Origin of the sequence: Pseudoalteromonas sp. A3, assembly GCF_025942345.1 — a bacterium.
Taxonomy (GTDB): Bacteria; Pseudomonadota; Gammaproteobacteria; order Enterobacterales; family Alteromonadaceae; genus Pseudoalteromonas; species Pseudoalteromonas atlantica.
Genome location: NZ_JAPCKL010000001.1, coordinates 587,516 through 693,868 on the forward strand (window position 1 = coordinate 587,516; position 106,353 = coordinate 693,868).

General features: G+C 39.6%; 100 protein-coding genes (1 of these 100 running past the window's edge). 31 read left to right on the forward strand and 69 right to left on the reverse strand.

Annotated elements, in window-relative coordinates:
- Positions 1-509, reverse strand: the 5' end (the start) of a protein-coding gene (locus tag OIZ54_RS02605; RefSeq protein ID WP_264389619.1) for a hypothetical protein. 2,917 nt of this gene lie to the left of the window's left edge; only the first 509 of its 3,426 coding nucleotides appear in the window; the start codon lies at positions 507-509; its stop codon lies beyond the left edge, outside the window.
- Positions 510-698: 189 nt separating this feature from the next.
- On the opposite strand from OIZ54_RS02605, the gene OIZ54_RS02610 reads away from it, so the two are divergent.
- Positions 699-2,030, forward strand: a complete 1,332-nt coding sequence (locus tag OIZ54_RS02610; RefSeq protein WP_004587790.1) for a dicarboxylate/amino acid:cation symporter — start codon at positions 699-701, stop codon at positions 2,028-2,030.
- A 61-nt stretch (positions 2,031-2,091) separates the two neighbouring features.
- On the opposite strand, the gene sohB is transcribed toward OIZ54_RS02610, so the two are convergent.
- On the reverse strand, positions 2,092-3,108 hold the full coding sequence (gene sohB, locus OIZ54_RS02615; RefSeq protein WP_264389622.1) for a protease SohB: 1,017 nt from the start codon (positions 3,106-3,108) through the stop codon (positions 2,092-2,094).
- Positions 3,109-3,208: 100 nt separating this feature from the next.
- Positions 3,209-5,638, reverse strand: coding sequence for a VolA/Pla-1 family phospholipase (locus tag OIZ54_RS02620; RefSeq protein WP_264389623.1), 2,430 nt, complete (start codon positions 5,636-5,638; stop codon positions 3,209-3,211).
- 227 nt (positions 5,639-5,865) lie between these two features.
- On the opposite strand from OIZ54_RS02620, the gene OIZ54_RS02625 reads away from it, so the two are divergent.
- Complete coding sequence (locus OIZ54_RS02625) at positions 5,866-6,612, forward strand: YciK family oxidoreductase (RefSeq protein WP_004587787.1); 747 nt, start codon at positions 5,866-5,868, stop codon at positions 6,610-6,612.
- A 228-nt stretch (positions 6,613-6,840) separates the two neighbouring features.
- On the opposite strand, the gene rluB is transcribed toward OIZ54_RS02625, so the two are convergent.
- The 4 genes from rluB to OIZ54_RS02645 form a co-directional block, all read right to left on the reverse strand.
- A complete protein-coding gene (gene rluB, locus OIZ54_RS02630; RefSeq protein WP_004587786.1) occupies positions 6,841-7,710 on the reverse strand; it encodes a 23S rRNA pseudouridine(2605) synthase RluB in 870 nt (289 codons plus the stop codon).
- Positions 7,707-8,297 carry an SMC-Scp complex subunit ScpB gene (gene scpB, locus OIZ54_RS02635; RefSeq protein ID WP_264389624.1) on the reverse strand — a complete coding sequence of 197 codons (591 nt, stop codon included), beginning with the start codon at positions 8,295-8,297 and terminating at the stop codon, positions 7,707-7,709. The genes rluB and scpB overlap by 4 nt, the downstream gene beginning before the upstream one ends.
- A gap of 151 nt (positions 8,298-8,448) precedes the next feature.
- Positions 8,449-8,970 (reverse strand): EF-hand domain-containing protein, encoded by a 522-nt coding sequence (locus OIZ54_RS02640; protein ID WP_004587784.1) that lies wholly within the window; start codon positions 8,968-8,970, stop codon positions 8,449-8,451.
- A 221-nt stretch (positions 8,971-9,191) separates the two neighbouring features.
- The gene (locus OIZ54_RS02645; RefSeq protein WP_264389625.1) at positions 9,192-9,623 is read right to left on the reverse strand and encodes an exonuclease III; all 432 of its coding nucleotides are present in this window, start codon (positions 9,621-9,623) and stop codon (positions 9,192-9,194) included.
- Positions 9,624-9,864: 241 nt separating this feature from the next.
- Here OIZ54_RS02645 and xthA point away from each other — a divergent pair, with 241 nt between their 5' ends.
- The 3 genes from xthA to OIZ54_RS02660 are packed head-to-tail and all read left to right on the forward strand — an operon-like array spanning position 9,865 to position 12,121.
- On the forward strand, positions 9,865-10,671 hold the full coding sequence (xthA, locus tag OIZ54_RS02650; protein WP_096041844.1) for an exodeoxyribonuclease III: 807 nt from the start codon (positions 9,865-9,867) through the stop codon (positions 10,669-10,671).
- 5 nt (positions 10,672-10,676) lie between these two features.
- Positions 10,677-11,324, forward strand: coding sequence for an energy-coupling factor ABC transporter permease (locus OIZ54_RS02655; protein WP_024034028.1), 648 nt, complete (start codon positions 10,677-10,679; stop codon positions 11,322-11,324).
- On the forward strand, positions 11,321-12,121 hold the full coding sequence (locus OIZ54_RS02660; RefSeq protein WP_264389626.1) for a putative RNA methyltransferase: 801 nt from the start codon (positions 11,321-11,323) through the stop codon (positions 12,119-12,121). The genes OIZ54_RS02655 and OIZ54_RS02660 overlap by 4 nt, the downstream gene beginning before the upstream one ends.
- Positions 12,122-12,253: 132 nt before the next feature.
- Here OIZ54_RS02660 and yfbV read toward each other — a convergent pair whose 3' ends face one another.
- Positions 12,254-12,700: a terminus macrodomain insulation protein YfbV gene (gene yfbV, locus OIZ54_RS02665; protein ID WP_264389685.1), complete on the reverse strand. Its 447-nt coding sequence runs from the start codon at positions 12,698-12,700 to the stop codon at positions 12,254-12,256.
- Positions 12,701-13,000: 300 nt separating this feature from the next.
- Between yfbV and OIZ54_RS02670 the strand changes: the two genes are divergently transcribed.
- The 7 genes from OIZ54_RS02670 (at position 13,001) to OIZ54_RS02700 (ending at position 19,656) form a co-directional block, all read left to right on the forward strand.
- The gene (locus tag OIZ54_RS02670; protein ID WP_248461694.1) at positions 13,001-14,215 is read left to right on the forward strand and encodes an acetate kinase; all 1,215 of its coding nucleotides are present in this window, start codon (positions 13,001-13,003) and stop codon (positions 14,213-14,215) included.
- 2 nt (positions 14,216-14,217) lie between these two features.
- The gene (pta, locus tag OIZ54_RS02675; protein ID WP_264389627.1) at positions 14,218-16,377 is read left to right on the forward strand and encodes a phosphate acetyltransferase; all 2,160 of its coding nucleotides are present in this window, start codon (positions 14,218-14,220) and stop codon (positions 16,375-16,377) included.
- 226 nt (positions 16,378-16,603) lie between these two features.
- Entirely contained in the window at positions 16,604-16,993 is a 390-nt protein-coding gene (locus tag OIZ54_RS02680; protein WP_004587776.1) for an ACT domain-containing protein, read from the forward strand.
- Complete coding sequence (locus OIZ54_RS02685) at positions 16,994-17,491, forward strand: PTS glucose transporter subunit IIA (RefSeq protein WP_054982398.1); 498 nt, start codon at positions 16,994-16,996, stop codon at positions 17,489-17,491. It begins immediately after the preceding gene.
- Between the two features lie 4 nt (positions 17,492-17,495).
- Complete coding sequence (locus tag OIZ54_RS02690) at positions 17,496-17,840, forward strand: ArsC family reductase (protein ID WP_264389628.1); 345 nt, start codon at positions 17,496-17,498, stop codon at positions 17,838-17,840.
- Positions 17,840-18,970 carry a succinyl-diaminopimelate desuccinylase gene (dapE, locus tag OIZ54_RS02695; protein WP_264389629.1) on the forward strand — a complete coding sequence of 377 codons (1,131 nt, stop codon included), beginning with the start codon at positions 17,840-17,842 and terminating at the stop codon, positions 18,968-18,970. Before OIZ54_RS02690 ends, dapE begins: the two co-directional genes overlap by 1 nt.
- Positions 18,970-19,656 carry a M15 family metallopeptidase gene (locus OIZ54_RS02700; RefSeq protein WP_264389630.1) on the forward strand — a complete coding sequence of 229 codons (687 nt, stop codon included), beginning with the start codon at positions 18,970-18,972 and terminating at the stop codon, positions 19,654-19,656. The genes dapE and OIZ54_RS02700 overlap by 1 nt, the downstream gene beginning before the upstream one ends.
- A gap of 19 nt (positions 19,657-19,675) precedes the next feature.
- Here OIZ54_RS02700 and OIZ54_RS02705 read toward each other — a convergent pair whose 3' ends face one another.
- Positions 19,676-20,548 (reverse strand): DMT family transporter, encoded by an 873-nt coding sequence (locus tag OIZ54_RS02705; protein ID WP_054982394.1) that lies wholly within the window; start codon positions 20,546-20,548, stop codon positions 19,676-19,678.
- Positions 20,549-20,930: 382 nt separating this feature from the next.
- Between OIZ54_RS02705 and OIZ54_RS02710 the strand changes: the two genes are divergently transcribed.
- From OIZ54_RS02710 to OIZ54_RS02725, 4 genes are all read left to right on the forward strand, one after another.
- Positions 20,931-22,295, forward strand: coding sequence for a COG3014 family protein (locus OIZ54_RS02710; RefSeq protein ID WP_264389631.1), 1,365 nt, complete (start codon positions 20,931-20,933; stop codon positions 22,293-22,295).
- An 8-nt stretch (positions 22,296-22,303) separates the two neighbouring features.
- Positions 22,304-22,729 carry a YcfL family protein gene (locus tag OIZ54_RS02715; protein ID WP_024032667.1) on the forward strand — a complete coding sequence of 142 codons (426 nt, stop codon included), beginning with the start codon at positions 22,304-22,306 and terminating at the stop codon, positions 22,727-22,729.
- A gap of 11 nt (positions 22,730-22,740) precedes the next feature.
- Positions 22,741-23,358, forward strand: coding sequence for a penicillin-binding protein activator LpoB (gene lpoB, locus OIZ54_RS02720; protein ID WP_029772074.1), 618 nt, complete (start codon positions 22,741-22,743; stop codon positions 23,356-23,358).
- A 214-nt stretch (positions 23,359-23,572) separates the two neighbouring features.
- Positions 23,573-24,040, forward strand: a complete 468-nt coding sequence (locus OIZ54_RS02725; RefSeq protein ID WP_004587767.1) for a glycine zipper 2TM domain-containing protein — start codon at positions 23,573-23,575, stop codon at positions 24,038-24,040.
- Positions 24,041-24,124: 84 nt separating this feature from the next.
- Here the strand turns inward: OIZ54_RS02725 and OIZ54_RS02730 are convergent, their stop codons facing one another.
- Positions 24,125-25,342, reverse strand: coding sequence for a pyridoxal phosphate-dependent aminotransferase (locus OIZ54_RS02730; RefSeq protein WP_004587766.1), 1,218 nt, complete (start codon positions 25,340-25,342; stop codon positions 24,125-24,127).
- A gap of 263 nt (positions 25,343-25,605) precedes the next feature.
- The gene (locus OIZ54_RS02735; protein WP_029772072.1) at positions 25,606-25,950 is read right to left on the reverse strand and encodes an Hpt domain-containing protein; all 345 of its coding nucleotides are present in this window, start codon (positions 25,948-25,950) and stop codon (positions 25,606-25,608) included.
- Between the two features lie 137 nt (positions 25,951-26,087).
- On the opposite strand from OIZ54_RS02735, the gene OIZ54_RS02740 reads away from it, so the two are divergent.
- The 3 genes from OIZ54_RS02740 to OIZ54_RS02750 all read left to right on the forward strand — a co-directional run bounded on the left by OIZ54_RS02740 (position 26,088) and on the right by OIZ54_RS02750 (position 28,245).
- On the forward strand, positions 26,088-26,684 hold the full coding sequence (locus OIZ54_RS02740; protein ID WP_264389633.1) for a tRNA-uridine aminocarboxypropyltransferase: 597 nt from the start codon (positions 26,088-26,090) through the stop codon (positions 26,682-26,684).
- 16 nt (positions 26,685-26,700) lie between these two features.
- Entirely contained in the window at positions 26,701-27,483 is a 783-nt protein-coding gene (locus OIZ54_RS02745; RefSeq protein WP_264389634.1) for a CLCA_X family protein, read from the forward strand.
- 102 nt (positions 27,484-27,585) lie between these two features.
- Positions 27,586-28,245 (forward strand): type IV pili methyl-accepting chemotaxis transducer N-terminal domain-containing protein, encoded by a 660-nt coding sequence (locus tag OIZ54_RS02750; protein ID WP_264389635.1) that lies wholly within the window; start codon positions 27,586-27,588, stop codon positions 28,243-28,245.
- Positions 28,246-28,337: 92 nt separating this feature from the next.
- Here the strand turns inward: OIZ54_RS02750 and dcd are convergent, their stop codons facing one another.
- Together dcd and apbC are read right to left on the reverse strand one after the other, a co-directional pair.
- A complete protein-coding gene (gene dcd, locus OIZ54_RS02755) occupies positions 28,338-28,925 on the reverse strand; it encodes a dCTP deaminase (protein ID WP_004587761.1) in 588 nt (195 codons plus the stop codon).
- Positions 28,926-28,931: 6 nt separating this feature from the next.
- The gene (gene apbC / locus OIZ54_RS02760) at positions 28,932-30,008 is read right to left on the reverse strand and encodes an iron-sulfur cluster carrier protein ApbC (RefSeq protein ID WP_264389636.1); all 1,077 of its coding nucleotides are present in this window, start codon (positions 30,006-30,008) and stop codon (positions 28,932-28,934) included.
- Positions 30,009-30,195: 187 nt separating this feature from the next.
- On the opposite strand from apbC, the gene metG reads away from it, so the two are divergent.
- Together metG and OIZ54_RS02770 are read left to right on the forward strand one after the other, a co-directional pair.
- Entirely contained in the window at positions 30,196-32,217 is a 2,022-nt protein-coding gene (gene metG / locus OIZ54_RS02765) for a methionine--tRNA ligase (RefSeq protein ID WP_064385641.1), read from the forward strand.
- 256 nt (positions 32,218-32,473) lie between these two features.
- A complete protein-coding gene (locus OIZ54_RS02770; RefSeq protein ID WP_264389637.1) occupies positions 32,474-33,130 on the forward strand; it encodes a bifunctional 4-hydroxy-2-oxoglutarate aldolase/2-dehydro-3-deoxy-phosphogluconate aldolase in 657 nt (218 codons plus the stop codon).
- 57 nt (positions 33,131-33,187) lie between these two features.
- On the opposite strand, the gene OIZ54_RS02775 is transcribed toward OIZ54_RS02770, so the two are convergent.
- The 13 genes from OIZ54_RS02775 to OIZ54_RS02835 form a co-directional block, all read right to left on the reverse strand.
- Positions 33,188-33,832 (reverse strand): MOSC domain-containing protein, encoded by a 645-nt coding sequence (locus OIZ54_RS02775; protein WP_264389638.1) that lies wholly within the window; start codon positions 33,830-33,832, stop codon positions 33,188-33,190.
- Positions 33,833-33,909: 77 nt separating this feature from the next.
- Positions 33,910-34,275: a hypothetical protein gene (locus tag OIZ54_RS02780; protein ID WP_248461371.1), complete on the reverse strand. Its 366-nt coding sequence runs from the start codon at positions 34,273-34,275 to the stop codon at positions 33,910-33,912.
- Between the two features lie 39 nt (positions 34,276-34,314).
- Complete coding sequence (gene moaE / locus OIZ54_RS02785) at positions 34,315-34,773, reverse strand: molybdopterin synthase catalytic subunit MoaE (protein ID WP_264389639.1); 459 nt, start codon at positions 34,771-34,773, stop codon at positions 34,315-34,317.
- On the reverse strand, positions 34,773-35,072 hold the full coding sequence (locus OIZ54_RS02790; RefSeq protein ID WP_264389640.1) for a MoaD/ThiS family protein: 300 nt from the start codon (positions 35,070-35,072) through the stop codon (positions 34,773-34,775). The genes moaE and OIZ54_RS02790 overlap by 1 nt, the downstream gene beginning before the upstream one ends.
- Positions 35,050-35,520, reverse strand: coding sequence for a cyclic pyranopterin monophosphate synthase MoaC (moaC, locus tag OIZ54_RS02795; protein ID WP_004587754.1), 471 nt, complete (start codon positions 35,518-35,520; stop codon positions 35,050-35,052). Before moaC ends, OIZ54_RS02790 begins: the two co-directional genes overlap by 23 nt.
- A gap of 1 nt (position 35,521) precedes the next feature.
- A complete protein-coding gene (gene moaB, locus OIZ54_RS02800) occupies positions 35,522-36,061 on the reverse strand; it encodes a molybdenum cofactor biosynthesis protein B (RefSeq protein ID WP_264389641.1) in 540 nt (179 codons plus the stop codon).
- On the reverse strand, positions 36,058-36,684 hold the full coding sequence (locus OIZ54_RS02805) for a molybdenum cofactor guanylyltransferase (RefSeq protein WP_264389642.1): 627 nt from the start codon (positions 36,682-36,684) through the stop codon (positions 36,058-36,060). Before OIZ54_RS02805 ends, moaB begins: the two co-directional genes overlap by 4 nt.
- 1 nt (position 36,685) lies before the next feature.
- The gene (moaA, locus tag OIZ54_RS02810; protein ID WP_264389643.1) at positions 36,686-37,657 is read right to left on the reverse strand and encodes a GTP 3',8-cyclase MoaA; all 972 of its coding nucleotides are present in this window, start codon (positions 37,655-37,657) and stop codon (positions 36,686-36,688) included.
- Between the two features lie 16 nt (positions 37,658-37,673).
- Positions 37,674-40,364 (reverse strand): nitrate reductase, encoded by a 2,691-nt coding sequence (locus tag OIZ54_RS02815; RefSeq protein ID WP_264389644.1) that lies wholly within the window; start codon positions 40,362-40,364, stop codon positions 37,674-37,676.
- A gap of 21 nt (positions 40,365-40,385) precedes the next feature.
- Entirely contained in the window at positions 40,386-41,912 is a 1,527-nt protein-coding gene (locus OIZ54_RS02820) for an FAD-dependent oxidoreductase (protein WP_264389645.1), read from the reverse strand.
- Positions 41,913-42,140: 228 nt separating this feature from the next.
- Entirely contained in the window at positions 42,141-43,334 is a 1,194-nt protein-coding gene (locus tag OIZ54_RS02825; protein ID WP_264389646.1) for an alginate export family protein, read from the reverse strand.
- Positions 43,335-43,343: 9 nt separating this feature from the next.
- Positions 43,344-45,083 (reverse strand): bifunctional protein-serine/threonine kinase/phosphatase, encoded by a 1,740-nt coding sequence (locus OIZ54_RS02830; RefSeq protein ID WP_264389647.1) that lies wholly within the window; start codon positions 45,081-45,083, stop codon positions 43,344-43,346.
- A 13-nt stretch (positions 45,084-45,096) separates the two neighbouring features.
- The gene (locus OIZ54_RS02835) at positions 45,097-46,566 is read right to left on the reverse strand and encodes a NarK family nitrate/nitrite MFS transporter (protein ID WP_264389648.1); all 1,470 of its coding nucleotides are present in this window, start codon (positions 46,564-46,566) and stop codon (positions 45,097-45,099) included.
- A gap of 286 nt (positions 46,567-46,852) precedes the next feature.
- On the opposite strand from OIZ54_RS02835, the gene OIZ54_RS02840 reads away from it, so the two are divergent.
- Entirely contained in the window at positions 46,853-47,611 is a 759-nt protein-coding gene (locus OIZ54_RS02840; RefSeq protein WP_264389649.1) for a HesA/MoeB/ThiF family protein, read from the forward strand.
- A 37-nt stretch (positions 47,612-47,648) separates the two neighbouring features.
- On the opposite strand, the gene OIZ54_RS02845 is transcribed toward OIZ54_RS02840, so the two are convergent.
- Genes OIZ54_RS02845 through modA form a run of 3 tightly spaced genes read right to left on the reverse strand, consistent with a single transcriptional unit; the run spans position 47,649 to position 50,104 of the window.
- Positions 47,649-48,686, reverse strand: a complete 1,038-nt coding sequence (locus OIZ54_RS02845; RefSeq protein ID WP_264389650.1) for an ATP-binding cassette domain-containing protein — start codon at positions 48,684-48,686, stop codon at positions 47,649-47,651.
- Positions 48,679-49,365, reverse strand: a complete 687-nt coding sequence (modB, locus tag OIZ54_RS02850) for a molybdate ABC transporter permease subunit (RefSeq protein ID WP_004587743.1) — start codon at positions 49,363-49,365, stop codon at positions 48,679-48,681. Before modB ends, OIZ54_RS02845 begins: the two co-directional genes overlap by 8 nt.
- Positions 49,352-50,104 (reverse strand): molybdate ABC transporter substrate-binding protein, encoded by a 753-nt coding sequence (gene modA, locus OIZ54_RS02855; protein WP_264389651.1) that lies wholly within the window; start codon positions 50,102-50,104, stop codon positions 49,352-49,354. The genes modB and modA overlap by 14 nt, the downstream gene beginning before the upstream one ends.
- A 47-nt stretch (positions 50,105-50,151) precedes the next feature.
- Between modA and glp the strand changes: the two genes are divergently transcribed.
- A complete protein-coding gene (gene glp, locus OIZ54_RS02860; protein WP_248451185.1) occupies positions 50,152-51,366 on the forward strand; it encodes a gephyrin-like molybdotransferase Glp in 1,215 nt (404 codons plus the stop codon).
- Positions 51,367-51,420: 54 nt separating this feature from the next.
- Here glp and OIZ54_RS02865 read toward each other — a convergent pair whose 3' ends face one another.
- From OIZ54_RS02865 to OIZ54_RS02890, 6 genes are all read right to left on the reverse strand, one after another.
- Positions 51,421-51,873 carry a DUF1311 domain-containing protein gene (locus OIZ54_RS02865; RefSeq protein WP_096041876.1) on the reverse strand — a complete coding sequence of 151 codons (453 nt, stop codon included), beginning with the start codon at positions 51,871-51,873 and terminating at the stop codon, positions 51,421-51,423.
- A 278-nt stretch (positions 51,874-52,151) separates the two neighbouring features.
- On the reverse strand, positions 52,152-53,318 hold the full coding sequence (prpF, locus tag OIZ54_RS02870) for a 2-methylaconitate cis-trans isomerase PrpF (protein ID WP_264389652.1): 1,167 nt from the start codon (positions 53,316-53,318) through the stop codon (positions 52,152-52,154).
- Between the two features lie 12 nt (positions 53,319-53,330).
- The gene (acnD, locus tag OIZ54_RS02875) at positions 53,331-55,940 is read right to left on the reverse strand and encodes a Fe/S-dependent 2-methylisocitrate dehydratase AcnD (RefSeq protein ID WP_264389653.1); all 2,610 of its coding nucleotides are present in this window, start codon (positions 55,938-55,940) and stop codon (positions 53,331-53,333) included.
- A 116-nt stretch (positions 55,941-56,056) separates the two neighbouring features.
- Positions 56,057-57,184: a 2-methylcitrate synthase gene (gene prpC, locus OIZ54_RS02880; RefSeq protein ID WP_264389654.1), complete on the reverse strand. Its 1,128-nt coding sequence runs from the start codon at positions 57,182-57,184 to the stop codon at positions 56,057-56,059.
- 47 nt (positions 57,185-57,231) lie between these two features.
- Positions 57,232-58,110 carry a methylisocitrate lyase gene (gene prpB, locus OIZ54_RS02885; protein WP_004587734.1) on the reverse strand — a complete coding sequence of 293 codons (879 nt, stop codon included), beginning with the start codon at positions 58,108-58,110 and terminating at the stop codon, positions 57,232-57,234.
- Between the two features lie 260 nt (positions 58,111-58,370).
- Positions 58,371-59,057 (reverse strand): GntR family transcriptional regulator, encoded by a 687-nt coding sequence (locus OIZ54_RS02890; RefSeq protein ID WP_264389655.1) that lies wholly within the window; start codon positions 59,055-59,057, stop codon positions 58,371-58,373.
- Between the two features lie 264 nt (positions 59,058-59,321).
- On the opposite strand from OIZ54_RS02890, the gene rsmF reads away from it, so the two are divergent.
- Both rsmF and OIZ54_RS02900 read left to right on the forward strand, forming a co-directional pair.
- Positions 59,322-60,773, forward strand: coding sequence for a 16S rRNA (cytosine(1407)-C(5))-methyltransferase RsmF (gene rsmF / locus OIZ54_RS02895; protein ID WP_264389656.1), 1,452 nt, complete (start codon positions 59,322-59,324; stop codon positions 60,771-60,773).
- Positions 60,774-61,236: 463 nt separating this feature from the next.
- Positions 61,237-62,325 (forward strand): acyltransferase family protein, encoded by a 1,089-nt coding sequence (locus OIZ54_RS02900; protein ID WP_138577710.1) that lies wholly within the window; start codon positions 61,237-61,239, stop codon positions 62,323-62,325.
- 102 nt (positions 62,326-62,427) lie between these two features.
- Here the strand turns inward: OIZ54_RS02900 and OIZ54_RS02905 are convergent, their stop codons facing one another.
- The 18 genes from OIZ54_RS02905 to galU all read right to left on the reverse strand — a co-directional run bounded on the left by OIZ54_RS02905 (position 62,428) and on the right by galU (position 81,877).
- Complete coding sequence (locus tag OIZ54_RS02905) at positions 62,428-63,123, reverse strand: VpsP family polysaccharide biosynthesis protein (RefSeq protein ID WP_264389657.1); 696 nt, start codon at positions 63,121-63,123, stop codon at positions 62,428-62,430.
- Entirely contained in the window at positions 63,116-63,844 is a 729-nt protein-coding gene (locus OIZ54_RS02910; RefSeq protein ID WP_248461349.1) for a tyrosine-protein phosphatase, read from the reverse strand. Before OIZ54_RS02910 ends, OIZ54_RS02905 begins: the two co-directional genes overlap by 8 nt.
- A gap of 13 nt (positions 63,845-63,857) precedes the next feature.
- Positions 63,858-66,071 (reverse strand): GumC family protein, encoded by a 2,214-nt coding sequence (locus OIZ54_RS02915; protein ID WP_096739742.1) that lies wholly within the window; start codon positions 66,069-66,071, stop codon positions 63,858-63,860.
- A gap of 23 nt (positions 66,072-66,094) precedes the next feature.
- Positions 66,095-66,613, reverse strand: coding sequence for a polysaccharide biosynthesis/export family protein (locus OIZ54_RS02920; RefSeq protein WP_138577716.1), 519 nt, complete (start codon positions 66,611-66,613; stop codon positions 66,095-66,097).
- On the reverse strand, positions 66,610-67,827 hold the full coding sequence (locus OIZ54_RS02925) for an outer membrane beta-barrel protein (RefSeq protein ID WP_264389659.1): 1,218 nt from the start codon (positions 67,825-67,827) through the stop codon (positions 66,610-66,612). The genes OIZ54_RS02920 and OIZ54_RS02925 overlap by 4 nt, the downstream gene beginning before the upstream one ends.
- A complete protein-coding gene (locus OIZ54_RS02930) occupies positions 67,811-69,214 on the reverse strand; it encodes an undecaprenyl-phosphate glucose phosphotransferase (RefSeq protein WP_264389660.1) in 1,404 nt (467 codons plus the stop codon). The genes OIZ54_RS02925 and OIZ54_RS02930 overlap by 17 nt, the downstream gene beginning before the upstream one ends.
- Before the next feature lie 294 nt (positions 69,215-69,508).
- Positions 69,509-70,501 carry a glycosyltransferase family A protein gene (locus tag OIZ54_RS02935; RefSeq protein WP_264389661.1) on the reverse strand — a complete coding sequence of 331 codons (993 nt, stop codon included), beginning with the start codon at positions 70,499-70,501 and terminating at the stop codon, positions 69,509-69,511.
- A 51-nt stretch (positions 70,502-70,552) separates the two neighbouring features.
- Positions 70,553-71,434: a polysaccharide pyruvyl transferase family protein gene (locus OIZ54_RS02940; RefSeq protein ID WP_264389663.1), complete on the reverse strand. Its 882-nt coding sequence runs from the start codon at positions 71,432-71,434 to the stop codon at positions 70,553-70,555.
- Between the two features lies 1 nt (position 71,435).
- Positions 71,436-72,911 carry an oligosaccharide flippase family protein gene (locus OIZ54_RS02945; protein WP_264389664.1) on the reverse strand — a complete coding sequence of 492 codons (1,476 nt, stop codon included), beginning with the start codon at positions 72,909-72,911 and terminating at the stop codon, positions 71,436-71,438.
- Positions 72,908-73,864, reverse strand: a complete 957-nt coding sequence (locus tag OIZ54_RS02950) for a glycosyltransferase family 2 protein (RefSeq protein ID WP_264389665.1) — start codon at positions 73,862-73,864, stop codon at positions 72,908-72,910. The genes OIZ54_RS02945 and OIZ54_RS02950 overlap by 4 nt, the downstream gene beginning before the upstream one ends.
- 50 nt (positions 73,865-73,914) lie before the next feature.
- On the reverse strand, positions 73,915-75,084 hold the full coding sequence (locus OIZ54_RS02955; RefSeq protein ID WP_264389666.1) for a glycosyltransferase: 1,170 nt from the start codon (positions 75,082-75,084) through the stop codon (positions 73,915-73,917).
- A gap of 69 nt (positions 75,085-75,153) precedes the next feature.
- Complete coding sequence (locus tag OIZ54_RS02960; protein WP_264389667.1) at positions 75,154-75,966, reverse strand: glycoside hydrolase family 16 protein; 813 nt, start codon at positions 75,964-75,966, stop codon at positions 75,154-75,156.
- The gene (locus OIZ54_RS02965; protein WP_264389668.1) at positions 75,963-76,874 is read right to left on the reverse strand and encodes a glycosyltransferase family 2 protein; all 912 of its coding nucleotides are present in this window, start codon (positions 76,872-76,874) and stop codon (positions 75,963-75,965) included. Before OIZ54_RS02965 ends, OIZ54_RS02960 begins: the two co-directional genes overlap by 4 nt.
- A gap of 18 nt (positions 76,875-76,892) precedes the next feature.
- The gene (locus tag OIZ54_RS02970; protein WP_004587718.1) at positions 76,893-77,807 is read right to left on the reverse strand and encodes a glycosyltransferase family 2 protein; all 915 of its coding nucleotides are present in this window, start codon (positions 77,805-77,807) and stop codon (positions 76,893-76,895) included.
- Between the two features lie 51 nt (positions 77,808-77,858).
- Positions 77,859-78,752: a glycosyltransferase family 2 protein gene (locus OIZ54_RS02975; protein WP_121637342.1), complete on the reverse strand. Its 894-nt coding sequence runs from the start codon at positions 78,750-78,752 to the stop codon at positions 77,859-77,861.
- 12 nt (positions 78,753-78,764) lie between these two features.
- Entirely contained in the window at positions 78,765-79,742 is a 978-nt protein-coding gene (locus tag OIZ54_RS02980) for an NAD-dependent epimerase/dehydratase family protein (protein ID WP_264389669.1), read from the reverse strand.
- Complete coding sequence (locus OIZ54_RS02985) at positions 79,735-80,940, reverse strand: O-antigen ligase family protein (RefSeq protein ID WP_264389670.1); 1,206 nt, start codon at positions 80,938-80,940, stop codon at positions 79,735-79,737. The genes OIZ54_RS02980 and OIZ54_RS02985 overlap by 8 nt, the downstream gene beginning before the upstream one ends.
- A gap of 49 nt (positions 80,941-80,989) precedes the next feature.
- Positions 80,990-81,877: a UTP--glucose-1-phosphate uridylyltransferase GalU gene (gene galU / locus OIZ54_RS02990; protein WP_096739757.1), complete on the reverse strand. Its 888-nt coding sequence runs from the start codon at positions 81,875-81,877 to the stop codon at positions 80,990-80,992.
- Between the two features lie 341 nt (positions 81,878-82,218).
- On the opposite strand from galU, the gene OIZ54_RS02995 reads away from it, so the two are divergent.
- The 4 genes from OIZ54_RS02995 to OIZ54_RS03010 all read left to right on the forward strand — a co-directional run bounded on the left by OIZ54_RS02995 (position 82,219) and on the right by OIZ54_RS03010 (position 86,827).
- Positions 82,219-82,818 (forward strand): transglutaminase-like cysteine peptidase, encoded by a 600-nt coding sequence (locus tag OIZ54_RS02995; protein ID WP_282448173.1) that lies wholly within the window; start codon positions 82,219-82,221, stop codon positions 82,816-82,818.
- Positions 82,819-82,843: 25 nt separating this feature from the next.
- Positions 82,844-84,847 (forward strand): EAL domain-containing protein, encoded by a 2,004-nt coding sequence (locus OIZ54_RS03000; RefSeq protein ID WP_264389671.1) that lies wholly within the window; start codon positions 82,844-82,846, stop codon positions 84,845-84,847.
- Positions 84,848-84,869: 22 nt separating this feature from the next.
- Positions 84,870-85,421 (forward strand): hypothetical protein, encoded by a 552-nt coding sequence (locus OIZ54_RS03005; protein WP_264389672.1) that lies wholly within the window; start codon positions 84,870-84,872, stop codon positions 85,419-85,421.
- A 98-nt stretch (positions 85,422-85,519) separates the two neighbouring features.
- Complete coding sequence (locus OIZ54_RS03010; RefSeq protein WP_264389673.1) at positions 85,520-86,827, forward strand: O-antigen ligase family protein; 1,308 nt, start codon at positions 85,520-85,522, stop codon at positions 86,825-86,827.
- Positions 86,828-87,489: 662 nt separating this feature from the next.
- Here the strand turns inward: OIZ54_RS03010 and OIZ54_RS03015 are convergent.
- From OIZ54_RS03015 to yceD, 14 genes are all read right to left on the reverse strand, one after another.
- The gene (locus OIZ54_RS03015; protein WP_264389674.1) at positions 87,490-89,349 is read right to left on the reverse strand and encodes an alkaline phosphatase D family protein; all 1,860 of its coding nucleotides are present in this window, start codon (positions 89,347-89,349) and stop codon (positions 87,490-87,492) included.
- Between the two features lie 3 nt (positions 89,350-89,352).
- On the reverse strand, positions 89,353-90,132 hold the full coding sequence (locus OIZ54_RS03020; RefSeq protein ID WP_029773701.1) for a TatD family hydrolase: 780 nt from the start codon (positions 90,130-90,132) through the stop codon (positions 89,353-89,355).
- Positions 90,133-90,495: 363 nt separating this feature from the next.
- The gene (locus OIZ54_RS03025) at positions 90,496-90,822 is read right to left on the reverse strand and encodes a PilZ domain-containing protein (RefSeq protein ID WP_004587696.1); all 327 of its coding nucleotides are present in this window, start codon (positions 90,820-90,822) and stop codon (positions 90,496-90,498) included.
- Positions 90,823-90,833: 11 nt separating this feature from the next.
- Positions 90,834-91,748: a DNA polymerase III subunit gene (locus tag OIZ54_RS03030; RefSeq protein WP_264389686.1), complete on the reverse strand. Its 915-nt coding sequence runs from the start codon at positions 91,746-91,748 to the stop codon at positions 90,834-90,836.
- Between the two features lie 7 nt (positions 91,749-91,755).
- Positions 91,756-92,382, reverse strand: a complete 627-nt coding sequence (tmk, locus tag OIZ54_RS03035; RefSeq protein ID WP_264389675.1) for a dTMP kinase — start codon at positions 92,380-92,382, stop codon at positions 91,756-91,758.
- 7 nt (positions 92,383-92,389) lie between these two features.
- Positions 92,390-93,376: an endolytic transglycosylase MltG gene (gene mltG, locus OIZ54_RS03040; protein ID WP_004587693.1), complete on the reverse strand. Its 987-nt coding sequence runs from the start codon at positions 93,374-93,376 to the stop codon at positions 92,390-92,392.
- Entirely contained in the window at positions 93,370-94,173 is an 804-nt protein-coding gene (gene pabC / locus OIZ54_RS03045) for an aminodeoxychorismate lyase (protein ID WP_264389676.1), read from the reverse strand. The genes mltG and pabC overlap by 7 nt, the downstream gene beginning before the upstream one ends.
- Before the next feature lie 73 nt (positions 94,174-94,246).
- Positions 94,247-95,485 (reverse strand): beta-ketoacyl-ACP synthase II, encoded by a 1,239-nt coding sequence (gene fabF / locus OIZ54_RS03050; RefSeq protein WP_264389677.1) that lies wholly within the window; start codon positions 95,483-95,485, stop codon positions 94,247-94,249.
- Positions 95,486-95,757: 272 nt separating this feature from the next.
- Positions 95,758-95,994 carry an acyl carrier protein gene (gene acpP / locus OIZ54_RS03055; protein WP_004587690.1) on the reverse strand — a complete coding sequence of 79 codons (237 nt, stop codon included), beginning with the start codon at positions 95,992-95,994 and terminating at the stop codon, positions 95,758-95,760.
- Between the two features lie 250 nt (positions 95,995-96,244).
- The gene (gene fabG / locus OIZ54_RS03060; protein ID WP_004587689.1) at positions 96,245-96,991 is read right to left on the reverse strand and encodes a 3-oxoacyl-ACP reductase FabG; all 747 of its coding nucleotides are present in this window, start codon (positions 96,989-96,991) and stop codon (positions 96,245-96,247) included.
- Between the two features lie 11 nt (positions 96,992-97,002).
- Entirely contained in the window at positions 97,003-97,929 is a 927-nt protein-coding gene (gene fabD, locus OIZ54_RS03065; protein WP_004587688.1) for an ACP S-malonyltransferase, read from the reverse strand.
- Between the two features lie 53 nt (positions 97,930-97,982).
- Positions 97,983-99,020 carry a phosphate acyltransferase PlsX gene (gene plsX, locus OIZ54_RS03070; protein ID WP_004587687.1) on the reverse strand — a complete coding sequence of 346 codons (1,038 nt, stop codon included), beginning with the start codon at positions 99,018-99,020 and terminating at the stop codon, positions 97,983-97,985.
- An 11-nt stretch (positions 99,021-99,031) separates the two neighbouring features.
- Positions 99,032-99,202: a 50S ribosomal protein L32 gene (gene rpmF / locus OIZ54_RS03075; RefSeq protein WP_004587686.1), complete on the reverse strand. Its 171-nt coding sequence runs from the start codon at positions 99,200-99,202 to the stop codon at positions 99,032-99,034.
- A gap of 10 nt (positions 99,203-99,212) precedes the next feature.
- On the reverse strand, positions 99,213-99,737 hold the full coding sequence (yceD, locus tag OIZ54_RS03080; protein ID WP_004587685.1) for a 23S rRNA accumulation protein YceD: 525 nt from the start codon (positions 99,735-99,737) through the stop codon (positions 99,213-99,215).
- A gap of 131 nt (positions 99,738-99,868) precedes the next feature.
- Between yceD and OIZ54_RS03085 the strand changes: the two genes are divergently transcribed.
- Positions 99,869-100,462, forward strand: a complete 594-nt coding sequence (locus OIZ54_RS03085; RefSeq protein ID WP_264389678.1) for a Maf family protein — start codon at positions 99,869-99,871, stop codon at positions 100,460-100,462.
- Here OIZ54_RS03085 and OIZ54_RS03090 read toward each other — a convergent pair.
- Entirely contained in the window at positions 100,459-101,118 is a 660-nt protein-coding gene (locus tag OIZ54_RS03090) for an HAD-IA family hydrolase (protein WP_264389679.1), read from the reverse strand. The genes OIZ54_RS03085 and OIZ54_RS03090 overlap by 4 nt on opposite strands.
- On the reverse strand, positions 101,118-102,077 hold the full coding sequence (rluC, locus tag OIZ54_RS03095; protein ID WP_004587682.1) for a 23S rRNA pseudouridine(955/2504/2580) synthase RluC: 960 nt from the start codon (positions 102,075-102,077) through the stop codon (positions 101,118-101,120). The genes OIZ54_RS03090 and rluC overlap by 1 nt, the downstream gene beginning before the upstream one ends.
- Before the next feature lie 756 nt (positions 102,078-102,833).
- On the opposite strand from rluC, the gene rne reads away from it, so the two are divergent.
- On the forward strand, positions 102,834-106,049 hold the full coding sequence (rne, locus tag OIZ54_RS03100; RefSeq protein ID WP_264389680.1) for a ribonuclease E: 3,216 nt from the start codon (positions 102,834-102,836) through the stop codon (positions 106,047-106,049).
- Positions 106,050-106,353: the final 304 nt, after the last annotated feature.

The following is a 106,353-nucleotide window of genomic DNA, read 5'->3' on the forward strand; positions in this document are numbered from 1 at the left end:
GAACCAGTACTGTCTAAAATTGAAACATCAAGTTCAATAGTACCATTCACACTGGAGTCATCGCTCTCAGAGCCATCAGATGTGAAACCAAAGGAGTCACTGTATGTATCTTCACCATTAATATAGGTGGCGGTAATAATACCAGCCCCCGCAGTGTCGCCAGCCGTCAGAGTAATTGATGCTACTCCATCAGTGTTGGTTAAAACCGTGCCTGAAACTGGATCTAGCGATCCGATGTCACCATTAAGACTAAAATTGACTACTTCGCCAACAACAACTGCCCCACTATTAGTGAGCATTGCCGAAATAGTTAACGGTTCATCAGCTGTAACAGAATTCGCTTCATCTGTACTTGATTGACTATAGCCTTGAACAGACACTACATAATTTAGCTCTTCTGTTTCGTCACTTCCGCCAGTGGATGTATCTTTATCTAACGACCCACCGCCGCCACAAGCGGCTACCAATGAGCTTATAAACAAGATACTTAGCCATCGTAATAAAGGCATCGCCCTCTCCCTAGTTAGCTATTTATTATTCATATAATTGTTTACCTAATATTAACCTATAACTTAGTCTAATATCACAGTTTTTTGTCACTTTTTTATGTAAATAATTCCGCAAAGGCTATTTTTTTCTGTAGTAAATATTTCCTTGCTGGTAGTCTATGGCAAATTTGAAAAAATAGATTAGGGAATATGTCTAAAATACGTTCAATGAGTTTAACTACCCGTATCATGATTGGCATGGCACTGGGTATTGCAGTAGGCTTTTTATTTCAGGCTATATTAGCTGGTGAAGACGATTATCTAATTCCTCTTGGGTTATTCTCTTTGCCAATTAAAGCTTTTTTTGTAGATGGCCTTTTCCATGTTGGCGGACAAATTTTTATTGCCAGCTTAAAAATGTTGGTTGTGCCGCTGGTATTTGTATCGCTTGTGTGTGGTACGTGTAGCTTAAGCGATCCTAAAAAATTAGGCCGCTTAGGTGGTAAATCGATTGGCTTATATTTAGTTACAACTGCCGTGGCAATTACCGTAGCTATTTCACTGGCGTTATTATTTAACCCAGGTCAAGGCATTGCACTGCCATCAGATGCAAGCTTTAATGCTAAAGAAGCCCCTACCTTAGCTCGAGTGATTATCGATATGTTCCCTACTAACCCATTCGAAGCAATGGCTAAAGGGAACATGCTGCAAGTTATTGTGTTTGCGCTTTTATTTGGGGTTTCAATGGCGCTAAGTGGCAAAGCCGGTAAACGTGTAGCCGCAGTATTTGAAGATTTAAACACAGTTATTTTAAAACTAGTAACGCTACTAATGAACATTGCACCTTACGGTGTGTTCTTTTTAATGGCTAAACTTTTTACCACTATCGAAATGGGATTAATACTCAGCCTGGCTAAGTACTTCCTTGTAGTAGTGGCGGCGTTATTAATTCACGCGTTTATTAATTACAGTATTATTTTAAAAGTATTAACAGGCCTTAACCCGCTTACCTTTTTAGCTAAAATGAAACATGCGTGTTTATTTGGTTTTAGCACTTCAAGCTCAAGCGCGACTATGCCTATTACACTTGAAACTGCGACCAAAAAACTCGGCGCTAATAACTCGGTTGCCTCTTTTACTATTCCGCTAGGCGCTACCATTAACATGGATGGCACAGCCATTATGCAAGGCGTGGCAACAGTATTTATTGCACAAGTGTTTGCTGTTGATTTAACGATTTCTGATTACTTAATGGTTATTCTAACCGCAACGCTTGCCTCGGTAGGCACCGCGGGTGTGCCTGGTGTGGGTTTAATTATGCTTGCAATGGTACTTAACCAAGTAGGTTTACCAGTAGAAGGGATTGCAATTATTATTGGTGTTGACAGATTACTCGATATGACGCGCACAGCCGTTAATATAACGGGTGACTGTATGGTAACTTGTGTGGTCGCTAAATCAGAAGGTCAATTAGATGAAACAATATTTAACGACCCGAACGCAGCTAAAGACTTAGAAGATTACCACAAATCTACTGAGTAATTATTTAAGCCCATAAAAAACCCTTGCTAAGCAAGGGTTTTTTATTACCTATAATAACGTTTTATGGGTTCATTGCTTTAAAACGCGACATTAAATTAACGCCTGCTTTATTTACAGAGCTACTAAGCCCAATTGCTAACTTATCACTTAATCCTTTCTTAATTTTGTATTTTACTTTGTATATTTGACGCTCAGCTTGTTGCTCTAATAACGCATCATCACTGGTTTTAATTACATCAACTAAGCCCTTTTCAATTGCTTGTGTTGCAAACCAGTGCTCGCCCGTTGCCACATTATCAATATTAAGTGTTGGCCGTTGGCTGCTTACAAACTCTTTAAACAAACCATGTGTTTGCTCTATTTCATCACGAAACTTTTCGCGGGCTTTATCTGTGTTTTCGCCGAACAAGGTTAACGTACGTTTAAATTCGCCTGCTGTAATTTGCTCAAACTCTACATCGTTTTTCTTTAAAATTTTATTAAAGTTAGGTATTTGTGCAATAACACCAATAGAGCCAACAATAGCAAAAGGAGCCGCTAATATTTCATCGGCCACACAGGCCATCATGTAACCGCCACTCGCTGCTACTTTATCAATAGAAACCGAAAGCTTAATACCTGCAGTTTTAAAACGCTGTAATTGCGATGCAGCTAAACCATAGCCATGCACCACGCCGCCCCCACTTTCTAAGCGAACTAATACTTTATCTTTCTCAGGATTAGCAATGGCAATAATTGCGGTCACTTCTTCGCGTAGGCTTTCAACTTCATGAGCGTCCATACTACCTATAAAATCAATAATATACAGGCGTGGCTTCGGCTCATCATTTGCCGCTTTTTTAGACTCGACTTTTTGCGCTTTATGATGCGCCTTTAACTCTTTTTTAGTTAAAGTATTCTCTAAAAAACTGTGTTTTAAGTCATCTAGTTGCTCAGACAAATCGTCTATTTCTATAGCTCCTTTTTTAGCTTTAGGCTTTACTGCTGAACCCACAATAAGGGTTAAAATAATTGCAATAGCAATAACAAAGGTAACCGTTTTAGCAAAAAACAAACCGTATTCGTATAAAAATTCCAACTGGTCTCTCCATTTATAAATTTAAGCTAATTTATCATGCTTTATAACAAAAAAAAGCCACTAAACAGTGGCTTTTCAAGATTAATAAGGTATTTGCTGATTAATCAGTCACAACCTCTGGGTTACTGACTAATAACATACGCCCGCGTGCAGCTAAATAAGTAGCTACTTGGAGCTGCATTTCAGCGTTTGCTGCTGCACTGCCCTCAACAGTTGCCGCTTGAGCATCGTCTTGTGCTGGCGTTAAAATTGAGCCATGGTGCCCTTTTGTAAATTTCACCAAATAACTCGCTGGGGTTTCACTTAGTGCTTGTGAAGTGCTTACTGTTTCAAGCCCCATTAATGTTGCTAACGGAATTGTGCCCGATATAGGGTTATTTGCTGCCGCTGGCGGAATAACTTGGTCTGGTTTGTTATCTGCGCCATCGCCTACAACTACATTAGTGTATACAGGGGTACCTAATGCATTTACCGCTGCTGCATAGTTTGTTGGGTCTCCGCTATCAAGTGCGGTTTGCGCTGCAAAAGCAAACTCGGTCATTACCGCTTGAATGTTAGCAAGCTTTGTAGTTTCCCCTGCCGTAGTAAGTGAGGTTACATACGCCTGATAGCCACAAGTTAAAAACGCTTCCATATCTGGTAATAATGTACCACAGTTTGAAATAGCATCTGCTTGTAAAAACTCGTTAAACTCTTGCGATTCTGCTGTACCAGCTTGCGATAATACAGAGCCTTGAATAAATGGCCCAAACGCAGCCGATTCAAGTAAAAAGCTTGCTATACCGCCACCGCCACTGGCAAGTGCTACCGTGTTTACCTTAAATAATGGGTCAACTGTATCTGCAAGCGGAGTATTAGCCTGAGCTATAAATGCAGGTGCAACAATAGAGCCTAAAGAATGCCCTACATAGGTTACATCTTGTGCGTTAATTGTCGCATCATTAATAAAGTTTAAACCTAAGCGTAAGCCTAATAAATCTGCTGATGATTGACGCAAGCTATCACGAGCAACTAATAATGAGTTTAAGTTCATGTAACTTAGTACTGAGCCCGTCGTCGCATTAAAGTCATCTGTCCCATCAGCATCAACATCTACACCACGCTCGCCATGGCGAGGATGGTCAATCGCCGCTGTGGCAAAACCTTGAATTGAAAGTTGTGCAGTGAGTGCCAACATGCTTTCTTTGTCGGTTGTTATACCGTGTTGCATAATAACAACTGGCCAACCAGATTCTGGCATTTCAATTGGATCAAGACCTTGTGAATCACGAATAAAATTAATAACCGGTAAAATAGGTTTGGTTATTTGCACTGGCACATTCGCCATGCTTTGCACTTTAGGAATAGAGTTATACTTAGTTAAATGGCGCGTAGTGTCTAAACCTAAATCACGTAACTGTCCGTCACTTAACGCAGCACAAAGCCCATCATTATCGCTAATTGGCTCTGCAGGGAAAGCCTCGCCTGCTGCAGCTTTGTAACCTAAAACAGCTACCGCGTTGTCACACATACCTTGCCAATATGTATCATTTAAATCGCTTATTTCAGTGCCTGTGGGGGTGCCTAAATACATAGATAACATAACGCTACCTTTTAAATATTGCACACCAGAGAACGCATCCGATACGCTAACACCCGCAGCTGCAAATACTTGCTGCACATTTACCATTGCTTGTTCAGGTACACTTACCATTGGTGTTGGTAATGCATCATTTTGTAAGCTAGCTGCCAGTAAGTTTTTAATTGTGCCAAGCACAGGACCTGCTGATTGAATGGTCATAGCAGCAGAAAAAATAATATCATCTTTAGTAATATCACCTGAGCTTACAACCACATTCTCATAGCTATTTACTGCCGCTTGAAGACCAAGCTGAGCATCAGTAATCAATGGAGCTTCTTCACTTACAGAAGCGTAAGTAGAAGAAGGCTGAATAGAACGCCCTTGAGAGTCTTTTAATCCAGTGGTTAATACATTTATGTAAGAACTTCCTGGTGTGAAAGGTTTTAATGGGATAATAGCAACTGCATCGCCAGAGGCTTGAGAAATAAAGTCTACGCCGTAGGTTAATTCACCTACCAATTTACACGCTGAACCAGCTGTAACAACAGCACATTCTGCATCAGTTAAGCTTGCGCCCATAACCACTTCAAAAATTCTTACTGTACCAGGCGACGCTGCAGAGGTTTCATCAAGCGATACGCCTGTAGGGAAAGTTAAATCAATTTTGTAAGGCACTTGCGATGACCAGCCATCTAACGCACCTAGCGCTAATTGCGGATCTGCATAAGCAGTGCGAGGCACAGAGACGTTATCATCGTCTAATTCACCTGGAATATTAATTGTGCCGTCTTGAGTGCCGCTCATTAATAAATCGTTAGGGACAGATAAAACCCCATTCGCAGGGTCAAAGGTCACCGTGGCATTTGGTATTATGGTTGCAGTATCGTTTTTAACATCTTCTAATGTTTCTCCGCCGCCACAACCTGCTAACGCAGCTGTAACCGAGAGTGAGAGTAGCATTTTTTTCATATTTTTGGCTCCGCACATATCTTTATTTTTATAGTGTGTTCGTTCAAAGTAAGTGTGTTTAATCAGTGTAGTAAAGTTAAAACAATGTAATCAGTTTATTAATGAGACATTAGACCAGTTAAACTTAACGTAAAGTTTATAATTCCGCCACCTAAATTTTCAATAAATTCGATTACTTGACGATTTGCTATGTTAAAATCAAAAAAATTTTATAAATTGGTATTTATATGCAAACTTATCAAGCAACTCCAAATGCACTTCAAAATAAAGTAATTTTAATTACAGGTGCCGGCGATGGTATTGGCCGCGTAGCAGCAATTACCTACGCAAAGCATGGCGCAACAGTTATTTTACTTGGTAAAACAACAAATAAGCTCGAATGCGTTTACGATGAGATTGTCAATGCTGGTTACCCTCAGCCTGCTATTGTGCCAATGGACTTAAAAGGCGCAACAAAACAAAACTACCGCGATTTAGCAGCTACAATCGAAAGTCAATTTGGCCGATTAGACGGCTTATTAAATAATGCCGGTATTTTAGGTTCGCTCGGGCCACTTGAGCACTTTTGCTCTTCTACGTTTGAAAACATCATGAAAGTGAATGTTACTGCGCAAGCAATGATCACCAAAGCGCTATTCCCTGTGCTGCGTAAATCAGAAAATGCCTCTATTGTTTTCACTTCATCAAGCGTTGGCCGTAAAGGGCGCGAATTTTGGGGGCCTTATGCAATATCTAAATTTGCAGTTGAAGGCATGATGCAAACATGGGCCTGCGAAGTAGGTAAAACCAATATCCGTGTAAATTGTATAAACCCTGGCGCAACGCGTACCTCTATGCGCGCATCAGCCTACCCAGGGGAGGATCGCGATAAGCTTGCTACCCCAGAAGATTTAATGCCAACGTATTTATATTTAATGAGTGATGACTCGAGCGATGTAAACGGTGAATCTCTCGATGCGCAACAAAAAAAGTAAACTACATTTTTAATTATAAAAAAAGCCGCATACATTGCGGCTTTTTTGTCGGTAATTTTTGGTAATTATACCAATTCGCTTAATTAAATTATCTATTTTAAGGCTAGAAAAACGTGTTGTTCGCTTGGCAAAAAATTCGCTATTTAGCTGTTCTAAATGAGCATTTTTTTACCTCGGTAGCGACACGTTTAGCCCCGCAAAATGATTAAGTATTATTACGGATTGGTATTACTTACGCTTAGTTTGCTTAACACGTTGGTTATGCTTTTTAACCGCTTTACGAATTTGGTTAATTTTAGCACGCTTGTCTTTGCGTTTTTCAGGCATAACCGACAGTTTAGTTTGTGTTTCGCGGCCTAATTTAACGGTTTTACGTAAATAGTTAACGGTTTCTAAATCAAGTTCAGCCCAGCCACCTTGGGGAAGGCGCTTATCTAGCTCTAATTTTCCATAACGAATACGAATAAGGCGCGATACTTCTACATCCTGCGATTGCCATAAGCGGCGAACTTCGCGGTTACGTCCTTCGTTTAGCGTTACATTGTACCAACGGTTAATCCCTTCACCACCCAAAGATTTAACCGTTAAAAACTTAGCCGGCCCATCTTCAAGCTCTACGCCACGCGTTAGGTTTTTAATGGTTTCATTGGTCACTTCACCAAATACACGGGCTGAATATTCACGCTCAACTTCATAACTTGGGTGCATTAAGCGGTTCGCTAGCTCACCATCATTGGTAAATAACATTAAACCTGCCGTGTTAATATCTAGTCGACCAACAGCAATCCAACGCTCACCGTCTATGCGTGGTAAACGGTCAAAAACAGTACGACGTCCTTCTGGGTCTTTACGTGTACTTAACTCCCCTTCTGGCTTGTTGTACATAATTACACGACAAATACGGTCGGCTTTTTCTTCAATTTTTACGCTGTGGCCATCAACACGTATTAAGTCTGTTTCCTCAACACGGTCACCTAATTTAGCCACTTTACCATTAACACTAACGCGGTTTGCATCAATGTATTTTTCCATTTCACGTCGTGAGCCTACCCCTGCACGGGCTAGGACTTTTTGTAACTTTTCACCTTGAATACTCATTCGGATGGTTCTCTCACAGAAGGATCACTTAATAACTGGTTTATTTTACTTTCCTGTTGCGCTGGCAATGCAGGGAGTTCATCTAGACCGGTTAACGAAAAATAATCTAAAAATAATTTTGTTGTTGCATAAAGCGCTGGTTTACCAGGTACTTCTTTATGCCCTACTACTTTAACCCACTCTCGCTCAAGGAGGGTTTTAATAATTGCTGATCCGGTTGTTACACCTCGTACTTGCTCTATTTCACCACGCGTTATTGGTTGCCTGTAGGCAATTAACGACAATGTTTCTAGTAGTGCGCGAGAGTACTTAGGTGCCCGTTCTTGCCATAAATTACTAAGCCAAGGGCTTAAACTACTACACGCTTGAAAGCGATAGCCACTGCCTACTTCAACTAGCTTGATGCCACGTGTTTGGTAGTGGGTATGTATAGCATCTATGGCAGTGCTAATTCGTGACATAGAAATAGCTAAACCAGCAAGTACAGTATCTTTTAAGTGGCGTTTGCTAACAGGTTTGTCTGCGACAAATATAGCCGCTTCAATGATCTCAATTAATTGTTCATCACTAATTCGACGACCCGCCATAATATTTTGCTTTGCCCTTTAAAATACGTAGCCATCTATTATGACAGAACATCGCAAAAGGGGGAAAATATATCTGCTTTTAAAACAAATTAAATGCACAAAAAAGCCAGCAATTAATGCTGGCTCTTATGTGTAGCGTATTTAGCTAATATTAGCTGTTTTTATAATGCTTTAGTGCATCATCTTCAGCAACGGCTTTACCGTATTTGCTAATGTAGCCTTTAAACTCACCTTTACTGATGCGTTTATCATTGTTGCCATCCATGTAACCAAAATGGTTTGAAATATCATCATCGTCAGCTTCTTCTACTGAGATGTAACCATTTTTGTCGTTATCTAAACTTCTAAAATCATTTTCGATTTTATCAAATTTAGCTATTTTAGCTTTAAATGCCGACTCACTTACTTCGCTGTCAGTCGCTACCTTACCGGTATTTAACTGCATGTAAGTGTTAAATTCTTTACGACTGATCTCGTTATCCATATTGGTATCAATATTTGAAAAGTGGCCCCAGATGCTATCGTCATCTGCTTCTACTTTTGAAATATAACCATCACTGTCGTTATCTAAACTTGCAAAATCGCTATCGATTTTTTCAAGGCCTTGGTTTGAGGCACAAGCGGCTAAACTTAAAGAAGCTAAAATAGTTGTTGCGAGTGTTAACTTTTTCATAAGACGTATCCTTGTAGTTAGTAAATGTCACTTTAACTAATACAAGTCCAATGCCAAAGTGCACAAGCCGCCAACAATCAATAAGTTACGTGTATTTAGCTTGTTTTATATACATTAATCAATTACTTAGCTTTGCAATGATTGCTGCATACCTTGTAATTTTTGCAAAAAAATACCCAGTACAAACTGGGCATTATTTTAATCTACATGTTACCGCGCAATTAGATTGCTGCGTTTTGGTAACGCTTTACAAATTCAGTTACGTTTTGTCCGTTACACTTTAACGAGTTTAAGTTACCAATTTTTTGGCGAACAGGCGCAAGGCCTTGCTTTAACGCTGTGATACATAACTGTGTTTCTTGGTGTTCATCTTTTGCAAACACTTCAACTTTTGATTCAGCAGCTTGGTTAGACGTTACTTTTTTAGCAATGTCGCGAATATCTTGACCATTACATAAAACACTTTTAGAAAAACGCGATAAGTATACACCGTGTTGTGCTGCTTCTTTACGCGCTGCGCTAAAGCCTTCATTTGCACTTAATACACATAATTTAGATTCAAGTTTATTATCTTGGCTAAAGTAAGTGTTGCTTTTTGCTGGTACAGACGCAGAGGCTAATAAAGCAGTAGCTAAAAGTAATTGTGTTTTCATGAGAGAGATCCTATTTGAACGACTAAATAAGTAATTTTTGCGCATTATATATTCAATAATCACGAGATCAATTGAATTTTTTATTTATTTAAATAATTAATAAAGCATTTACAATGTTTAAACTTTACACACCAATTGATCAACATTTGCGCAGCTATTTTCTCATTTCGATCATGTTATGTAGGCTTATTTACTGATACAATTTAGTTATAAAAACAGAGTCTAATTAAAGGTAAATTTTATGAAGGTTATTTCTTTCAATATCAATGGTCTGCGAGCTCGCTTACACCAGTTACAAGCAATTATAGATAAACACCAGCCAGACATTATTGGTTTGCAAGAAATTAAAGTTCATGATGAGGCGTTCCCTCTCGAGGACGTACAAAAAATGGGTTACCACGTTTATTTTCATGGTCAAAAAGCGCACTACGGTGTGGCAATGTTATGCAAAAATGAGCCTAAATCGGTCTTAAAAGGTTTTGCCAGCGACACTGAAGAAGCACAAAAACGCATGATAAGTGTGACAGTTGAGCAAGAAAATGGCCGCGACCTAACGGTAATGAATGGTTATTTCCCACAAGGCGATAATATAAATCACGAAACAAAATTCCCTTATAAGCGCCAGTTTTACAAAGATTTAATGACCCATTTAGAAACAAACCACACGCCCGATGAAGATGTTATCGTTATGGGCGATATCAATATTTCGCCTACCGATTTAGATATTGGTATTGGTGAAGTAAACGCTAAACGCTGGCTTAAAACAGGTAAGTGCTCGTTTCAACCAGAGGAGCGCGAATGGCTTGCTAAATTATTAAATTGGGGCTTTAAAGATACCTTCAGAGAGCAAAACCCTGATACAAGCGACAAATACTCGTGGTTTGATTATCGCTCTAAAGGGTTTGTAGATAATCGTGGCCTACGCATTGATGTTGTACTTGCTACCCATGCCCTTGCCGAGCGATGTATTGATACCGGCATAGATTACGAATTACGCGGCATAGAAAAGCCCTCTGACCATGCGCCAATTTGGTCAACCTTTAAATAATTGCTATGTTAACGCTTAAAATGCAAGGGCTACTTTGGGCCCTTGTTTTAATTATTACCTTTATAAGCGTAGAAAAAAATACCTATAAAGCACTTTATAAAACGCCTGCACGGCAAATAGGGGTACTTGCGTGTGCGTTAGTGTTTGCCATGTTATGGCAAATTAAAGCGGGTATTTTAAGCGGTCTTGATTTACACATTTTAGGTGTAACTGCCGCAACGCTAATTTTAGGGTGGCGCCTTGCTATTTTAAGTAGCCTGCTGGCTAGTGCCCTATTGGCGGCTTTTGCAAACATTGATCTTAATCTTTTGCCCATGCAAATACTGTTTGGTGCATTTATTCCTACATTATTAAGCTACCTTGGCTTTATAATGAGTTATCAGTATTTACCGCGTCACTTTTTTGTTTATATTTTTGTGTGCTCTTTTATATTGGCAGGCTTTATTGCATGTCTAAAAATAAGCTTAGGGGCTTTGTTTTATTTGCTTATAGGGCAATATAATTGGCAAGAATTGGCAGATAATTACGTATACCTAAGTGCTATCATTTGGTTTCCTGAGGCAATGCTTAACGGTATGGCCATTACGCTTTTGATCACTTATCGGCCACACTGGGTCAAAACTTTTTATGATAAGGACTACCTAGACTCATGAGTCTGCAATACCAATGCCCTTTATGTAACCACGCACTTTTAAAACATAATTCATCACTTCGATGTGACAATAATCACACCTTCGACTTTGCCAAAGAAGGCTATGTAAATTTACTACCGGTGCAACACAAAAACTCAAAGGAACCGGGTGATTCGCTCGAAATGGTACAAGCAAGGCGTGCTTTTTTAGAGCAAGGCTTTTACGCATTTTTACAGCACGCATTAAGTAATATAATTAGTGAGCGCAAACCAAACGTGCTAATAGATTTAGGCTGCGGCGAAGGATTTTATACTCATGCCATTGCAGATAAAATAGAGGCGCAGGTATACGGCGTTGATATTTCTAAATCAGCCGTAAAATATGCAGCAAAGCGATACCCACAATGTCATTTTAGCGTTGCATCAATTAGCCAGACGCCTTTTAAGTCAGGCACTGCTGACGTATTACTTAGTGTTTTTGCGCCTTTGTTTGAGCAAGAGCTGGCGCGTTTAGCAGCGCCAAATGCCACATTAGTAGTTGCAAGCCCAGGGCCATGGCATTTAAAAGAGCTTAAAGAATATATTTATGCAGATGTAGCAAAACACACTGAAATTGACACGCCAAGCGGCTTTATAAAAGCAGATCAAAAGCTCATTACAGAGCAGGTTACGCTTAATTTTTCAGATATTAAAAATTTAATAATGATGACACCATTTGCGTGGAAATTTAGACCTGAACATTGGCAAACTCTTGAAGAAAAAGGCGCCCAAAGCGTCACCCTATCGTTTTACATTACCGAGTTTAGTAAAGCCGATTGATGTTTTAATAACGAGTGTTAGTGAGGAAGTTACTGCCCGGCTATATTGAGTAAGCTCATATGCCAGAGGGAGTGTTATGAATAAATGGAGCAAAGCGTGCGCTCTGCTCATACACTTACAGGTAAACGCGCTCTAAAATTGCTCTTTAGTAAACGCTTTATCCATTTTATCAAACATGTCTTTTAATAATTGTGCAAGCTCCATATAACGGGGCTTGTTTTCGCTTATTTGGGCTTGATAGCCATTTGCCACCATTTTGGTATATAACTCGTTGTACCATTTTTGCATGCTCGGTTCTAATGGTGTTTCGGCTCGCTTACCTAACCAAAACAAGCCTTGCAACGGCAACGATAAAAAAAACAATGCACTGGCAATCGCTTGCGGTAAAAAATCGGGGCCTAAATAGTTAAGCTGAAAAAATAACGTAAGCATGGCTAATATTGGCATTACAGTAATTGCCAGCTCGGTTGCCTTAATTACTTTAAATTCGTTAAACAACGGTGCTAACTCTTTACGCATAGGCCATTTTTTTGCATATGCCCTACCCGTTTGTAATTGTGACATCACACTTTTTTGCATCATGACTCCTCACATCTAAACTTTTAAACCCGTAGCGCCTGCTTGCCACTGCCTGTAAGTGTAACACAAATAAATAGCTTCACACTTTAGCAGTAAAAGTTATTGTTTTTGTATATATAAGCAACTAAACACTAAACTAAATTTATTAACTGGGTTAAAATACTCATCTTATAAATTAGACTTTAGTCGCTTTTTTATCACCTATATGGTGGCTAAGTTTACCTTTAATTTGCACCTTAAGTGTATTGTTCATATCTTAACGTACACTTACTAAATTTATTGTTTATGGAAACTGTATCTATGCCAACTACGCCCTCTAAATCACAACACGTTTTAGTATTAAACTGTGGTAGTTCGAGTTTAAAATTTGCCATTATTGATGCTGATAACGGGCATGAAATTATTTCGGGCTTAGCTGAACGCCTAGGTTCAGAAAATCCATCTATCAAATATAAATACCAAGGTAATAAAACCGTTATCACCTTAGCTGCTAATCAAGCGCATGGTGAAGCAATTAATACGCTTGTGAGCCTAATTAAAGATCACCACTTAGATGAGCATTTAATTGCCGTAGGCCATCGTGTTGTTCACGGTGGTGAGCACTTTACTCAATCTGCATTAGTAGATGAAAAAGTCATTGCGGGTATTTCAGATGCTTCAAGCCTTGCCCCTTTACATGGCCATGCAAACTTACTGGGTATTTCATCAGCGCAGGCTTCGTTTGCTGGTTTGCCACAGGTTGCTGTTTTTGACACTGCATTTCATCAAACCATGGATAAAGTAGCCTATTTATATGCACTCCCTTACAAGCTATACACAGAGCACGGTGTTCGCCGTTACGGTATGCACGGCACAAGCCACTATTATGTAGCAGGCCAAACCGCTAAATTAATTAATAAGCCTGTTGAGCAAAGCAATTTTATTAGTGCGCATTTAGGTAATGGTTGTTCTGTGTGTGCAATTAAAGGCGGTAAAAGTGTAGATACTAGCATGGGCTTAACCCCGCTTGCTGGGTTAGTAATGGGCACCCGCAGTGGTGATATCGACCCTGGTTTATTTAACTTTTTAACAACACAACTTAATTACGATGCAAAACAAATCGACAACTTACTTAATAAAGAAAGTGGTTTGTTAGGTATTAGTGAGCTGTCTAACGACTGCAGAACCATAGAAGAAGCCGCTGTAGCTGGCCATGAAAAAGCCGCCCTTGCACTTGACATTTTTTGCTACCGCCTTGCTAAACAAATTGCCGCCTACATGGTGCCATTACAGCAATTAGATGCGCTTATTTTTACCGGTGGTATAGGCGAAAACTCAGATATTATCCGCGAAAAAGTAATCACACAACTGGCGTTTTTAGGCCTAGATTGCGATAAACAAGCCAACTTAGATGCGCGATTTGGTAATGAGGGCATTATTAGCTCTGACAACGCGATCACTAAAGCGGTTGTAATGCCAACTAATGAAGAATGGGTAATAGCCCTTGATGCCGCTAACATTGTGAAGGAGCTTTAATTATGGCACGTCGTATTATGTTAATTCCGGTTTCTACGGGTGTTGGTTTAACATCTGTTTCTGTCGGGTTAGTGCGTGCGCTTGAGCAAAAAACCGTGAAAGTTAACTTTTTCAAGCCAATTGCCCAGCCACGTACGGGTGAAACAGGCCCTGAAAAATCAACTCAAATTATTATGCAAGGCTCATCAATTACCCCACCAACTCCCTTTGCATTAAGCTATGCAGAGCAAATGATTGGCGATGGTAAGGGCGATGATTTACTTGAAGAAATAGTAGAGCGCTTTGAAAGTAAAATTAACGATGACGAAGTGGCTATTATTGAAGGTATGGTGCCTACTCGCCGCCAACCTTATGCTGGGCGTGTAAACCGCGAAATAGCCCAAACTCTGGGTGCCGATATTGTATTTGTATTAACCCCTGGTAATTACACCATTACGCAAATTGAAGACCGTTTAGAAATTGCTGCTGGGTATTATGGTGGCATTGATCACCCGCGGGTTTTAGGCTGTATTTTTAACAAAGTGAATGCCCCGCTTGATGAAGAAGGCCGCGCCCGCGCTGATTTGGTCGATTCATACAAAGCAGAAGAGCTCGATAACGAATTAAACCGTTTAGCTTCTTTACCTATTTTTAGAAAAAACCCATTTATGCTGTTAGGCGCCATCCCGTGGGACTTTGATTTAGTTGCGCCGCGCGTTAAAGATTTAAGCGCGTATTTAAAAGCCACCATAATTAACGAAGGCGACATGCTACACCGTCGCTTACGCCGTATTACATTTTGTGCGCGTACCGTATCAAACATTTTGAACCACTTTACACCGGGCGCATTATTAGTCACCCCAGGCGACCGTTCAGATATTTTAGTCGCTGCGTGTTTGTCGGCCATGAACGGCACTAAAATTGGTGCTATTTTACTTACCGGTGGTTTTGAACCAGAGCCGCGTATAATGGCGCTGTGTGAACAAGCAATGCAAACAGGCTTGCCTATTTTAGCCACAGAGGCCGATACTTGGCGTACATCATTACTACTGCATAATTTTAATATGGAAGTACCAAGCGATGATGACCAACGTATTGAAAAAGTAAAAGATCACAACGCAGAATATATCGATTCTGATTGGCTCGATACGCTTGCAAAAAATGTTGGTAGAACACGTAAGCTCTCTCCTCCTGCGTTTCGTTATTTACTTACAGATAAAGCCCGTAAAGCAGCTAAAACAGTGGTACTTCCTGAAGGAAATGAGCCGCGTACTATTAAAGCCGCGGCTATTTGTGGACAACGTGGTATTGCCAAAACAGTATTACTTGGCGATCGCGATGAAATAATGCGTATTGCCGAGCAACAAGGTATTGAGCTTAACGAACATGTAAGTATTGTTGAGCCAAAATCGGTGATTAACGACTATGTTGCACCTATGGTCGAAATTCGTAAAAGCAAAGGCTTAACAGAAGTCGTAGCACAAGAGCAATTACAAGATAATGTTGTACTGGGCACTATGATGCTTGAGCAAGGTAAAGTCGATGGCTTAGTATCTGGCGCTGTTAACACAACAGCCAATACAATTCGCCCACCGCTGCAGTTAATTAAAACCGCTCCAGGGTCATCACTTGTATCGTCTGTGTTTTTTATGCTGCTGCCTGACCAAGTACTGGTATATGGCGACTGTGCAATTAACCCCGACCCTAATGCAGAACAATTAGCAGATATCGCTATTCAGTCAGCCGATTCTGCAGCCGCGTTTGGCATAGAGCCACGTGTTGCCATGATAAGCTACAGCACAGGTACTTCTGGCTCTGGCGCCGACGTTGAAAAAGTGCGTGAAGCCACTCAAATTGCTCAACAAAAACGTCCAGATTTAATTATTGATGGGCCATTGCAATACGACGCTGCGATTATGGAAAATGTTGCTCTTAAAAAAGCACCAAATAGCCCAGTAGCCGGTAAAGCTACGGTATTTATTTTCCCAGACCTTAATACCGGTAACACAACCTACAAAGCCGTACAACGTAGTGCCGATCTAATCAGCATAGGGCCTATGCTACAAGGTATGCGAAAGCCCGTTAACGATTTAAGCCGTGGCGCATTAGTCGATGACATAGTGTATACCATTGCACTTACGGCTATTCAAGCAGCTCAAGTTGAAGCGCTCGAAAACGCCTAAATCAAACTAGTGCTTTTTATAGCCTAGCTAATATTTACTTATTAATTAGTTAGTTAGGCTATTTATACCTACCAATTCCCATACTTATCCACAGAAATTGTGGGTAAGTTTTAAATCCTTATTACCCACAGTCACACAGCCTTTATTTTAGTGGCTGTTACACCTTTAATTTAAAGCCAATAATCTATACTATTAACTGACTCTATACGCTGTTTGCAGGTTATTAATGTCAAAACAAACATTACAATTACACAGCACGCTGTTGTCAATTCATAGTTTAGAAGTGGATGCAGACATTCCTGTAGCGCTATTAAAATTACCCCTATTTTTTATTTCTAAAACTCACGATGAGCTTTCTATTGTTTGCCCTAGTCATTTTGCTATTGAGTGTTTAGATACAGAGCCTGATTGGCAAGCACTTGAAGTGGTTGGGCCGTTGGGGTTTTCTTTAACGGGGATTATGGCCAATATATCTGGCGTGCTTGCAAAGGCTAATATTTCTATTTTTTCTATTTCAACCTACGACACAGATTATATTTTGGTAAAAAAACACACTGCGCAGCAAGCCATCACTGCACTTAAAAACGATGGCTACAATTTAGTAGTAGATCAATAAATGAGAGCAGCCTCTATCAAGTTTTTAGCGCAAAATAAGCTCCCCGCCAGCGCATTAAAAATTACCAGCCCTTTTAGCGGCAAAGTCATTGATTTAAACCAACACCCTGAGCCCTTTTTTAAATTTTCTACCCTTGGGCCAACTATGTTGGTTGCATTAAGTAATCATAAAATTTTAGCGCCCTTTGATGGCACTTTAGTGCAGGTTAAAAATGCAGGATGTGAATTTATTCTCCAAGCAAATAACGGTTTAAAGGTTCTCATTAACTTGTCACTACCGGCGCAGCAGCCTATTACACACACACATATTGCACAGCTAAATGGCAGCAAAATAAGCAAAGGGCAGCGCTTAGCTTACTTTGATTTACGCGAACTTAAATCGCCCTTACTGGCCAGCTTGGTGCTATTAAATGGCCATAACTTAGGCACTTTTCATTATTCACACACGCACGTAAATGCGGGTGTAGACCCCCTTTTAACTATTATTAAGAAGAACTAAACCTATGATCACTCTTTACGGCATTAGTAATTGCGACACCATTAAAAAAGCCAAAAAATACCTCGCCGACAACAACATAGATTTTACCTTTCACGATTACCGAAAAGACGGTGTAAACGAGCAGCTTGTAAGCGAATTTGCTGAGCATATTGACTGGGAGCAATTAGTTAATAAGCGTGGCACAACCTATCGTGCACTCTGTGATGAGCAAAAGCAAAACCTAAGCAAAGACAATGCTATAACATTACTTGTAGAGCAACCAGCTATGATCAAGCGCCCAGTGCTTGTTAATAACAACAGCTACCACTTAGGCTTTAAAGCTGCGCAATACGATGAGATATTTAAATAATGACACATGAAGTACTTGCACTTGCACAAGCGCTTATTCAGCGCGAGTCGGTAACCCCTGAAGATGCGGGTTGCCAATCAATGATGAACGAGCGTTTAAAAGCCCTAGGCTTTAATATCGAGTCGTTGTTTTTTACCGATACACTCAATACATGGGCCCGAAAAGGAAACGAGTCGCCACACTTTTGTTTTGCAGGCCATACCGATGTTGTCCCTACAGGCCCTGCACAAAACTGGCAGCACCCGCCATTTTCAGGCTTAATTGAAGATGGTTTGCTGCATGGCCGAGGCGCAGCTGATATGAAAGGTTCCCTGGCAGCAATGCTTGTTGCTACTGAGCGCTTTGTAGCTAAAAACCCTGATCACAAAGGCTCTATCTCATTTTTAATTACCTCTGATGAAGAAGGCCCCTTTATCAACGGCACAACCAAAGTAATAGACACGCTTGAAGCACGCGGCGAAAAAATTGATATGTGCTTAGTGGGTGAGCCTTCATCGCGAGATGAACTCGGTGATGTAGTGAAAAATGGCCGTCGTGGCTCCCTTACTGGCTTTTTAAAAGTAAAAGGTGTGCAAGGCCATGTAGCCTACCCCCACTTAGCACAAAACCCAATTCATTTAGCTGCCCCCGCCATTACTGAACTTAGCCAAACAGTGTGGGACAACGGCAATGAATTTTTCCCCGCAACCAGCTTCCAGGTATCAAATATAAAGGGTGGCACGGGAGCCGGTAATGTCATACCAGGCGAGCTTGAGGTGCAATTTAATTTTAGATTTAGTACCGAAGTAACTCATCAGCAACTACAAGAACGGGTTAATGCTATTTTACAAACGCATGACTTAAACTACGAATTAAGCTGGATAGTAAATGGCTTGCCGTTTATTACCGAGCATGGCCCGTTAGTTGATGCCACCGTAAATGCGATTAAATCTGTCACGGGGTTAACCACTAACCTCGAAACCACCGGGGGTACGTCAGATGGGCGCTTTATAGCGCAAACAGGCGCAAAAGTGATTGAACTAGGCCCCCGCAACGCCACTATTCATAAAGTAGATGAATGTGTAAGCACCGATGATTTAATCGCTTTAGCTGATATTTACGAGCAAATTTTAGAGCAATTGTTAACCTAATGGCACTCGATACCAATACATTAGCAATGTGTATCACTGGACAAAGTGATACACATCTCACTGAGATTCAATCGCATCGGTTACATACTGATATTATTGATGACTTTTTAGCCCTGCAAAATGGCGCTAAAAATGCAGGTTTTGAGTTGACTATTGCCTCAAGTTTTCGCGATTTTAATCGCCAAGCCATGATTTGGAATAACAAGTTTTTAGGTATACGCCCTGTTTTTAATAAACAGCAACAGATAGTGGATTTAAGCCAACTAAATGAGCTGGAAAAATGCACGGCTATTATGCTCTACTCTGCCTTGCCAGGGGCTAGTCGGCATCATTTAGGTACCGACCTTGATGTGTATGATACCGCTGCAATTAACGATGACTATAAGCTGCAACTTACCCCTGATGAATACCAACATGGTGGTCCATTTGCGCCACTCAGCCAGTGGCTTGATAAAAATCTAGCTAAATATGGTTTTTATCGCCCCTACAAACAGGATTTAGGCGGCGTAGCACCTGAACTTTGGCATATTAGCCATATTAAGCAATCTCAGCGGTTAGTAAACACATTGAGCGAAGCGATGCTTTACGAATGTATAAGCAACAGCGATTTAGAGGGTAAGTCAGCTATTTTAGATAATTTACCCGCGCTATATAAACGTTTTATAACAAATGTAAGCCCGCCTTAATAGCGGGCTTTTCTTGGCATTACCGCGCTGTATGCTTATTTAATATAAACACCAATACCGAGCCAAGTATTAGTGAGCTTGCAATAATAAACTCCACTGTTACCTGCTCAGATAAAAACAACATACCAGCGATAGCAGCCAGTACAGGCACACATAACTGTACGACCGCCGCTTGCGTGCTTTTTAGTAGCGGCATGGCCACATACCAAATACTGTAACCAATGCCTGATGCAATGGCGCCCGAGGCGCACGCTAGTAACACCCCTTGCATACTTACTGTTTTTAAATAGCCTATTGCTACAAGTAATAAAACAGGAATAGCCACTAAGCTTCTAATAAAGTTAAAGGCGGTGGTCCGCAGCGGCGATACACACGCTTTACCGCGTATACTGTAAACGCCCCATGCAACGCCACTTAACGCCATAAGCGATGCCCCTAACAAAGAAGGCACAGCGGCAGAGGGCAACATTAAATACACAAACCCAGCTAACGCGACAAAAAAAGCCCCCCACTGCAATTTACTTAGCTGCTCTTTTTTATATATGCCCCAACCAATCATGGTAAGTTGCACCGCTGAAAATAAAATAAGCGCACCGGTGCCTGTATCTAGCTCTATATAAGCAATAGAAAAACAAAGTGCATATACCAATAAACTAATACTGCTTCGCCAACTTCCGGTATCACTTAAAATAGCGTCATTAAGCGCCCCCTTACGCTTAAGGTTATACGTATATACAGCCATAATTAAGCCTAAACACACGGCACCACTTACGAGCCTGATAATTGTAAAATTCCACGCATCAATATAACCTTGCGCTAACGCCATACGGCAAAGTAAAGAATTTGCCGCAAAGGCTATTAATGCAACGAGGGTGTATAAAGTGGCTTTCAAAATCGCTCCTTAACTAAAACCTTATAATGAGATGCTTTAAATTGGCTTGCTCAGCCAGCTCTGTATTTAAACAGCTGAGCCATTTAGCTGTAAAGCGGCATTGTTGTAATTACTCTAATCTTATTCGCAGCATTATAACTTTATATACTGCTAAATTGCTGTAATTAAGCGTCTATCCTCTGGTATTCACAAGCTATTCATGATGATTTGCCTACCTTAAATACACGTAATTTAACTAACGCGCGCTGACCTTAGGGGGAATAATTTTCAATCTTCACAGGTCTATATGCCCTAAAGTAGGCTACGCTTTTTTACACTATTTCACACAAATCCAAAACCAGAGTATGTTAATCTTTAAAACCTAACTATATAGGAGTGCTCAGTGCGCCAAAGTATAATTTTAAGTGTTTGTTTTATATTAAGTGGATGCAGCACCATAGGCTTTAATGATTTATTTAACGACTATGCAAGCCAAATGACGCCTGTAAGAAACGCAATTCAAAATAACAATATTGAACAGGCTCAATCACTTATTGCCAACAATAGTAAGTTACACAGTAGCTATTTACTTAACCAATTAGAGCAAGCCCGTTTAAAAGACCTTGCTAACGAGCAAAGTCTTTCACAACAACAATTTGAAAACATATACGCCCAGGTACAAACAAAACGAGAAGCAGCAAAAATTCAATTAAGTGCAGGGCTTGAACAAAGTAACGCCTTATTTACTAACGACTCTGCCATTACCTATGTACCACCGGCATATGAAATGAGTATGCTACATAGCTACAAAGCACTTAATTATGTATACAACAGTGATTTAGAAGGCGCCTTGGTTGAAATACGTCGTGCTAACAAAGTACAAGTCGATGCGCTTGCAGATAATCAAACACAAATAAACGACACAATAGAGCAAGCACAACAGCATTACCCAAGTATGAGTAATGTGACACGCGGTATTAAAAATGGTTTTCAAAATGCCTTTACGTTTTATTTATCTGCGCTGTTGTACCAAAGTGATAAACAATACGATGATGCCTACATTGATTATAAAAAAGCATTAGAGATTCAACCTGACAATCACTACTTACAGCAAGATGTAATGCGATTAGCTAAAAAGCAAGGTTTTAACCAAGATTTAGAAGAGTTTGAGCGTCGCTTTAGCCCATTAAAGCCCCTTTATGCTAATCACGGTGAAGTGGTTATATTGGTTGAACAAGGCTTAGTGCCTAAACAAGATGAATTTAAATTACGCTTGCCTATTTATACCTCCGGTGGCGATGCGCGTTTTTACAGTTTAGCAATGCCGGTTTATAAAGATAATGCGTTTATAGCTAATATTAATGGCGTAAATATAGGTTCGCAGAATTTAGAGCTCAACCCATTAGTGCATATAGAAGCATTAGCGGCTAAAACATTAGAGCAACAAATACCGGCTCGCGTATCTAGGCAAGTATTACGCTTAGTAGCCAAAGAAAAAGTGCGCGCAGAGCTTGCACGTAGCACAGGTGATGTAGGCAATATCATTGCTAATATTTATAATTTGGCGTCTGAGCAGGCCGATACACGCAGCTGGCTTACTTTACCTAATCAAATAAGCATGGCTCGTAGCAGCTTAAATGCAGGGTCGCATACACTTTTAATAGGCAATCATGCGCCTATTAATTTTACCGTTAGTAAGCAAGGGTTAACCTTAATTTACCTAACCTCTATTAATAACTATTTTAACTACCATGTGGTTCAACTCTAGGAGTCATCATGAAATATACTTTGCCATTAGTGGCTGCATTAATGCTTGGGGCATGTGCAAGCCAACCTGATACATCAGGCATTTCGGTTGAGCAAAGCAAAAATACATTTAACGAGCAGTTACATGTTGATAATCCTGCTCTAGGTGAAAAGCTTGCCATTACCGATGTTAAAACACGCCAAACAAACCAGTTAACCGACGTGGTAGTAACACTAAGCAGCCAATATAAAAAGTCGCAATATTTACAGTATCAGTTTAATTGGTACGACAAAGACGGGTTTGTAATTAAAGGAAACCACTCACCTTGGCAAGCCTTAACACTGTTTGGTTTTTCTAAAACACAATTACCCGGCTTAGCGCCAACACCGGATGCGGTTACATTTTCGCTCGCTGTAAGAGAAGTGTCTACCGACGCACAAGAATTTAAAGAATAAGGGTTATAAAGATGATCACTACACAATTTAAAACGTTATCGAGTTATACAGTTATTGGCCTTAGCGCACTCATTTTAAGCGGTTGTGCCAATAAAGCCGTAGTTAGTTATGGCGACGCTCAAGCAGTAGAAACCACCGATATAAACTTTGGCTCTACCGATTTACAAAAAGTAGCCAGCCAAATGACCGACTCACTACTTAGCTCGCCGGTTATTGGTACAATGACCCAAAACAAACGCCCTGTGGTATTTGTTGAGCGCATTAAAAATAAAACCAGTGAACACATAGACACTGAATCTATTACCGACTCAATCTCTACGCAACTGTTGCGCAGCGGTAAGTTTCGTTTTGTTGACATGACCCGTGTTGAATCAGTACGTGAGCAGCTTAACTTTCAAAACGAAGATGCCCTTGTAAACCCTGCCACCGCAGTTGCCTTTGGTAAACAAATTGGTGCGCAATACATGTTGTACGGCAACTTATCGAGCATTGTTAAATCAAATGCTGATAAATCAGATGTGTATTACAAATTTACAATGCGCTTAATGGATATGCAAAGCGGCCTAGTAGAGTGGGCAGACGAAACTGAAATTCGTAAAACGAAAGAAAAATCGACATTTGGTTGGTAATAGTACCAATTAGCTTAATTCACTGATCTATTTTGAGGCTGGATAAACGCGTTGATAGCTAGGAAAAATTGCTATTTATTTGTTTTAAATGAGAATTTTTAACACCGGTAGTGACACGTTTAGCCGCAAAATGATTAAGTATTTTTGCGCATTGGTATACATTTCCACGCAAAGGCAAAATATCGCCTTTGCGTAACACCAACAGGAGACATCTATGAAAGCCTTAACTATAGCAATGTGTGCATTGCTTACACTCAGTGCACCAAGTTTTGCTAACTATGAGCGAAACAAAGCCGTGCCTGTACAACAGGTTTTATTTGGCGATGTAAAATCTGTACGTAAAATTACCGAACAAGAGCTTGTGCAAGACAAAAACAATGGCTGGAAAACCTTTGGCGGCGCCCTACTCGGGGGTGTTGTCGGTAATCAATTTGGTGGTGGGAGCGGTCGTACCGTCGCCACTATTTTAGGCTCAGTCATTGGCGGAAGCGTGGCGCATAATAATCAGCAAAAAAGCTATTATAAGCAAACACACCTAGTAGAGTTATTGATTCAGGTAGAAAACGGCGATCAATACATGGTGGTACAAGACCAAGACCAGTCAATGCGCTTTAGTAAAGGTGATAACGTACGGTTGGTCTATTTAAGTGATAATACCGTAAGAGTTGACCGCGCGTACTAATAAGCCCTATCAGCATTATCGCGTAAATAAAAAACGAGCTAATTAAGCTCGTTTTTTATTTTACAGCGCATTAGTTGGGATTAACTAAACTTGGCGATAGTCTTTAAAAAAGCGCTGCATTTTAAGCATCGCACTCGATAAATCGTCTTTGTTAGGTAAAAACACTAACCTAAAGTGATCAGGCTCTGGCCAATTAAATGCACGCCCATGCACTAATAATATTTTTTCTGCTTTTAGTAAATCAAACATCATTTTTTCATCATCAGTGACATTAAAATGAGCCGTATCTACCTTAGCAAACGCGTAAAGCGCCCCTTTTGGCTTTTTACAGCTTATCCCTTCAATAGCATTAAGCCCACGCCAAGCAATATCGCGCTGAACATATAATCGCCCGCCTGGGTCGATTAAGCTATCTATTGATTGCACGCCCCCTAGCGCTTGTTGTATCGCATATTGCGCGGGTACATTGGCACACAAACGCATAGACGATAAAATATCTAGCCCTTTGCGTAAATCTTCCATTGCTGAGGTGCGCCCGCTTAGTACCATCCAGCCCATACGAATACCTGCCGCACGGTAGGTTTTAGCTAAGCCATTAAAGGTAATAATGGGCACATCGTCGCATAGCGCACCAATTGAGGTGTGGGTGATGCCATCGTATAAAATCTTTTCGTAAATTTCATCGCTAAGCAATAACAGCTTATGCTCGCGCGCCACATTAATTAACTCTAAAAGTAAATCGTCACTATAAACCGCGCCGGTTGGGTTATTAGGGTTAATTAGTACAAGCGCTTTTGTTTTAGACGTAATTTTACTTTTTATATCAGCAATATCCGGAAACCAGTCTTGCTCTTCATCACATAAATAATGAACAGGGTTGCCGCCTGCTAATTTAACTGACGCGGTCCACAGTGGGTAATCAGGCGCAGGAATAAGCACTTCATCATCGTTATTTAATAACGCTTGAGTGATCATTTGGATAAGCTCGCTCACCCCATTACCAATATAAATATTATCTACATCTAGGTTATGTAAACCTCGTTGCTGGTAATGCTGATAAACCGCTACACGGGCTGAATATAACCCCTTAGAGTCGCAGTAGCCTTGGGCCGAATACAAATTACGAATAATATCGCGGTGCATGTCCTCTGGCATATCAAAACCAAACGCCGCAGGGTTGCCAATATTAAGCTTTAGTACCTTTTGACCTTCGTCTTCCATTTTTTTGGCTTGCGCTAAAACCGGTCCACGAATGTCATAACATACACCTTCTAATTTGTGACTCTTTTTAATATCTGACATTTTTACCTCTTTGGGGCGAACTGGCTTTATGGAAAAAAATAATTAACTAGGAGTGGGTTTGTTCAATGCGAGGGCTATAACCTAATGGGCTCGGTAAAATTGTGTTACTAGCCCAAGGGTGGTCCTTGGGCAATGCGTGATCAAATTTATTATCGAGAGGCCAAACACGTCCTAGTAAAGTCTAAGACTACCCTAGTAAAGGCGTAAAATGCCAGCGTAATTAGTTGCTCAATACTGAAATAAATTCACGTTAACAAATAAAGTTAATTAGACTCTACCCACGCTCTTAATTGGGCCTGCGAACCACTTACTTGCGCCAATAAATCTGTAGATGCAGTAACAGCTTGCGCTAAGTTATCTTGATTGAGATTAAGCTCAATATCACGGGCTACATCAGATAAACTCGTGGCACCAAACTGAGCCGCGTTCGATTTTAAACTATGGGCATGACGAATCGCCGCTTCTTTATCGTTACCAATGGTTGCAATTACTTCATTACCAAGGCGCTCAAATTCACTGCAGCAAAATTCAAGTGTATCTTTAAACTGCTCACCAAGTAACGAATGCATACTTTCTAGAGCAGCCTCATCTATTTGTACTTCTGTCATATTTTAAGCCCTTCTAAACATTCCGTGTTATTTTATAATTAATAGTATTACTGTATATCTATGCGTAAAAAAATCCAACTTTATTACTTTATAAATGTATAATTATCAAAATACACTCGCAATAAAAAGTTTAATTAATGACTCGCCAAGTTTGTGAACGCTGTTTGTTTACGCCCTCTACCTGTATATGCGGGGCCATTAAACGTTTAACAAATAAAGTTAGCGTCGTTATTCTACAACACCCCAGTGAAGAAAAAATAGCGAAAAACACGGCAAAATTGCTTAATTTGAGCCTAACTGACTGCAAAATAATCAAAGGGGAAAATAATACCGACTTTGCCATACTCAACTCTTTACCTGTTAAGTCCACGGTACTGCTCTACCCTAATGAGCACGCCACCTACTTAGATGATGCAAACCCAAAGCCAGCCTTAAATAACATTACGCACTTAATCGTGATTGATGGCACTTGGAAAAAAGCCTATAAAATTTTTCAGCTGACCCCGCTACTCACTAAATTTAAAACAGTGAGCTTTATGCAGTTACCGCAAAACCGTTACGCTATTAGGAAAGCTCCCAGAGCCGACAGTCTCTCTACACTTGAGGCCGTTGCACATAGTTTGTTGTTAATAGAGCAGCTAAACCCTGCTCCGCTTTACAATTTATTAGACGAATTAATACAAAAACAAACCCAACACATGCCCGAACACGTAAAAGCACGTTACTTAAGTTAGCCACCATTAAATGTAAATGCGTAATTACCCAAACAGATTAAAACGCGGATTCACTCGTAAAGGGCCAGACTACCGCTTTGACGACCAAGTTGACTTTAGTGATATTAGAGACACCTTTGGCTTTAGGTCTATGGTTGTAGGAAAATGGGTAACCAAAGAAGAGCATTTTATTAGTGCAAACTTAATTTACGATGCCCTCGCCGACCTTGCTCAAATATTACATTTACCGCCTAAAGCCATTGGCCTGCGCGGCAAACTAAATTTTGCCTTTGGGCATGGCGGTCAAAAAGGCGTACAAGCGCATTATAACGCAGCTTCACAAACCCTTGCTTTAGCAAAAAACGCCGGCGGTGGCGCATTGGCTCACGAATGGTTTCATGCGTTTGATCACCATATAAGCGAGCATTTATTTAATGCAAAACCTCGCTTTGGGTTTGCCTCAAAGCTGTGGCTTTCAAATACGCCAAATTTATCTCACCCACTTAATAGTGCGCTAAACGATTTTTACAAAAACGTGTTTTTAGATTTTGATGGGGAAGATGCGAATGAATTTGTACAAACGTGCATAAAACACGACCAAGCGCACAACATGAATTACATGAGTATGCCTGAGGAATTATCAGCACGCTGCTTTGAAGCCTGTATAGATGCTCACAGCACTATTCAAAATAGCTTTTTAGTCAGTGGCTTAAAAAGCAGTAATTTAATTTACCCTGATAATGAGCATATTAATAAAGCAAATAAAGCCCTTAATAAATATTTTGAACTACTAGGCTATGCACTTCATAAATCTAAATAAGCCATAAACTACCTTGTAAACTTTATTTACGTGAAAAATCTTATATTTAATCTATCCTATCCTATTCTTAAGCATTAATAATTTAAAAATAAGTAGAATTACATGGTAAATACAGATTTGAAACATAAAAAGCGCAGCGCTATTTCTTTTATTTATATTGTCCCCTTAACTGTAATTGCTATTTTATCTATCTGTATTCACTTTATGCTTGATGAAGTAATAGACGCGCAAACCGATACTGGAAAACTCGTAAATGTAAGTGGTCAACAAAGAATGCTTTCGCAACGGGTGAGCATGTTTACTTTAGAGTACTTAATGTATGGCTCGCAGGATTCTAAATTACTGGCCATTAATGCTTTAAACTCTTTAAAAAATAATCATAAATACTTATTAAGTGAGCATTATGGGGCGCAAGTATTAGGCGATGAAAGCCCGCTATCTAACGAGTTGTTAGCAATGTATTTTAAAGAGCCTATTAATGTCGATAAAAAATTAAGTATGTTTTCAGATAGAGTTGAAGAAGTACTAAAGTTAAAAACACAAACACTTAATTTAGATACAGTGCAAGAAAGCTTTTTTTCTTTAGCAAAAGAGCCGCTTTTAAAAGCGTTTAATACGGTGGTTATGCAGTACGAAAAAGAGAGTGTTGACAGGGTTAAAAGGCTACACACTATTCAAGGCATTGTAATTATAGTTATTTTATTATCTATATTAGTCGAGTTCTTACTCGTTTATAAAGCCAGAAATAAAAAACACATTTAATATCAGTTTAAGCAATAATGCACATTGGTATAAATTATTAAGCGTTTAAGCTAGCAAAAAAAGCCATTTAAACGCTTAATAGTTTTATATTGTTATAGGTTATCGTCGCTAATGCGGCTTGCTACCGCACTACTTTGATCTTTATATTTTGCATCTTTACGAATGTTATAAGGGTTTTCGCAGGGTCCTGAAAGCATTTCAAAACTCATTGCACCAATTTTCATCATTGGGCGCAGCGCTAGTGGCAACTTACCTGAATTGTAAAATTCTAAAACAATATTGCCACTCCAACCTGGGTCGATTCTGTGCGCTGTTACATGCACCATTAAACCTAAGCGGGCAAGTGATGAACGACCATCTAACCAGCCTACTATGTCGGCAGGAAGTGTTACTTTTTCATGGGTAATGGCCAATGCCAGTTCACCTGGGTGTAAAAAGAAAGCTTCGCCGTCGGCAAGCTCAATCTCTTCACTCATTATTGATTCCATAGCCTTATTTAACTGATCTTTAGGGCCACTTAAATCTACGTACGCTGCGTTATGTGCGTTAAAGGTTCTAAATTTGTTCCCTAAACGCAAATCGGCTGTCACACCCGAAATCATTTCATTAGTCGGCGCAGGCTCAATCACTATGCGGCCATCGCTTAAATATTCTTTAATATGGGTATCTGAGAGTCTCATTTTTTCTTAGTCCTGCGTTATCACTATCTCAACACTATGTTGGTGCTGCTGATAAAAAAGCGTGCTGGCAATCAATCTTGCCGCTGCGCTGTATGTGTTGCTAATAGCCGCGCTGGTATCGCTGGCGATTAATTTACCTTGCTCTGAGTATTCACGAATATCTATGGCAAGTGGAATATGGCTTAACACCGGTACGCCGTGTTTATAGGCAAGTTTTTCTGCGCCATCTTTGCCAAATACATGGTTGGCTTCACCGCAGTGGCTACAAATGTAGTGACTCATATTTTCTATAAGCCCAAGCACAGGTACGTTAACTTTATTAAACATTGCAATGCCTTTTTGCGCATCGGCAAGGGCTAAATCTTGCGGTGTCGTCACAATAACAGTGCCGCTGGCAGGCACTTTTTGGCTCATTGTTAGCTGAATATCGCCCGTACCCGGTGGCATATCAACAATTAAGTAATCAAGTTCGCCCCAATCTGTCTCGTTTAATAATTGGTTGAGCGCCCCCGATGCCATTGGGCCCCGCCATACCGTTGCGTCATCACTTGGCACTAAAAAGCCGATTGATTGCGCTTTAATGCCGTTGGCATCAAATGGCTGTAGTAGTTTGTTATCTTTGGTTTGCGGCTCTGCGCCTACAAGCCCCAATAACATAGGAATAGATGGCCCATAAATATCAGCATCTAAAATCCCTACTTTTGCGCCTTCGCTTTTAAGCGCCCCGGCTAAATTTACAGCGGTAGTGGATTTTCCTACCCCCCCTTTACCTGAGGCAATCAGCACAATGTGTTTAATGGCTTTAAATTTTGCAGGCTCTTTTATAGTCACCACAGAGTCTATGGTGACCGGTGTATTTATACTTTCACTTACGTGCTGCTCAACTAACGGCATTTCTGATTGAGCCGCAAATGGCAGCGTTATTTTAATGTGTATTGATTTATCGTCATTTTGCGAAATGGTATCAATAAAACTTTCATCAATACCTACGGAAAATGCCGCGCTTCGATACGCCGCTAAGGCAGTAATAATCGGTTGTTTTTGCACCGATTTAGAGGAGAATAGTTTCGACAGTCCAAACATAGCAATTAAATAGCGTTTCTTTGATGAAAAGTGCCACAGAATTATGTAACATTCAGGGCATTAACACCAGTCAATTAACAAAAATCCATAAGCTGCGCGTACCGTTAGTCCAAAGCTTATGGATAAATTAATGATAACCGCCTTTTTTGTAGTAAAAATGGTGATTTATCCTCAATTCGGAATGATTATGACGCAGCGAAAGATCCTCATTACCAGCGCATTACCTTATGCAAATGGCCCTACTCACTTAGGCCATTTATTGGAATATATTCAAACTGATATTTGGTCACGTTTTCAAAAGCTACAAGGCCACGAAGCTTATTATGTTTGCGCCGACGATGCTCACGGCACGCCAATTATGCTTAATGCGCAAAAGCAAGGGATCACGCCTGAAGAAATGGTTAAAAATGTAAGCATTGAACGCCAGCGCGACTTTGCCGACTTTAACATCAAGTTTGATAAATACCACAGCACCCACAGCTCAGAAAATAAAGAGCTGAGTGAGCTTATTTATAACCGCCTTAATGATGCGGGTCATATTAAAAAGCACACTATTTCACAGTTATTCGACCCTGAAAAAGGCATATTTTTACCAGATCGCTTTGTAACAGGCACTTGCCCAACGTGTAAGTCTGAAAACCAAAATGGCGATAGCTGTGACTCGTGTGGCGCAACTTACAGCCCAACCGAATTAATAAACCCGCGCTCAGTAATGTCAGGTGCAGAGCCAATTTTAAAAGATTCAGAGCATTACTTTTTTGACCTGCCAGCATTTGAAGGCATGCTTAAAGAGTGGCTACACTCGGGCTCTATTCAGCAAGAAATGGCGAATAAGTTAGATGAGTGGTTTACCGATGGCCTGCAACAGTGGGATATTAGCCGCGATGCGCCTTACTTTGGTTTTGAAATTCCAAATGCACCGGGCAAATACTTTTACGTATGGCTAGATGCGCCAATTGGCTACATGGCAAGCTTTAAAAACCTATGTGACGAAAAAGGCCTCGACTTTGATGCATTTTGGGCTGAAGGTTCTGATGCTGAGCTTTATCACTTTATTGGTAAAGACATTATTTACTTCCACAGCTTATTTTGGCCAGCCATGCTAGAGGGCGCTAATTTTAGAAAGCCAACTAACGTGTTTGCACATGGCTTTGTAACCGTCAATGGCGAAAAAATGTCTAAATCAAAGGGTACGTTTATAAAAGCACGTACTTACCTTGATAACCTAGACCCAGAGTACTTACGTTATTACTACGCAGCTAAATTAAACAGCGGTATTATTGACCTTGATTTAAACCTAGAAGACTTTGCACAACGTGTAAATTCAGACCTAGTAGGTAAAGTAGTAAACATAGCAAGCCGCTGTGCAGGCTTTATTACTAAAAAGTTTGACGGTAAATTAAGTAGCACAATTATGCAGCCTGAACTACTTGAAGAATTTCAAGCTGCTGCACCGAGCATTACTGCCCACTATGAAAACCGTGAATACAGCCGCGCGATTCGTGAAATTATGGCCCTAGCCGATAAAGCAAACCAATTTATTGATGCCGCAGCGCCATGGGTACTCATTAAAGACGAAGCAAAACAGCAAGAAGCGCACGAAGTGTGCTCGCTTGGCCTTAACTTGTTCCGTGTTTTAATTACCTATTTAAAACCTGTGTTACCAGGTATGGCTGCAAACGTAGAAGCCTTTTTAAATGACGACTTAGCATGGGATGGCGTTCAAAATGCACTTGTTGCTCACCCTATCAATAAATTTAAGCCGCTCATGCAACGTGTAGAAATGGATAAAGTGAACAAAATGGTTGAAGAATCAAAAGAAAGCCTAGAATCAAAAGTAACAATTGACCCTAATAGCCCACTTGCAAAAGAGCCAATTGCGGATGAAATTGAATTTGATGACTTTGCAAAAGTAGACTTACGCGTTGCTAAAATTGCTAAAGCAGAGCATGTTGAAGGCGCCGATAAGCTACTTAAACTTACGCTGGATTTAGGCGGCGAAACACGCCAAGTGTTTGCTGGTATTAAATCGGCTTACGCACCAGAAGACATTGAAGGCAAACTGACTGTAATGGTTGCAAACCTTAAACCTCGTAAAATGCGCTTTGGTATGTCAGAGGGTATGGTATTAGCTGCAGGCCCTGGCGGTAAAGAAATTTACATTCTTAACCCAGACGATGGTTCTGAGCCAGGCATGCGTGTAATGTAATTTATTACTTATAAAAAACCGCTGAAATATCAGCGGTTTTTTTATGAGAAAAAAACGTTTATACCAATTCGTTTAGTTAAGTGTGCTATTTTTAGGGTGCAAAAGCGTGTTGATAACTAGACAAAAACTCGCTATTTAATTATTCAAAATGATCAAAGTGAGAGCTTTTTAACGCGTTTAGCACCAAAATAATTAAGTATTATTGCCGATTGCTGTTACACGTGTGACTCTGTATTAAATAAAGTGAAGTGACATTATGAGCCAAATTTTAAATGCCAACAGAATAAAAATAAGCAACCAAATAAAGCAACATAAGTTAGTTGCTATACTTCGCTTAAAGCAACAAAGCGATGTAGCCCCTTTAATTAATTGCTTAGTTAATGCAGGCATTAACGCGCTAGAAATCACCTCAAATACACCTGGCTTTGAGCAAGAAATAGCAAAAGCACGCGCTGCTTATAAAAATACACTCATTGGCGCTGGCACAATAATTAACACCGCCCTTGCGCAACAAGCGATTGATGCCGGTGCGCAATTTATAGTTACACCAAATACTAATCAAGCAGTGGTAGAGCTTGCCCACCGCCATGGTTTACCTGTATTAATGGGCGCACTCACCCCTACCGATGTTGCCAATGCAATAGAGTATAACGCCGATATTATTAAGGTTTTTCCTGCAGGCAGTATGGGGGTTAATTACTTTAAAGCGCTAACGGGGCCTTTTTCTGATGTGCCATTAATGCCCGTAGGCGGCATTAATTTAGACAACCTAACCCATTGGTTTGCAGCGGGGGCATGCGCAGTGGCGGTAAGTAGCGATTTTAGTAAGCCGGTAAATAACAAACAGCAATACGACACATTAAGCCAATTGGTGTGCAAATACTTATCAGCGGTCGCTCACTTAACAAACTAAATAATACAGCTAAAAGTGAGCTTTTATTAAGGGGAATACAGCTTTAATAACGCTCTTTTAACTCCCCAATTTCTTTTTGATTTTAGTTTGCCACTCAAGTGCAAGCTCGGGTAGTTCAAGTGCTGCTAATAATACGCTTTCATAATCTGGGTAGTGTTTATCAAAAAAGGCCTGAAACAACGTTTTAACCGAAATGTTATGCTCAGCTTTATGTTCAAAAGTCACTGCATCGCCCGTTTTAGCAACACCTTCCTCAAGCACTCTAAAATAAACACCCGTGTGGTAATACTGAGTGAACAGTTTTAGGCTTTGTTTATTATTAAGTGCAATAGCCAATTTAAAGCACGGCACACGGGGCTGGCTTACCTCAAGCAGTGCAGTACCTATACGAATACGATCGCCTATATGAATATTTTGCTCATCAAGGTCTGATATTGTGAAGTTTTCGCCAAAGGCACCGACTGCTAAATCATCATTTTTAAGGGGGCGCTTCCAATAATCATAATGATTGTGCGAAAACGCATAAACCGCTTTATCCACCCCGCCATGATTGACTAAGTCGGCTTGTTCATCACCTATTATATTTAGCTTTTCAATAACAACCGGCTCATTGGTTGGTGTTTTAAATATACCCGTTTTAACCTTCTTGCCGTTATGCTCAACCGTTTTTATTTTAGAGATATTGGTAGAGATTATTTTCATCTTAAACCTTTGATTATAGCTAAAAGTAAGAGTGCGTAAATTTTCATCATTCATCCTTGAAGATCAACAAAGTAAGATTATAAGTCAAAAATATATAACAAAGTTAAAATGAGAAACACTACAAATACAGGGGTGAGTACATAGAAAAGGATATTTGCTACGGTTTTGTGTTTTTCTCTAAAGCGAAGCATGCCATTGTAAGTCGCTCTAAAAAGTGGGAATGTAATAAAAGCTCTAAAAATTGCCCAAGAAACTAAGCTGCAGTGAAGTTTTATTTCAAACCAAAACTGTTCCGGATTAATGTTTAAAGATTGACTCGGTGAGCTTTTGGACCCCACTGACCAGCCAGTTAATAGCTCTAACATAATTATAAAAATAAGTAGAGCCGCTACCCATAGGTAAGCTGACTCTATTGATTCTCTTTTTGAGATAAGCTTTTTCATTAATATTTTATAAACGCATTTAAATAGGCTTACACAGGCCTACTTTTCCCACTTGTTTAATGCTTGCTTGTCGCTTTGTTTAAACTCAACCCAGTTTGAGGAGTCTTTAAAATGCTCTTTTTTCCAAAACGTGGCGTGGTTTTTTAAGTAATCCATAATAAACTGTGCGCCTTCAAACGCGGCTTCGCGGTGGCGGCTGGTTACGCCAACAAATACAATTTGCTCACCAAGAGCTAAATAACCTACTCGATGAATAATACTTATGCGAGCAAGTTGCCAGCGTGTTTGGGCTTGCTCGGCTATAGATTGCAGTAGTTGCTCAGTCATCCCTGGGTAGTGTTCGAGCTCAAGGGCGATTACGTTATCGCCGCTGCTAAATTCTCGCACCAGCCCTGTAAACGTCACTACGGCACCATCACTTTTGTTATTACTGCAAAGTGCGTCATGTTGCTCGCCTACTGAAAAATCCTGCGTTTGTACTTTAATGCTTATACTCATTAGCCACCTGTCACTGGTGGGAAAAAAGCAAGTTCATCCCCTGCTTTTACAAGCTCATCGCTTGATGACATAGTCTGATTAAGCGCACACAATACATCACGCTCTTCAAGCCACGCTTGCCAATGTGGGTTTTGCTCAACCAGCATGTTTTTAAACGCTTTAATGCTAAGGGTATGCGCTATATCAACGGTTAACTTATCGCACTTTAGGCGCTCTTTTAGTTGGCCAAAAAACAGTACGTTTACATGCCCTGCAGCTGCATCAGTATCATTTAAATTAGTCTCGCTGCCAGCTGCCATGCTTGCCTCCTGCTTTTTGCGTTACACGCATACCGTGTATTTCCATAAGCGGGTCGGCGGCTTTGCACATATCAAATAATGTAAGGGTCGCCACAGATACAGCGGTGAGCGCTTCCATTTCAACGCCCGTTTTGCCCGCCAATTTACAGTAGCTAGTAACTTTAATTTGGCTATTTGCTTCATCAAGTTCAAAATCAACGGCTACTTTACTCAGTGCCAGCGGGTGACAAAGCGGAATTAAATCAGCGCACTTTTTAGCGCCCTGAATACCCGCAATACGGGCTACGCCTAACACGTCACCTTTTTTATTTTGATTAAGCAACACTTGCTCAAAAGCCTGTTTGCTCATTTTAATGTAGGCCTCGGCAGATGCATCGCGCAGAGTGACCTCTTTTAGCGATACATCAACCATGTTTGCTTGGCCGTTTTCATCTACGTGGCTCAGCATATTATTGCTCTCGCGATTCGCATTTTTTACCAATAGTAATATGCGGGGCAAAGTTACATGGCTTGTGCATTGAGTCTAACTGATCTTTTATAATACCTGTCCAGGCTGTTTTACATGCGCCTGTAGAGCCAGGCATACAAAAAATAACGGTGTTATTGGCAAGGCCCGCCAACGCACGTGATTGAATAGTTGAGTTACCAATTTCGCCGTACGAAATATGTCTAAATAGCTCTCCAAATCCATCTACGCTTTTATCAAACAGCGGTGTAAATGCCTCTGGTGTTGAGTCGCGCTCGGTAAAGCCCGTACCACCGGTTACTAAAATGGCGTGAATGGTGTCATCGGCAATCCACTGCGATGCAACTGCTCGCATTTGGTAAACATCATCTTTAACTATGTCTTTATCCGCTAAGTGATGGCCTGCTTCAGTAAGGGCTTTAATTAAATAATGGCCTGAAGTATCTGTAATTTCATCGCGTGTATCGCTTACTGTCATTACGGCAATGTTTAATGCAGTTTGTGACTCTGTGGTATGGCTCATAGGGTTCTTCTCAATAAATTAGGTTTGTGTTGGTCAAATTGCTCGTTAACAGCTTTAAATTGCGCCGGTGTATTGGTATTAACAAGTGCATGAGCTTTATTACATTTTAGCATTTGCACACCAATACTACGGGTAAACTGTTTAACTGATTTATGACTATTTGCGTTTATGAGTAATTGTTTTAAATGACGTTTAACGCTTTGGGTGTTACGAATATACAGGGGTAACGGTTCATTTTCAAAGTGCCACGCATGTATTTGTGGCTGATTTGTTTGAAAGTGGGGGTTATCGCTTGCTGCTGATGCAATTTGCGATAATAAAGTGCAAGTAAGCAATGGCATATCAACAGCGGTTACAAGTATATCCTGCTCTGTTGCTATTAAGGTTGAATAAATCCCGCCAAGCGGGCCAGAATCTGGGTATATATCAGCTATGTATTGCACAGTAGCACTTTGTACATTACGGCTTATAAGTACATCACTTGCCCCTGCAGCTGTTAATAATTCACATGCATTTTGCAGTAATGTTTTATTTTTTAAAATGAGGTTGGCTTTATCGCTGCCCATTCTTGATGATTGCCCACCAGCGAGTACAACCCCTGTAAACACGGCTTTATTGCTCATTTTAGCCGCCCAACATAGCTAAATGGGTTGTGGCGCCCGTTAAGCGTTTATCGAGCTCATGGCTAATGGTTTTGTTGCCCATTGCTGCTTGAATAGCGTTTACAGTGGCTGGCGTATCTTGCGCATTTAAATACGGGCGTAAATCTATTCCCTGCTCGGCAAACAGGCACAAATGTAGTTTGCCTAATGACGAAACTCTTAATCGGTTACAGCTTTTACAAAAGTCTTTACTGTAGGGCATAATTAAGCCAATGCGCCCCTTAAAATCGGGATGACAAAACTCTTCTGCAGGGCCGTTTAATTTACCTCTTACTACCTGTAACCAACCTTGTGCTAAAAGCTGCGTTTTAACACTTTGCCCGCTTAAATGGTTTTGTTCAAAAAAGGTGGCACCATTACCTGTTTCCATTAATTCAATAAAGCGTACCGTTACTTTTTTATGTTTTACCCAGTCTAAAAAATCATTTAATTGGTTTTTATTAAATTGCTTAGCCAGCACTGCATTTATTTTTATATCTTTTATGCCCAGCTCAATTGCCCGGTCTATCCCTTTTAAAATATGGGTTAGCTTGTCGTGTCCTGTAATTAATTTAAACATACTCGGGTTTAAGCTATCTATACTAATGTTTAGCGCGTCTAGGCCAGCGCTGTAAAACTCATCAATTTTATTAAATAAGTTAAAACCATTAGTTGTTATGGCGACTTTTTCTATGCCTGGGGTGTTTTTACACTGCTTTATAATATCGGTTACGTCACTGCGTAAACACGGCTCACCGCCCGTAATACGCACTTTTTTTGTGCCAAGTGAAGCAAACGCATTTACTAAGGTGTTTATTTCGTTTTTATTTAAAAAGTTACGCGGGGTATCGCACTGATACCCGTTTGGTAAACAATAGGTGCAACTAAAATTACACACATCGGTAATTGAGAGGCGCAAATAGTTAAACTGCCGACCAAATTGATCATTAAGCATATGCTTCCTTGTTTATTTACATTTCAACTGCAACATCAATACTGTTAGCGTTTTGCGTAGTATGCTGCTTTATTAATTGGCTTAACTGGGTTTTACACGAACCACAGTTAGTGCCGCATTTTAGTTTAGACCCCAATTGCTCTACTGTATTTTCACCACTTTTAATGGCGTTTATAATGGGTTGCTCACGTACTTTAAAGCAACTACATACTTGCGCGCCTTGGGTAAATTCTTCATCGGGCGTGGCATACAGCAATGACTGTAATTGGCTAAAGGTTATTAAAGGCTCTGCAAATAAGTGATTTATCCACTCAAGTGATATGTCTTTTTGAGCTGACGAAATAACCGCAACAAACACTAGCTGCTCGTTTTGTATACATTGAATATGCATGGCTTTTGCACTGCCCATTGCCGACCAATGCCCTTGTAACCCTGTCAGTGTTTGGCAATAATAAAGCAAATCATTTTGCTGCTCATTGAGCGCTAACTGGTAGTTAACACAATTACTTGCGTTAACTTTAAGCCAAAAATCACTGGTTATTTTAAGCTCTGTTTTGCTAAAAACTTGCATGTACTGAGCAAACTGCGCTTTAACTAAATCAACAGCACCATGCTTACACTCAGCCTGGCCCGAAATAGGGTCTACAACCGATTGATAGAGCCCACTTACCGTAGCGGATGAGGCAAATTGCTTGTTCCAGTGAATAGGCATAAAACATTCGCCTTTTCGCACGGCCTCTGTCACTTTTGCATGAGCCGTAACTTGCCCAGTTTTAGCATTGGCGGTTATTAAATCGTTTGCTTTTATGTTTAATTTGCAGGCATCAGTGGGGTTTATTTCAATATATGGGCGGGTTATATGAGTAGAAAGCGCTGTACTTTTTCCGGTGCGACTCATTGTATGCCATTGGTCGCGTATTCGCCCTGAGTTCATTACAAACGGGAAATCGCTTGATGTTTGCTGCACAGGAAGTTTGGGCGTTATAGGTATAAAGCGGGCTTTTTTATCTGCGGTGCTAAATTGTTTATTAACAAAAACCTGCCCGTTTTTATATGGCTCATTTTTTAGTACCGGCCACATAACGGGTTTTAAGTTATCGTACTGCTCCTGCGAAAGCCCCACTAAGGCTGATAAATTTAATAGCCTATCTCCGTTATTTTCAAAATCTGTCAGTTGTGCCCATTCTTCAAAAATGCCACTGGGGTCTGTAAAGTCAAATCCTTCAAAACCCATTTTTTGGGCAACTAAACACATTATTTGCCAATCGTTTTTAGCCCCCGAAAATGGCTCAACTAGCGGGCGTTGCCTTGATATCCTGCGCTCTGAGTTTGTTACTGTGCCGTTTTTTTCTCCCCATCCGGTTGATGGAAACGCCACATTAGCAAATTTTAGCGTATCACTTTTGGCAATACAGTCAGACACAACCACCAGCTCACATTGCTCAAGTGCATGTTGTATTGCTGCGTTATTAGGTAAGCTTACCACCGGGTTGGTTGCCATTACCCAAATAGCTTTTATTTTTCCTTTGGCGATTTCATCAAACATATCAATCGCATTACACCCTGCTTTTTTAGCTATTGTTGGCGATTGCCAAAAACGCTGCACTAACTGTTGGTGCGCGTCGTTTTCAATGTCTAAATGTGCTGCTAATTGATTTGCCAAGCCCCCTACTTCGCGCCCACCCATAGCATTAGGCTGCCCCGTTATTGAAAACGGGCCACATCCAGGTTTTAACAATTTACCCGATGCTAAATGCGCATTTATAATGGCATTACACTTATCAACCCCTGAGCTTGATTGGTTAATACCCATTGAATAAAAACTAATAGCGGTTGGGCTTTGTGCAAATAAGGCGTAAAAGTCACTGACTAGCTGCGCGTCAATATCACAAAAATCACTGACCGCTTTAATACTCCACTTTTTAGCCTCTGCAAGCGCTGTTTCAAAGCCGTTTGTATGCGCGTTTATAAATTGCGTATCTAAATAGTTATGTTCACTTAAATAAGTAAGTAAGCCGTTATAAAGAGCCCCGTCGCTGCCTGGTTTGATATTTAAAAAGGTATCGGCAAGTTCGGCTGTATCGGTTTTTCGCGGGTCGATAACCACTACTTTCATGTTTGGGTTAAGCTTTTTTGCGCGCTCCATACGCTGGTAAAGCACCGGATGTGTCCACGCTGCATTTGAGCCAATTAAAATAAGTAGCTCCGTTTGCTCTAAATCGTCGTAGCTACATGGTACTACGTCCTCACCAAACGCACGTTTATAACCGGCAACCGCCGATGACATACACAGCCTTGAGTTTGTATCTATATTGCCTGAGCCTATGTAGCCTTTCATTAATTTATTGGCAACGTAGTAATCTTCAGTCAGTAACTGCCCCGATACATAAAACGCAACCGACTCCGGTCCATGCTCTTTAATAATGGCGTTAAATTTGTTGGCAACGTAATCAGTTGCCGTATCCCAGCTGGCGGGTTCGTTATCAATAAGGGGCGATGTTAAGCGGTTATCACTGCCGGTGGTGTCAAGCAGGTGCGTGCCTTTAACACACAAGCGGCCAAAATTAGCGGGGTGCTCGCGCGTGCCTTCAAGTTTTGTTGGGGTATTATTTAATAATGAAATATCAACCCCACAGCCTACACCACAATAAGCGCAGGTAGTTTGTTTAAGCAAAGGTGTGTTTGAACATGTGTTTAATGTTTCCATACTGCTCTCTTATTATTTGCGTTAAGCGCTCTGGGATACAGGCTCATCTACTGGGATTAGCGTGGCTATTTTATTATTAAGTGCACTGCTAATAACGCTTTGCACTAGTTTTTCACAGCCTCCACAGCCAGTACTTGCTTTAGTGGCTTGCTGCACTTTATTTAAATCGCTACAACCTTGTATAACCGCTTGTTCAATAGTGTGTTTTGTCACTTTGTGGCACGCACAAATAATAGCATCTTGTGGCAAATCATCAGCGTTTAGCTCGCCCGCGTCACCTGCAAGCGGCATTATTAATGACTCTGCGGGCACACTAAGCTCAATGCCATTTAAGTGATACTGCAATAAATTATCGTAATCACTGGTATCGCCAACCAGTACAGCACCTATGAGCTTATTGCCTTGCTCATTAGTGACTACTTTTTTGTAAATACCGCTTAGTTGATCTTCAAAGTAATAGCTAATTGCGCCTTCACTGCGTGCATGAGCATCACCAATTGAGCCTACTTCAACACCCATTAATTTAAGCTTGGTGCTCATATCGGCACCGCTAAATTCATCAGCACTATTTGATGAATTGTTAGAGGTAGTGTGTAAAGCTTTGTTTGAAGACAGCTGTTGTAAAGCATGCCCCGCCGCTACTTTTGCCATCGCGTAGCCCGGTGCTACAAGGCCAAAAATAAAGTTATTCCAAAGGGCGCATTCGCCTATGGCGTATATGTTTTTATCATTCGTTTGGCAATGGTTGTTTATTACGATGCCGCCGCGCTCACCTATTTCTAAATTAAACTCACGAGCTAGGTTATCGTATGGGCGAATACCGGCCGAAAATACAATCATGTCGGTTTCTAGGGTTTGCCCCCCTTTAAAGCACATTTTATAACGGCTGTTTTCACCCTCTATAATTTGCTCTGTCGCCACTGATGTATGCACTGTAACGCCCAGCTCGGTAATTTTATTTTTAAGCAATCGACCACCAGCACCATCTATTTGTACGCCCATAAGTTGTGGTGCAAATTCTATTACATGGGTTTGCAAGCCAAGCTGCTTTAACGCGTTGGCTGCTTCAAGCCCTAATAAACCGCCGCCAATTACTACGCCCACTTTGCTGGCATGTGCAGATTTTTTTATGGCGTGTAAATCGTTAATGGTCCTGTAAACTAGGCAATGCTCACGATCTTTACCTGGAATAGGTGGCACAAATGCAAATGAGCCAGTTGCCAGTATTAGCTTGTCGTACGCAAATGACTCGCCTTTTGCAGTAGTGACTGTTTTTGCATCGCGGTTTATATCAACCACTTTAGAATGAATATGAAAGCACACTTGCCAATCTTGATAGGTTTTACTGCAGGTAAGTGCTAAATCGTCTTCGGTTTTGCCTTTAAAAAAAGACGAAAGCTGTACGCGGTCATAAACGAGTCGGTCTTCACCGCTGAGTACGGTAATCTCCATATTTTGAGTATCACCTTGTTGTGATACTAGCTGTTGTACAAAATGATGGCCAACCATTCCATTTCCGACAACTACAACACGCTGCTTGCTTAGCATTAAAATCACCTGTTTGATTTAAAATACACTTAACTTTAAATGGGTACTTTAAATGTATAATTTATTATGTGTTGGTTATAGCAATATGCAAGCCAGATATATAAGCATTACATTTCAATAATTTAACTGAGTTAACACAGTAAAAAAGAAGTGAAAGCACCACAAGCTGGCGCTATTGCACCAACTTGTAACGCTTTAAATTAAATAACGAGGGTTTAGGTTAAATACTTAAAATTTAGCGCTTACCCATACCCACAGTTTTTGGGTATCGACTTTGCCTGCAGCGCTATCGCCTGCTGAATAATCGGCATATTTTGCGCCTACGGCATAGGTTTTATTAATAGGCTTTACGTATTGTACGTTTAGCTCTGTGCCTAAATCATCAACGCCATTGGCGCTATCGTTGGCATCAAAGCTGTGATACGCCAACAGCCATTTACCGCCGTAAGCTTTACCATTTAAACTTACATAAGTGTCATCAAGCCCTTGTGCTGGGGTTGCTAAAAACGTATCGGCCCAGCCATTAAATTTATGCATTGTGGCAAGCGGCGTGGCAAAACCATAATCACCGTTATCAGAACCCAGTGACTCAATACCAGCTTTTAATGTAACGGCTTCAATGCCTAAACCGCCTAAATCTATCCCCCCCTCAAATGCATAGTAATCAGCGTCAAAATCACTCATGCTCGTTGATGCAGATTGCGTGGCGTACTGTGCTTTATAGTAAAATTTAATATCGCTTAGCGTTTTATTACCATTAAAAGACACACCATAAGTATCTAAGCTGTCATTATCTATTGCATCGTCACTTAATAAATAGCTGTATAAAACCACCTTACCTAGGCTTGTTTTAAAGCTTGCATTGATAAGATGATCGGATGCATCAATATCTTTGCTATCGGCAAATATACGGTTGCGCTTACTTATGTAGCTATAGTGCAAGTTAATATCATTAAAGGAGTAATTTACTGTTGCAGCATCAAAGGTTTGCCTGTCTTGCCTAAAGCCAACGTGGCCTACAAAGCGCTGTCCATCAAGCGCTATTACTTGCCTACCTACTTTAATTGATAAAGCATCTTTTGCGTATTTAACAAAAGCCTGATCTATCTCTGTGGTTTCAGGGTCGGCTATTACTGAGTAATTAGTATTTTTACCCAGCGTATTGTTGTAATCGTCTACACCTAATAGGCTTCGGCTATCTTCGACCTCTAATAAAACAGAAAAGCCATTCATTTCATCCGTTTTATGAGTAAGGCGAGTACGCAGCGTTAAGCTACTGGCATCTTTTAGTGCGTTATCTTGCTCTGCACTTTCATAACGCAGCCTAAAATTAAGGTCGGTTTGCGCTGCAACACTAATAGAAGGCGCAGCAATGCACCCTATCATTAAAATAATAGGTAAGTTATTTTTATAATTTAACATGTTGGTCTCTTAGTTTTTAATTATGAGCACGCACAATAAAATGATAAATAAACACAGCGAAATGCTCTTCCAGAGTAATACTGGATCGCGTTTCATTATTGAAATTTTGTTGGCTGAGCTCTGTAAATGTGGATTAGGTTTACTAATATCTGTTAAAAACTCAGAAAATGCGTGGTATCTGAGCTCTGGTTTTGGCGCAAGTGCTTTCATTAAAGCCTGATCTAACCAAAAGGGTATATCGGCTCGGTACTTGCGAATACTTGTGTATTGCCAGTGGCTGTAATCAATAGGGGTATGACTTGCCGGTAATGTTTTATAAGGCAGCTTCGAGCACAATAACTCATAAGCAATCACCCCAAGCGAAAAAATATCGCTTTTAAAATCGGCATGCAGCGAAATAAGTGTTTCAGGAGCCGTATAATCTATAGTCCCTTGCGGGCAGTCATCGGCTATTTGCTTAACCGACTCATCCATAGCCGCAACACTTACAGTACCGTAATCAATTAACGTAACTTTACCGTGAGCATCTATCATCACGTTATCGAGCTTTAAATCACGATGTACCATATCTAATCGCTGAAAAGCCCTTAGCGCATGCACTATTTGCTCTACAATACTGCGCACTTGCGCTATTTCTAAATAAGGGACGTCGTGCTTATAGTCACTGAGGGTTTGTCCGTCCATGTACTCGCAAATATGATATAAAAATCGGCTTTGCGATTGCGTATTTAAAACCTTCATTACATTAGGATGATTAATACGTTGCCCTACCCACCCTTCGCGTATAAAGCCTTGAAGGTAATGTATATCGTCTTCAAAATTAACCGAGGGTGCCTTTAATACAACGGGGGGGGCATCAGGTGCTTGTTGTACCAAATAAATGTGCGATCGGCTGCTTTCGTTGATTTTACGAATAACCGTATATCCATCAATTATTTGGCCAACCTCTAATGCGGGTGGTATCTTGCGCTGCGTTAACGATTGATAAAGCTCATCTAGATTTTGCTGCGCAATGCTATTTACCTTCACTAATAAACAACTCACATTATCATCACTGCCTTGTGCTATAGCGCGTGAGGTAATGGCACTTGCTGCCTGCTCTAAGTTGTTATGGGCGTTTATTTCGTTGGCAATTTCACTATAGGGCAATACATCATGCACACCATCGCAAGTCAGTATGTAAATATCGCCGGCTTTTAGGTCAACTTCGTAAACATCAATTTCTTGATGTGACTGCGCGCCTAAAGCACGAGTGAGCGTATCGTTTACTTTATGATCCCGCGTTATCGCTTCCATTTGATTATCGCGTAAACGCGTAATGCGAGTATCGCCTAAATGAAATATATACCCCGTAGCTGATTTTAATATAAGCGCCGTAAAGGTGGTCATCCAATCTGCTTGGCGTTGCCCTAAGTGGTTATAGTTAACTGATTGCGAATATAACCACTGATTTAAGCTAGCTAAAACCTTAGAAACCGATTTTTTGACCGCCCAACTGTCGGGTGTATTTAAATACTCATTTATAAAATGAGTAACACTGAGCTGCGATGCTTGTTTGGCATTTTTAGCTGATGAACATCCATCCGCTAAGCACGCAATAGCGCCTTTTGTTTCTTGTTGTTCGTGCTCAGTATTTAAAGCAGCAAACGCATCTTGATTTTCATCTTTTATGCCCGCGGCACTGTGCCCACCAAAAGAAACATCTAGCGTATTATTACGAACTTGAGCGTGTTGGGTTTCATCAAACATGGTTAACGCTGCCTTAAGTCACTGAAATAAGTTCAACAGAGCCATCTTCGTTTACTTCTGTGATGTGCCCATCTGGCTCTTTCATGAAAAATAACGCCCCTAAACCTAACAATGCACTGGCAGCAATAATCATAAAGAAAGTTTGGTAATCCACTAATGAGAGCGCCGTTAAATACACCACCGCGCCAACGTTACCGTAAGCGCCTGTCATACCTGCAATTTGCCCTGTTAAGCGGCGTTTGATAAGTGGCACAGCAGCAAAAACCGCTCCCTCACCAGCTTGCACAAAGAACGAACACGCCATGGCAGCAGCTACAGCAAGCCAAAGTGGCCAGCTAGCGTCAACTAAGCCCATAACAAAGTAGCCAACAGCTAACCCTGAGGTAAGGACAATAAGTGTTTTACGACGACCCATTCTATCTGAGATCAAACCACCACCTGGGCGCGAGGCTAAATTCATAAACGCATAAGCAGAGGCGAGTAAACCTGCGTACACCATATCTAGGCCAAACACTTCCATAAAAAATAATGGCAGCATAGATACAACGGCCAGCTCTGAGCCAAAGGTGGTAAAATATAAAATATTAAGTACAGCTACTTGTTTAAATTCGTAGCGGTGTGATTCTGGCACGGGTTGTTTAAATATATGTCCGTTTATATCAAAGGTTTTATATACCTCGTAAGCGTATAACAGCACTAAAAATGCATAAACGGCTAAAACAAAATTGGCAGAAATTAAATTAGCGCCTGTAGGAGACAACTTCCAAGTAAGTAAAGCCAGTGCGCCATACATAGGTAATTTCATAATAAGCAATAATACAAAGTCACCTTTACTGGTTACTTCCATTGCGCCTACTTTTTTAGGCTTAAAGTACGTCCCCCCTTTTGGTGTATCGGTTACGTTTATGTACCAAATAACACCAAAAATAACGCTAAGTACGCCCGTTAAACCAACGGCATAGCGCCAGCCATCATCGCCGGCAAACATAAGCGCTAATACAGGTAGTAACATAGCAGCGGCAGCCGAGCCAAAATTACCCCAGCCACCATAAATACCTTCTGCTGTACCAAGCTCATTAGCCGGGAACCACTCGCTCACCATACGAATGCCCACTACAAAGCCTGCTCCAATAAAGCCTAGTGCAAAACGCGCGATAGCGGCTTGCTCAAACGTGGTGGCCATAGCAAACATAAAACACGGTATGCTACATAAAATAAGTAAAGCGGCATAAACAATACGCGGGCCAAACTTATCGGTTAGCATGCCAACAACAACACGCGCGGGAATGGTTAAGGCCACATTTAAAATGAGCAGCGTTTTTACCTGTGCCATAGTTATACCTAGCGAGCCCGCTATTGCCCCTAATAATGGAGCATGGTTAAACCATACAAAAAAAGAGATAAAAAACACCATCCAGCTTAAATGTAGTATTTTCATTTTTCCGCTAAACGATATGAGATTAAACCCAGAACTCGGTTGCATGTTTTTTTCCTTGTAACGATTATTATTTTAAGCAGTGAGTACGACTTTGGTAGTAATAACACTGCGACGATTGTTAAATTAACGTTAACAGCTTTCAGCAATTACTAAGCCAACAATTAATAGGTAGGTTTTTCAGTCACTTATATTTTTGGGAATTAATATTTATTTCGCTTTGCACTATTTAAGCAGCTTTGTTGGGCGTAAACAGTGCAAAGAATTTTTAAGCTTTACTTGCTCTAGGTTTTAACTAATTGGTATTGTTAAAAAAAATTATGAGAACTCATTAATGCAAAAACCCCCTTTAACGTATCAGCAGCAATTACGCTATTCTCGCCATATTATGCTTCCTCAGCTAGATATAGATGGACAAGAAAAAATATGGCAAAGTCATGCTCTTATTGTGGGGTTAGGTGGATTAGGCTGCCCAGTTGCGCAGTACTTAGCGGCATCGGGCGTAGGTACGTTAACGCTTGTAGATAACGATGTGGTTGATGCAACTAACTTGCAAAGGCAGGTGCTCTATAAACAAAGTAATGTTGGGTGCTTAAAAACCCACAGTGCAAAAAAACAGTTAACTCAGTTAAATAATGAAATAGAGATCCACACTATTGATGAATTTTTAAATGAAAACTCGCACCTTGAGCAATTACTTAGCAAAGTAGATGTAGTTATTGACTGCACTGATAACTTAGCAACACGAAATTTGCTCAACAGCGCCTGCTACAACAACCGCACGCCCTTGGTTTCGGGCTCTGCTATAAGGTTAGAGGGACAAGTCGCTTGCTTTACAATGGCGCCTAATAGCCATTGTTACGGGTGTGTGTCACAGCTCTTTGGCGAACAAACTCAAAGCTGTTCAGAGTCAGGCGTGCTCTCTCCTATTGTGGGGCTTATTGGTAGTATTCAAGCGACTGAAGCACTTAAAATTATTGCAGGACTGCCTAGTAAACTTACCGAGCAGCTATTACTTGTAGATGGTTTGAGTATGGAGTTTAACCGTTTTAACATTGTTAAAAATAAGCACTGCCCTGTTTGCAGTGCTTAATTTAGTACATGGTAAATACATGACTGCTTTTTAGAGCCTAATTTAGCGTTTCTAGGTTATTTATTGTCAAATAAATCTGCTCGCCTAGGCTTACAGCACTTTGCTGCCATTGCCTTTTAGACACCGTGCAATACAGTAATTGCGTATCTACGTTAACAGTTAGCAGCCATTGCTCATCAAGCTGCTGGGCATTTTCAAGCATACCTTTTAGCACGTTTGCACTGCTCTCGTTAATTGGTTTTACTTTATTGTAGGTTATTTGGCTGCTTTCTATAATTAACTTATGGTTTTGTTTTACCAGCGAAGGCACTGCATATAAATGCTGTTGGCTATTACTAAGAGTAAGCTGGTAAAAACCAAAAGCCTCATTAAATTCAGGCTTACTATAACTAAGTATACTAAGTGGCGTTTGGCTCTTATTTGTATAAATACTTTGCACCACTTCTTGTGTTGCACCGCACTGGAGCACGTTGCCTTTCGCTATATGAAGTAATGTATCGCTGCAATAAAGTAGCTCTTTTAAAGAGTGGCTAACAATAATAAATTTAATACCATGGGATTTATTAAGTTGTTGAACAGCCCCCAACATAGTAAAACGCGTTGACCAATCTAAGGCGCTAAATGGCTCATCAAGTAAAACAACAGATTGCCCACTTAGTAGTGTTCTTGCAAAAATTACGCGCTGGCTCTCCCCGCCCGAAAGCCCCGACACATCACGATTTAGTAATGGGCTTAGCGCTAATAAATCAATTACCTGATCAGTCGTTAGGTTATTACTTTTATTTTTACAATGCGTGTGAGTAAACAGTAAATTACCCATCACATTTAAATGTGGAAATAACGGGCACGACTGCAGCTGTAAAGTAAGTAGGCGTTTACCGGGCTTTAAATGGGTAATATTATGATTGTTTATACACACATTTTGCGCCGTCGTAAGCCCTGCTATCGCCTGTAATAAGCTCGATTTGCCAGAGCCCGAAGGACCAAACACCCCTAAAATATCAAATTGATTTATCGCTAAATCAACATGTAATTCAAAATCGTCCAAACGTTGATGACACTGTATTTTAAGCACGATTAGCAGCTCCGTTTATCACGGTTTTATTAAATTTAAACAACAACACTAAACACGCAAACGAGATTGCTAGCAATACCAACGACAATTGGTGCGCTGCCCCATAATTAAGCGACTCTACATGGTCGTACAATGCAATAGACACCACTTGAGTTTCGCCTTGTATATTGCCACCAATCATTAGCACTAAACCAAATTCTCCCAATGTATGGGCAAAGCCCAGTGCAAAGGCACTGCCTATGCTTGGCTTTAATAGCGGTAACGTTAAATACATAAAACGCTTAAATGGGCTGATCCCCAAGGCAATAGCAGCTTGATTATAAGTAGTATTTATTTGTTTAAAGCCCGCCAGTAACGGCTGCATCACAAAAGGGAGAGAGTAAAATAACGAGCCAATAACCACCCCTTGAAAACTAAACGCGAGCTGCGTACCCGTTAGCCAAAACCAAAACTGGCCAAATGCATGAGTAGGTGAAAACAATACCAATAAATAAAAGCCCATTAGCGTAGGCGGCAGCACCAAAGGCATTGCTATAAGTGCTTCTAATATAGGCTTTAACTTACCTTTATAACTGGCTAGCTGCCATGCAAGCGGAATGCATATAATCAACAAAATAGCAGCCGTTATAAAGGCAAGTTTAATTGTAAGCCACAGCGCTGTTACATCACTTGCTAACATCACTTTCCTTTGCTTTATAACCAAGCTCTAATAATGTTTTTGCGGTTGAGGGGTCATTTAAAAAAGCCATAAACTTTTTAGCTGTCGTTAAATGCTTAGTCGCGCTTATGATAACGCCTTGCTGCGTTATTTCAGGGTATTTTTCAGGTTCGATAAGCGTGTAATTTAAATATTTTTTATTTTTAGTTTTGCGATACGCCGACTTTAACGTAGATAACGCGACCAAGCCTTTAGCGGCATTGCCTGTTTCTACAAATTGAAACGCATGGGTAATATTATTTCCATACACAAATTCATACGGTGTTTTTATATAGTTTTTAGCATAATGCGCCGATGATTGCCCATATGGCGAAAACCTTGGATTAGCAATGGCTAATTTATGATTAATAACTGAGTTGCTTGGCTGCCACAGCGCTAATAAACCTATCGCATAGGTGGTTAAGCTATTTTTAAGTGCAAAGCCGTCTTTGATCAGTGCGTGTGGGCGTGCAGCGTCGGCTGATAAAAAAATATCGTACGGTGCACCATGCATAATTTGTGAGTGTAATACGCCGCTAGAAGCAGCTGATATTTTAATATTAATATTTTTCAGGGCTGGGTTAGTTACCAGCGTTTGCAGCACAGGTTTAAAATTGCTCGCAACGGCTATGTGCAGCGTTTCTTTTGCGTTAAGAGGATTGCTAAATACCACTAACAGTAATAACAAATAACCACACCATGTATTGTAAAGCTTAAACATTATAAGTATTGTTTTAAAAATCAGACACATTATAAAAAACAATATATATGAACGATGTATGCAATGCACCTGGTTTATTACCAGTAGAAACCGCAATCAGTAACATGCTAAGCGCTATTAACTTTGATAAAGCCGCAGAAACCATTTCAATAATGCACAGTGTTGGCCGTGTTTTAGCAAACGATATTAAATCCAATATAAATGTGCCTGCTCACGATAATTCGGCAATGGATGGCTATGCACTTTGCCTAAGCGAAGGGCTAACAACTTATCAGCAAGTAGGCAGTGTATTTGCTGGGCAAACCTTTAAAAACACCTTAACACCTGGGCAATGCGTTAGAATTATGACCGGCGCTGCCCTGCCCCCTGGCGCTAATGCGGTAGTTATGCAAGAAAACGCCAGCGTAGATAACGACAAAATAACATTTACAGGTCATATTGAGCTCAATAATAATGTGCGCTTTGCAGGTGAAGACATTGCAAAAAATAGTGTTGTTTTTAAAGCGGGCAGAAAACTAAAAGCGGTAGATGTAGGCTTACTTGCCTCTATTGGTATTAACCAAGTAAGTGTATATGAAACACTAAAGGTCGCGGTTTTTTCTACAGGGGATGAACTTATAGAGCCTGGCAATGCCCTTCCTGCAGGTGCTATTTATGAAAGTAATCGCGCTGTTATATTAAGCGAGCTTAATGATAACAATATAGAAGTGATTGATTTTGGGATAATTGCCGATGATAAAACGCTCATTAAAAACACGTTTTTAAAAGCAAACGAGCAAGCCGATGCCGTAATAAGCTCTGGTGGTGTATCGGTTGGCGAAGCCGATTTTACTAAAGAAGTATTAAATGAAATTGGCGATATTCATTTTTGGAAAATTGCCATGAAGCCGGGCAAACCCTTTGCTTTTGGTAAATTACCTAACAGCTACTTTTTTGGTTTACCAGGTAACCCCGTATCGGCAGCCGTTACGCTTGAGCGACTTGTAAAGCCAGCCCTTACAAAGCTTTCAGGAAATGAACATACTGCTAAGTTACGTTTAAAAGCAACCACCACAGCGCTGATTAAAAAGCGCCCCGGCCGTACCGACTTTCAACGTGGTATTGCCAGTACCGACGAAAACAATAACCTACTGGTAACGCCTATAAATAAGCAAGGTTCGGGGGTACTCTCATCGCTTAGCCACGCTAACTGCCTTATTGTGGTGCCCGCCGAAAGTGGCAATATTGCAAAAGACGAAACCGTAGAAATAGAGTTTTTGTAAAGCTAAAAATGCTACAGCTAACTTTATAATATAGCTGTAGCACTGCTGTTACTCTTAAAATATTTTAATATTGAGTGTTTGAATTAAACAATTTAGCTTTTCGCTACGTCCTACAAAATCTGCTTCGCTAAGTTTTTTAACACACTTTAGCGCATTTTTAGTCGCAAAGTATCTATCATAACTGAGGCTTCGCTCGCATTTTACGCTATACGTTGAAGGCCAACTCCCACCGGCACCAGTTGCTATGCCAACAACATTACATGTTGCATCTATATAGTGCTCCCATGCTTTTATTTGCGCTTTAACTGCATCTACTTGGTAGTCGTCATTTAGTTGCGGGTAGATTTCATTCATCATTTTACTGATTTTAATTTTGTATCTGTTGCCCTCTAAATTATAAATATTGCCTGTGTGCATTGCACCGCCTTCTGGCCAGCCATCTGCGCTTTCTCCAAGTGCACCAAACGATGAAACTGTAAAAGCTAACCCAATAACCATTTTATTCATTTTAAATCCCTTTATTTTTTTGAAACTAAGTCCTTAAATTAAAAATAAGAGCTTATTCATATTTTACAAAAATAATAAATAGATTAAAAACATTATGTTTTAGCTTTGCTAATTAATTTGAACTCTGGCTAAGATATTTACTAACATATTGAATCATGGTGATATTTAAATTTATTTTCTCTAACCAGAAGTTTTAAGTAAATCCAACGCAGTTAGCGCTTAAAATGGCTGATAGAGATAGGTTTATTATCCAGAATTCAGGTTAATTTTGTTAAATACTATTGAGGTACTCTTACAACGCCCTCCATAAGCACACGAGCACTGCGGCTCATACTTGCTTTGGTAACTTGCCAATCTCCAGCTATTTTTTTAGCTTCTGCGCCTACTTTTAGCGTGCCAGAGGGGTGGCCAAAGTTAACTTCGTTCAATGTCCCGCCACCTGCGGCCACATTAACAAGCGTACCGTCAATAGCGGCGGCTGCGCCAATAGCGACTGCGGCTGTGCCCATCATAGCGTGATGAAGCTTGCCCATAGACATAGCACGTACTAATAAATCAATTGTTGTAGCTTCAATAAACTTACCACTTGATGCGTTATAATCTAATGGCGCTGCCACAAAGGCTACTTTAGGTGTGTGTTGGCGTGTTTGCGCTTCGTTAATATTAGCTATTAACCCCATTTTGACTGCGCCATAGGCACGAATAGTTTCAAGCTTCTTAAGTGCGTCTGTATCGTTATTAATATCGCTTTGCAGCTCAGTGCCACTATAGCCAATATCCTCGGCATTAATAAATACAGTAGGAATACCCGCGTTTATCATAGTGGCTTTTAAAGTACCAACACCTGGTACTTCTAAGTCATCCACTACATTGCCTGTAGGGAATAACGCCCCTTCACCATCGGCGGGATTTAAAAACTCTAGCTTTACCTCGGCGGCAGCAAAGGTCACGCCATCAAGTTCAAAATCACCGGTTTCTTGTACTTCACCATTGGTCATAGGCACATGAACTAAAATACTTTTTTTAATATTAGCTTGCCACACACGCACAATAGCAACGCCGTTATCGGGTACTGTATTTTTATCAACTAAGCCGTTCGTTATAGCAAACGCACCTACTGCGCTGGTTAAATTACCGCAATTGCCGCTCCAATCTATAAAAGGTTTATCTATTGCCACTTGGCCAAATAAATAATCCACATCGTGGTTAGGTTGCTCGCTTTTACTTAAAATAACCGTTTTACTAGTACTTGATGTTGCACCGCCCATACCATCGGTTTGTTTGCCATATGGGTCGGGGCTACCAATTATGCGTAACAGTAAATTGTCGCGCGCCTCACCTGCCACTTGGGCAGGTTTGGGTAAGTCGGTTAACTTAAAAAATACACCTTTACTGGTGCCGCCGCGCATATAAGTTGCTGGCACTTTAATTTGTGGTTTAAACATAATGTACGCCCCTTATGCTGATTGCGTAGCTTCTAAAAAGTCTTGCGCAAAGCGCTGTAATACACCACCAGCGGCATAAATAGAAAGTTCTTCTTGGGTATCCAATCTGCATTTCATAGGTACTGTTAGAACCTCACCGTTTTTACGTGTAATCACTAAATCAAGCGTTGCACCTGGTGTTGGCTCTCCTTTTACATCAAAGCTTTCGCTGCCATCAATGTTAAGCGTTTTGCGGGTAGTGCCAGGTTTAAACTCAAGCGGTAATACACCCATACCAATTAAGTTAGTACGGTGAATACGCTCAAAGCCCTCTGCGGCTATAACCTCAACGCCTGCAAGCCTTACTCCTTTTGCAGCCCAATCACGCGATGAGCCTTGCCCGTAATCGGCACCGGCTACAATAATGAGTGGTTGTTTACGCTGCATATAAGCTTCGATTGCTTCCCACATACGTGTGTTAGTACCTTGTGGCTCTAATCGTGCGTATGAACCTTGTTTAACTTCGCCGTTTTCATCACGCACCATTTCGTTTAACAATTTAGGGTTTGCAAATGTAGCGCGCTGCGCTGTTAAGTGATCCCCTCGGTGCGTTGCGTAAGAATTAAAATCCTCTTCAGGGACGTTCATTTTAGTTAAGTATTCACCCGCAGCACTGCTTGCCATAATAGCGTTTGAAGGCGATAAATGATCCGTTGTAATGTTATCGCCAAGTACAGCAAGGGCGCGCATGCCGGTCATGGTTCGCTCACCTGCAAGGGCGCCTTCCCAGTATGGCGGGCGGCGAATATAGGTACTTTGCTCGCGCCAATTGTATAGCGGGTCGTTGTCTTCACCGTAATCTACGGTTAAATCAAACATAGGTTCGTACACTTTTTTAAATTGCTCTGGCTTTACACTTTGTTTGATTACTTCATCTATTTCTTCATCGCTTGGCCATAAATCTTTTAGCGTTATGTCGTTACCATTTTGATCTTTCCCTAGTACACCTTTTTCAATATCAAAACGAATAGTGCCGGCAATAGCGTAAGCCACCACTAATGGCGGTGACGCTAAAAAGGCTTGCTTAGCATACGGATGTATACGCCCATCAAAGTTACGGTTGCCCGAAAGTACCGCTGTTGCGTATAAGTCGCGATCGATTACTTCTTGTTGAATTACAGGGTCAAGCGCGCCGCTCATGCCGTTACAGGTAGTACAAGCAAAACCAACAATACCAAAGCCAAGTTTTTCAAGTTCAGGGAGTAATTTTGCTTCTTCTAGGTATGATTGCACCGCTTTTGAACCCGGTGCTAAGGATGTTTTAACCCACGGTTTGCGCATTAACCCTTTGGCATTTGCGTTACGTGCAAGTAAGCCGGCAGCAATTACGTTGCGTGGATTACTCGTATTAGTACAACTGGTAATAGCAGCAATAATACACGCGCCATCTGGCATTAAGCCTTCTTCGTTTTCAACAACGCCCGAAATACCTTCTTTTGCTAAATCGCTGGTGGATACACGACGATGTGGGTTTGAAGGCCCAGCAATATTGCGTCCAACACTCGATAAATCAAATTTAAGGACCCGATCATATTTTGCGGTTTTTAAACTATCGCTCCAAAGGCCAGCCGTTTTAGCGTAGTTTTCTACAAGCGCTATTTGCTCTTCATCACGCCCTGTTAAACGCAAATAATCAATTGTTTTATCGTCTATATAAAACATGGCTGCAGTTGCACCAAATTCAGGCGTCATGTTTGAAATAGTTGCTCTGTCGCCAAGGGTTAGTGCATCAGCACCTTCACCGTAAAATTCTAAATAGGTCGATACAACACGCTGAGCGCGTAAAAACTCTGTAATAGCCAGCACTATATCGGTTGCGGTAATGCCTGGCTGACGAGTACCTGTAAGCTCAACTCCTACTATATCAGGCAGGCGCATGTACGAGGCACGGCCAAGCATTACGCTTTCGGCTTCAAGCCCACCAACACCTACAGCAATTACGCCAAGTGCATCCACATGCGGGGTGTGGCTGTCGGTGCCAACTAAGGTATCGGGGAATGCAATGCCATCGCGGTTTTGGATAACAGGCGACATTTTTTCAAGGTTAATTTGATGCATAATGCCGTTACCAGGCGGAATAACATCAATATTTTTAAAAGCGGTTTTAGTCCAGTTTATAAAATGAAAACGGTCATCGTTGCGTCTATCTTCTATTGCACGGTTTTTTTCAAATGCTTCAGGGTCAAAGCCTGCATGCTCAACCGCTAATGAGTGATCAACAATTAGCTGGGTAGGCACAACCGGGTTTACTTTTGCCGGATCACCACCTTTTTGAGCTATTGCGTCGCGCAGGCCTGCTAAATCAACTAAAGCAGTTTGGCCTAAAATATCGTGGCACACTACGCGCGCCGGATACCACGGAAAATCTAAATCTTGCTTACGCTCAATAAGCTGATTAAGCGCATCGGTTAGCATATCTGGCTCACAGCGGCGCACTAAGTTTTCGGCAAGTACGCGTGATGTGTAAGGCAATGTGGCATAAGCACCAGGCTTTATTGCATCAACGGCTCCTTGCGTATCGTAGTAATCCACATTTGAGCCGGGCAATGGCTTTCGGTATTGGGTGTTGTTAATTATGGTCATAATATCTGTTCGCTAATAGGTGACGGGAAATAAAAGGCAAAAGGTGAGCGTATTGCTCACCCTATACCAACCCGCTTAATTAAGTATTGTTACGGATTGGTATTATGTGTAACTAATTAGCCTCTTGATTCAATTGGCGTGTAGCTGCGCGCCTCTGGTCCTGTGTAATCTGCACTTGGGCGAATAATACGGTTATTAGCACGCTGCTCTTTAACATGTGCAGTCCAGCCGGTAACCCGGCTCATCACAAATATTGGCGTAAATAACTTAGTTGGAATACCCATAAAGTGGTACGCCGATGCATGGAAAAAATCAGCATTACAAAACAGTTTTTTCTCGCGCCACATAACCTCTTCACACCTAACCGACACAGGGTAAAGCACATCATCGCCCACCTCTTTAGCTAGTTTTTCAGAGAACTTTTTAATAATAACGTTACGTGGGTCTGACTCACGGTAAATAGCGTGTCCAAAGCCCATTATTTTATCTTTGCGCTCTAGCATACCCATAATTTCTTGCTCGGCGTGCTCTGCACTTGTAAAACCCTGAATCATATCCATAGCGGCTTCGTTTGCACCACCATGCAGTGGCCCACGTAGCGTACCAATAGCGCCCGTTACACAAGAATGAATATCAGAAAGCGTTGATGCACACACGCGCCCAGTAAATGTAGAGGCATTAAATTCATGCTCTGCGTATAAAATTAGCGACACATTCATTACTTGCGCAAAAAGCTCGCTCGGTGCTTTGTCGTGTAATAGAGTTAAAAAGTGCGCGCCCACTGAGTCGTCATCAGTTTGTGTTTCAATGCGTACGCCATCGTGAGTAAAGCGGTACCAGTAACAAATAATACTTGGGAAGAGCGCAACCATGCGGTCAATCGCATCGTTTGCTTGGCTAAAATCAAGTTCCATTTCTAGGTTACCCAGCATTGAGCAACCGGTACGCATAACATCCATTGGATGCGCGTCTTTAGGAATATTTTCAAGCACGGTTTTTAGTGCATCTGGCAGGCCGCGTAAGCTTTTTAATTTAGCTTTATACTCGGCTAGTTCATTGGCTGTAGGTAGTTCGCCACGTGAAAGTAAAAAAGACAATTCTTCAAACTGTGCTTTTTCGGCAAGTTCGCTAATATCGTACCCACAATACGTTAAACCTGAGCCTGTTTGCCCTACTGTACATAATGCTGTTTGCCCTGCAACTTGCCCGCGTAAACCTGCTCCGCCTAATGCTTTATCTACCATGATCTTCTCCTATCTAAATTTGTGTGTGTTATCTATTTTAATAGTTATTATTTGTCAGATTTTGATGAAAAAAGGTTATCGAGTGTGTTTTCGTATGTGTGGTAATCTAAAAATTCGTAAAGCTCGGCGCGTGTTTGCATGTTCTCAATTTCGCTTTGCTGCGAACCTTCATTTAAAATGGCAGAGTACACATTAAGCGCAGCTTTATTCATTGCTCTAAAGGCGCTAAGTGGATAAAGCACCATTTCGACACCTACTTCACTTAACTGCTCTTTGGTGTAAATAGGCGTTTGGCCAAACTCTGTAATATTAGCTAAAATTGGTACATTAATCGCCTTTGCAAATGCTTGGTAATCGGCAAGGTCGTGCACGGCTTCTGCAAAAATAGCATCTGCGCCCGCTTCAACACACGCAGCTGCGCGGTCAATCGCGGCGCTTAAACCCTCTTTTTGAAACGCATCGGTACGCGCCATAATGTAAAAATCACTATCGGTTTTAGCATCAACTGCGGCTTTAATGCGGTCAACCATTTCACCTTGGCTTACAATTTCTTTATTAGGGCGATGACCGCAACGCTTTTGCGCTACTTGGTCTTCAATATGAAAACCCGCTGCCCCTGCTTTGGTCATTTCTTTAACGGTACGCGCAATATTAAACGCCCCGCCCCAGCCCGTATCGGCATCTACCAGTAGTGGTAAATCGCTGGCACCAGTAATACGGCGAATATCTTCAAGTACATTATCAAGGCTGGTCATGCCTAAATCGGGCATACCAAAAGAGGCATTAGCCACACCGGCACCTGAGAGATAAATAGCTTGGTGGCCCATTTTTTCAGCCATCATGGCTGTGTAGGCATTAATAGTACCCACTACTTGTAATGGGCGGTTATTCGCAATGGCCTGTTTAAATTTTAATCCTGCTGACATTATTTTCTCCTCACTTTGAACGGTTGCTACATGGAGTAACTTATATTTTTAATCTGACATTGTGACTGTTTAACTGTTATTAGCTTTAGCTTTTAGAAGTTTTTGTTTATGACAAATACCAATCTGTATGTGTATGAGGTCTATTTAACGCTAAGAAAATCGTTCTGTAACTAGGCAATAATTTTTATGTTTAGTGGTTCTAAATAAAAAATTCTTAACGACGTTATAGAGCGATTTAATCAGTTAAATTGTTCGAATACTCATATTGATTGGTATACATCAAATTTGGTTTGAATATTTGCTTGCGATGCACTGATGTGTCGTTTCATCAGCATTTCGGCAAGTTCACCATCGTGGTTTTCTATCGCGTTAATAATGGCTAAGTGCTCGTCAAACGCTTTTGATACGCGCGGCCCTACCATGCCCATTTGTACACGGTACATACGTATTAATTGGTAAAGCCCGTTACATAACAAATGGATTAAATGGGCGTTTTTGCTGCCTTTAATAATGCGATAGTGAAAGTCTAAATCGCCCGCTTCTTGATAGTACGACTCCCCCTCTTTAACGCGCTGTGTTTGCAAATGTTGGTTAAGTAATTGCTTTAAGCCTTTTACTTCGTCAGCTGCCATATTGTCGGCAGCTAGCCTACATGCTAAGCCTTCAAGCGAGCTGCGTACTTGGTATACTTCAATTAAACGCTCTGCGGTTAGCGCCACTACTCGGCAACCTACATTGGCTTTACGCTCCACTAAGTAACAGCTTTCTAAGCGATTAAGCGCTTCTCTAAGCGTCGCACGGCTTACACCGTAGCGCTTTGCAAGCTCAGGCTCCGATATTTTGCTACCCTGCTGTATGCTGCCTTCTACTATTTCACGGCGCATATCAACAAACACTTGATCAGATGCTGTAGTAATAGGTGTATCGTTTAAAAAAGGTTGCGTCATGGCTTTATAAATAAATTGTCGACAATTGATGGGTTAACTATGTGCTTAATAAAAAAACATGTCAACCCCACCTAAGGTAAAAATGAGTAAAAAACACACTTATTGTCGACACTGTTAATCTAAAGTCGTATAAAATTGCTTTAAAATTAAACTAAAAACACAATTTGTCGACACACTAATAAATTATAAAGCCGCTATTTAACACTGAAATAGTGCGTTAAAAGTGCTAATATCGCGCTTTATTTTTAATGTACGAGCCAACGCGTGAACGCCAACACTTTTATTCCTGAGCATTTTATTGACGACGTAAAAACCTATTTACCTGCGCACCTCAATTTAGACGACTTTATAAACGCGTGCCGTCGCCCTCTCAGAAAATCTATTCGTGTAAATACATTAAAAATTAGCGTTGCCGAATTTAAACACCGTGCAGAGAAAAAAAACTGGCAACTTACACCCATACCTTGGTGTAGTGAGGGTTTTTGGCTAGAACGCCCCAGCGATGAAGAACAAAACTTAGCATTAGGCAATACCGACTTACATTTAAGCGGCGCCATGTACGTACAAGAGGCAAGCTCAATGCTGCCGCCTATGGCACTAAAACAAAGTATTGAAAACTCAGATTTACAAGATAGTTACGTACTTGATATGGCATCAGCGCCTGGCTCTAAAACTTCGCAACTTGCCGCAATAATGAATAACCAAGGCGTACTTGTTGCCAACGAGCTTTCGTCATCACGCTTAAAAGTACTTAGCGCTACGCTTAAGCGTATGGGCGTTGGTAACTGTGCGCTTTCGCATTTTGATGGCGTCATATTTGGTAATTATATGTTTGAATGCTTTGATAGCATTTTGCTTGATGCACCCTGCTCTGGTGAAGGTACCGTACGTAAAGATGCCGACGCACTTAAAAACTGGTCAATAGAATCAAATATAGAAATTGCTCAAGTTCAAAAAGATTTAATTAAAAGCGCTTTTTACGCATTAAAACCAGGCGGTACACTGGTGTATTCAACCTGTACGCTTACCCCGCTCGAAAACCAACAAGTATGCGACTACCTACTGAGTGAATTTGGCGACTACATTGAGCCGCAATCGCTAAGTGACTTATTCGAAGGGGCAGAAAAAGCCACAACCGCCGAGGGCTATTTACATGTGTGGCCGCAAACATTCGACAGTGAAGGCTTTTTTATCGCTAAGTTTAAAAAACTCGCAAGCTGCAATAATCCGACCCAAAGCGTTAAAAAAGGTGCGTTTCCGTTTAACGAGTTTGATAAAAAACAAACCAGTTCTTTTATGAGCGAGCTTAAAAAACAGTTTGGCTTAAAAGCGTTGCCAGGTAAGTTAATGCAGCGCGATAAAGAGCTGTGGTTATTTCCTGATGGGTTTGAAGCCGTCCAAAACAAAATAAAATACGCGCGTTTAGGTATTCAACTAGGTATTATTCATAAAAACGGCGTAAGACTAACTCACGAGTTTGCTACCGTGTTTGGTAATGAATGCAAAAGCAATACGTATGCTTTAACAAACGAGCAAGCAAACGACTACTTTAATGGTAAAGATATACGCCTAGAAGACGTTACAAAAGCCAGCGGCGAAGTAGTACTAACCTTATGTGGCTGCCCGATAGGACTAGGTAAATGGCAAAAGAATAGGATCAAAAACTCTTTGCCACGCGATCTTGTGCAAAATACCCAGTTAATAAGCTGGGCATAAAACACTCAACACAAAGGGTAACCTGTGCACAATATTATTAAGTCTTTGTTATCATTTGCGGTTAATAAACAAACAAAATTTAGAGTTTTGCAAATTAGTTAACTACAATTACAGGTACTTTCTTCTTCTCCCTAAGAATTGCGAAAGTGTATTTAGTTAGCGCAAGGCTCAACTAAGAGCCATTTGTAGCCCAGAGCTGATGACAATGGCTCTGGGCGTTTTCTCAAGAGTGGTTTACTTAGTTTAATATTAATCATAGGCCCTCTTGATTGATTCAACCTAACCTACTCCCTTCAAGAAGTTAACCCGACCTTAATTAATCATTGTTAAGTATTGACTTATAATTTAGAAATATTTTCAATATGCTTAGAGATAAGTTTTATATAATCTTTTTAAAATTAGTTATATAGTAACTTTAAATAGGGTTTTATTCCGTAGGCGGATCACTTTAAAGGACTAAGTTTTGAAAAAAAGATTTGAAGCACTTGATTCATTTAGGGGCATTTGTGCAATCTCAGTCGTGATTTTTCACATGCACTTTGTTAACTCAATAACTGAATTGGATTTTTTTAGAGGTAGTGCAATATTTGTAGAGTTCTTTTTTATTTTAAGTGGCTTTGTTTTGGCACATAGCTACGGCGAAAAGAAAGATCTAAATTTTAACGCATTCATTAAAGCCCGTTTTTTTCGCATATATCCACTACATATATTTATGTTAGCTATATTTATCCTTCTAGAGCTTGGGAAGTTATTTGCCTATAAACTAGGAGGAATTTCATTTAATAATTTACCTTTTACAAATGACACATCAGTTGAACAAATTCTCCCTAACCTACTATTGATACACTCTTGGACTCCTTTTAGTGACCCTCTAAGCTTTAACTACCCATCATGGAGTATAAGTATAGAATTCTATAGTTATGTTTTGCTCTTTTTTACTATAGCCTTTTTTAAAACCAGTAAGTCCATTGTTTGGTTCTGTATATCAGCTATCGCTTTCAGCCTTATATATTTTAAATCGGATATATTAGTAGAGAGTGTTTTGAAAGGGTTATCTTGCTTTTTTGGTGGTACTGTAATTTATTTACTTTTCAAAAAATCTTCACATTTTAAATTCCCCCCTGCATTAGCTACAGTAATAGAACTATTACTCTTATTTCTGATAGTCCAAGTCGTGATTGTTAACTTTAAATATAAATCCTTAATTGCTCCAATACTATTCTTATTAACTGTATTATTTTTTGCATATGAAGCAGGCTTACTATCAAAATTTTTAAAACTTAATGCTTTTCAAACTATAGGCAAGCTATCTTACTCAATATATATGACCCATGCGGCAATATTATTCATTTTGACTTCGATAGGTATAATTATTCAAAAAATAACAGGGATAAATGTAGCGCCAACTATAAGCTCACAACGGTACTTAGACTTAGGAGGAGCGGAAGTTAACAATGTATTTATTTTACTTACATTGGCTGTAATTATTTATATTTCGAAAATAACTTACAATACCATAGAAAAAAAAGGCCTAGCTTTAAATAAAAAGTAATTTTTTATAATACAAAACAATATCTTAGACACAGTTCTATATGATTTTAGAAATTAATAACTCTTGTTAAAATTGATAAGCTTATCTTGAAATTATTAGTACTCATTTACAATACATTCCAAATGCGGAACTTTTTCTCACAGATTTGAATTCACTTCCAAACTGTAGTGACATGCACAATAATGTTACTTTATTAATTTGGTTCGCAATATCAAAAAGTTGTTCGAGCTTCTCATCATATTGCGCAGCTAAATTTAACTCATTCATATATTGAGCTTTGAAATTAGGAGGAAGTTGAGGCCAATTAATTAATGCTATCTGAATGATGCCTGATCTTACTTCAAACTTATAAGGGCCCGTTTTTTTTGCTTGATCTATATACCTTAATACCCGCTGAGAAAGCCCTTCTTGACTACCTACTACTTTTGCAAGTTCCATCCACGTTTCGGACCAAGCCCGTCTATTTTGAAGGGAAGTTAAAAGCGCTTGTTCAATAGCTTTGTAAGCAAGTAACGAATCTTCACTTGTCATATCCTTTAAAGTCAATCCAAGCATTTTTACATAAGCGCTGAGCTGCCAATAATGTGCCTGAGTAGGCTCAAGCTTTAAAGCTAAAGTAATTGCATCATCAGCAAGCTTTAGCTCTGCAGGAGTCATTAATGCTTTAGGCTGCTTTAGAGTATTGACAGCCTTAAAATACCACACATTAGCGCGCATGCTATTTACGCTCTCAATGCTAATAACAAGTATTATAATACCAAGGAAAAAAATATTAACTAACTGCTTGGTCTTAGCCATTAAACAACGTGCTCGTTAAGTGTTTTGGATTATTTACGAATAAATCTTCCGCTTTGTCCTCACCCAATAATTGTTTCACTATTTTTTTTGCATTGCTTAATATGGGTGGACGTCTTTTGATTGAGTGTGCATCGGATGCTATATACCGTACTAAGTTATTTTCGAGCATATTAATACTAATCGCTTTTGCACTTTCGCCCCAGGCCCCCTCTAAACTTGAAGCGGTTAACTGAAAGTCGCATCCTAATTGATTTAATCGTTCAATATAAAAGGGGTTTGCTTGAATCTCTCTATTGCGCTCTGGGTGAGGAATAATGACTCTAATTCCTTGCTTTGCAAGCCAATTAATGAACTTATCATAACCTTGCGGTACATGTGAGTGAGGTAGTTCCAATAATATATAATTATCAGAACCAAGAGAGCCAATAAACGGTAGCTTATTTGATAAAACCAATGCCATTAGCTCAATATCAAGCCTAACCTCTGCAGCAACTGCCAGCTGCATTTTGATACCTGCTGCCAAAGCCCCTGCCTTTAATTTTGCAATATCAGTATAAAGGTGGGAAACCGAATTATCAAAACGCCCAATATGAATATGCGGTGTGGCCACCATGTGCGTTATGCCGTCATCTTGAGCCACTTTCAAAAGAGCTAAAGACTCTTGTAAATCTTTAGCGCCGTCATCTAGACCAGGCAAAATATGTGAATGAATATCAAACATACGCGATCACCTACTAAGAACTTGATTGAGCTGGCTTTTGCGAATAATCGTAATAATCGTAATACCCATGGCTGTGCTCATCTTTTCTTTTACTAATATCAACTTGGTTTAATACTATTCCAGCAACATGGGCCTTAGCTTCAAATAAACGCTCAACCCCAGCCTTAATTGGTTTGATGCGTGTAACATCAGATTTAACAACGTAAATAACGGAGTCAGAACTTTTAGCAATTACTAAAGCATCACTTACCGCTTGTGTTGGTGGAGTATCAATTATTATGTGGTCATATTTTGTTTTTAATACCTCAAGCACTTCATTAAAACGTTGGCTAGATAAAAGCTCAAGCGGATTAGCTGGAATTTGTCCGCTCGGCATAATAGCCACACCAGACTGCCCATCTACATGTACACACTCGCTAAAATGCTCTGTACCTACTATTAAGTTACTCAAGCCGGGGTGGAATACAGGGATATCAAAGCGCTTCGCGATACTTGGTTTACGTAAATCCGCATCAATTAATAACACTTTACCCATCTGCGCTAATGACATTGCTAAATTAGCTGAGGTCGTGGTTTTACCTTCACCGGGAGTGCTTGACGTGATTGCAATTACTTTAAGTTCACGATCAAGCTGAGTTAACAGTAAGCTTGTACGAAAAGTACGAACTGATTCAGCAAAAAGTCTGTATTTTTCATCTAAATATGCATGAATAGGAAAAGTACTTTTCCTAGGTGTTTTCACATGAGGTAGTAAGCCTAACATGCGCTGAGCAATTTTATCTTCTACATCACTTTTTGTTTTTACAGTATCGTTTAACGCATCAAATACAAAACTCATTACAGCAGCAAAACAAAAGCTACCAACAAAAGATAAAATAATAATTAATTTTTTATTCGGTTTTGATGGACTGTTCGGAGCGTATGCTTTATCTGTAAAGCGAGCGGCAGCCGAGCTAAAATCGCTTGTAACTTCAGTTTCTTTCGAACGAGATAAAAACGTGTTAAATATATTGCGGTTAGTCTCTACCTCACGTTTTAATTGATTATATTTTGTTTCTTTACGAGTGATGTCTTGGTATTCAGCGCGTATTTTTATCAAATCACGCTCAAGTGCGCTTACTGTACGCGTTATACGATTGAGTTCCTTTTCAATACCAGTAACAAGCCCTTTAATTTGCTTATTGAGGTTACTCTTAACGGTAGCAAGTTCTGCTTTTGCGGAGATTATTTTAGGGTGCTTTGGCCCATACACTTCACCTAATTCACTTAGCTTTCTCTCAACAATAACAACGTCTCGTTTTACATTTTGTATGACTTGGTGCGAAGTAATTTCGGGCATACTTCCTAATAACTCTAAATTATTATTGCCATATTCACTAATTACTCGATTGATACTTTGTAAATTATTTTTTTCATTACGAGCAACTATTAATTGCTGTGATATTTGTTCTAGCTCTTGTGTTGCAAGCCCAGCTATACCTTCAATATCCACTAGCTCTTGCTGCTCACGGTAAGCTTGCAGACGTACTTCAGAGTCATCTAACTGAATACGTAATTGAGATAATCGGGTGTTCAACCAACTGGAAGCCTGCTGTGTGATTCCCATTTTAGCTCGCATTTGACTATCTATATACACTTGCCCAACAGTATTGGCCACCAGCGCTGCTAACTTAGGGTCGCTCGATTCAAAGCTGACACGTACCAATTGTGTATTTCGAATTGGAGATACTGACAAGCGTGATTTAAAAGCCCCTAATAAGCTTAGCATTTCACGTTCGGCTTGCTCATCAGACGAGTAAATAGTGGCTTCTTTTTTATTAATGGGTAAATATGGTTTTAACTCTTGTTTTATTAGTGTCTTTAATTGATTGAAAGCGCTAGGCTTAGCTATAAAGTCTGGATGGCTTTTTAACTCAAGCTTGCGGATAACTTCGCGAGCGATACTATCTGACTTTATTACTTCAAATTGTGTGAGGTAGTATTCTTTTTGATTAGAGTCGAGTCCATATATTTCTTCAAAGCTAACTGCCTTAGCTTGTTCAGCCTCAATAAGTAGCGTAGCTGTTGCAATATATTTTGGTACTAAAGTGAAAGTTATCATGATCGTGAGCAAAGTAATCACACTAGCAAAACTCATAATGCGCCATTTTGCACGCATAACTACTTTTAAATAGGAGCCTAAATCAATAATATCTTCATTATTATTTTTTTCATTTATTTCGTTCATTCATTACTGCCTTGTAAACTGCTTTAAAACAAGCGTTGTTCTATTTTAATTGTATCGCCCGCTGCAATTTGGCTGTTTAAATTTCCCTTTTGTTGCTGCTGTTTTGTTTGCTCTTTAAATATAAAAATTTTATCGACAGATGCTCGCTCAGTTAAGCCGCCAGCAAGTGCTATAGCTTGATTCACAGTCATAGCAGGTTGATAAGGGTAAGCACCAGGATTTTTAACTTCACCATGAATATAGAAGGGTCTGTACTGAATTACTTGTACATAAACATTGGGGTTAACTAGATAATTTGGGCGTAAACCTTTAGCAATTACATGTTCAACCTCTGAGGTATTAAGTCCTGAAAGCGTTACTTTTCCTAAAAACGGATAATTAACCTCCCCGCTATTGCCAAGGAGTGCTGTCACCGTTAAGTCAGGTTCGCCGAATACCTTAATTTCTACTTTATCACCAGCACCTAAGACATAATTTTTGTCACTTTGGGCAAAGCAAACATTACAAACTAGAGATAGTACTAAAAAAAAAACAAACTTCATTTATTAGCCTTTAATGCAAATGTAAAATTAATTCCTACAGTTACTCTGTCATATTCAATTAAATATTGACTAGAGTTTTTATCAACAAAGTCTACGTATGTGGAAACCATACCAAATTTATTTGCCATATAACTTATACCCAAGCGAAGATTTTTAGTTTTATCTTCTCGGCCAATGTTTCCTGTATACTGTTCATTCATATAACTAACTCTAGCAAGTGAGCTTAGTTTATTGCTCCAATCATGACTCCAGTCCACACCATATAGACTTTCTTTAATATAATCCCCTTGCACAAGAGGATCCTTTGCTGAACGACTGGTTCTTAATTGCAGCGTAGAATAACTAAGCGGTTTCCAACTGACAGAAGCCTCCCAGCTTAAACCACTAAAACTCTCACGCTCATTAGCTTCAAAGTCTTTATTCTGATAGCCTAACTTGAATGTTCCTGAAGTTATTGCTGAAGCGTCCCACTGTATGCCTCCAAGAATTTTCAGGTCGTTGCTATCTCTCGTTACACCACTACTGGCTAATACGTCATAACGATAGTTTTCTTGTTTAGCCTCTATAAACATTCGAGTAGCTGCTTGAGTATTATAATAACCGGTAATACCAACTAAATATTTATCGTAGTCGCGATATTGTGAGAGCTCTCTAAAATTTTGATATTCTTTACTAAAATACCCCCCCTCAAATGCAATTAACGCTTTGGCGCTTTGCGCACCATATTCGTAACGAGCAGAAGCATTTTTCAATTGATACTTTACTAACTCATCAATATCATCACCAAGACCTTCTGTTAAACCACGTCCCCTCTTTTCATATAGCCAATCTATATTACCTTTCATATCAAGACGCTGTTTACTGGTAAACTCTTTATGAATAGCTGTTCCAATATTTACTTGGGTATAATTATCGAGCGAATCTTTATTATGTAATGCGCTATACGTGCCGATATCTAATTTATAGCTATCAGGTCCGTCTTCAATTGCAGCTTTTAAATTTGGCTCAAAAGTCCAAATTAAGCGTGACTTTTCATCTTCTGGCGTACTGAAAAAGTTATTATTACTGCTGAAGCCGGTCTGAATGGTCGGTGTTATTTTGACTCCACTTTCAGTTATAATACTACCATGTGAAGAGCTAGCAATTGCAGGCAAAGCTAAAAACAGGTTGAAAAAGGTAACTACAAATAAAAGTGTTTTAATATGCATTTGCATTTTTGAACCCTTTAAAAATTGTCATAAAAATAATTTTTATATCTAACCAAAGCGACCAATGTTTAATATAGTGGAGGTCAAATTCAACACGTTTTTCCATTTTATTTAGGGTATCAGTTTCGCCTCGCCAGCCATTTATTTGTGCCCAACCTGTAATACCAGGCTTAGCTTTGTGACGTAACATATAAAACTCTACTTTTTTACGATATTCCTCATTATGCGCAACAGCGTGAGGCCGAGGCCCTACGATAGACATATCGCCTTTTAATACATTTATAAATTGGGGAAGCTCATCTAAACTAGTACGACGTAAAAAGCTGCCCAGAGGCGTGATACGAGCATCATTTCTTTTAGCTTGAGTAACCACATCACTGTTTTCTGTAACACTCATAGAGCGAAACTTCCATACCTTTATCTTTCTGCCATCGAGGCCATAGCGATCTTGTTTAAAAATAACAGGTCCTTGAGATGTTAGTTTTACTGCTAGTGCTAGAGCAATTAGCAAAGGAGAAATAAGCATCAAAATCAACACCGCAACTACTATGTCTTCAGTACGCTTGATAAACTCTCGTGCTCCTATAAAGGGAGATTCAAACACACTTAGTGTATCAAGCTCTCCAACATGTTCAATTCGCGCGTGTATCAAGTTAGAAACTAAAAAATCTGGAATAATATGTACATCAACCGTAGTGTCGCCCAACTGTAACAATATATCAGCAATTCGCTTATCTGCTTTCATTGGTAGTGCAATATATAAAACACCTATATCCCCATTGCGGGCAGCACTTACAGCATCTTGCACTTTCCCTGACACTTCGTATTTGATCGAGTTCTCAAATAAACGTTCTGGTTTTCGGTCGTCGTAAAAGCCTAAGAACCTGAATCCTAATTCATCATTTTTGTTGATCTCATTATATAGGTGAACGGCTGACTCAGTAGCCCCAACAATTGCAACGTTACGTAAATTGATCCCTAACTTTCTCCTATTTCTTTTAAATAAATATGCTGCCAGCCGCCAACCATACATAAATGCTACACTTAGAAGAAACCATAACCCGAGGCCTATTCTAGAAAGCGAGTCGGAGAATTTAAATATAAAAGAAACTAAAAGTAGAAATGAGAATGAGATAAATAAAGCCCCACAAGCACACATTACCATGGTTCTAAACTTCCCTGCACGCCATGACCTGTATGCAGATAAAATTTCAGCGAAATATAAAAAACTCAATGCTACTGTCAATGCAGTAACCATGTATATAGGAGTAAGGTCAATTCCGTAGAATAAAACAGAGAATTGAAAAGCAATAAATAATGCAAAAATGTCGAATAATCGATAAAAATTAGCATCTGAAGAGCCAGTTGGTTTAAATGTCCTTGAAGATGTCATACTATTAATCCTTATAGATATCTTGAAGTGAGAATGCTTACAAAAGCGTAAATTATGTTATATGAGTATATTCAAAGATTCAATAATACAATCCAGTTATACGTGAATTAAAATAATAAATCAGCATACATACAAAATAAAAATAAATATAAACTAAGCTAAACAAAGTTAAACAAATCTTTCATTCAAAATTATATTTAGCTTAAAATAAACTAATATTTATAAACGTTGTACAAACAAAACTTCTTCACCTTACCCAGAGCCTGCCACCATATTATATTAAAAATCACATTTTCATTTTAATATAAAGTTAAATAACCTTAGGGGTAATAAAATTAAGGTAGCTGGACTCATCCTAAATATTTTAATCAACAACCCTTTATTTAAACCTTTACCAGTAATTACATGCTTTACTAATAAATATGAATATTGTTCTTCAAGTCGAGAAACATTAGATTTAACAATTTTTTTCTGGTTACAATTTAAATTAAAGTGCGTATAGATTTTTCTATAAAATAAAGCTTCGTATCCGATCCTGCTTGCAGCTTCTTTCTTTGACCAGTCAAATGAATCAAAAAATATGTTCACTCCTCTACCACAATAAACACCTTTTTTAAAAGAAAATACAACCTTATTAGAGCTATTTACCAGCTGTAACCAAAGAAAATAATCCTCTCCTGCACTAAGTAATGACTCATCAAAACGGTGATCTTTGAGGTTATCAAATTTATACACAACACTTGAAGTTTGGCTTATATAATATTTTAGAAACAAGCTAAAACAATCCTCACCACTGAGTATTGCAAGCTCTTTTTCTATATGAATATTGTATTCTTTGCAAGCTCTATCAAAATCATTAAAACAGCCAACTTCTTTAAATAAAGAATGCTCGGAGTCAAAGCGACTATGATCTGAAAAATAAAAATCAGCATTGTCTGCACACAATGCTTTGATTGCAGTCTCTATATGAAAGTCTAACCAACAATCATCTGAATCTAAAAATGAAACCACTGATATATTCTGTTCACTTAGATAATCAAGGGCTCGGTTCCTAGCCGCAGCAGGACCTTGGTTATGTTGCTCGATAACCTTTAGAGTACAGTTTTGAGGTAATATTAACTCATTAACTTCACTTAGTGCTTTAATAGGTGAACCATCATCTACGATAGTAATTATGAATTTTACACCGACAACTTTTTGCTTAAAAATTGAATTCAGCGCATTGAATAAAAGTCCATTTTCTTTTTGATAAAAAGGAATAACAACTCCTACATTTACTATATCCATTATATATTCCTTTATATTACAGCCCATATGAATTCTATTTTAATACTAATTTTATATTATTAAATCACAATACTGTGATAACTTACTCAAAGCCATATCAGCTTTTAACTCAAATATTTTATCATCACTTAACTGGCCACCCGTTTTAGCTAACTTCAACAATTTATCGCTGGCATTATCAATGTAATATTTGTCTGTAAAACTCAAAACTTTAGCGAATTGTCTACTTCGTTTACCAGCCCCTAGCTTACCGGTCATTTGAGACCATGAGTCCTTGATAGATGAACTTGGCATTTGGCTAAACTCCAAATTTATATCCAGAGATTCAGCCCAGTCGAACCATTTATTATGGTGTATCGGAAGTATTGGCTTTAGTGCAACCCAAGGTACCCTTAATGTGTCAGCTAAAATAGTTCCATGCATTGCTTCAGTAATAAGTAATTCAGTTTTGTCTATTTCACTTAAGGAAAATAAAACATCAGGGTTTGTAGGATCTATAAAATTTATGCCCGCATGTGTACAAACTTTCTGCCAATTTCCACGGGTTATGCTTTCATAATGCGGCATAAAACTAACCTTATACTTTTTACTCTGTTTAGGTAGCTGCATAAAGTGCGTTAATATTGCGGCATCGGTAATTGCTAAAGAAGGGTTTATATTTAAAGCTGCAGCAGTCCTTGGCCCTCTTACAAACGCAATATCCCAACTGCTATCATGGACGTCTGGTTTTGGGGTATAACCACCATAACCTGAGCCCATCACTATTTTTTTTGGTTTCTTAGGTAAGTAATCCCACAAAATAGAGCCTATACCTAAAAATAGCTTTGAGTCGTCTTCATCAAAAAAGCTAGGTGAAACTAGCGAATCCCACATATATTTATTTAGCTCATCACCGAAGTTAGGTACGTGACCTGAAAAATAGGTTAATTTCACTTCAAATTTCCTTATAATTTTGTTTATGTGCTAATTTTAAAATAATTTTGTTTTTTGGAAAAATACTTAAGGCGCTTGACGTCAGTTTACCTCCGTCAAAGAGGTACATTAATGTGAAATAGATAACTATAAAGAATAACCCTTCTATAACTATTTCTAAAATTGTTGTCCCTAAATAAAAGATGTTACTTAAACTTAGTGTTAGTAATATACTTATGACAGCACAGATAACAGGTGATGTAAGACTTGTAAGATATTCACTAATAGTTATATTTAATAATTTACAAGAACGCGCCATTGATGCACTGCAATAGGTTAACTTTCCAAGTATCAAAGCGGCTAAAAAGTAATTAAGCCCCCAAAATAAACTTATTGTGGTTAACGGCACTATGATTAAAGATAACTTTAGCTGTAATTTAAACCACCATTTAGCATTGTTGGTTAATAAAATAATATTTTTCTGTGGGATACCTAATATCACAATCATGTAAACGATACAAAACGCTTTAAATATTAATACAGATTCAATCCATTTCTCTGTAAATAAGACAACAAAAATATCAGTTGAATATGCAAGTAAAAAAATAAAAATAGGATATAGAAGCAAAACTGAAAAATAAACAGAGTTTAAAAAACCTTTTTTAAGGTTGCCATTCTGTGCTTGCGTTTTCGCCAATATGGGGAAGCTAACTTCTGAGACTGTACCAATAAAAACCTCATTCATTATAGTAGATAACCTTTTTGCCACACTGTAAAAACCAAGCTGTCTATTACCTAATATACTACCAATAATTAGTGACTCATAATGACTTAAAGCAAAAGTAAGGCCATTTGTTAAAGTGGCATATATAGCAAATGAATTAAGTTTAATAATACAATTAAACTTGAATATAAATTTCACTTTATCTCTGGTTGGAATGTACACTACTAAAAAGTTGAAAATGGACAGCACCACCTGTGACCAAATTAATGCCCATATACCATAATCTAAAACAAGTAATGTTATTATTATAGTGGCTGATAAAACTCCTGAAAAAAATGTTCTTAAAGCTAAATGTGCATACTTTTGTTCCTTCAAAAGCACTATATTTAATGTAGCATAAAGCCCATCAAAAATTAGTTTTAGGCAAAATATTGATAAAGCGATATTGAATATTTCTGTCTGGAACTCGAAGAATGACACTAAACAAAAAGCGAGTATTAGTAGCACCAACATTATTGAAACAAAAAAGTGGAGCCAAAAAATACTACTAATCGTTAAGGTATCATCTATTTGGTATTTTATTATCGATTCACGCCAGCCAACAGGCATAAAACTACTAGATATATAAATAATTGACAGTGAGAATGCGATTAGACCGAAATCTTCTGGAGCTAAAATACGTGCTGAATACGTAAATACAGCAAAATTAATTATTGGCGGAAAAAACTTACTGACAAATAGCCAAAGAATTCCATAAGATTTATTTATGCTCACTTATTTAATCTTCTTTTAACTACGCGAATGAAAAACTGAGTCCTTAAATTTTTTAAAATAAAAATAAAAGCTGAAAAGGAATTAGTAATAGATTTAATTGTTGTTTTATAGCGCTTATTTTTTATAGATGAATAAAAGCAAATCCATTGAATTTTCATATTAATACTTTTAGCGTGACGTAGTAGTAACTTTCTTTCTTGGCTCGATAAACTTTTTATTTTTGCAAGTGCGTAGTCACAATCTCTTAAATGAATTAAATCAGTTTTACTATGGTTGCCAGAGAGGGAATTTTCTCTAACAATAGCTACATAGCCAGATGCTTCAATTAACTTCAGTTTTGCGCCCAAAATTAAGCAGCGGCAATAAAACTCATAATCTTCACCAAGACGCATATTTTCTTGGTAGCTTAAATTGTATTTTTCTAAAAACTGACGCTTTATGATTGGTTTTATAAACCCGAGCTCTTTTCTAAACTCACCTTTTTTAGTAATGTTTGATTCAATAAAATCTGATAAAGATATTATTGCCGGAAAGTCCTGCCTGTCTCCAAGCATCTTTGTTTTACGTGCTAGCGGGTCAGTTTCATTTATACGAAACTTATCATCAGCAATTAAGTCTTCGCCTTCGCTATAAGCTAATAGTTTTTCATAACGACCAGTTTCAATGTAATCATCAGAATCTAACACTGTAACCCATTTTGAAGTCGCCCTAGAAAGGGCAATATTACGTGCCTTCCCGGGACCACTATTCACTTCAGTAGAAAAGATACTTACTTTAGAGAACTTAGCATTTAAACAGGTTAAAACTTGCATTGTGTTATCTGTAGAGCAATCATCAACAACTATCACTTGGTTAACAAATTTATCATTGACTACTGATTCTACTGCTCTAGTAATTGTTTTTTCTGCATTATAAGCAGCAATAATAACTGCTATAGTATCGTTCTCAGACAAAATATATCCCTATTGTTAACTTTTACACTGTTAGCCTTTACAACGTATATTCACCTTGTAGAATTTGCTTTTTTCCAAGTAACCGTTTTTTTACCTGTAATTGACTGTAATATACCAATACCCGCAGCAATATTCGCCATAGTAAAGTATTCTGCAATGACAGCTATTTTTGAAACAACAGGCACTTTAGGAAATTTTTCAAACCAAGATAATACAGCCATTATATAAAACGAGACTTGCGCTATTAAGATTACTTTAAATAAATAACCACTCTCAAAAATCGCTAAATACACATTAGAAACTAATGCCAACACCATAAATAATAAACTATACCAACGTAATACTTTATGTGAGTAAAGCTTCCATAAATTAAAAAGCGACAAAGTATTTAAACATTCTGATCGTAAATGCTTATAGCTATTATAAGAGCGATTACTAATTCTGATTTTTCTCGGGAATTCTTCTGCGGTACTTTCAGCACCTTTTTCATAAGCAACTATAGTATCATCAAACTTTAGCTTATAACCCTGATTGATAACGCCCATAGACGAGCAGAAGTCATCAAGCACATGCACTGGAAGCTCTCTTAATAAGCTTGTTCTTATAGAAAAAATAGAACCATCTGCACCCATCATTGAGCCAGATAAAGACTCTGATTTTTTAATCATTTCTTCGTATTTCCAATACAAGCCATTACTTTGTGCTGCTCCTTCAAGATCATCGTTTATATAAATTAATTGACCTGCAACCCCACCTACTTCGTCGTCTTTATAGCACTTTGAAATTTGCAATAATGCATCTTTTTTCAAATAAACATTAGCGTCGGAAAAAACTAAAAAATCACATTCAACACCAGCTAAAGCTTTATTGATTGCGTTAGTTTTCCCCAAGCCATCACTTACTTCAAATAATTCGACTCTTCCAGGATATTTATCTACATAACTTTTGGTTATTGAAACAGTTTGATCTGTTGACGTATCTGATATTACTAGTATTTTATAGCTCGCTTTATCGTAATCTAAAGCCAAGTGGTTTTCGATTTTTTTGCTGATCACTGGTTCTTCGTTATGAGCTGGTACGACAATAACGATACTCTTATCATTAGCTGTAAATGTGGTATTTACATACTCTTTTTTAACAGCACCAAAAATGTATATGATTAAAGGAAAAAAAACATATATATATAATAAAATAAATACCGAAATAATAAATATCACCATCACTCATTACCATCCATTGCTTTGCTTTTATATAAAAGCATCAAAGTTAAAACTTTATCAATTACATTCCTACTGATAAACCCTGACATAATCTATTAAAAACTGCTGAGGAAATATAGAACCATCAATTCCATGTTTTCCTCCCCAAGAACCACCAATTGCTAAGTTAATTATTAAATACATCGGCTCATCAAAAGGCCATGATTCGGTATTATCATCTTCTTTTTCATAACTAAAAACTAGCTTATCATCTATAAAAAACTTAATAACATTAGAATATTTTTCAACAGCATATATATGATATTCAGATAAGAGATTTTTTAATTTAAACCCCTTATTTACCGCTTTTTTATTCTGGTGATTTCTCATCTTAGTATGCAGAGCTATATGCACTTTATCTTTTTGGTAACCAACATATTCCATCATGTCTATTTCGCCTTTAGCTGGCCAGCCTTTACCTTGCTTATCGACTCCAAGTAGCCATATTGCAGGCCAAACTCCAATGCCATGGGGTAATTTAGCACGTACTTCAATTTTTGCATTCGTCCATGAATGCAAATTACGTGTAGTTAAACTAGCAGATGTATACATAGGTTTTGGAGAGTCAAATAATTCATCCAATAGACTAGTTTCTACACTCTCCAACTTCCTTGCCTCAATTATTAAAATTCCATCTTTAACTCTTGCGTTATGAAGGTTGTTTGCTACATACAACTGTTTTTCACCATTTCGTACATAGCCTTGTTCGTACCCCCACTTTTCACTAGCAGGTAGGCCATCGCTGTTAAACTCATCACTCCACACTAACTGATTGTACTCTTGTGCATAGAGTGGCCAAGAGAAAGCCTGTAAGCAAAAGAAGTAAAATAAGTGTATTTTCACGCGTAGCTCCTAACATTACCACCGGAGAAGAGCCCATAAAAAAAACCAACACCGTGGGATAAGTCACATAAACTATCTAAACATGTATGCTTCGAACTAATAAAGTACGGCAAAAATGAAAGTAAACCTTTTGCCAAATAAGCAGCCCCTTTAAAGCAGCAAGTAAAAAGTGCTCCTAAGAAAGTCTTATTACAGCTTTCAATTTTAAAGCCTGTAGCACCCATTCTAAAGCAGCGACGTAAAGCCCATTTAGTTGTTAAGCGTTCAATAACGATATGTTCTTGAACTATTGCATTATTAACCCACTTAATTTTGCCACCACATGCTGTTAACCTCAAAAAGAGCTCTTTATCTTCTCCACCGTGAATAAGCGACTCGTTGAAGCTAAGATTCAGTTTTTTAAGTGTATTAACATTAATCAAGATATTATTGGTAGCAGCCCATTTCACCATCACACCATCCCTTAATTTACGCTCGTGGTACAAACGGGCTAAGTTAAAATATTTATGAGTGCCTTTGGGAAATATGGCTTTTTGGGGGCCTGCAACTACATCATAGCCCTTCGCTTTATCACACAGTAAGTTCAGCCAGTTTTTATCTGCATAAGCATCGTCATCAATAAACGCCAAGTAGTCGTACTGGTTATTTTGTGCATAATTTAGTGCATTATTCCTTGCAAACGGTATCCCTTGTTTAGTTTCTAAAACGTGTATTAGATTAATTTTTTTATTGTTAGTAAACTTACTCAAGCTGCTATTAACTACTTGAGTCAATTCGGAATTATTTTCAACAATTAATATACTTAGCTCTATGCTGCTAATGTAGCTTTGTTCAAGGATACTTAAAATACATTGCTCGAAAGTCGCGCTTCTACTTCCTGTTGTTAACACGGCTACTAATACTCTCAAATTACTCTCCCTGTTTTCTTAACTTAATAAGCGTTTACGTATTGGTAACCATAGCAGCCTGCAAGCTGTTGGGTTTATAACTGCAATAGAAAGTGATTTTAAAATCTTTTTACGCTTTATTGATTTTACAAGCAAAATATAAGCTTTAGTGTTTGATAAGTTTCTATTTCTTATTTTAAGAGCTGCATTTTCACTTTTATTAAGTTCATACATCTCTACAAATTTTCTATCGCCCCACTGAAACCTTGAAATATGCCCTTCCGTTAACTGGCCAGAAATGGAGTCGCCTCTAATGGTGTATACATACCCGAAAAAGTCTAAAACTTTTGCTACTGCATTAGCCGCTAAACACGATGCTAAAAAGTAGTAATCCTCACCAATTCGAACTTCAGGCCAGTATTCCACTTTTGTTTTTACTAAAAACGATTTTAAAAAAAGAGGCTTTACGTAACCTGTGGTTTTTTTACCCATGAAATCTGCATTCCCGCTTATAAATTCTGCTAAGGATAAGTTGCCTGTTTTGAGTTCATCATTAGTGTAAAAAGGAGATAGCGCCTGCTCTCCCTCACGGCACATATAAAAATTATCTATAAGAATATCTGTAGCATCATCTTCAGAATTAAGCATTTCGCTCAATCTATTAGGTAAGAAATAATCATCAGAGTCTAAAATTGCGATCCACTTACCTTTTGCAGCTTCAAATCCAATATTACGTGCATAACCTGGCCCCCCATTGCTATTCGATTTGATTAACCTAACCCGCTCATCGCGATAATTCTCAACAACCTCACAGGTGTTATCGCTTGAAAAATCATCAACAACGATAACCTCAAGAGAAACCTTTTGTTGAAGCGCCGAATCTATTGCTTTGCTAATAAATTTTTCTGAATTCCAAGCAGCAATAACAACTGATACTTTTAAATCAGCTTTCATCTAGTAACCTATTGCAGTTATCCATTGAATACATACTCCCTTTATCACTATCTAATACTGAATTATTTCTTTTTTACCAAACAGTTTTGCAAGCACCCCAACATGAAGCGTGCCTCTAAGGAGCCAATGATATTTTTTGTTTTTACCTAGTATTGAAAGTAGGCACATTAGTATACAAAATGAAAATTTACAGCTAGCTAAAGTGCTGTATTTTATTTTATCTAGTACACTGATATTTTTAGTTATTAGACGTGCGCCGCATGTTTGTCCAAACCTGAACTTCCTTTTTAATAACCACATCAGGTTGGCACGTTCAGGCGGTACATCTTCAGTAACCAATGCATCTTTTGCGAATGCAAAGCATCCACCATTAGAATAAACATAAGAAAAAAAGCTACTATCTTCTCCGCCTGATTTACCTAAAGCAAGATCAAACCTCAACCCCTTACAAGCTTGGTGCTTTAAGTTAATCAGAGCATTTGCTGTCGAAGTTGTTTTTATTACCCCTTTAACAAAAACTGGTTGTTGAGAATGAAAATCACATATTTTCATCCAGCTAGGCGCACTGTCGTCATATATCGCTTTAACAGGTCCACATACTACCGCTACTTTTTCCTGCTGCGCTTTTTTATATAAGTTTGAGAGCCAATTAATGGAAGCCACTTCATCATCATCTATACATGCCAACCAATTACTATCTGCATTGTCTAAACACGCATTTCTTGCAATAGAGATATTTTGATAAGGGGCATGGATATAAATTAAGCGCAAGCCAAACTCTTCTGCCCACCCCTCTATTTTAGCTCTTGCTTTATCGGTCTTATCATTATCGGCTATAAGCACTTTTAGCGTTATTTCTCTTGGCAAGCATTGCTTTGAGATAGAATATAGAGTCTCTCTAAGGCTATCTCGTTTATAAGTACAAATTGCCACGCAAATATCCATAGAGAGATCCTATTAATTAAACTTTCCATCTGTAGAGGATGACCACTTGCTTAAAGCGACCTCTACACCACCATCGAACTTTTTACCTTTTGATACTAACCACCCAGGGTAAACGTCTGTTGATTTAACTAACTTCATTACCCGCTCTGGGTGAATTCCAATGTTAAACGCATTAAATAAACGCAAAGCTTTAGCCACCCCGAGCACAATAAATTTTGGTAGCATTACTGTTTTTACGTCTGAAAAGTGGTTAGCCTGAAAAATATCTATTATATCTTCAAGTGTATAACCATGATGGTATGCTCCATTAAATGTTATTAATGTCTGTCTTTGATCTTCAGCAAAGCTAATGGCTTCAATTAAATCATCTACATAAATGCATGCTTTTATTGTATTTTTCCTGCCCGGATAAATAAAAAAACCCTTACTAAGTAAAGTCGCTAGGCGCGTAAAGTTACCCCCTTCTCCAGGCCCAAAGACTACTGCAGGCCGCACTATCACTAACTTATTAATTGCAGAGTTTTTATTAAGCCATTCTTTATGAACTTTCTCTGCTATCATTTTCGAGTATCCGTAAGATGATGTAGGCTGTAATTCGGTTTCTTCTGTTTTTTGATCTTCGCCCGGACCATAAACTGAAATTGAGCTAGTAAAAATTATATTTTTGATACCCGCTCTTTCAGCATACTTACATACTTCAAGTGCGCCACAGATGTTTGTTTCATAGTATTCATGATGTTCATGGCCTGGTGTCGTGTGGATCGCCGCAAAGTTATAAATTTTATCGATGTTATTGAACAGCTCTAATGATGATAAGTCCCTCACATCAGCTACAATATAATTCACCCCTTTGCGTGGGGATTTTGGCTCTTTTATGTCCACAGAGATAATAGTTGTACAACCTTGTATAAGAAGCTTATCAATAAGGTGTGTGCCTATAAAACCTGAGCCACCAAATATAATTACACCTTTAGGTATTTCTTTATTCATAACGCTCATCTTCCTTTAAATAAACCCAAGATACACACATAAAAAAATGAATAACTGTGAACTGCTCAAACCAAACAGCTTCTAAAAAAGTTTGTAAAAACATATAGCTTAAAATTAATATTGCAAAAAAATGTGAACTCCCATAAGCGATGTTATGTAAATCAAATATCCTACTTATAAATAGCTTTATTAAATATAGGTAAAGAAACAAACCAATTAGGCCAAGTTCAACGCCCATATCTACATACATATTATGGAAATTAAACCCTGCTCCAGAGGGGACATGGTGGAGTGCCCATATATCTTCGGCTATATTATTTCCAACATAAAATAAACTCTGGAAACCCACTCCAAGTAATGGATTTTCCTGTATAAGTGATATCCCTCTTGCCCATAAGTGTGTGCGACCTGTTAAAGTTGGATCTTTACCAATGCTATACATAAGTTCATTAAAACTGCCATTGATAAGTGAATAGACTAAAAGGAACATACCGGTTAAAAAAACTAACAAGATACTCCAGTTCAGTTTTCCTCTAGTGAACTTATTTAAAGCTAAATTTTGGTAATAAATAATTACAATACAAATTAATATACTACCTAATACAAACACCATTGCGCCCAATGACTTAGCTTTAATTAAAACTAAAGTCGAAGTAATTAATAGCACAACCCCTAATATACGACTGGACCTATCAATCATTTTATTGAGCGATAAGGTAAGTGCTAATGTAATGCACATAGAAGTATTTGCAGCTAAATAGTTTTTACTTCCAAAAATACCAATTAAACTTATTTCACCTGTCATACCATTTAGAGCAGTGCGAGATGAAACTAAACTCATCACCATAGCAATTAACATAATAAACGCGCCAGCCCTTAAAAATAAGTTAAGCCCCAAGCGACTAGCTATGACGACTGCGAAAATTGTAGTGAGTAAAAGCTGTATATTTGCCCGCAATGCCGTTGCTGGAATATCTGACCAAATAACAGATAATAAGCATAAAGCTGGTATTAAAAACAACTCCCAATTTTTTTTACATACTCTCAGGGTAAAGTTGATGCCTGATGCAGCATAAGCAGTCCCAGCTATTAAAAAAGTTAAAGCCGCAAACGCGCCAAACATCGTATTGAATAACAATGCACCAACAGCTAGGGCCCCCCAAAATGAGGCGTATAAATGATCTTTTTTTATAAACATAAAAACTTAAAATGATGAACTCGCTATGTAGCTTTTTACTCATTACATTTTATAAGAGTGCTTTCACTTCCTTTGTAAATGCTTCTCCCAATTGGCTTGATTTCATCGCATATTCAACGTTTGCCAACATATAACCTAACTTAGAACCACAGTCGTGCGACTTCCCTTTTAGATGATAAGCCTCTAATGTTTCTAAGTGACGAAGTTGAAGTAGTGCGTCTGTTAGCTGTATTTCTCCACCTGCTCCGGGTGGTGTGTATTCAAGTAAATCCCAAATTATTTCTGACACGACATAGCGCCCAGTAATCGCTAGATTACTTGGTGCTTGATCATTATTTGGTTTTTCAATCATGTTTTTTATAACTGCATTCTCGCCGGCTTTTATTTTTTTACCCGCTAAATCAACCACTCCATATTGGTGAACTTGCTCTTGCGGTACGGGCTCTACCATGACTTGGTTATGGCCTGTTTTATCAAAGCGGTCGATCATTTGGCTTAAGTTGTCAGTTTTTGGATTAGATTTATATTTATCAATAATGACATCGGGGAGCATCACTGCAAAGGGGCTATTTCCTACGATTGGACGCGCAGCAAGCACGGCATGGCCTAACCCTAAAGGGGCAGATTGACGAACAGAAATTACCGTTACATCTTTTGGTACTATTGAGCGTACTTCCTCTAAAAGACTACGCTTCACACGTGCTTCTAGAGTGGCTTCAAGCTCAAAACTCGTATCAAAGTGATTTTCAATTGAATTTTTGGAGGCGTGGGTGACTAAAACGATTTCTTTTATACCGGCAGCAACTGCCTCATTTACCACATATTGAATGAGTGGTTTGTCTACCAAGGGGAGCATTTCCTTAGGAATAGCTTTAGTGGCTGGTAGCATACGTGTACCAAGGCCAGCAACAGGTAGAACAGCTTTTAAAACTTTCACATTAATTCCTTTTATCTTATATAGAACAAAAAAAGATCTCGCAAAGCAAAGTCCATTAACGTTCTCACATACCCTATGTGTCTTACAGTATACACGCCCAAACAATCTACTCAACCAAAAAAACATCCTTTTTGACTGTTTTTTTGTTAAATTTATGTTGCACCAAATTAAACTTTTACGCACTAAATTAGTGCTTCCAATACTTTTATACTATCTACCTTTTTAATGTTAATGCAACTATACTAAAGCTCATTTTTAAAGGAATGCTTCAAAAGGGAATAGTAGTGCGCTTCATTTTTTGTGTTTTATTCGTATTATCTTTTATTGTGCACTCCCAAGATATGCTTACGAATTTGCGTAATAACGATATAATTTCATTTGCCCAGCAACAGTATGGTAGCCAAGGACACGCACGTATTAAAAGCTGGTTAAGTTTTATAGATGAAGCTATCAACAAAAATGAATGGAAAAAAATACATCTTGTTAATGACTTTTTTAATGAAAAAATTAAATACAAGTCTGATCAAGCTCTTTGGCAGAAAGCTGATTATTGGGCAACACCACTTGAAAGCCTTGGCACTGGCATGGGTGATTGTGAAGACTATGTAATTGCGAAATACTTTACGTTACTCGCTTTAGGTATTCCTGAAGATAAAATTCGGTTAATGTACGTTCGTCATAAGGAGCTTAACCAACCCCATATGGTTTTAATTTATATTGAGCAGCCAAAGCAAATTCCTTATGTGCTAGGAAACTTCAATACAAAATTACTACCAGCAACTCAACGTACCGACTTAACGCCAATATACAGCTTTAATGGCCAAGGTTTATGGTTAGCTAAATCGAAGGGGTTAGGTAACAAAGTAAAAAACAGCCGTGGTGTATCTGCTTGGAATACAATGCTAGAGCGAATTGAACAAGGTGAGCTTGCTCCCATATAGAATAACGTTAAAGGAACTATTAGTTATGTCGTCTTTTTTTAAAAATGGCTTGAGTTTAAAAACGCAAGTTTATGGATTGATTATAGTCATTTCATTAATTTCTTTTTGTGTTCGGGTAGTTACCGATGTAGATACCACTCGCCAGTATTTGCAAACCCAAATGGGGAGCCACGCTCAAGATACCGCCACAAGTTTAGGGCTTTCTATTTCGCCCTACCTTGAAGAAGACAGCATAATGATTGCTCAAACAATGGCAACGGCCATTTTTGACTCAGGTTATTATAAACAAATAAAATTTACTAATGCCCAGACTGAGGTGGTTTTTGAACTTGTAAACCCTAAGCGTGTTGAATCAGTACCTAATTGGTTTATAAGCGCAGTTAAGCTAAACGCACCAACTAGGCTGTCTGAACTAAACAATGGCTGGATTATGGCAGGTACGCTTGAAGTAACAAGCCATGTTGGGCAGTCGTATCTAACCCTTTGGGAACATACTAAACGCAGCTTTTATGGATCGTTTTTATTATTAGTAGCGTCACTGGCTGTTGCATTTTTAATACTGCGTGCTGTTTTTAAACCACTTAGAGCTGTAGAGAACCAAGCCCACCTAGTTACACGTAAGCGCTTTACACTCAACGATGAAATACCTGTTGCGCGCGAGCTGCGCACTGTAACTAAAGCCATTAACAATATGGTTATGAACCTGCAAAGTACGTTTGACTCGCTTACTAGGCAAACACAAGCCCTTACCGAAGAAGTATATATAGACCCTTTAACTGGTTTAGGTAACCGAAAGTCGTTTGATAACCATTTTAACTCGGTAGTTGACTCTATAAGTGACGAGACACCTATTACTGCAATGATGATTACCCTGCCCTCGCTTGCAAACATTAATAAAACGGTAAGTTATCAAGACGGTGATGAACACGTAAACGAAGTGGCAAACATACTCAAAACCACGTTTGGCGAGCTTACTAATGCAAAAGTGTTTAGGTTAAATGGCAGTACTTTTATTGCCCTTGCGCCCTACGATAGTGATTTTTTAAATAGAACTCGGCTTGAAATTACTGATGCATTTAGCCAGCAAAAAAATAGTTTGCATGTTAGTGGCTTTGCTAACTTTGCGTTAGTAAGTGTAGTAAAAGGAATGCCTGTAGGTCGCGTATTATCAGCGTTAGACACGGGCTGTACAATTGGTGACACAAACAATAATAAAATAGATAAAGACACTTTATTTAGTGCTAATCAGTGGCGCTCACTTATTCAGTCAATTTTAGCATCTGGTGAAGTGAGTTTTTCAGTGCAACCTGTAAAACGTGCTAACTCACAAAATAAGCAATGCTATTTTGAGGTATTTGCTCACTTTATTCATGAAAACGAGAAAGTGAGTAACGGGCATTTGTTTGCTATGGCAGAAAAACTAAACTTAACTGAAGAGCTTGATAAAAAAATAATTCGTAATTTTGTTAATGTTAAAGAGCAATATCCAAACGATGTATTTGCGCTCAATTTAAGTAAAGCGTCATTATACTCTACTGAGTTTATTGAATGGTTAACACTTTACGCCCATACTAAACCTGTTTTAAAAACTAATCTGTTATTTGAACTACATGAAATTAGCTTGCTTTATAATGTTCATATTGCTTCACAACATATCGATATAATAAAAGACATAGGCATTAATGTATGTATTGAGCATTTTGGTACTAGCCTCACCTCCTTTAAATACTTACAAGGCTTAGATATTGAGTATGTAAAAATAGACGGTAGTTACATACAAGACTTACTAGATAACAGCCAAAGCCAATTTTTTATTCAAACAGTTAATAATATTTGTCATGGTTTTGGTATAAAGGTGCTAGCTTGTTTAATTGAAAAACCTGAAACATTACATATGCTTGAAAACCTCGGGTGTGACGGTATACAAGGTAACTTAATTATACCACCGTCAAAAGTTATAGAAACTAAACGTAGTGGTATGAATAAACAGTTTACTTTTTGTACCAATACGCTAAGGTTCTGTAATTAGTAACCTCTAAAAGAGGCTCATAATGAGAGCACTTATACTTGCTAGCTTGATTGTTGGCACCTCAAGTTTTGTTACACTTCCAGTTTATGCTCAAGCAGACAACGATGTAGTTGTGCAAACTGGTAACCTAGATACTTTAATTAGTATTTTGAACAACGCCACTGCAGAAACTCCATCGGATGAGTTGCAACAAAACTTAGTAACTGCAATTGAGCAACTTTGCCAAAATACCGGACCAATTGATTTAGATTCTCCTATCGCTAATGGAACGTGTTCTGCTGAGCAGCTTGATATAATTATGAATGCAGTTATTGCAGCCATTGGCGCAGATAGCCCGTTTATTTCTGATTTTTTAGCGGCCTTAGTTACTGCAGGCGTTAATAGCGATGCTGTAACGCTTGCTGCAATAACAGCTGGAGTTGATGCAACTATTGCGTCAGAAGCAACAGCAGCTGGTCCTACAGAGCCTACAGCACCAGCTGGCCCTGTAATTGTAACCTTGCCTACAACAACCGTTCCTCAAGGCGCAGGCGGTACCGGTGGTGACGCTGGTATTTCTGAAGTTGGCAACTAAATAATAACTAGTTTTATAATACAAACGCAGCCTAATGGCTGCGTTTTTACTTTAAACACTATTGTTTAACTATTAGCTCGTTTTTTTTTGAGAAAGCTGTGAATCGTTTTATATTTTTTTTGCTGTGTGCAATTGTTTTTTTGCTGCCCCTTCCTTTAGGTAGCTACCGACCCTGGGCCATTATGGCAATGGGTATTTTAATTTGTATAACCTTTGTTTTTCACCTGCTTAATAGCGCTGTAAATAACCAAACGTTGTACCCTCCTCGCTATTCTTTACCCATTATTTCTGCTTTATTATTAGTATGCGCTATGTGTACTTTGCAATTTTTTACTGTGAGTTTAGACCCCTTTCAAACAAAACAAATGCTGTTAAAAACGAGCTTTATGGTTTGCTTTTGTTGGCTTATATTTATTTATTGCAATAATAGTGAGCGTATAAAAAAGCTTATTTATACCATTATTGCAGCGGGTGTTTTTCAGGCTTTGTATGCAACTTACCTAAATTTGTCACCTGATATTCTCAGCCCTATTTTTGGATATAGGCACACGCAACGCGCCATAGGTACGTTTACTTACTCTAACTTTTTAGCTAACTATTTAGCGCTATGTTTATGTTTGGGTATTGGTGTATTAGTGAGTGAATTAAAGCGAGGTAATCATACAAGTGACCTTACATTTAAACAAACTTTGCGCGCCTGGACAGAAATACTATTAAGCTCAAAAATAATTTTGCGTATATCGTTAATTATTATAATTATTGCGCTAATTTTAACGCGCAGTCGAATGGGTAATTCAGCCTTTTTTATAGCACTGATGGCTGTTAGCTTGTTGGCTTTGTTTGTTTACAATAAAAAACCTAAAGCGTTTAAGTTACTTATTATTAGTTTTTTTATAATTGATTTGATCATTATTGGTGCAATATTTGATGTAGAAAAAGTAAAGCAACGTATAAGCGAAACCAGTATTCAATCTGAAACACGTGATGAAGTAGTTCGTGATTCAATCCCATTAATACTCGACAAACCTTTATTGGGTTCAGGTGGCGGTACGTTTTATACAGCTTTCCCTGCGTATCAATCTGAGCCGTACTCTGGCTATTACGATAATGCTCATAACGACTATATTCAATTTGCTGTAGAACTAGGCATTCCCGTAACATCAGCTTTAGGAGCGCTTATTTTATATTGCTTATGGTTATGTATTCAGACAATGAGAAAGCGCAAAACAGCGTTATTTCAGGGCGTGGCTTTTGGCTGTGCTATCGCTATTGTAGATATGCTGTTGCATTCTTCGGTAGATTACTCGCTCCAAGCAGGCGCTAACTCAATGTTGTTTATGGTTATTTTATGTTTGGCGATTTTAAGTAATAAAATAGTTGTTAAGCGAGGGCGTGATTTTAAATAGCTATTTTTAAAAATATTTGCACAAAGAGGTTTAGAGACGCTACGCTTTAGAGTCGTAATAAACAAAGTAAAATGTTTGGATTAGTTATGTCTTCTTATTTACTCCTCATTCGCTTCTCTTTGTGCAAATTTTTATGTTATTTTAATCACAAAGAGGTTTAGAGACGCTACGCTTTAGAGTGGTAATAAACAAAGTAAAATGTCTGCATTGGTTGTGTCTTCTCATTTACTCCTCATTCGCTTCTCTTTGTGCAATTAGCTTAAGTTACTTTTTCACAAAGAGGTTTAGAGACGCTACGCTTTAGAGTCGTGATAAATAAAATGCCAGGATTGGTTATGTCTTTTCATTTACTCCTCATTCGCTTCTCTTTGTGCAATTGAACTTAGTTATTTTTCACAAAGAGGTTTTGAGACGCTCCACTGTAGAGCAGTGATAAATAAGATGTCTGGATTGGTTATGTCTTCACATTTACTCCTTATTTTCTTCCCTTTGTGCAATTAGCTTAAGTTACTTTTTCACAAAGAGGTTTAGAGACGCTACGCTTATGAGTCGTAATAAACAAAGTAAAATGTCTGGATTGGTTGTGTCTTCTCATTTACTCCTCATTCGCTTCTCTTTGTGCAATTAAGGTTTTTACTTCACTCAAAAAATTTTTCGCGGCTTTACTGCTCTTCTAAATCAAACTCGGTGGTGTGGCCTTCGCCGTGGATGAGTTGGTAGCGGGATAGGTCGCCGTTATCTAGCGTTATTAGGCTTATTGCGGAGTCGCTTACTAGGTACTTTTGGCCTTCACCTTTGGTTTGGTGTTTATCTACTTCCATGTGCCAGCGTTTGGTGAAAAAGTTAAGCGGGCTTTTGGGGCCGTACAATATTGAGTCGAGCTTATCGAGTACATTAATTAGCTTACGCGGAAATTCGTTTTTAATACCGCTGGCGGTGAGCTGCCATATTCTATTTGGGTGATCGCCAAAGCGTTTTTGCACCGAAAAACAAAAAGAATAATGCACATCACCCGATAAAATAAGCGTTTCGTTAGGTGTGTCTGTACGCCTAAAGGTATCAAGCAGTTTTTTGGCCGAGCCTTCGTGTGCCATCCAGTTTTCTACATCAACCATAAGCGGCTGGCCGCACATATTAAACGCGGCTTGAATTGCTTCTATTGATTTAACGCCAAACACAGGCGCTGGCGATACAATAATTACTTTGCTGTGGCTCAGCAGGCTTTCTTCAAGCTCTGTTAAGCGCTCCCAATCAAGTAAGCCTGAGGGTTCATTAAAGTTACTTTCGTTACGCCAGCGGTGCGTGCGGGTATCAAGCACAACTACTTTAGGCGTGGTGGTAAGCTCATAATGCCAATAGTTAAATTCGTTCAGAGGCTTATCAAAGGCTTTAAACTGCCAACTATTGTTGGCGCTACGGCTTTGTTTAAACTCATCTATAAGCTCGCCGGTTTTATGTAGCGCGTCGTTGCCCAGCCCTTGAAATAGCCAATAACTTATCAGCCCATTATTAATGATGCGTTTACTACTTGGGTTCTGATTTATAGCTTGCTCCCACCCTGCTGTTAGGTTCCAATCATCGGTAACATCGTGATCGTCAAACATCATCAAGGTAGATACATTAGCAAATAAACGCTCTACGCTATTTAAGCCTTTCGCGTAGTCAATTAACGCCTTTTTTTCGGCGTTAAAAATGGTGTTATTTTTTTCATTGCCTTGTGTGTAATGGCAATTTTTAATATCAACGCATTGCCACGCGGCGGCACTAAAGTTAAGTAAATACAGCGCTATAAATTCTTCAAAGTGAATTAAGTGATTATGCGCTTTTACGCTAGAAAAATGAGGCTCGTCTTTTTTTAGCCAGTACCCAACGCCCAGTTTTGAACGTTTTTGCCATGGTGTTTTAGGTAAGTAATGATGGCGGTTAAAAAGCTGCTCATTTATATCTGCTGGTAAATTGAGCTCAAGCGGTTGCTCTTTATAAATACCTAATGCATCTATTAGCTGATGAATAGCCAGTAGCATAGGGCCGGCTACATCATCGGCGTAAACTTGGTCTCCGCTAAGCAGTAAAAGCTGTGCGCCCTGCAGTTTATTACTGCGCTGGGTATTTTGCCATTCACTTGCTGATACTAAGCTGTCTTTTGCGGGGTGATGTGCGTTGCGACACGAGCCATGTAAAATATGCGTAAGCTTATTGGCAATTGCAAACGAAGGCGCCGTTTGCCCTTCAAAGCACCAAGGAGTTAAGTCAATTTTTTGCTCGTTAATATGCAATGTATACGCTAATAATGTGTCGAGCGGAAACTGGCTATCAACAGGTTTTATAATTATAAAATGCAGGTAAAGGTGTTTACCTAATGCAATGCTTTGCTGCTCGCTGTAGCTTTGTTGGTTTTCAAGTGTGATTTGGCAATTGCCAGGGCGTGAAGTAGCAAACTGTATACATATACCACTTTGCTCAGCTCGGCGCACCATAGGCCCCATTAATAAAAGTGGGAGTTGCGCCGATTGAGTAGTCATGTGTTAGCCTTTCGCTGCTAATTTAAAAAGTGAATAAAAGTTATCAGTCGTTGCTTTTGCAAGCTCGTTAAAGCTTATGCCTTTAAGCTCACTAATATAGTAGGCAACATCTTCTACATACGCAGGCTGATTTGTTTTTCCACGGTACGGCACAGGTGCTAAATAAGGCGAGTCTGTTTCGATGAGTAATCTATCGAGTGGGATTTGTTTTACAACTTCTTTAAGCTCTACGGCATTTTTAAAGGTAACAATGCCAGAAATAGAGATATAAAACCCCATATCAATCGCTTTTTTGGCCATATCCCAATCTTCGGTAAAACAATGCAGTACGCCACCGCAGTTTTCTGCTTTGTGCTCACGCATCAAGTTAATGGTATCGGCTCTGGCATCACGGGTATGAATAATCAGTGGCTTTTGTAGTTCGTTTGCTACTTCAATATGGCCAACAAAACTGGCTTGTTGTACTGCGTGCGTGTCTTTTGAATAATAGTAATCTAGGCCTGTTTCGCCAATCGCGACTACTTTTTCATGCGATGCTAAATCAATGAGTTGCTGTTTATTAAGGGCATCTTTTTGATCAAGCGGATGCACGCCACACGATGCCGATACATCGTCGTAATGTTTAATTTTTTCAAGCATGCTTGGGAATTGATCAAGCGTTACACTTACACATAAAAAGTGCTCTACTTGCTTTGCGCGGGCGTTGTCGAGTACTTGATCTAGGTTTAAATCTAATTTGTCAAAATCAAGACGATCTAAATGGCAATGAGAATCTACAATCACTATACGGCCTGTATGGTTTTGGGTGTTAAATTATACTAACCTGCAAAAATACCTAGTTGTACCAATTTGCAATAATACCTAATCATTTTGCGGGGCTAAACGTGTCGCTACCTGCGTTAAACAATGCTTATTTACGACTGCATGGATGCAGAGCAATGCAGGAGCAATTGCCGAGCATAACTAAATAGCGAATTTTTTACCTAGCTATCAACACGTTTTTCCAGCCTCAAAGTAAATCACTTAATTAAGCGAATGGGTATTAAACGAATTGATATAAGCAAGTTAGTATTGCAGTTAATGAGAGCTAAGCGCTCGCTAACCGGCTGCTTTATGCATATCACTATTAAGCAAATGCGTTTAAAACTACATGGTATATGTAGGATTACCAGAGTTTAACATAGTGCCTAATAGCTTTTCGATTTTAGCGTTTAAATTTGTTTTATCATCTAAAAAACTAATACCTATACCTGGTGGGTTAGAGCTTTGTGCGCCTTGTGGTGTGATCCAGGCAACTTTACCCGTTACCACGTCATCTTCTAGCGCATCAGGTAAAGTCACTCTAAGCGCTAAAGAGTAGCCGATTTCGTAACGCATATTGGTACGTACAAATAGGCCGCCTTTTTTTAAATAAGGCATGTAGCAGCGATAAAGTTCGTCAAGGTTATCTACATCAACTAAAAGCTCTTGCATATCTATTCCTATTAAATGTTACGCAGGGCATGCGCTAAACGCGACACTGCTAGAGGTAAATTTAGCCCGAGTACCTCTGTGCTATTTTGTAAAAATTCATTCAACGCTTGCTGAGCACTTTGGTACGCGTCAAAACTTAAACCCATTATAAGCTGCTGTTTTAATTGCTCGCTTAAAAATAATGTAAAAATGCGTATTAGCTCAGGTTGTTTATTTATAATATTTACAAGCGGACTAAAATTATGGCTTTGTTTAAACTCAGTTGCAAATTTATATAAAGTATCAATGTGTTGCAGCTGCTCTTGCGCTTGCCACTGTTTAATTAAAAGTGGTTGCGTATAAAATAAAGGCAGCCACACATAGTCACTAATATTTAAATCGGCTAACCAGGTTTTAGTCGCTTCTGGGTTTGCGACTTTTATGTCTGTTTTGGCACAGCGGCTTAAAATGGTGGCAGGTAACTGCGCAGTGTGGCTTGTGGTTAAAATTAAAAAGCGGCTATTACTGGGCTCTTCTAAGGTTTTTAATAACGCGTTTGCTGCTGCCGTGGTCATTTTTTCGCAGTTTTCAATAATGGCCACTTTATTACCATTTTGCGCAGCAGAGTGGTTCATAAAATCGCTTATCGCACGAATATCGTCAACACCAATGCTTTGCCCTTCAACTTGCGTTAGCCGTTTATCAGGGTGGTTACCCGCAAGTGTTAATGAGCAACTTTTACACTGGCCGCACGGGGCTAACTTGCTACCTTCGCTTTGCATATGGGTATTAATATTTTGACATAATAAGCTATTAGCTAATTGCTCGCTTAGCTCAAACTTACCAACGCCTTTTGGCCCGCATAACAACTGCGCATGATGAAAACGCTGCGCTTTATAACTTTGCGCAAGCTGTTGCTCTACGTTATTAAGCCATGGCAATGGCAATGGCATGTTATTTTAACCCTTCAAAAAAGGTGCGTAGTACATTGGTTATATCGCGGTGTACTTTATCAATACTTTGGTTGGCATCTACGGTTTTTATTGAGCTATCGTCATTTGCCAGCTCAACATAACGCATACGCGTACGCTGAAAAAACTCAATGGCTTCTTGCTCAATTCTATCAAGCTCTCCACGCCCTTTAGCACGCTCAAGGCCTATTACGGGGTCTATATCTAGGTAAATTGTTAAATCAGGTTTTAACCCTTTTAATACCATAGACGACAAAGACGCTAACGTATTAGCGCTAATGCCACGCCCGCCACCTTGGTATGCTTGAGATGATAAATCGTGGCGATCTGCTAATACCCACTGCCCTTTATCAAGCGCCGGGTTAATTACATTATGCATAAGCTGCGAGCGAGCTGCGTACATAATAAGTAGTTCGGTTTCAAAAGCTATGTCTTCTTCATGTTCGGCTTTTACTAAAGTACGTAAAGACTCGGCAAGCGGTGTCCCACCTGGCTCGCGTACGTTAATAAAGTCTATTTGTTTTTTATTTAAAAAGTCTTGGCATAACGAAATAGCCGTTGATTTACCTGCGCCTTCAAGGCCTTCAATAACAATAAATTTTGGTTTCATATAAAGTTTAATTCGTTTTATTTAATATATACGTTTTAACTGCCGCGTTGTGTTGCTTTAACGTGGTTGAAAATTGATGACTGCCATCGCCCTTAGCCACAAAATAAACATACTGTGTTTTAGGCGGATTAAGCGCTGCTAAAATAGCCGCTTTTGAGGGCATGGCAATGGGTGTTGGCGGCAGCCCTTTAATGCGATACGTATTATAAGGTGTGTAATCGCGTAAATCTTTTCGTTTAATGTCACCGTCAAAACTCTCCCCTAGGCCATATATTACGGTGGGATCGGTTTGTAGGCGCATATTTGCGTTTAATCTATTTATAAATACGGCGGCTATTAAGGGGCGCTCACTGGCAAGGCCTGTTTCTTTTTCGATAATAGAGGCCATGATAAGTGCATCATATGCGTTTTTATACGGTAGGTTTTCTGCACGTTGTGGCCATGCTTGCTCAAGTGTTTGCTGCATTTTAACGGCCGCACGTTTTAATAAACTACTGGCAGTATCACCACTGTGATAATGATACGTATCTGGAAACAACCACCCTTCTAAATGGCCTTTTTCACCTACTATTTGCTGCGCCAGTTGCTCTGTATTTAAGTTATTAGTTAAATGCGGCGCACTACTAATGGCTGCTATCACTTCGCGTAAGTTTTGCCCTTCAATAATAGTAAAGCTAAAACTGATTTGCTCGCCGTTGTTTATTTTTTTTATATTATTAATAACGCTTGTATTCGTTAGCTCGTACAAGCCGGCTTTTAAGTCGGTTAGTGTTGGGTCAAGCTTTGCAATTACTTGGTAACGCCAGCAGCTTTTTAACCAATTATTAGCTTGCCATTGTTTACATAGCTGGTTAAAGCCCATGCCTTTTTTAACTTCAAACTGGGTAGGCGTTGTTATATTTAGCGGGCTAGTTATTGTTGCTTGTAATTGCTGATACCCTACTAGCGTTGTAACTAAAGCTAACAATAATACCGATAAAATAACTTTTAACACTTAGCCTCCTTGGCTAATAATTCATTTAATAAACACATGCATTGCTCAACATTAAATGTATGTTGTTCTATACGACTGACGGGCACAGCGCCCATTAAGCTATTACAAATAAATACAGCACTAGCTTGGGTTAATTCATTTAGGCTTACTTGCTTAAATTCAACCGCTAATTTATCACATAACGATTGCAGATAAACCCCTTTAATACCGCATTGCTCAAGGCTTGGCGTATATACATTATTATCACTAATAGCAAAAATATTAGCTGCCGAAGCTTCAATCACATTGTTTTGATGATCGAGTACTAAAACATCGTCACATTGCTGTTTTGCCATGGCATTTTTAATCAGCACTTGTTCTAGTCGGTTAAGTGTTTTTAAACCGGCTAATAAAGGTTGGGCTGCTAATTTTATTGGGCTTAGGGCTAAACTCACCCCTGTTTTAGCTAATGCTGGGTAGCTTTGTGGAAACCCTAACACGGTAATTAAAATGGTTAAATGGGTGTGTTGCGGCAATCCATAGCCTCGCCCACCTTCTCCGCGGGTGATCACTATTTTAAGCACATTTAATTGGCAGCCAGTAATTGCCTTTGCAATATGTTGCTCAAGCTCAGTAAAGTTAATTGCAGGAAACGCTAAGCGTTCTGCGCATTCTACCAAACGTGCTTTATGGTACTGCCAATGCTCTACCTGCCCTGCAATTACTTTGGCTGTGGTAAAAAAACCATCACCGTAGTTAAGGCCTCTATCCCGTGTATTAATCGCACTTGTATCATCGGTTGTTATTATTGTTTGCATATTGAATGGCTTGCATAAAAAAAGCCCAGTTAAACAACTGAGCTCTTATAATGTGGTTCGTTGTTAAAAAGGATTATACCTTTTTAAATAGCAACGAGCCATTAGTCCCACCAAAACCAAATGAGTTACACAATGCAAAGTCAAGTTTTGCATCACGTGCAGTGTGAGCTATATAATCTAAGTCACAGCCTTCATCTGGGTTATCTAGGTTAATGGTGGGCGATACTTTTTGATCGGCCAGCGATAAAATAGAAATAATAGACTCTACAGAACCCGCTGCGCCTAATAGGTGTCCCATCATCGATTTAGACGAGCCTACCATTACATCTTGCGCTGCACTGCCAAAAATATTTTTAACAGCTTGCGTTTCGGCTTTGTCGCCTGCATTAGTAGATGTACCGTGTGCGTTAATGTAACCAACTTGGTCTGCATTTACTTGTGCATCGTTTAATGCATTTTGCATAGCGAGTGCCGCACCTGCACCGTCTTCCGGTGGCGAGGTCATGTGATACGCATCACCGCTCATACCAAAGCCAACAAGCTCAGCATAAATTTTAGCGCCACGGGCTTTAGCGTGTTCATACTCTTCTACTACAACAACACCTGCGCCATCAGATAGTACAAAACCATCGCGGTCTTTGTCCCACGGACGCGACGCAGCTTGTGGGTCGTCGTTACGGGTAGAAAGCGCACGTGCAGCATTAAAGCCACCCATACCAATAGGTGTACAGGCTTTTTCTGCGCCACCGGCAACCATCGCATCGGCATCGCCGTAAGCAATCATACGCGCTGCATGGCCAATATTATGCAGGCCTGTAGTACATGCCGTCACAATAGAAATATTAGGACCGCGTAAACCATGCATCATTGATAAATGGCCCGAGATCATATTAATAATGGTTGATGGCACATAAAATGGAGAAAGCTTACGTGGGCCACTGTTAAGTAGCTTTATATGGTTTTCTTCAATTAGGGTTAATCCACCAATGCCTGAGCCTACAGCAACACCAATACGTGTTGCGTTTTGTTCAGTAACTTCAAGGCCTGAGTCTTGAAAGGCTTGAACACCCGCTGCAATGCCGTACTGAATAAATAAGTCCATTTTTTTAGTATCTTTCGCTGACATGTATGCAGTTGCATCAAAGTCATTTATGAGTCCAGCGAATTTAGTACCAAATTTTGATGTATCAAAGTGGGTTATATTTTGTATACCACTTTTACCATCTAATAAGCCTTGCCAGGTAGATTGCACATCATTACCTAGCGGCGTCAACATTCCTAAGCCAGTTACGACGACTCGACGTTTAGCCACGGTTTGCCTCCAATAAGGGATATTTAAACCAATTGATTAAAATAGTATTACTTTAGTAAGCCGTTTAACTCACTAAGTTTAAATCTATTGGCATTACAAAGGGAATTCATACCCAAGCGACCTCAAAGTGCGAGTCTCAAATTCAACTAAAGATGTGCTATTACAAATGAATGCAGTAGAGAGTAAAAGCGGGTGAATTTGAATCATGAACTTTGAGGTGGTTTGGATATATAGATTAAAGGCAGCGAATGCTGCCTTTAATATGCGATTAATTACTCAGCGTGAGCTGATACGTAATCGATTGCAGATTGTACTGTAGTGATCTTTTCAGCTTCTTCATCTGGGATCTCAGTATCAAACTCTTCTTCAAGAGCCATAACTAGTTCAACAGTATCAAGAGAATCTGCACCTAGGTCGTCTACGAAAGAAGCTTCGTTTTTAACTTCTTCTTCTTTAACACCTAGCTGTTCGATGATAATTTTTTTTACGCGTTCTTGGATATCGCTCATTCTTCTTTCCTTTATTAAAAACGCCAATGCGTTATTTTCAGATTGCGGCGTAGTTTACGCCGCATAATTCTCTGATTCAATGATTTGACCATAAATAATTGTCTGGTCAAACCTCTGAGTGTTTGTTTTGTCTTTTATCGCTTATTTTCACAGCGATTTCAAGTATGTTTAAAGCAAGATCATAAAAATTTCAATGTTTTTGAGGTCACTTACTTAAGTTATTTTTAGCATTTGCTTATAACAATGGCCGTTAAACCATGTACATCGCGCCATTTACATGCAAAGTCTCGCCAGATACATACGCAGCCGCGTCAGATGCTAAATAACACACAGCCGCTGCTATTTCATCAGGCTGACCTAATCGACCTGCTGGTACATTAGCAAGGGTGGCCGCTTTTTGATCTTCTGTTAGCTCATCGGTCATATCAGTTTGAATAAAACCAGGGGCTACTACATTTACTGTAATGCCGCGTGATGCAACTTCGCGTGCAAGCGATTTAGAAAAGCCAATAACACCCGCTTTAGCTGCCGCGTAGTTAGCTTGACCTGCATTACCCATAGTGCCCACAACTGAGCCAATATTAATAATACGGCCGTTCTTTTTCTTCATCATTGGGCGTAATACCGCTTTAGATAAACGGAAAATAGAGCTTAAGTTCGTGTCGATAATATCGTCCCACTCACCGTCTTTCATACGCATTAATAAATTATCACGGGTAATACCTGCGTTATTTACAAGTACGTCAACATCGCCTAAGTCGGCTTTTATTGCCGCTAATGTTGCCTCAATCGATGCAGGATCGGTTACGTTTAAAGCATACCCCTTACCGTTATCACCTAAGTAATCGCTAATTTTAGCCGCGCCTGACTCACTCGTAGCAGTACCTGCTACTTTTGCGCCTTGCGCTACTAAAGTGTTTGCAATTGCTTTACCAATACCACGGCTTGCGCCAGTAATTAGGACAACTTTGCCCTCTAATGAAAATAAATTAGTCATTTTATATTCTCTTATTTTGCAGCGTCGATAGCAGCAGCGTCATTTACTGAGCCACATACCATTGCTTTATCAATTCGTTTTGCAAGTCCAGTTAATACTTTACCTGGGCCAAATTCGTAGCTTTGCGTAATGCCTTGAGCAACTAAAGCCTGTACTGTTTCTGTCCAACGAACTGGGCTGTATAGTTGACGTACCAATGCATCTTTAATTGCATCAGCCGAGCTTTGTGCTTTTACATCAACGTTATTAATTACATCACACTTAGGTGTATTAAATGTTAAAGCGGCTAAATCGTTGGCAAGTTTTTCAGCCGCTGGTTTCATTAGTTCACAATGTGAAGGCACGCTTACACTCAGTGGTAAGGCACGTTTTGCGCCGGCATCTTTACACGCTTGTGAAGCTCTATCAACAGCAGCTTTATGCCCTGCAATAACCACTTGCCCTGGTGAGTTATAATTTACCGGTGAAACAACCTCGCCTTGTGCAGACTCTTCACATGCTGTTTTTATTTGCTCATCGCCTAAACCAATAATGGCAGCCATAGAGCCTACGCCCGCAGGCACTGCTTCTTGCATGTATAAGCCACGGTTTTCAACAAGTTTTACCGCTTCACCTAGGCTAATAACGTCACTACATACCAATGCAGAGTATTCACCTAAGCTGTGACCAGCCATGACCACATCCACATCTGGGTTTGCAGCTAACCAGTGGCGGTAAATTGCCACGCTTGCTGTTAATAAAGCAGGTTGAGTGCGGTGAGTTTGATTAAGTTCTTCTTCTGGGCCATTTAGTACAAGCGCTGCTAAATCGTAGCCAAGTGCGCTTGACGCTTCGCTAAAGGTTGCTTTTACAATGTCAGAGCTCTCTAGTAGCTCGCTTAACATGCCAACGCTTTGTGAGCCCTGACCAGGAAATAGAAGTGCAATTTTTTGTGCCATACTTTGCTCTTTTTAATTAAACAAAAATTTAGTGTAACTACGGCACCTAAACGTTATTCGGCCGCCGAGTTTTTAGAATGTGTTTTTTCGAAAATAGCGGCTATTTTATCTGGAAGTTGACGTTCAACCTCTTTTACCGCTTCATCGATTGCTGCTTGAAATGCTTTTGCTGATGCATTTCCATGGCTTTTAACGACAATACCGCGCAATCCTACCAGAGAAGCGCCGTTATACTGGTCGGGGTTCACCCGATTATAGAGTTTTTTTATAATAGGACTTAAAATAAACGCCATGCATTTGTAAATTAAGTGCTTTTCTAGGGCGCTTGTAAACTTTTTCATGATCAGTTTAGCAATGCCTTCGCAGGTTTTTAATGCGACGTTTCCGACAAACCCTTCACACACAATGACATCGGCTTTACCCGAAAAAATATCACTGCCTTCACTGTAACCCGTGTAATTAATATAAGGGCTTTGCTGCATAAGCTGCGCTGCTTGCTTTATGCCTTCATGGCCTTTTATGTCTTCAGAGCCAATATTAAGTAAACTCACTTTAGGGTTATCGCAGCCAAGAGCTTGGCCTGCTACTACCGAGCCCATAATGCCAAATTGATAAAGTATTTCTGAATCACAATGCACATTAGCGCCTAAATCAAGCAGATAAACTGGATTTTTTCGCTCTGTAGGAACGGCCGATATTAATGCGGGGCGTTTAACGCCAGGCAGCATTTTTAATACGTAATGAGCCATAAAAAATAAAGCGCCGGTGTTACCCGAGCTTACACAGGCTTGTGCTTCACCCGATTTAACTAAATCAAGGGCGACACGCATAGAGGAGTCTTTTTTAGAACGCACAGCTAAAGCGGGTTCGCAGGCATTAGTGACAACTTCGCTGCAATGGCGAATAATTAAACGTGGGTGTGAAAGTGAATCGAGGGATTCTAATTGATTAGTAATTACTTGCTCGTTGCCACATAAAATGAGTGTTAAATTGGCATGAGCATTTACTGCGCAAACGGCAGCGGGGATAGATGAACGGGGGCCATAATCGCCCCCCATCATATCTAACGCTATGGTTAGATTAGTCAGCATAAAGCAATCTCTTAGTTAGAAATTACTTGAACGCCTTTGTAGTAACCGTCAGCAGTTACATGGTGACGACGATGAGTCTCACCTGAAGTTTGGTCAACTGTTAAAGTTGGACCGTTGATCGCATCGTGTGAACGGCGCATGCCGCGTCTTGCACGAGACTTTTTGCTTTTTTGTACAGCCATTAGTCTTCTCCTAAGAATCTTTCTTAAGTTGTTTCAAAATATCAAATGGATTTGGTTTATCATCTTCCGCCTTTAGTACACCAAAGCTAGCAGGCTTTGATGAGTAATTGCACGAAGCTTCGTTGTGTGTAGGCACTAATGGCACTGCTAAAATTAGTTCGTCTTCGATTAACTCAAACACGTTAATTTCACCGTTTTCATCAAGCGCTACTTCATCGTAGACTTCAGGAAGATCATCTGACTCAGCATCCAAACCAACAGGCGAATACATAAAGTCTTGATCCAAATCCAACCCTAAATCATCATTACAACGCTGACAAGTTACAGTTACGTGTGTAGACAAATTGCCACTAATCACAACTAAACCTTGCTCATCGGTTTTGCACTGAATTTTTACCGCTATTTCACCTACTTCTTCCTGTACAACACCTCGTAAACGAGCAAGTTTTTCAAGCGGTACAATACCATCGTAAGTTAAACGGTGTTGCGCTGCTTTCCCAGGATGAAGAGTGATGGGAATTTTTACCTTTTGCATAGGGGCTGCATCATATAGATAGTTAATTGGTTAGTCAAAGCAAAAAAGCATTTTTACATGGTTTTTCACGTGTTTTCATTACGGATCTGATTTATCCTAACTCAAACTAATTTTAATTAGGATAATAATTTATGAAGCACCTGCTTATATTAGCGTCAAGCTCGCCATTTAGGCAGTCTTTATTGCAAAAATTTAATCTGCCATTTAGTACTTTTTCGCCTGATATTGACGAAACAGCCATACCAAACGAAACCCCAGAGCAACTTGTTAAGCGCCTAAGCGAGCGCAAAGCGCGTGCAGCTTGCGATCATTTTGTTAAAGGCCTTGCAATCGGCTCCGACCAAGTGGCCGTATTTGATGGGAAAATACTTGGTAAACCCCATAATAAAGAAAACGCCATAAAGCAGCTTTCTTTGTTTAGCGGCCAAACTGTCACGTTTTTAACAGGCCTGTGTGTTTACGATATTGCTAGCGATAAAGCAAAAACGTTAATTGAGCCTTTTGAAGTAGTATTTAGAACACTCACCAAAGAGCAAATAGAAGCCTACTGCGATGCAGAGCAGCCTTATAACTGTGCTGGGAGCTTTAAAAGTGAAGGATTAGGGATATGCTTATTTGAAAAATTAAACGGAGACGATCCTAATAGCTTAATAGGCTTGCCTCTTATTAAACTCAGCCAGCTATTGGCTGAGTTTAATCTCGACATACTCGCCGCTCAACCTTAGCCAAGTAGTATGCGTTGCAGCTGCTGGTAATTATCAACGGTTGCAACGGGGCTAAACTCACTTAACTGCGCTGCACTGTGCACGCCCATGGTAACGCCAATTCTATCTATGTTGGCTGCCTGTGCCATGGCCATATCTATTTTTGTATCCCCAATCATGAGTGCTTCGTCGGCATTTATTGCAAATTCAGCTAATAGTTGTTCAAGCATATCGGGCGAAGGTTTAGAGCGTGCTTCATCACTTGTGCGCGTGGCACTAAAGTAATACTCTAACTGAGTTTGCTCTAATAAACGCATTAAACCAGCACGCCCTTTACCGGTGGCAATCGCTAAGATAACCCCTTGTGCTTTTAACGCACTTAGTACATTTTCTACATTATCAAATACAGGGGTGGCAGTCGTATCAACACGGTATTGCTGTTTATAGCCGTTAACTAATGCGGGATGCTGCGCTACATCGTCAGGAAATAGCACCTCAATAGCAAGTTCAAGCGACATACCAATAATATTTTTAATTGCAGTGTCGCTCGGCGGCTCAATATTAAGCGCCAGCGCACTGTGACGAATACAATTAACAATTTTGCTAATTGAGTCCATTACAGTGCCATCCCAATCAAAAATAACCAGTTTATATTTTTTTAATACAGCGGTGGTCATTACGCTTTAGCATCTCTTAATTTTAAAATACAACTTTTAAGTGCGTTATCAAGCGGCGCCTCTACGCGCATGGTAGTTTCGTTTTTAGGGTGATAAAAGCTTAAATCGTGGGCGTGTAAAAATAAGCGGTTTAAGCCTATTTTGCGCATTGATACATCAAATCCTTGGTCGCCGTATTTATCATCGCATGCAATAGGGTGGCCTTTACACTGTGTATGAACACGAATTTGGTGAGTACGTCCAGTCACAGGTGAGGCTTGCACTAACGAACACTCGTTAAAACGCTCAAGTACTCTAAAGCGAGTATGTGAAGGTTTACCTTCGTTATTGTCTACACGCACTACTCGCTCGCCCGACTTGAGGGTGTTTTTACGCAGCCCTTCGGTCACATTTTTAACCGACGAATCCCACTGCCCTGTTACCAACGCCCAGTAATTTTTTTCCATTGTTTTTTCACGCAGCTGCTCATGCAATGCGGTAAGTACCGAGCGACGCTTTGAAATTAATAAACACCCCGATGTGTCTCTATCAAGCCTGTGTACTAGCTCTAAACTGCGCTCATCTGGGCGTAATACGCGTAGTGCTTCTATTAAACCGTAGCTTAAGCCACTGCCGCCATGTACAGCCATACCCGAGGGCTTATTAATTACAATAAGGTATTTATCTTCAAAGAGTATTGCGTCTTCTAATTGCTTCACTTTATCGAGCTTTTTAGGCACAAACTCTTCGCGCTCTGCTACTTTAATTGGCGGAATACGCACTACATCATCAAGCTGTAATTTGTAAACGGGCTTAATACGCTTTTTATTAACGCGTACCTCGCCTTTGCGTAAAATTTTATAAACAGCGCTTTTAGGCACCCCTTTTAAATGGGTAATAAGAAAGTTATCAATACGCTGACCTAAATGGTCTTCGTTGATTGTGACAAAAGTTACTTGTAAGCCGGTTTTTTCTGACATTGCCTAATCACTGATTTAAGTAAAATAATTTAGTTGCTAACACGGTTATAATAGTGGGATAATCAGCAGCGCAAATATTTAGTATTTGCAAATAACAACGGTGCTTTTTAACACATTAAAACATTCGTGATGCACATTCTGGGTAGCCGATCATACAGATCCGAGTTAAGTTTTCCAAAGCTTTTATGCCTACTCAGTTAACACGTGCGATCAACTAACAGTAATGCGCGTAATATATTACTGGTTAAGTTTGAACATGAATTTACATTTAATGTAAAAATAAAAGCAATGAACAAATAATTTGTTTGATAGTGACGACGTAAAAACGTTGTTCAGCATTTGCTCACACGTAGTACCGTATAGCAGCTTATTTAGAACTAAAAATCTAGCAAATAAGCGTTTATTAACATTCGGCAGCGAACTTTGCTCGCAAGTACTTAGAAAATACTCATCGTATTTAAGTTACTTAACGAGCCCTACGCGCCTAACATAAACGTACTAAAAAGATTGATATGACAGGCCAACTTCTGGGTAAAACTTGTAAAGAGCATAAGAGCCGACAGTTTTAGCACCATAAAGAATTTAATAACGTAAGCGTACGTTATTGTTAGCCAGCATTTAAAAAATACTGCATACACATTACAGAGCGTTCCGTTACAGACCCAGTCGTGAGGCTGCACATTCTAAAAAAAGGAACAACTGAACAGGCGAACACGTTTCGTCATGTCAGCGACAAAAAATAAGTAGAGTAACAATATGAAACGTATGCTAATCAATGCAACGCAGCAAGAAGAAATGCGCGTAGCACTGGTTGACGGCCAGCGCCTATATGATTTAGATATAGAAAGCCCAGGTCACGAACAGAAAAAAGCCAATATTTATAAAGGCAAAATCACACGCATTGAACCCTCTTTAGAAGCGGCTTTCGTAGATTACGGCGCCGATCGTCATGGTTTCCTTCCTTTAAAAGAAATTGCTCGTACTTACTTCCCACAAGGTTATACTTTTCATGGTCGCCCAAATATTCGCGACGTGATTAAAGAAGGCCAAGAAGTAATTGTACAAGTTGATAAAGAAGAGCGCGGCCAAAAAGGCGCAGCACTTACTACCTTTATCAGCGTAGCGGGTAGCTACTTAGTGCTAATGCCAAACAACCCTCGTGCAGGCGGTATTTCTCGTCGTATTGAAGGCGATGAGCGTACAGACCTTAAAGAAGCACTTAGCCGATTAGAACTTCCTAAAGGTATGGGCTTAATTGTACGTACAGCAGGTGTTGGCAAATCGTTTGAAGAATTAAACTACGATTTAAAAGCACTTTTAGTACATTGGGATGCAATTCAACAAGCAGCCGACAGTGCTAAAGCACCGTTTTTGATTCACCAAGAAAGCAATGTAATTTTCCGCGCTATTCGCGATTATTTACGTCGTGATATTGGTGAAATATTAATTGATAAACCACGTGTATTTGAAGAAGCTAAAGCGCACATTGAGCGTTTTCGCCCTGACTTTATGAGCCGCGTAAAGCTTTATCAAGGCGACACACCACTATTTACGCATTACCAAATTGAAAGCCAAATTGAGTCTGCGTTCCAACGTGAAGTACGCTTACCTTCAGGTGGTTCAATTGTAATTGACCCAACAGAAGCGCTTACCTCTATTGATATCAACTCGTCTAAAGCAACAAAAGGCGGAGATATCGAAGAAACAGCACTGAATACTAACTTAGAAGCGGCAGATGAAATTGCCCGTCAATTACGCCTTCGCGACTTAGGTGGCTTAATTGTTATCGACTTTATCGATATGACACCGCCACGCCATCAGCGTGAAGTAGAAAACCGCTTAAAAGATGCCGCTCGTCCAGATCGTGCGCGTGTACAAATTGGTAAAATTTCGCGCTTTGGTTTACTTGAAATGTCGCGCCAGCGTTTGCGCCCTTCACTAGGTGAAGCAAGCCAAGGCCCATGTCCGCGTTGTAGTGGCCAAGGTACTATTCGTTCTAACGAGTCTATCGCCTTGTCTATTTTGCGTTTAATTGAAGAAGAAGCAATTAAAGACAACACAGCACAAGTAAATGCACAAGTGCCTGTAGCAGTTGCCGCTTATTTATTAAACGAGCAGCGCAGAAGCGTTCATCGTATTGAAAAACATCATAAATGTGATGTGGTTATTATTCCTAATCAACACATGGAAACACCGCACTACGAAGTGATGCGTTTACGTAAAGACGAAACACTAGAAACAGTAAGTTACGAGCAAGTTGTTGCACCTGAGCCAGAATCGTTCGAAATGGCTAAACCAGCAGCTGCGCCTGTTCGTGAAGAGCCGATGCTTAAAGGTGTTGTTATGCCTTCAACGCCAGCGCCACAAGCTAAAGTAGACAAACCAGCAGCGCCTGTTGCTGTACCTAAGGTTGAAGGTGGCCTATTGGCTGCTATTGGTAATTGGTTTAAGTCGTTATTTGCTGGTGAAAGCGAAGAAGAAAAGCAAGCAAAAGAAAAAGCTGAGCAAGAAAAACAACAGCAAACACGTAATAACAATCGCCGTGGTAACAGTGACAACCGTCGCCGCAATAACAACCAGCGTCGTCGTAATAACTCTCGCTCTAAACCTCGTGGTGAACGTCCTGCTGAAGAAGAAGTGAAAACTGAATCTACCGCGAACGAAAGCCAAGAGAAAAACGAGAACCGCAATAAGCGCCGTCGTAATCCTAACTCGCGTAAGCGTAACGATAACCGTAATAACGACAATCGTACCGCCGACAAAGAGCAAGTAAAAACAGACGCAAAAGCGAATGAAACTGAGGCTAAGCAAAGCACTGAGCCTAAAGAGCAGAAGCCAAAAGTTCGCCGTCAACGTCGTAATGTTCGCAAAAAAGTACGTATCCAAGATGAAAATACTGAGCAAGTAAAAGCATCTGATACGACTGAGCAACCGCAGCAAAGCACTGAAACAGCTAAAGTAGAGCACCCTAAAGAGCAAGCGCCAGCAGCAAAGCAAACTGCAAATGAGCAAAAGTCAGAGCAAACAAAACCTGCACCAGTGAAAGAGCAAGCGCCTAAGGCACAACCTGAGCAAGAAGAAAAGCCAGTAGCTGCAGCGTCAACTGACGAAGCAAACTCTGAAGATGAGCAAGGGCAAACACGTACGCGTTCACGCCGTTCTCCTCGTCACCTTCGCGCTTCGGGCCAGCGTCGCCGTCGTCCTGAACAAGGTGAAGCTACAGAAGAAAAAGCAGATGAAGCTCCTGCATTTGTGCCAGTAGCAGATCAAGCTGCCGCTGAGTATGAGGCAGAGCTAAAAGCAAAAGCTGAACAGCCAACCTCAAACGATGCATCAGAAAATGTTGAGCAAGCGTTAGCTGTAGAAGACCTAGCTAAAGTTGAAGCTGCTCCTAAAGCAGAGCAACCAACAGCCAATGACGATGCAGTACAAACTGTTGATCCTGAAACAGCTGAAGAGCCAGTTGTTGTTACTGAGCAACCAATAACAACATCTGAGCCTGTTAAATCAGAGCCTGAAGTAGCTGAGCAACCAGCAACACCAGAGCCTATTAAAGCAGAGCCTGAAGTAGCTGAACAACCAGCAACACCAGAGCCTGTTAAAGCAGAGCCTGAAGTAGCTGAACAACCAGCAATACCAGAGCCTGAAGTAGCTGAGCAACCAGCAACACCAGAACCTGTTAAAGCAGAGCCTGAAGTAGCTGAGCAACCAGCGAAACCTGAGCCTGTTAAAGCAGAGACTGAAGTAGCTGAGCAAAAAGATGCCAATGCAAAAACGGTTATTAGCAAAGGGGCTGCAAGCGCACCTATGGCTCAACCGACACCAGTTGCTGATAGCGACGTAAAGCATACATCAGTTGCCATGGCACACGATAAACGTGAGTTAGTTCCTGATAGTGGCTTACGCGCAGGGTCAATTAAACCTGCAGGTCGTGCTAGTTCAGACATGACTAAAACAATGAGCGCTGAGTAACCCTTAGCCTCATTAAAAAGCCGCGCTATGTAAAATAGCGCGGCTTTTTTGTTTTAATACCTGTCTTGTCCTGAAATGTGTTTTGTCATTTGCTCCTCTTTCGCTTCTCTTTGTGCAATAGATCTTTATGTGTTTTTATTAGTAAAAAATTAAAAAAACCAAAACGCTGATGCTCGCGTGAGCAAGCTTCACGCCTTGTATCTCTCGTTGATAAATGATTAGCTCTCATTTATCACATCGAAGTCAGTGAGCTTGCCTTTGCGCCTAGTATTTAATACTGCTCCGTAGATAAAGCCCTGACTTT

Bases quoted from the DNA above. Each gene is read 5' to 3' on its own strand.
- xthA (WP_096041844.1), top strand. From the start codon at position 9,865: ATGAAGGTTATTTCTTTCAATATCAATGGTCTGCGAGCTCGCTTACAC.
- acnD (WP_264389653.1), bottom strand. From the start codon at position 55,940: ATGACCATAATTAACAACACCCAATACCGAAAGCCATTGCCCGGCTCA.
- OIZ54_RS02640 (WP_004587784.1), bottom strand. From the start codon at position 8,970: ATGAAAAAGTTAACACTCGCAACAACTATTTTAGCTTCTTTAAGTTTA.
- apbC (WP_264389636.1), bottom strand. From the start codon at position 30,008: ATGTTTGGACTGTCGAAACTATTCTCCTCTAAATCGGTGCAAAAACAA.
- OIZ54_RS02985 (WP_264389670.1), bottom strand. From the start codon at position 80,940: ATGTTTATAAAAAAAGATCATTTATACGCCTCATTTTGGGGGGCCCTA.
- OIZ54_RS02725 (WP_004587767.1), top strand. From the start codon at position 23,573: ATGAAAGCCTTAACTATAGCAATGTGTGCATTGCTTACACTCAGTGCA.
- tmk (WP_264389675.1), bottom strand. From the start codon at position 92,382: ATGAAACCAAAATTTATTGTTATTGAAGGCCTTGAAGGCGCAGGTAAA.
- OIZ54_RS02955 (WP_264389666.1), bottom strand. From the start codon at position 75,084: ATGGTGATATTTATTATTTCGGTATTTATTTTATTATATATATATGTT.
- OIZ54_RS02930 (WP_264389660.1), bottom strand. From the start codon at position 69,214: ATGACATCTTCAAGGACATTTAAACCAACTGGCTCTTCAGATGCTAAT.
- OIZ54_RS02820 (WP_264389645.1), bottom strand. From the start codon at position 41,912: ATGCTAAGCAAGCAGCGTGTTGTAGTTGTCGGAAATGGAATGGTTGGC.
- prpC (WP_264389654.1), bottom strand. From the start codon at position 57,184: ATGGTAGATAAAGCATTAGGCGGAGCAGGTTTACGCGGGCAAGTTGCA.
- OIZ54_RS02915 (WP_096739742.1), bottom strand. From the start codon at position 66,071: ATGAACGAAATAAATGAAAAAAATAATAATGAAGATATTATTGATTTA.
- modA (WP_264389651.1), bottom strand. From the start codon at position 50,104: ATGTTTAAGCTTTACAATACATGGTGTGGTTATTTGTTATTACTGTTA.
- OIZ54_RS02690 (WP_264389628.1), top strand. From the start codon at position 17,496: ATGATCACTCTTTACGGCATTAGTAATTGCGACACCATTAAAAAAGCC.
- OIZ54_RS02890 (WP_264389655.1), bottom strand. From the start codon at position 59,057: ATGACGCAACCTTTTTTAAACGATACACCTATTACTACAGCATCTGAT.
- rluC (WP_004587682.1), bottom strand. From the start codon at position 102,077: ATGTCAGAAAAAACCGGCTTACAAGTAACTTTTGTCACAATCAACGAA.
- fabD (WP_004587688.1), bottom strand. From the start codon at position 97,929: ATGGCACAAAAAATTGCACTTCTATTTCCTGGTCAGGGCTCACAAAGC.
- OIZ54_RS02910 (WP_248461349.1), bottom strand. From the start codon at position 63,844: ATGTTTGATATTCATTCACATATTTTGCCTGGTCTAGATGACGGCGCT.
- OIZ54_RS03090 (WP_264389679.1), bottom strand. From the start codon at position 101,118: ATGACCACCGCTGTATTAAAAAAATATAAACTGGTTATTTTTGATTGG.
- OIZ54_RS02865 (WP_096041876.1), bottom strand. From the start codon at position 51,873: ATGAATAAAATGGTTATTGGGTTAGCTTTTACAGTTTCATCGTTTGGT.
- OIZ54_RS02660 (WP_264389626.1), top strand. From the start codon at position 11,321: ATGAGTCTGCAATACCAATGCCCTTTATGTAACCACGCACTTTTAAAA.
- rpmF (WP_004587686.1), bottom strand. From the start codon at position 99,202: ATGGCTGTACAAAAAAGCAAAAAGTCTCGTGCAAGACGCGGCATGCGC.
- dcd (WP_004587761.1), bottom strand. From the start codon at position 28,925: ATGAGACTCTCAGATACCCATATTAAAGAATATTTAAGCGATGGCCGC.
- OIZ54_RS02750 (WP_264389635.1), top strand. From the start codon at position 27,586: ATGGTAAATACAGATTTGAAACATAAAAAGCGCAGCGCTATTTCTTTT.
- OIZ54_RS02840 (WP_264389649.1), top strand. From the start codon at position 46,853: ATGCAAAAACCCCCTTTAACGTATCAGCAGCAATTACGCTATTCTCGC.
- fabG (WP_004587689.1), bottom strand. From the start codon at position 96,991: ATGACTAATTTATTTTCATTAGAGGGCAAAGTTGTCCTAATTACTGGC.
- lpoB (WP_029772074.1), top strand. From the start codon at position 22,741: ATGATCACTACACAATTTAAAACGTTATCGAGTTATACAGTTATTGGC.
- rluB (WP_004587786.1), bottom strand. From the start codon at position 7,710: ATGAGTATTCAAGGTGAAAAGTTACAAAAAGTCCTAGCCCGTGCAGGG.
- OIZ54_RS02715 (WP_024032667.1), top strand. From the start codon at position 22,304: ATGAAATATACTTTGCCATTAGTGGCTGCATTAATGCTTGGGGCATGT.
- plsX (WP_004587687.1), bottom strand. From the start codon at position 99,020: ATGCTGACTAATCTAACCATAGCGTTAGATATGATGGGGGGCGATTAT.
- metG (WP_064385641.1), top strand. From the start codon at position 30,196: ATGACGCAGCGAAAGATCCTCATTACCAGCGCATTACCTTATGCAAAT.
- OIZ54_RS02905 (WP_264389657.1), bottom strand. From the start codon at position 63,123: ATGGCTAAGACCAAGCAGTTAGTTAATATTTTTTTCCTTGGTATTATA.
- OIZ54_RS02770 (WP_264389637.1), top strand. From the start codon at position 32,474: ATGAGCCAAATTTTAAATGCCAACAGAATAAAAATAAGCAACCAAATA.
- OIZ54_RS03025 (WP_004587696.1), bottom strand. From the start codon at position 90,822: ATGCAAGAGCTTTTAGTTGATGTAGATAACCTTGACGAACTTTATCGC.
- prpF (WP_264389652.1), bottom strand. From the start codon at position 53,318: ATGTTTAAACCACAAATTAAAGTGCCAGCAACTTATATGCGCGGCGGC.
- pabC (WP_264389676.1), bottom strand. From the start codon at position 94,173: ATGCAAACAATAATAACAACCGATGATACAAGTGCGATTAATACACGG.
- OIZ54_RS02670 (WP_248461694.1), top strand. From the start codon at position 13,001: ATGCCAACTACGCCCTCTAAATCACAACACGTTTTAGTATTAAACTGT.
- OIZ54_RS02780 (WP_248461371.1), bottom strand. From the start codon at position 34,275: ATGAAAAAGCTTATCTCAAAAAGAGAATCAATAGAGTCAGCTTACCTA.
- OIZ54_RS02980 (WP_264389669.1), bottom strand. From the start codon at position 79,742: ATGAATAAAGAAATACCTAAAGGTGTAATTATATTTGGTGGCTCAGGT.
- OIZ54_RS02735 (WP_029772072.1), bottom strand. From the start codon at position 25,950: ATGACAGAAGTACAAATAGATGAGGCTGCTCTAGAAAGTATGCATTCG.
- glp (WP_248451185.1), top strand. From the start codon at position 50,152: ATGAACGATGTATGCAATGCACCTGGTTTATTACCAGTAGAAACCGCA.
- acpP (WP_004587690.1), bottom strand. From the start codon at position 95,994: ATGAGCGATATCCAAGAACGCGTAAAAAAAATTATCATCGAACAGCTA.
- OIZ54_RS02975 (WP_121637342.1), bottom strand. From the start codon at position 78,752: ATGGATATTTGCGTGGCAATTTGTACTTATAAACGAGATAGCCTTAGA.
- OIZ54_RS03085 (WP_264389678.1), top strand. From the start codon at position 99,869: ATGAAGCACCTGCTTATATTAGCGTCAAGCTCGCCATTTAGGCAGTCT.
- pta (WP_264389627.1), top strand. From the start codon at position 14,218: ATGGCACGTCGTATTATGTTAATTCCGGTTTCTACGGGTGTTGGTTTA.
- OIZ54_RS03000 (WP_264389671.1), top strand. From the start codon at position 82,844: ATGTCGTCTTTTTTTAAAAATGGCTTGAGTTTAAAAACGCAAGTTTAT.
- OIZ54_RS02835 (WP_264389648.1), bottom strand. From the start codon at position 46,566: ATGCAACCGAGTTCTGGGTTTAATCTCATATCGTTTAGCGGAAAAATG.
- prpB (WP_004587734.1), bottom strand. From the start codon at position 58,110: ATGTCAGCAGGATTAAAATTTAAACAGGCCATTGCGAATAACCGCCCA.
- moaC (WP_004587754.1), bottom strand. From the start codon at position 35,520: ATGCTGAGCCACGTAGATGAAAACGGCCAAGCAAACATGGTTGATGTA.
- OIZ54_RS02645 (WP_264389625.1), bottom strand. From the start codon at position 9,623: ATGAAAACACAATTACTTTTAGCTACTGCTTTATTAGCCTCTGCGTCT.
- OIZ54_RS02790 (WP_264389640.1), bottom strand. From the start codon at position 35,072: ATGGCAGCTGGCAGCGAGACTAATTTAAATGATACTGATGCAGCTGCA.
- yfbV (WP_264389685.1), bottom strand. From the start codon at position 12,700: ATGCAAAAAAGTGTGATGTCACAATTACAAACGGGTAGGGCATATGCA.
- moaB (WP_264389641.1), bottom strand. From the start codon at position 36,061: ATGAGCCATACCACAGAGTCACAAACTGCATTAAACATTGCCGTAATG.
- OIZ54_RS02625 (WP_004587787.1), top strand. From the start codon at position 5,866: ATGCAAACTTATCAAGCAACTCCAAATGCACTTCAAAATAAAGTAATT.
- OIZ54_RS02740 (WP_264389633.1), top strand. From the start codon at position 26,088: ATGACTCGCCAAGTTTGTGAACGCTGTTTGTTTACGCCCTCTACCTGT.
- rne (WP_264389680.1), top strand. From the start codon at position 102,834: ATGAAACGTATGCTAATCAATGCAACGCAGCAAGAAGAAATGCGCGTA.
- moaA (WP_264389643.1), bottom strand. From the start codon at position 37,657: ATGCTTAATGATCAATTTGGTCGGCAGTTTAACTATTTGCGCCTCTCA.
- OIZ54_RS02730 (WP_004587766.1), bottom strand. From the start codon at position 25,342: ATGTCAGATATTAAAAAGAGTCACAAATTAGAAGGTGTATGTTATGAC.
- OIZ54_RS02805 (WP_264389642.1), bottom strand. From the start codon at position 36,684: ATGAGCAATAAAGCCGTGTTTACAGGGGTTGTACTCGCTGGTGGGCAA.
- OIZ54_RS02920 (WP_138577716.1), bottom strand. From the start codon at position 66,613: ATGAAGTTTGTTTTTTTTTTAGTACTATCTCTAGTTTGTAATGTTTGC.
- OIZ54_RS02995 (WP_282448173.1), top strand. From the start codon at position 82,219: ATGCTTACGAATTTGCGTAATAACGATATAATTTCATTTGCCCAGCAA.
- OIZ54_RS02775 (WP_264389638.1), bottom strand. From the start codon at position 33,832: ATGAAAATAATCTCTACCAATATCTCTAAAATAAAAACGGTTGAGCAT.
- moaE (WP_264389639.1), bottom strand. From the start codon at position 34,773: ATGAGTATAAGCATTAAAGTACAAACGCAGGATTTTTCAGTAGGCGAG.
- OIZ54_RS02925 (WP_264389659.1), bottom strand. From the start codon at position 67,827: ATGCAAATGCATATTAAAACACTTTTATTTGTAGTTACCTTTTTCAAC.
- OIZ54_RS02935 (WP_264389661.1), bottom strand. From the start codon at position 70,501: ATGGATATAGTAAATGTAGGAGTTGTTATTCCTTTTTATCAAAAAGAA.
- OIZ54_RS03015 (WP_264389674.1), bottom strand. From the start codon at position 89,349: ATGACTACTCAATCGGCGCAACTCCCACTTTTATTAATGGGGCCTATG.
- OIZ54_RS02830 (WP_264389647.1), bottom strand. From the start codon at position 45,083: ATGTTTGATGAAACCCAACACGCTCAAGTTCGTAATAATACGCTAGAT.
- OIZ54_RS02815 (WP_264389644.1), bottom strand. From the start codon at position 40,364: ATGGAAACATTAAACACATGTTCAAACACACCTTTGCTTAAACAAACT.
- OIZ54_RS03005 (WP_264389672.1), top strand. From the start codon at position 84,870: ATGAGAGCACTTATACTTGCTAGCTTGATTGTTGGCACCTCAAGTTTT.
- scpB (WP_264389624.1), bottom strand. From the start codon at position 8,297: ATGGCGGGTCGTCGAATTAGTGATGAACAATTAATTGAGATCATTGAA.
- modB (WP_004587743.1), bottom strand. From the start codon at position 49,365: ATGTTAGCAAGTGATGTAACAGCGCTGTGGCTTACAATTAAACTTGCC.
- OIZ54_RS02745 (WP_264389634.1), top strand. From the start codon at position 26,701: ATGCGTAATTACCCAAACAGATTAAAACGCGGATTCACTCGTAAAGGG.
- yceD (WP_004587685.1), bottom strand. From the start codon at position 99,737: ATGCAAAAGGTAAAAATTCCCATCACTCTTCATCCTGGGAAAGCAGCG.
- OIZ54_RS02655 (WP_024034028.1), top strand. From the start codon at position 10,677: ATGTTAACGCTTAAAATGCAAGGGCTACTTTGGGCCCTTGTTTTAATT.
- OIZ54_RS02610 (WP_004587790.1), top strand. From the start codon at position 699: ATGTCTAAAATACGTTCAATGAGTTTAACTACCCGTATCATGATTGGC.
- OIZ54_RS02700 (WP_264389630.1), top strand. From the start codon at position 18,970: ATGGCACTCGATACCAATACATTAGCAATGTGTATCACTGGACAAAGT.
- OIZ54_RS02620 (WP_264389623.1), bottom strand. From the start codon at position 5,638: ATGAAAAAAATGCTACTCTCACTCTCGGTTACAGCTGCGTTAGCAGGT.
- OIZ54_RS02680 (WP_004587776.1), top strand. From the start codon at position 16,604: ATGTCAAAACAAACATTACAATTACACAGCACGCTGTTGTCAATTCAT.
- dapE (WP_264389629.1), top strand. From the start codon at position 17,840: ATGACACATGAAGTACTTGCACTTGCACAAGCGCTTATTCAGCGCGAG.
- OIZ54_RS02825 (WP_264389646.1), bottom strand. From the start codon at position 43,334: ATGTTAAATTATAAAAATAACTTACCTATTATTTTAATGATAGGGTGC.
- OIZ54_RS02685 (WP_054982398.1), top strand. From the start codon at position 16,994: ATGAGAGCAGCCTCTATCAAGTTTTTAGCGCAAAATAAGCTCCCCGCC.
- OIZ54_RS02970 (WP_004587718.1), bottom strand. From the start codon at position 77,807: ATGAAAGCTGATTTAAAAGTATCAGTTGTTATTGCTGCTTGGAATTCA.